Origin of the sequence: Prevotella sp. AGR2160, assembly GCF_000424185.1 — a bacterium.
Taxonomy (GTDB): domain Bacteria; phylum Bacteroidota; class Bacteroidia; order Bacteroidales; family Bacteroidaceae; genus Prevotella.
The window spans coordinates 1-102,349 of record NZ_AUJK01000010.1; the positions used below are offsets into that span (position 1 = coordinate 1).

The window sequence follows — 102,349 nt, forward strand, 5'->3', positions numbered from 1 at the left end:
GGTTGCGAACAGGGAAGTCGTATATCATCCTCTCTTCACCGAAGCCGTTTGACTTGACGCCATCAAAGCCCTCTGGACGATTGTCCTTCTCATCAAGATATATGTGAAGCTCGGTCTTGTAAAGCTTCCCGTGATCTTTGGCTGGCTGCTCGTTGAAGTCCACCACGTCAAAGTAGTTAGTCACGCCCTCGGGGAGGATATATATCGCTAAACCTTTGTAGAAGTCTATCTTTTCTTGTTCCATGACCGCAAAGGTAAGCAAAAAAAATAGTTTTAGCACGCTATCATATCAAGTTCTTTGGTTAGGCAGCGGCATCCGCCTGCCACGGACAATCCCCCTTGGGCCCAAAGCAAAAGCTTTTTCTAAATCGACTTGCGTTAGCACTATGACGTATAAGATTCCCTTATTTACCAATATGGCAAAGATGTCATCTGGATGCGCATATTTAGTAAATCCATATATCCACAAGCGTGGGTCACCTTTTTTTGTAACGGGACGGTAAAGAGCCGTTTGCGTCTTATAGAAATCCGTTTCGGTTAAAATATAGGTTTCCTTAAAAATCTTGTTATCTGGGCCTTGAAGTTGATGCTCATAATCATGTATGCCGTGTTCCTTGAAAAAAGAACGCACTGGGGCAGTGGCATCAAGTGTGCTTTTATTGATGCCAGTTTGAGTTATTTGTATTGTAGTATAATCAATCCTTTTGTTGACAAGGAATTGGACATTCTTCTTCTCAAAAGGATTGTATTCCCTCATGTGAATCATAGCTACCTGATGTTTTTTAAAATTTCGTTTCCTATAGCTCTTGCCATCAGAGGTGGAACTGCATTGCCTACAAGTGTGTATTGTGGTATCTCGGACTTTCTTTTCTCACCTCCGGTTTGCCTCTTGCCTTGAAAGACAAATGAATCATCAAATGATTGAAGTCTTGCCATCTCCCGAACAGTCATAGGTCTTATTGCTGAATAATGAATGAAATCATCGGGCATAGTACAGACCGTTTGACTCTGTGTGTCTGGTTTAGTGACAAAATAATTTCTCTTTGCTGAATCAACTCCTTCTTTTTTGAGAACTTCTTTACAAGCATCGGTATAGCCGCCATATTTTACTATGATCTCCAGCCTTTTACGCACTTTCTCATTTTGGTCACTTGTTTGGTGATTAAATAATCCAAAGTGTTTCCAACTGCGTGGGTTGTTCAATTCTTCATCATTGCGTACATAAAATGCTGGGCATTCTGGCCTGAAACGTTTGAGGAGTCTACCCTCACGAGACCATTCTGCATATGTTTTCCCATGTTCTTCGTCTATTGGACCATCGACATCACGAACCTTGACAAGATAGTCATAATGTGGGTTGTGTGGAATATTTAAGGGATATTCAGTTGCTGTTTGTCCGTTACCAATAAAGTCAAGGTCTCCGATAGCCTCATAGACCGTGACCTTGTCTTCGTCTTTAACGGTAGCCGGTATATTCTTTATTTCCTTTTGGTCTTTTCTTGAACCTATGTAAACTACCCTTTCTCGATTTTGTGGTACGCCGTAATTTGAAGAAAGCAGTACCATTTGGTTGATATTGTAAAGCCTAAGCGCGGAAAGTATCTTGGCACAGCGTTCCTCTGTTTTATCTTTCTTAGCTAACTTCGAGATTTCTTCAAAGCAATCATCGAGAGAGAATGTATAGAGAATAACAGCCTGTTTGAAGTTCTCTACTTCTTTCTCACCCGCTTTTTTCAGAATGTCAAGCATATCAATGGCCTTGATGATTCTATCAATAATAGAGTCATCAGAAAAGGCAGTCATGAATCCATTGATGGACTCTGCGTACATATCATTATCCACATTAGCAACTGTCTTTACATTCGTAATCTTCGCAAGTATTTCTGCCCTTTCGTCATTTCTTTTTAGTAGCTCTAACCCGTGTCGAATAGTATTTACATTCCTATCTGACTTGCTTACACGATATTCTATTTTTCTTGTAAGGGACTTGAATTGACTTGCAAGATTCTCAAAGAAAAGGTTCTTGTATTTAGAAGCTTTTTCGTCATCTTTTTCAAGCTCCATCAATAACTTATAGTATATGGCATCCGCCATGAATTTCGGGGCGGTTTTGTAAATCATACCCTTCGCATACATGAGGAAATTATCCACTTCTTGATCATCAATGATAGAACGCATTTCTTTCATTATCTCAACCTTAAACCGTCCCTTGTCTTTTGTCAGAATACCTTTGACATTTTCCATGACGAAATACTTAGGCTTGAGTGTACGAATGACCTTGAGATAATGGTCAAAAAGATTATCTCGTTTGTCGAAACGCTTTCTTCTTCCTGCAAGACTGAAAGACTGACAGCTTGGACCGCCAGTCACGACATCAACATCTCTGCCACTAAGTGCTTCTAAAAGATGTGGAATAAAGTCTGAAGACATAATGTCCTCAGTGATAAATTTTGTATTGAGTCCCAGTTGCTTGTTATAGCGTGCGCGATGAGTCACTTCGCAATTATCATTAATGTCTGAAGCTAGTAGGAAATCAAAATACTTGTTGCTCGCGTCAGCTTGCAGGAAGCCTTCACTAATGCCTCCTGCGCCAGCAAACAAGTCTACGAATGTAACAGGCTTTCGCCCTTTGAGAAATGATTCCAGTTCTGCCATTTGTGTCCTTCTTCTTTTTAAAATGCAAATATACAACCTTTTTTCCGAATAAGCTAATACTTTCTTCTTATTTTGCTTTAGGAGGCTAGAAGCTTTTGCTGTAAGTGTTGATTTTATCTTTTATAAGCTTATTATGTTTTTGTTGAATTCTTGCCAATATTCTAATATTTTTTCTAAATTTGCAAAATAACGTAGGATTTCCTATTTATGAAAACAAGCATATCACAACAACGACACCACATTATGGCCTCTATTCGCTCTACGAACACGAAGCCAGAGATGCTTGTTCGTAAATATCTGTGGAGTCAAGGATTCCGATACCGACTGAACAATCCACGGTTGCCGGGGCATCCTGATATTGTGTTGCGTAAGTACCGCACATGCGTATTTGTCAACGGATGCTTTTGGCATGGCCATGATGGATGTAAGTACTTCCGGATGCCAAAGACTAATACCGACTTTTGGGAGAAGAAGATAAAACGTAATAAGAATCGAGATATAGAGGAACAGAAGAAGTTGGCAAAGATGGGTTGGCACTGCATCACAGTTTGGGAGTGTGAGTTGAAGCAAGACAAAAGAGCAAAGACGCTGGCCTCTCTTGCCTTTACGTTGAACCATATCTATCTTCAAGACCGCTCTATTACTTATCCCAAAATAGAAGAAGAGTGTGAGTTGGAACAAGCGGCTGAACCAGTACCTACTCCATAGCTTCATCTGACGATGCGGTTTCGTGGGGTCAAACTACCATTTTGAAGAGGTCAAACCGTTGATACTATGAGTCAAACAGGATATTGTCAATGTTGTAATGCTATAGAAAAAGACCTTTTGCAAAGCAGCGAATGATTGTGTCCTACCTAAGAAAGGGTCTTTTGCTTATCAGGAAATTTGCTTACCCAATTGGAATGAATATTCCTACATACTAGTAAGTGGTAATTTAAATATCTTTCTTCCAAATACTTACCTCTGGTCTGTTTGTTAACGAATTTATCATTTCTGACAATTGATTTTGTAAATTCCAGTCGACTTGAAAATACTGACATGCCAACGGATTGTTTTCGTCACAGTATCTTTGAGTGTGACACTTCTTATAAAGTTTGCATATATTTTCTCCAAAATTAGTAAAACAGTGCCATCTACAAATATTACAATGTTTTGCAAAAGGAAAGAGTTTGTTTGCCATTATATAGCAAGCATCGAATAGAGCTGATGGGTATGATATAAAGTTACCTCCTAACTCTACTGGTACATCTTCACATTCTTCACTCATAGGCACAGCTATTTCAAATATTCCCCAATGCTTGTTCAAGTTATGACAATCAGTGGATTCCATATAAGCTTTCCCCGAGTTGTAAAGTATGAATCTTTTAATTCTGTTGCTATAGTTGTCCCATTGTCCTAGCAATTTTTTTGGTTGAAAATTATAGAATTTTGTTTTGTCGCCTTCCTTGATAGGGTTATTGATAATATTGAGAATATCATCTTCTGTCTCAATTTTGAATTCTATGATTTTAATTCCGGATTCTATCTTTTCCTTTTCACATGGATGGGTGACACATATCTCTATGAAGATAGGATTATCTTCATGATATTTGTTATTACCTAAAATATCGGCACGGTATTCATGTCCATTCTTAGAAAAGGTCTTTTCAATTGACCAATTGTCTATCCACTTAACTATATCTATTGGTGGAAGGTAAATGTTTTTAGAGCAATAATTATCGTCCTTCAATTTACATGTATAATAATGCTCGCACCTTTCTATAGTTTTGACTATGACTTGTATAGACGACGATTTAGAAAGCCATCCATAGATAAGAAACTCTGCGGTTGAATGAAGATAATGATTATAATCACATTCATCATCAATATGCTTATGAGCGAAATGCCATTCTCTTATTTTGCCCATCTTTGTTATCATTTCATGTTTGCAATATGGGCAACAGAAATGTTGATTTCTATTCTGTACATCATGGATATTTACAATATGACCGCTTTCGTCAACCGCAAAGTGTTGGTATTTCTTTTCAACTTTATTTCTCATAACTTGAGATAATAAGTAAATTATGTTTATAATTCAACTTCTAATTCGCGATATTGTCAATGGCTATGATGTCATCTTCATAGTGGAAGACTTCTATTTGTTTTCATATTAACGTATCCTATAAGTGGATAATTATGTGTAACTTTGCAAAATTAATGGTTTTATTTGGTAAAAACAACGAATCATAGACTTTTTTAGATGTTATAACAAAAATGTTTAGAATGAAAAAGTTGTCCGTAGTTAATACGAACAACTTTTCCGATAATGTCCTTTATGATTTCTTTACTTTTATCACCTCAGCACCACCATCGCAAACCTGTTGGCTTCCTTGGGTGCAAACTGTTGGATGCCGCCGAGGCTGACTGCCTTCATCTGTGACTTGTCTATGCCATTGTTAATGAACTGCTTGGCGATGTACCGGGCACGGGCAATGCTCAGCGCGCGGTTTCGCTTGGCGGTGCCGGTAGCTTCGTCGGCAGCCCCCGTGATGTGGATGGCCAGATGATGCTCCTTGGCATACTTAGCGATCTCTGTGAGGTTTGCCAACTGCGACTTGGTGACCAGTTGGGCTGTGTTCAGCTTGAAATAGAAATAGATAGGGACACCAACAGCCAACTGGAGTGAGTCTTCATTGGTGCTGTCATCGGAGGTTGTGGCGGATGCCATACGACTGCGGAGCGCATTCAGTCCGGCATAGTCGTTCTTGTTGGCCGACAATGCGCCACAGTCCTCTTGCCAGTTGACTTGCTGCTGGCGCAGAGAATCGTCAGGCAGCTGGCCTACTCCATCGTTGGCGTACATTCCTACCGCAGTCATAGCGAGCAGGAACAATAGGATGCTTTTTTTCTTCATCTTCTGTCTTTTGGGGCGAGGAACAGCGGAATGCCTTCATCGCTTCAAGCCTTTGGCTGCCCGCTGTTCCCCACCGTTGATAGTTTTACTTGTCTCGTTTATCTTCTCATTCTCGATACCTTGAACCCCGCCTCGCGAAATTTCTCCTGCCACTCCTGATAGAGAGGGCTGTTCGAGGCATGTTCGTTGAACGCTTGCGCTGCGTCGTGCAGCTGCTGCTTTTGCTCTGGCGTTAACCAGTCGTGAGAGCCTTGCGGCTTCTCCAAGGGTGAGACACCCGATTTCTGATGCAATTCCATATTTTCTTAGATCTTGGTCGGTGATACCCGACGCGTTGAGTCGCTTTATGTATTTACTGTCAATTCTTATGTCCTGAAGTTTGCCGAAACTGCCATGCCCGAAGGTCGTCATCAGCACCACGTTGCCACCCCGGCTTTGGATATAATCGCGAAGGTCACGGAGCTCTGCCCCGGAGGTGATGAAGTCGTCCAAGATGATGTAGTCCGTGTCTTTTCTGACCTCACCCTCAAACCGCATGCGTTTGCTAATGCGGCTGAGATCGGTGGCGTTGGTGTGGGAGACGTCCGTCACGGCGATGATGTCGTGGTCGACGGTCATGCCGATGGCTGAGAACTTGGCAGCGTATGCCGCCGGTATCATGTTGATGTCCCCACCCTGCATCTTGTGGTTGTAGACAACGTGAGCAAGGGGATAGCGTCGCGCGATGTCGGCTATCTTACTGTCTTTCACAAAGGCATCGACCAACCGCAAGGCAGCCTCGTAGTCACCATGTTTGGCAGCATGAAAGTCAGGATGCCTGCGTGCCATGCCGGAACTGGTGTGGTTGACGACGGCCGGAAAAGCATCTCCCCATCGGTGACCTTCGGGCATCGAGTCTCTCTGGCGAAGGATGTATAGGACCGTGTCCCTGTCTATCAATAGCGGAGACCTGCCTAAATACATCCATGCCTCATGCTCCTGTCCAAAGGTGAACAGCACTTCGGCTTCAAGACTGGGCTCAAAGAGTCTAACGGTGAAATCGGGCTTGCTCGGCACTCTTGGCAGAGACAGCCTCCAACACCTGACTCTCCGCTTTCACCGGCTGTTCCTGTCGACTCTCGGATGCTTCCTGAGAGACCGTTGCCGACTTGGCATCGCTGCGGAACAACGGCGTGAACGTCTTGTTCTGCTCGCGGATGTCCGTAAAGTCAGCGTTCCAGCCGTCACGCCTGAGCCGCTCGCCGACGGCTTCCATGCGCTGGGTGATGAACGATGCCGACCGCTTGACATCATTGAGCGTGGTCTTGATGAACTCCGGGGCCTCGTTGAGGCTGCCGAGCCACGACTTCAGATAAGCGGCACTGTCGCTCTTCACATGCTTGGCCATGCCATAGCGTGAGGACACCAGGGCGGCAGTGAGCTCTGCCACGAGCTCCTCTCGGCTGTAACTCGCCCGGTCCTGGGTAGGCTTGATGCGGTTGAGACGGTCCGGGGAGCCACTGGCATGGCTCATCTCGTGAAGGAGGTTGCTGTAGAAAGACTCGCCGTCGATGAACTGTGCCTTCTCCGGGATGATAATCTCATCGCGCGCCACACTGTAGTAGGCATCATTGCCCGCTGTGGGCTTGATGGGACAGACGTAGAGGTCCTTGGCTATCATCGCGTCAATCTCCGGCAGACTCGCCATGCCCTTGTCGCTCAGTTCCAGTGTTCCCTGGGCTTCCTTGCGGTAGGTCTCGTAGAGTTCAGGACGCGCCTCCTTCAGGTTGGTCTGGTCAACGTTGAACACATTATAGACATGCTGCTTGGGGAAAACTGAGAACTCATTGCGCTCCTTGGCATCGAGCTGTTTATAGTCGTCGTATTTGATGCGCTCGTTGGTCTGCTTGTGCACACAGGTGAAGATAGTGATCATTACGGGTGTGCTCTTCTCTCCCTTGTTGATACGGACAAAAGGCAGCTTGTTGCCATCCTTGTCCGTGAGCAGGTGCTGCCGCTTGCCGTCCTTGTCCTTGGCATAGTTCATGTCCGTGATGCGGTCGAAGGTGGCATAGCGGGATGTCTGCCAGTGGTTCTTCTCCTGCATGAACATCAAGATGATGCTGTTCATGCCGTTGTAGTTGCGGCCATTGAGGTTGCGGGGCAGTTGGGCGGCACCGGGCGAGATCCAAGGCTGCTTCCAGTCCTGCTGGAGATTTTTGATCTTGTCAATCATGATGTCGGCAAAGACATTCAGGGCTCTGTCCTCGGCACTCAGGCCGTCGGGGTTGGGCGTGTAGTTCTTTCTCATAGTAGTGATGGTTGGTTTCAAGAATTGTTGATATGCTCTGTCATCTCACGGACGATGCACGAGAGGCTCGGCGCCTCCTTGTAGAAGGAGATGCGCAGGTCACCGCTGATGTCCACATGGGCACGCGGACGCAGCCAATCGGGCTTGATGCTCTCAACGGTGGCGTTCTTCTCTGGGAACCGCATGAAGGTAACCCACGTACTGACGAAGTTGTCACCGACCTTCTCGGATGAGTAGGCAGAGAACAGAAGATAAGGACGGCCGTTCTTTGAGGTGCGCTCATCAAAGATGTTCTCCTTCTTCAGATAGCCGCGGAAAGAGAGTGTGCCGGAGATGGCATCCAACGCGGGCACGTTCTCTGCTGTCACCAATCGGGCGGTGAGATAGAAACTCAGTCCGTCGTCCTTGCGGCGGATGTCCATGGTTCCGCTCGCCGTGACACGCTGCCCTTCGGTGTAGACGCTCAGGTCACTTTGCCGGGCCTGCGGCACTGACACAAAAACACGGATGTCCCTGGTGCCACTGCCGTCGGCAAGGCTGGCGGACATGACGAAGGACACGTAAGGCTGGTTGTTCCTGTCGGTACGGATGGAGGCACTGCGTCGGACAGTGCCCGTGATGTTTACTTCTGCTTTGATCATAGTTGTATGAAATAGATGATGTTACTTTCTTTGCAGATGCTGCTCCTGCGACTGACGCTCGGAGGCTATCTGCTCATAGTTCTCGGAAGCCTGCTGGCTGAAGGTTACGGCATTGACAAGACTGCCGATTTTCTGCCGCTTGGCAGCATCGTCGCCGTCGCCATTGAGGATGGCGGTCAGGCGTTGCTGTTCCTCGGCTGTCAGCTCATGGCGGTACTCCTTCTTGCCGTCGTGGGTGACGAGGACGGCCTTTCCTCCTTCGGTGACAGTCAGTGATGCCGACTTCAGGTTGGGCGTCATGCTGCTGAGGTCGATGCGGCGCTGGGTGACAGCCTCGTTGATAGCCGCCATCTTCTCGTCACGGCTCTTGCCTTCCATCTTCATCGTCAGCATGAGCATGGTCATGAGCATCTGCATCAGACTGCCCAGGAGTCCACGCCCACCGTCCATGCCGATGGCTGCATCCTCGGAGGTCATCAGCTTGCTCAGCCATCCTTCCGGCGTGGCTTGTTCCTGCTCCTGGGTGCTGTTGCCTTTGGACTGATAGTCGGCAAGGAGGTTGCGGCCGTTGTGCTGCGCCTCTATCTTCAAGTTGCCTTTCTGACTGATGTCCGCGAGGTAGGCGGCAGGGTTGACCCATTGCATCTTGCCGTCCCTGGAGACGTTGATGACCCCGAGGTGGAGATGCTCGCCCGTGACCCTCGTTCCCGTGGCTCCCGATACGCCGATCTTCTGTCCGGCATTGACCGTGTCGCCCTTCTTAACGGCAATCTCACTGAGGTGCATATACTGTACCCTCACCCGCGAGCCGTCTTCACGGGCATACTCCACGGTGACGGTCTTGCCCCCAGCGGTATTCGTGCGGTGGTCAACACCCACGACGGTGCCTTTGCTCTCGGTCGCCAGGACCGCTTCCCTGTTGGTCTTGATGTCCATGCCGTGGTGCACCTGCATGGTACCTTTGTTTAGCGGATCTTCCCGGTTGCCGTAAGGAGAGGTGACGAGCATGAAGCTGTCGCGCTTCACGGGCATGCTGTAACTGCCGGTGGCTACGGCTGACGAGTTCTTGGCTGCGGATGTCTGACTGTGCGGCTGGCTCATCACCATCTTGTCGTACTTCTGCAGTCCGGCACCCTCGATGACGCTCACCAGCGTGGAGACATAACGTTTGTCGGAGGCATAGCCGCCCCGCTGGATGGCAGCCGCCCAGCCACGGTAGTCGTCGGCGGCAAGGCCGGCGGTGTGCTTGCGGTATCGCTGCGCCATGAGGACTTTGGAATGGTCCTCATAACTCTGCCCCACACTGTCGTATTTCTTGAACTTCTCGTTGGCCCGGTCGTCATCCGCCAGGACATAGTTGCCGTTGTAGGTACCTTTCACGCCGAAGTGGTTGTTGGCGGTATTGGCCAAGGTGCTCCTGCCGTCCGCCGACTCAATGATACCCTGTGCCAGCGTCACCGAGGCGGGTATGCCATAGCGCCGCATCTGCTCCATGGCATACTCCGCATACTGCTCGATATACTGTTGTCTGGATGGTGTCATAGCATCGGCTGGTTATCGGTGCATACTTGTGCGCTGGTCCTCCTGACGGGCTACGACTTCCTTGACCTCCTGCTGCGAGGATTCCTTGGCTTCATCCTGATTCTGCTGCCTGGGCACAGTGAGCTGGTCACAGATGGCCACGCGCTCGCCGGCACGGATGAGCTTGGGCAGATAGGTGTCGAGGGCGTGGTGAGGAAAAACGGCAGTCTCCAAAGGACGGCCGTCCTTGTCCTTCACCTTGTTGTTGCTGGTCAGCGTGATACCCAATATCCTTGAAGCCTTCTCGGCATCGCCACGGTAGGTCTCATAGAAGTCTCCGGCACGGAACAGAAGGATAGCATCGGGATGCTTGGCCTTCAGCTTGTCGTACTGCTTCATGATTGGCGGCAACTTGCTCTGCACGTCCTTCTCTTTCAAAGTCTGTTGTCCGTTCTGTTTTTCCTCCGTCTGCTTGCCGCTGAGCACGTCGGCATAAAGTGTGGCGGCCAGGTGCTGCTTGTAGTCGCGTTTGTCGTCGGCGAGCCACAACCGCTGCCATTGCGACTGGCTGATTTCCCGTGGACGCTGCTTTTCACCGTCGATGTTAGCCATGAGCAACACCTTGTTGTCGTTGGTCTTGAAGGCATTCACCCTGTCAATGCGGTCAAGGGTCTCCTGAGAGGCGCCGCTTCTGAAGATGTTCACCTCGCGGTCGGGATGCTCAGCCACCACGGAGTAGTATTTCTGGGCGAACTGCATGCGGAACTTCTCTATGGTAGCCTCGTCGTGGTCGTTCTTCATCATGTCGAAATACATACCAATGTCGGCCTTGTCGGGATGAACGGCAAAGGTGCGGCCTTCCTCCGGACGTGCGGCAAGCGTCCACTTCCCGTCATCGTCTTTCAGCATGGCAATGCGTGAGAAGTTCTCTGGCACCTTGTCGATCGGAAACTGCGAAGCCCACGCCTGCATGGTCTTCTCGGAAGGTTTCTCCACGGGCAGTATCTTTACACCGCTTTCTGCCTTCTTCATCATCCCCACCGTGCGGTTGACATCCGCGAGGATGGCCTTTCCCAATTCTGGGTTTTCCTTCAGTTGTGCGATGACCGACGGCAGATGCTCCATGGTCTCGGGATGGAGTTTGGCAGGGAGTCCCATCTCCAGCATCTTGTGCGATGCCACCAGATCCCTTACCAACAGTTCACGCTGCTGTATAGAAGCCTCGGGCTGGCGTCCGCCTTCCACGGCTACCCCCTTACGCCCGAGACGCTGTGGAACGCCCGTGGCATGGGCAATCTGCCGGACCACTTCCTGGGCATAGTCGGGATAAGAGGCAAAGTCCTTCTGCGGTGGGATGTGCACCGTGTCGGTGCGGCTGTCGTAGTGTGCGAGACCCGTGCCGTCCTTGCGGATCGGCACAAGACAGTCTTTCATCTTCTGCAAGAACTGGTTGAACTCCATCCTCACAGCCTTGTCGTCCACGGGCTTGTCCGTGCGCTCGCTGGCAGCGGCAAACTGCTCCACTTGCTTTTTGTAGTCCTCCTTGTGCACATGCGCCATCGTCGTCTGGTCGATGTTGAAGATGGTATAGACATCCTCCCGCGGGTTGGCCTTGTACTGCTTGCGGGCGTTCTCGTCGAGGGCAAAATAAGCCTTGCGGCTGATCTTGTCGTCGGGATTGGCGTTGTTGACATACTGGTTGGGATTCGTCCACACCACCGCCACGCCTTTCTGACCCTTACGGACAGCCTCGCCGCGTTCGTGGGTCTCACGGAACATCGTATAGACGTTGGTCTTGAACCCGCCCTGGTCGCTGTGCATCGCCATCATCAGGGCATTGCCCGGCGGCAGGCGCAAGGACTTGTTGTAAAAACTCGGAGCCGGTTTGCGTGAGGCATTGAGCAGCTCGCCACCGTTCTCCTTTGCATTCTCAAGGGCTGCGACAAGAATCTCCGTCTGTCGCTCTGCGCCCGTCTTTTTCTGAATTCCTTCTTCTGCCATTGTATCATATCATGAATGGGTGAAAAAATATAGGGAAATAACTCGCTGTCTTCGTTATCGGATGCCACGTGTCTGACTGCGCTCCTGGCTCTGCTCATAGCTGTCGGCAGCACGCCCGATGGTCTGTCTGTTGCCCATCGCCGTCTCATCCACCTTCGCCAATATGCGGTTGGCAAGGGTGTTGAGTGGCAGAGCCCCGGATTGGTAAGCCTCTACGACCTTCACGGGCAGGGTGACGATACGCGGCACTCTGTCGATGTCCACCAAGAGCACGTTGCCCTCAATCTGCGGATTTTCCAGCCGTTTGTCCAACGGCTCATCGTCATAGCGCTTAAAGCGTGTGGCATTGCTCTGGTTCTTGCGCTGCTCCGCCAGTGCCTCCTGACCGGCCGTGTTGAACAGACTGGCTCCGCCATAGAGCATGAGCGGGAACTTCATCAGAGGATTGGAGGCGAAGGTCCCGGCAAGGAGCGAGGCAAGCGGCATCATCGTCTGCTGGTTCAGACCGATGGATTTAGTCTTGCCCGTCAGTACGCCTAAGAGCATGTCAGGGAGCATAGCCAAGGTGAAGCCGAGATGGTTGAAGGTGTCGCCCATACCGTCAAGGCCGATATTACCAAGAAGGGCATTCCAGCCGGTGTAGTCACCAGTTGATAGTTGTTGTGGTGATATCAGTTGTTGTGACGTCTGTTGGCTGTTATCCGTCGGTGGGGATGCATTCTCCTGTAGCGGAACGGTTTCCTCAGCCTCGGCTATGTTCTTGTAGCTCACGGCATCGCGACCCGACCGTCGGCTGCCCTGCTCGTTGCGGATGGCTTTGGCAAAAGCCTCATACTCCATAGCCCGGTAGGTAGCTGCCGCTACGGACATGGTGGACGTGCGCCCGATGGCCTTGATCGTGCGTTCACCGGCATCGAGGGCCTTCGTCACCTTGCTGCGGTATGTCCTTGCATTGTCCGTGGCCCATTTCAGCGCGATAGCCAGCTGTTTGTCAGTGGCATACGACATTTCGTTGAAGCCCATTTGTGAGAACATCCATTGGGGGATGGTGGCTTTTCTTCGGTTAGCAGCTGTCACCTCCTGCCGTCCTAACTTACGCTGTTTCTCCAGATAATCCTTCTGTTGTCCGGAGCCCACACGGTCCACAGCCTCGACGCTAACGTCTATGGCAGCCTGCCCCAGCAGTCCGCCGACACCCATCGTTGTGGCGGCATTGACGATCCACGAGCTGATGCTTGCCGCCGCCTGCTCCACGAACGACGGGTTGTATTTCTTCTCCGCCTCCTTGTTGATATGGTTCTGCATGGCACTCTCGCGACTGCGGTTGGGGATATAGAACAGGGTGCCCTCCATGGCTTTGCGCGTGATATACTCTGCCGTGGATTTTGGGATCCGTTCCTTGATGAGATGGTCTACCATCTTCTTCTCCATGACCGCGTCGACGGTGATATGCTGCCGTTTCAGCTCCGCCTTCACCATGCTGATATAGTCTTCTACGGTCTTCGTGTTCCACTTGCCAGTGTAGTTCACCTGCGAGCGGTAGCAGTCCATTGCCGCCATACCACCGTCGGGACCCGCCGCACCGGCCATGAGCATGCGGTAGGACGCGTTGTGGCGTGCGGACTCCTCCGCCTTCAGGCGGTTGAGCTCGTCACGGACCCTATTCATGATGGGTACTACCCGGGTTGTGAAGATGTCGGGTTGTCGGGATGTTGCCATATTATGTGAATGTTTGTCTTAACTGTTTGATGACCTGTTCCCTGGTCTGCGCAAGGGCAGCATGGAGCACTTCCATCTGACGGGGATAATATTCTTCAAGCCATTCGTCCTTGCCGATGCTGTCGTGGATGAAGCGGATGGCAAGCTCACGGTTGATCTCCACGGCTCGCTCTCCCCGCTTCTTGCCGTTGAACCAGGCTTTTGTCCACCAGTTGATGCCGTCCTTGTCGGGATAGACGCTAACGAGGCGCTGGATGTCGAAGCTCTGAATGTCGATGTCGAAGCCGTCGAAAGGATCGATGAAGCCCTGACTGTCTATGGCGTCGTCAACAGCTTTTTTTTTTCAATCTCGGTCATGGATGAGAGAAACACGCCGTGTATGAGCGCAAGGTAATTGAGGAAGTCGTGAATGAGCAGAGTCTGCACCCTTCCGATGATCCCTAAGCTCCGTTCGCCGAGTCCCAAGGGATTGAGCATACTCGGTGCGTGCTCATAGTAGGCACCGGCAGCAGCCCCTTCCGCCAAGACACTGCGCAGGGCTGTCTCCGTGGAGCCCGGCACGCGGTAGCGGTTAGAGAGAAGGTCTGCCATATAGCGTCCGAAGAACCGGGTGTACATCTGGTCGATCTCCGGCTGTTGGGCATCGTAGGGCGTGGAGACGGGGAAGTCGAGGGTCGCCATCTCCGGGTTGTTGCCCGTCATGGCTTTCTGCTCCTGCATCATGAGGTTGTCCCTTACCATCGTAAGAAACTCCAGCGGATTGACCTCCTCACCGTTGAAGCGAACCTCCACATGGAGCAGACCGTCGCAGACGGCGATGTTGTCACCCGCCTTGACATTTCGTCCGAAGCCGCCCACTACTTCACGGATATGGGAATAGGTTACATCGAACGAACTGTTGTCTCCGGCAGCATAGTTTCGGTAGTTGACGGTGATCTGGAACCCCTTGCGGTTGTTGGTGGAGATGCCGGAGACGATGCCCGTGGCAAGGGCTTTCAGCCAGGTGTGGGGCGAGACCTTGAAGTCGACACCGTGATGGAAGAACTTCTCCCCGGTCACGGGATGCTGCTGGTCGCCGTAGTCAAGGGTGATGACCAATGGGCAGGGCTCCGGCAACTCAAAGGGCATGGCGTAGCCACTCGGTGAATAGAGGTTCATGGACGGATTGTATGCTGTCTTTTCCATAATTTGTGTGTTTAATAGTTATCGTCTGAGACCAGTCTGCTGCTCCCTTGCCAGTTCGTTTTCCGCTGTCTGGGCAACGGATGGTGTCTGCTTTTGAGAGTTGTTGCCGACCATCATCATCGCCATGAGGGCTCCGCCGATCTTGCCAAGGAGTCCTGTGCGGCCGAAGATGAGATACGACGCGGCAATCAGGGCTCCGATGCTCAGGCCCGACACCTTGCCGTGGACGAGGTTGTCGAGAAAATTGCCGAACATGTTCGTGCCGTTGCCGCCGAAGAGGTTGCCGAGGAAGTGGCTGATGCCGCGCAGTGTCTCACCCAGGGTGCCGAGAACTCCCTTGGCCTCCTCCGCGGTTTCCTTCACTCCGGTGAGAACGTTGGAAGCGGTGTCCTTGACATCCTCCACGGTGTTCTTGCCTGTGAAGCCGTTGACGACATCATGGGAGAAGTCGCCCGTGCCGTCGACACCCTTGCGCAGGGTCTTGCCCACGGAGGTGCCATAGGACTCGTCGGAGTTTGTGAGTTTCTGCCACCCGGCAAAGGCGGCGACACCCCCGACAATGGTTGTCTTGGGGTTGCGGGCAGCAGCGGAGGCTACCTTGGCAGTAGCACTGGCGACGTTGACCGTGGCGGCCTTGCCGCCTTGCCAGAGTGTGGAAGTGGCCTTCAAACCGCTGCGCCACAATTTGGGAGCGGCCTTAGTGAGTAATGATAACCATCCCATAGTACTTCATTTTTTGGGTTTCACATGTTTTGCGTTTACGCGCCAGGTGTCAAGGCACTCCTCGATGAGTCCGGCCCTACCCTCCCTATGCGGCAGTGAGTTGTATTCGATATTGTGCCATACTAGTCCCATCGTGGTACTCCGCACCAGTTTGGTGAGCATCGCCAGCTGATGGTTCATCGCCTTGAGCTGCGGACGGATGGAGAACACGAGGGAGATGCGCTGCTGCTCTGTCATCTTCTTGTCAAGGCATACCTCGCGGATGGTGTTGATGATGCCCATGCTCTTGGTGAGGATGCTGATGTAGATGTCGTTGCGCTTCTTGTGAAGAGCCACGGCAATGGCATTGGCAGGAGCCTCGCTGATCTGTTTTGACAGACTGCCCATGTGCTCGCAGAGTCGGTTAACCTCAAAGTAGAAACCATAGGCCTGGGCAGCATAGGAGATGGTCGTCCGGAAAGTGCTCAGGTAGTCGTCAAACTGTTTCTGCAGGTCCTTCGTGGCAGCGACCTCCTCGTTCAGCCAGATATGTCCGGCCGACTCGGCTCCCATCAGCTTGATCTGGGCGTTGTACTGCGACTCCGCCTTCTTCGTGTACTCGATGATCATCCCCGTCAGAATGGGATCAATCTGGGCATGACCGGGCAGTGGAAGGAGAACAGCGAGTAACAGGAGTAATACGATGTGCTTCATCTTACCGGGTGTTACTTGGAATACAGACTTACTTCTTTGGCATAGCGCTTCCAGTGGGACAGCGACTGCAGGGCGACGTCGCGACGGTCGCGCTCTATCATCCCGGCTGTGGCACGGTTCCAGACATCTGCCATTCGGTAATGGCGGATGCTGAGATAGAGCTGACGGAGCTTGTGGGAGAAGGACGATAGTCGGTCTTCGAGTTCCCACAGCGTCTTGGAACGCTCGGCACCCGTGAGCATATTGCTCTCGCCACCCTTGGCTACGGCATCCTTCAGTAGGGTGAAGACGGAAACCATCTCCGTGGTCGTCTCGATATAGAGATTGTTCATGCTCACTGTTGCGGCAATGCCCTGAGGGTTGTTGTTGACGGCACGGCGCAGCTTGTCGAGAGTGATGAGGATGCGGAGCCCGTCGTCATAGATATGTGTGGCGGCTTTCAGAGCGGAGGCATAGCCGTTGGCGGTCTTCAGATAGCTGTTGTACTTCTTCTCCCAACCTTTCATGGTCGTGAACTCCGCCGCCATGGTGCTTTGCAGGATGGCCGTGCCACGCTGCGCATCGGCTTCCTTGCCGACCGTCTCGTTGATAAGACTGTTTCCGGCAGCCAGAATGGTATGCTCACCGGGGTTGGCGGTTACTGCTTGCGCATGACTCCTGACGGTGAAGTTCAGGAGCATCAGCAGGATGAGGATGCTGGTATAGCCTATCCTCTGTCTCCCGGCTTGTTTTTTCTCATCGCTTTCGTTGAGTTCCACCTCACCGTCGCCGTCAAGGTCAATGCCGGAGGCAACTTTCTTCTCGCCATCAGGTCCGAGGATTTCCGTCTTGATACGTTCCATCTCTTTTTGGAAGAGCATGTCGTTCCAGTCCTTGGAACCATCGGGCGGAACCTCACGCACGACGGTCAGCTTGGGCAGTGCCTTACCGTCACGTCGCTGGGGATCGAAGAAACGGACGGCATAGGTCTTGACAGCCTGATAAGGCGACTCCCCCCTATCAGTAAGCGCATGGGGATTGTGTGGGCCGAAAGCGGGACGGGTATTGAACTCATTGATATCGTCCCATTTTACGTCTGAGACAAAGCCCTTTGGAAAATGCTCGTCAAGGAACTGGTTCAGAGCGTCGGTTTCTTCCTCTGTCAATCCCTCATAGTCGCCGTTCTCCAAGGCTGGTATCGCCCAGTCGGGAATGTCGTAGGTGCCTATTTCCTTCAGACGGCCTTGCTCCTGACCGATACAGAGCTTGTCTGTCAGCTTTTTGTAGTATTCCTCATGCAGCCGCATGGCCTTGCGCGTCTGTTCCTCTATCTCAAAGTCAGGACACAGCCCTGATGTCTTCATGGAATAGAGCTCGTCGGCTTCATTCTCATATAGTCCATAGGCATCCTGCAAGTCTTTGGGCAGCCGGTACTCGTCGCCGGAGAGCAGATTATCGGGATTCCGCAGGGAGGCCATATAGTCCTTCATGTCCTCGCCGACCTTGGGCAGACCTTCGCGAACGTGACGCAGCTCGGTATGGAAGTTCTCGGCAAACTGCCGTCCTGCCATGTCGTTGTCGAAACACAGGTGATGACAGGCCTCGGGCGCTTCCCTGATGACCCCGCGGAACTGCATGACCGTGGGATTGCCACCGGTGGAGAGATAGACGGCTCGGCGCAGCTCCTCATTCTTCCAAGCGTGGAGCTGGTAGTAAGCCATGGCATCGTAGGCACTCTCGAACCACAGCACATGGCGGGCATCCTTCAGCTCGGTGCCCTTGGGACTGGCTATCCACAGTCCTTCCGAGGCGTTGCTGCCAAGGGCCTTACCCTTATAGCCGCTGGACCCGTCGAGACGCGGACGGCCACGTTCTTCGAGCCCGACGATGTCCTTTCCACCGGGAACCGTCAGCGGAAAAGCAAGGTTTGTACGGTGGATATTCCTTTCATTATCAACACGTTTCGTTGAAAGCATGAAGTAAGGCGAGAAGGCTCTTTGAACATAAGGCTTGATCATGCGACTGTTGAAGAACTGTCCGAATTTGCGTATGTTCTCGGCTCTGAGTTTTTGGAAGTATGTGAACTGATAGTCCTTGACGCTGAAAGGCTTGGCCTGGCGACGGTGCTCGATGATGTTGTGCATGGATCTGTCGATGGGTTGGTTGAGAAGTCGGTTGCAAACGAGGTTGACGAGATGGTGCGTATTCATCCCGGGACGGTACTCCTGGAAGAGATCGGGGTGATGGATGATAAACGACACCACACTGTAGACCTTCTGCTCAGGCGGATGGAAGCAGCCCTTGCCGTTGGCCGTGACAATGAACTTGTCACCAGAGACACGTCTGCCGTCGCTGCCGACCCTCACATACGACGGCCAGCGCAGTCCGTCACGACGGTTGAGGTGGTAACCGGCGTCACGGAGCACGTCCTGGATGTCGATGCGCTCGCGGAAGTCGTTGTATGTCAGTGGCATATTCATCTGTTGCTAATGGTTTATCGGCTGAATCCTCCCATGTCACGGGCATTGATACCAGCGTGGAGTCCGGCATCAAAGGCACGCTCGGCAATGTCCTGCGGGGAGTCGACTCCGGGCTTGACATAGATGCGGCCCGTGCCGTGAACCTCCTGATGGAACACGGGAGCGGAATGGGGATGCTTGATGTGCTCAACGTTGTGGGCGATGTCGGCACCGAGATAAGTGGCATCGCTGAGGGCGGCGAGACCGGCACCGACGAAGGCTCCGAGGTTGAAGCCCTGACGCATCTCCGGACGGGTCTTCATATCGACCTCGTGGAAGACCTTCGACATCATGCGCTGACGCTGGTAGTCGTCCACGGCCATGTATTTGTCATACTGCTTCTTGCTGATGTCATGGCTGATGACCTCGCCGTTGATGACGGCGCACATCCGATAAGTGAATTTCTGCTCCTTATTACGCTGTTCCTGCTCCTTGTCTTTGTTCTGGGCGTTGTCGGGTGTAGGAGTCTTCTCTACCCAGATGTCGCCGACTTCCACATCTCTGCCGTGCTTGCCCTCACGGTACCAGCCCTTGCGGTCGTTCATCGCCTCCAGGTCACGGCCGTTGGCATAGCCCTGCTCGGGGTCAAGGGTCGGTGCATGGTGCTGCTGCGCCAATGGGTCAGCCGTGAGCTGAATCTTGTCGTCGGCAATCATACGGCCTTTCAGCTGTGCTTCGACCTCCGGCTTCAACCTGAGGGAGACCGTCTCCCGGCTGTTGAGCGTGTCCATCGTGATCTTGTCCTGAAAATCACCACTGATAACTCGGTTCAAGATGCCTAAGCGCTCCTTCATGGGCGTTGACTTGAGGGAGTTGTCGGTCAGCTTCTTCACCTCACTGTCGGTAAGGTCATAGACAAAATCCTGCTGGGTAGCACGCGACTGAATGGTCAGTGTCTTCTTGTCAGCATCGACGAGGATGCCATGGGAGGAGAGTACCTGCTGCCACTTCTCATTGCTGAAATAGACATTGGACGTGATCAGTTCCTTGTAGGGTTTGGCAGGCTCCTGAGGACGGGGACGGCTGACAGTCTGCGGAAGGATGTTCTGCATCTCCTGCAAGGGATCGGTATGGCCTCCTTTGTAGTAGTAGCCGTAGCCGCCACTTTTCAGCTCTCCCGGACGCAGACGGCCGTCGGTATGGTCGGCCACCATCGGCACGACGGCTACACCCGCCATGCGACGGAGGTGCATGCCGGGCTGCCTGGTGGGAGCCCAGCCAAGGAACGACCTGCCGTAGGCTGTTGGAATGAAATCGGAATGAAAGGTGTCAGGACGTTCACGGTAGCCGTGGAGCCCCATGGCCACACGGCTGTTGACACTGCGGGCGGAGACATAGGACGAGGGCACGTCGAAGTCCTTGCCGACAATCTGGTTGAATGTCCCGTAGGCTTTCTTGTTGGCGTAGTTGCTGCCACCGTCGCCGAGGGCACGGAACTGCTGCTCGCTGATGTCGTAGGTTATCATTGGCGAGTCGTGGCCTTGCACGAGCAGCTTATAGCGGTCCTGCTCGACAGCGAGCTGGGCTCTCATGCCGTTCTTTCGAAGCAGCTCTCGGAGCTCGTAGGACAGGTCGCCGCGGTAAGACATGGCTTCTGATCGGATGCTCATAGGGTTGTTGGGTGAAAAGGTTACTAATTGCTGATGCATTCCTCGAACAGAGCCTCGCGGAAATCCAGGAAGCTCTTGGCGGCTTCCTCACTCTGGGGGAAGATGTCATTGTCATGGCAGAACTGCTCATAGTCTTCTGTCATCTCTTTTGACTGGAGGGTGACAAAGTCAACGGCATTGATGTTGCCAGCCTCGTACTGCTCGCGTAATGTGTCGTAATCCGGGTAGTTCATAAAAGTATCAGTTTGAATGGTGAATAATTTAGCAGGAACGCGTGAGCTGCCGTGCCTCTTCGTTGGACGGGAGGTAGCTGCGCTGTAAGGAGTAGCCGTCGCTGTCACGCTGCTCGTCGATGCCTACTCCATAGCGTTGGGCCTGACGGAGCAACGCATCGCAGATGTCCTGGGTGAACTCGTTCTCGGGAACATAGGACAGGACGCCGCCTCTGTTGACCCAGCAGCCGTCGTTGCCAAAGGAATATTCCGGCATCTGGCGGCGCACCATTTTTTCCCATCGGCTGGCATCACCGGCTACGACGACAACGCCGTTCTCGGAGAAAAGGTCGAGGCCGATGGTGATACGCTCGTCGCGGTCGAGGAAGGTCGTCGTGACGAGTCCGCCGTGTTGGAAGCGGAGGATGTCCTCAGGCGTGAGGTCGAACTCATTGTTGATGTTCATGAGGTTACGGCCGATGATCTGTGTCGGGGAATAGACCACGCCGTTGGTGTCGCGGTCGAGCTGCACGAAGGCTTTTATCTTTTGGGTACTTTCCTCCCCGTCTGCCGACAGGAGCGTCTCCTCGATGTCGGAGACGATTACCTTTCCTGCGAGCAGCAGACTGCGCTCCTTGTCTGTGAAGGAGGACAGGTCGGCCTCCTTCAGTTTGGGTGAGAACAGAACGTCGATGCCGTCCTCTGTCTCTGTCAGACAGAACTTGGCGTAGCAATGGGTGAGTCCGAACGGCTGCCGAATGCTGATGGGCAGCAACGGCGATTTCAGCCCTGACTCAAGACGCTCGTGGACATAATCCGGGAGGTCGTAAATCATCTCCTCGGTCAGTCCGAACTCACTGAGAATGTCGAGAGGATATTCCTCTCTATGGAATGGTTTGTATGGCATAAGTATGCTTTTTGGTGAACATTACGATAGCAAAATTAAGCAGTATTACGGCTTGTACCTAAGTTCAAGCAAAAAATCAGCATTATTGCATAAGATGTTGATACATTGGTTCTAAACAAAATACTAAATCGAACCAATCCAGCTAATAACGGTGCAATAGTACGGGTTGTCAGCGTGTAATTCTTTTCAAGCCTCTCTTGTGTGCTATCTTTGTGGCATGATCATAAGAACCACGCTTAAAATTGTTTTTCTGATGACTTGTCTTGTCCCCTGCCGGGCACAGACAGCATCGGGTTATTTCCATACCATTGGCCAAAGCGAACGGTATGGAAAGGTTGTTGCTGCCCATGTAGAAATGCCCACGTTGCGTGATACATTGGCAGCAGAAAGTTCGGAGCCGCCTGACCCTCCAACAGAGAAAGCAGAAACGGAGATGCCGAAGCCAGCAGCAACGGCAAAGAAGGCTCCGAGGACGCGCAGCTACAGAAATTGGAAAGAAAGGGAGCTGACGATGTTCAACCTTTTGGAGGTCATCAGGGAAGTGGGCTTGTCAAATGGTCTGATCGTCCTTGCCCAGGCTCTGTTGGAAACCGGTCATTTCTCCTCTCGCGTCTGCAAGGAATACAACAATCTCTTTGGATTGTACGACAGTAAGAACAAGAAATATTTCCGGTTCAACAGATGGGAGGACAGCGTGGTGGCGTATCAGCGGATGATACAATACAGGTACAAGGGTGGCAACTACTTCCAGTTCCTCAAAAGGATTGGCTATGCCGAAGACCCACGGTATATCGTCAAACTGGCAAGGATGGTCAAGAGCATTTATAAGGATGTAGTTACAAGGTGATAAAATGCGCAAAAGTACTTCAAATATCAGTCGTAAAATTTTGAGAATCAATAGATTTTTCGTATCTTTGCAATATAAGTCAGGGATGTTCACACTCGTTTTGGCTGGTTGGCTGATGGCAGTCGACGGTCATGCGCAGACGGGTAAAACCTCTCCCTTCAATACGATTGGTGAGGGCTTCAAAAAACATCCGGAAAAGACAATAGAACTTGGCGAATCAGAGAATGATGAGCCGGGTGACACCATCGATGATGCCGACGTCATGCTGCCGCCCGCCGACAGTCTGAGGGCTTATCTGCCGATGGTGGCTCTTCCGCTCAAGCGTATCAGCGTCAGCTCGCCCTTCGGGTTACGCATGGATCCGATGAACAGACGAAGGAGGAGGATGCACAGCGGGTTGGACTTGAAGGCGCATTACGAACCGGTATTCTCGATGTTGCCGGGAACCGTCGTCGCAGCGTCCTACTCCATCAAGGGCGGTTATTATGTGACGATAGACCACGGTTTCTTCGTCTGCTCCTACCTCCATCTCTCCAAGATACTGGTCGTTGCAGGGCAGCGTGTCAGCGCAGGGCAGCCGATAGCCGTCAGCGGAAACAGTGGGCGCAACACTACAGGTCCGCATCTTCACGTCTCATGCCGCTGGGGAGGTAACAAAGGGAAATACTTTGACCCGGCGCTCATTCTTGAATACATCACCACACAACTAACAAACAAGTAACATCATGGGAGTCATACTTATCCTCGTCCTCATCCTGCTCATCTGGCGGGGAGGCAAGAACAAGCAGAAGAAACGTCGCCGTCGGACCTACACCGGTAAGTCCGACTGGGAGAAGATGTGCGATGACGGTGGGAAGTTTTATGGGTGGTAGGAGTATTTTTTTCGACTATAACGATGGTCTGCTTTATGCCCATCTATTGAAGCGCCGCTTAATTTTTTCCTTCCTTTATTTGCTATTGTTTCCTTCAAAATATGTACCTTTGCAATATCTACTTTAATTCACACAATCATGAAAAGGTTTTTGGTAACCACGACACCTTTGCTTGACGGCATCAAAATCCGAGAATATCTTGGCGTTGTAAATGCCAATATCGTTATTGGTGCAAATATAATAGCAGACTTTGCTGCATCATTCACAGACTTTTTTGGCGAAAACTCGGGCTCCTATTAAAGAAGAATGAATGAAATGTATGAAAGTGCCATTAAAGAACTGAAACGTAAGACCATGTTACTGGGATGTTGGTTATGTAGTTGCCATCATCATATTGATAATAATCGCTATAAGAGGTTTCATTTATAGAGAATGAGCAGTTTAAGCACATATTTGAAAATCATAGAATCATGTCGGAAACATGAATTGGCAGTATTGCAGAAAACATTGGGGTTCTGTAATACTATTACAACGCATGTAAAAGAGATATTGCGCGAGAAAGGAATTAAGTCACTAAAGATGTTGAATGTGCTTGATTACAATGGTCTTGACGAGCGACAGACCAGTCAGATAATCAAGGAAATTCTATCTTATGAGAACAATGGTGATTATCCCGTATGGCATTCTTTCGTAAATACCTTCATCCCAGAAATAGCCAATAAAGTTACTTCTCCCATCTTCTCCGCAGAAGAGCAGCACATTGATGTTTGGGTACGAGAACGCGGTTTGTACACGATAATTATAGAAAACAAGCTAAAGGGGGCTGCTTTCCAAAGAAACCAGTTAGGCCGATACGTTAAGAAGATGCTTGACAAAGGTTATGCTCCAGAAAATATCTATTTGGTATTGCTTCCTGGTTGGATTGACAATAATTTCTTGTCTCATATCCGATATTCTGCATGGAGAGCGCCAAAGGATTGGATGACCAACAACAGCGACCGCAAGTGTTGTGACCTGGATTCCGAGGATCAATATTCATGCTGGTGTGATAGGGAACAATGGAATATTGCAACAAATGAGTGGTGTCGGGAATGCCAAAATTGCAGAGATCTTTTTGTCAATAACGATAGAATAAGTGTGATTGATAGAATGTTTCCCGAATGGCTTGTTTCAGCTGCCTCAGATGATAAAGTCATCCCATCAACGGAGATATTCCTACGTTCAGCCATGATTCAGTTTGCTGACTATATCAATGGATTATATAATACGAGATTAAACATTCAAGAAGTAATGGTAATAATAGAAGAACTGATGCAGGATTTGTCTTTGAATCCGCAAACTCCTGAAGAGAACTTGGCAAAAGTGTCCAAGACATTAGAGGACATAAATAGTCTTCAACAGTCTCTAAAAACGCTTGAAGCGATTCTGAGGATGCGTGTATGGCAAAATGAAGTAGGGAAAGAATTTCCTGATGCACGAATAGACACTGACGACTTTAGCTTTGGAATCCTTTTAAATGGCTTGTATTGTGGAGTTTGGATCGAAGATGATAATAGACTATACTGGGGATTCTATCGCAATCCTGACAAAATCTATAATGTTGATGATATAGAAAGAATGGTTAAAGCTATATTGGAGCAATGCCCAAATTGCCCAAGCCGCGGACCTAAAAATGATTTTATTGCATGGAATTATACCGATAAAGGAGCCGAAAACATTGCAGAATTGCTTACCGCTGCTGAAAAGTCGGGGTATAAATACCAGAGAAAATAAAGAAAAAAATATCTCCGCAGTCGAGGCTCCAACAACCCTATTCTAACACCCCTTTGCAGTATAATCTCCCTTTTAAATGTTATTCTGCTGCAAAGGCTTGTTATGATTATAGGTATTATCAAAAGTTTAACCATCCCTTTTCAAGAATTAGTCTGTGTGTAGCGTTAGTACCGCTTGTTTTGTCCACCCATAGGTATAGACCATGCCTTTAAGCTGTTGGTCGTAGAAGTAGGATAAATTTTATTACCTTTATGAACTCTGTTTCTGTTTTGCTCTTTGAGATCCACTTCTTTTCTAATTTGTCTTGTGCCCATGGGGCTACTTTTTTCAAGTGCATGTTTAATCTTTGCTGTTTCTTTAGCTAATATATATGCTTGTTCTTTTTCTCTCAATCTTTGTCGAAGTTCCGCTTTTTTTCTTTTTTTTGCTTGCCACTCAATTCGGCGATCAACCTTTCTATTTGCCTTGCCTTTTTCTTGTGATTGTTCGTCATCGTTGTCCTCCGCTGCGAAATCCATCTTTTCAAGGGATTCCTTAGAATAGGATTTGCAAACTTCATTTAATGCTTGCTTTGACTTATCAGAGAGGAAATCAGCTAATTTCATAGTATTATTTTTGTAAAGAAAGTCTTGGATTAAAGTTTCTATCTGGACAAATTAATTTTACTGTATCTTGTTTTTTACAGCAATATACCTTTGTCTTTATAGTTCTTTACGCCACTCCTATCAGTTCTATATCGAATATGAGCGTGGAACCGCCGGGAATGCTGGGCTGCGAGTATTTGCCGTACCCCATCTCGGCTGGGATGTATAGCTCCCACTGGTCGCCGACGTGCATTTGTTGGAGGGCAATGATCCAACCATCAATCAAGTCGCTGAGTCGCATGGCAATCGGTGTACCGCCAATGCTTGTGTCGAATTTCTTGCCGTCGATGGTCCAGCCGGTATAATGAACGGTGACGATGCTCCGTTTCTGTGGCTGCGCGCCATCCGGATCGCCTGACTTCAATACTTTATAATAGATGCCATTGGGGAGGGCTTTCACGCCCTCCTCCTTGGCTTTGTCTTCCAACCATTTGCGGTTGGCAATGATGTATTCACGCTTAGACATATTTACTTAGAAGACTCGTTAAAATCTACTTTCCGACTATTCCAAGGCTTATTGGGGAACGTGCCCTTTTCCCAGCCTCTCACATATTGCTTGTTGACGTAGAAGCAATAGGGCTCTTTGTAAAACTTTGCAGTATGCTTTTCGTCTATACCGCTGCGTAAAGCCTGTCCTATATAGTCATTTGGAAGTCCGTCCTCCAGATTTGGCATTATCTCATCGATATTTTTCTTTTCTATGATAGGAAGCATAAACTTCACGGCATCTGCATTTCCATCACATGGCAGATAGTCGAACAGGGCATCGCTGCAATTCCATGGCCCGACGATGAAGGAATCCATATCATCAGAATCATTATTGGGAGTGAGCTTTCTAAGGGTACGAATTAGAATGCCACCATAAGAAGATTTCTTAGAGTAATCTTCTTTCTGTTCCTTCTTTGCATCTTCCCATCTTAGGCGCAACTTGCTTATGTCTTCATCATCTTTAACGATGTTGCTCTTTAGCGTGATGTCTACACCACTGGGGTGTAGAAACCAGTTCCCTGCTTCTGACTTGCGAGGATATACACTAAGATCACGATGATTGGGTGAATACCAATAGAACTCAATCTCTACCATCTGATAGTAGTCATCTCCCTTCTTGATGGCAAATTCACTCATAAGCTTCGTAGCAACGTCTTTAAATACGTTGTCAAGCTCTTCTTCTTTTGTTTCTGGTTTTATTTTCGCCAGCAGATTTACTAATTCTTCCATAGTTCCTTTAGTTTATGGTTCGCTTGCAAATTTACGAATAATTATTGAAATATGTTCCATGTAGCGCAATGAATTGCTCCACCACGTCGAACAAGTGGCAGTGCATTGATGGTTTCTATTGGCTTGGGAGTGATTTTCGACAGTTGTTCGACAGCCTCGCAGTCTTCTGCAACCCCCAACCTGGGAACCAAGACAACGTTTTGAGTCTCTACAAAGTTGACGTAGCACCAAGAGCGAAGATGAAAACCTTTCTTGAACGAATACTCCAATTCTTTGACTTCAAAGCCGGCCTTGTCAAGTCGCTCGTGGATTTGTCGGGCGATATTCTTATCAAAGTCACTGTAGTTGGTCATTACTACAGTACCATTCAGATAGTTGATGATTCCATCAGAATGACCGTACATTTCGGCTTTATCCCATGGTAACCACAGAACTTCACGGTGGAAACGATCTCTGATGATTGCTTCAATGTCTGCTTGGTTGTATTGAGGATTTTCAACCATAACCTTCTCCGTCATGGCCACATACTTATCGGCCAACTTGACAACGTTACCGCCGTCAATCACAAGCCCTAACTGCTTTGTAGTCTTTCCTAATGTATCTTCTACAAAATGCTCAGATGTTACAAGGTACTTGCCGTATCGCTTTGATGACAGAAGATAGTCGGGAGTATATTGGTACTCCAAGAAGCAGTCGTCACTCAACTGGATGGGCATGTAATCCCTTACCCAGATGTTGTCTTTCGAACCACAGAATGCGACCCGAATACCATGCTTGCCACATTTCTCCTTTATCTCCTCCACTATCTCAGGAAAGAGACCAGGCGACAGTAGTATCACATTGCTGTCTGATTCTACAATGTTCCTCATATTCAACAAATTAAATAATAAATATCTACCACCAAGGTATAATAAGGATTTGGATTCTCCAAATTTTGAGGCGACTTTTTTTACTTCTTGTAGAACTCCTGTATCTCGGCAATCATGTCCTTGACCTCTTGATTGACCTTCAGGAAGTTGGCATAGAGGATGCGCTCATGCGCCTCGATAGAAGGGAATTTATAGAACATACTAATCAGACTTGGAGAGAATGTGTGATGATGACGGAAAGTTCTATGGGCGGTAGGCATTTGAAAAAACGGCTATATAGACTTAGTTGTATAAGTTTATAACCCCTATTTTACTCTGAACATTGATTTTTCCTCCAATTACGAAAATAGATTTCGCTGTTATTTTGTAACTTTGCAACCGAGATAAAAAAAAGATTAGAATTAGAGTCCTATACGGATATGATACAGAATTTGCACATAACAACATCACGTTTCTTTGCCCGGAGTTATCGACGCTTCGAGCATAGTAGCTATGTGCATACATTTAGTACATCGCTTACCTCCGGCATGGGATTCCGTAGTTATCGCACGCATAGTTATTTCTATCGGGTATCATAGATTGATTCAACGATAGAGTTCCTATTAGATATAGATAGTTGGGATTTCCTTACCGGGAAGTTTCAACTTTTTTATTTTACTTAACGAACATATAACTATGCCTGCAAATAAGAATGCTTTAATCAGATACAAAACGATAGACAATTGTCTGAGGAACAGATATAGAAGATGGACACTCGATGACCTCGTGGAAGCGTGTAGCGAAGCACTATACGACATGGAGGGTATCACTAAAGGCGTATGTGCCAGAACGGTACAGATGGACATACAAATTATGAGGTCTGACAAACTGGGGTACAATGCGCCGATTGAGGTTTACGACAGAATATACTACAGATACGCAGACCCTGACTACTCCATTACGGAGATGCCATTGTCTTTAGAGGACTGCAAGCTCATCAAGCAGGCTATCCTGCTCCTTGATAAGGAAAACAAAACTGACAAGGAGACTGTGAGAGTGCTTGACGAGGTGAAGAACAGACTCATTGCCATCTTAAACTTCGTGTAAGACAGCAACGTGCTGTGCTTAATTCCTTCACTTCATTAATAAAATAAAAGCTTCCTTACCTGCATTACAGCAAGTAAGGGAGCCTTTTATCGTATGGAGCTTCAAGCCGGATTCGAACCGACGACCTGTTCATTACAAGTGAACTGCACTACCACTATGCTATTGAAGCGAATTGGGAGCCCAACAGGATTCGAACCTGCGACCACCAGTGCCACAAACTGGCGCTCTTCCAACTGAGCTACGGACTCCATATTGCAGTCCCGAAAAGGGAATGTCTCGTTGAGGTGGAGGGACTCGAACCCCCGAAGCCGAATAGCGGCAGATTTACAGTCTGCTCTCGTTGCCGCTGGAGAACACCTCAATAATTGTGGAGCCTTGAGGAGTCGGACCTCATTCTCAGGATTTTCAGTCCTGCGCATACACCACGTCTGCCAAGTCTCCATAAAGGTGATGAGGGTGGGACTCGAACCCACAACCGGATGTTCCGTGGACACCTACTCTGATCCAATTGAGCTACCTCACCATAAGAGCGGAAGCAGAAGGATTCGAACCTTCGGAGCCTTTTGAGCTCGGCACGTTAGCAGTGTGCTGGTTTCGACCACTCACCCATACTTCCTTGTTTGATGATGCAAAGTTACTATTGTCGGATGCAGCCTTTTTTCGTAGCAAGAAAAATCTTCAAAAAAAGTTTGTTTTCTACCTAAAAAGGGTTCTGTATTGTGGGAGACAACAATATTGGGTAAATAATTATGGCTTATTCAATTTATTTTGTGAAAACAGAGAACTTTCATCCATTTCACTTCTTATAGAACTCCTGTATCTCTGCTATCATGTCCTTGACCTCCTGATTAACCTTCAGAAAGTTAGCATAAAGGATGCGCTCACGCGCCTCGACGGAAGGGAAGTTGTAGAACTTCGGCAAGGGGTACTGGACATAGGCTTTCTCCTCCTTGGCAATCTCGGCCATGTCGAAGTCGGTCTTGCAGAAGAACTTGCTGGTCTTGAACTCCTCGGCCTCCTGGATGTCCATGCTGCCGCCACGGCCGGTCTTGGTCTTGATGAAGTCGCGGGCCGTCTGACCGCAGATCCAGCCGGTGGGCATGTCCGCAATCTTTGAGCCCGGCACCAGCGAGTCCATGTTCTCATTGAGGTTGATGGAAGTCTTGTCACGGTCAATGGTCACACCTTTCTTCAGTTGTACCACCTTGCCGAAGATGTCGTTGGAGAGCCATTCCAAGGTTTCCTTCGCACGGGCGGAACCGCTGACTACATTACCAACGGTGGTGATGACCTTCTGCATACCGACCTTGCCATAGTCCGACTCCAACTGAGGAAGCTCCTGAAAGCCCAACGTCACGCTCACCTTGTTGCTTCGCGCCGTACCGATGAGACGGTCAATCTTATGGAAGTAAAGTGTGGGCAGCTCATCGACGATGATGCTCACCGGCACATTCTTTCCCTGCCCGGTGTTGACACGTGTCACAAGGCGGTTGAGGATAAGGGCGTTGAGGGCACCAATGATGCTTTCCATCTCCGGGTCGTTCGCAATGAGCAGGTAGCTGGGATGCTTCGGATCGCTGACTTTCAGGTCGAAGTCATCGCCTTCCTTGCTGAATATCCAGTAAGACTCCTTCGTGGCCAGTCGGGACGTGAACACACGCAGAGTACCAATCATACCCTCCAACTGCTCCATGGCCTTGTTCTCAAAAGCCGTACGGAACGGACCGAGCAGTGGTGCTACCTCGGTATCGGTCATCAGCACCTCAAAGATGGTATCATAGCTCTCGTTGAGGAAAGACAGGATATGCGGCATGTCGCTGTACTTGCCCAACCAATAGGCGGGCTCACAGACATTGCCCTCGGCATCGCGGACGACACCCGTCGGCTTGACCATCCCCGTCTCCGGGTCAATAGTCTTGTCATAGGCCAGCTCCCTGCCCTGCTCGTCGTAGGGCCGCTTCTGATAATTGCAGAAGAAGTAGATGCACGCGGCGAGGAAGTTGACAGCGGAAGTCTGGAAGAACTGGTCGCTGCCGCCTCCACCCTCTTTCTTGCCTTTCTGCAATGACTCCAAGAGCGTCTCTGCCGTCTCACTGGCAGCAGCGAGATTGCTGATGTACTTCAACTGGATGGGATTGACCCTCCGGCTGTATTCCACGTTGACGAAGTTGATGATATTGAAGTCGCAGCCCTCAGGCGTGCGTCCGGCTTTCTTGTTGATGCGGTAATGGTAGTAGAGCTTCTGAGCCAGCGTCGGGAACTTATAGTCGTAAGCGACGACGGCAAAGCCCTTGGCACTGTGCTGTCGGATGAAAGGCTCGATGATGGAGAAAGTCTTACCAGAGCCAGGTGTGCCGACAACCCACGTGCCACGGAAGGGATTGACGATATTCACCCAGCCCTTGCGGAACTTCCCTTTGTAGTAATAACGCATGGGAATGTTCACACTGTACTTGTTCTCTATCTTCTTGTCGTTCTGCAGGAAACTCTCGTTCTCCAGGTTGAAGCGGTCTTTGAGCAGTCCGTCCTTCAGATACTTCGAGATGTTGTCCAACGCCACATGACAGAGCACCGTGCCCACGACCGACATGAGGAAGTAGAGCCACGTGCTGCAAGGGAGCGAGAAGAAACAAGGCTGCCAGCCACGGTAGAACATCCACACCGAGAGGAACATCAGCATCAGGCCAAAGGACAGCGGATAGATGACCATACGCTTGGCGTTGAACTCGAGATGTTTCTTGTTCCTCGTGCCGATGCAGGTCACGCAGATTATGAGCAAGGTCATAATTTTACTGTGAAGCAGATGACCGTCCTGGTAGATGTCCATCAGCTTCATTCTGCCGTGAATGTCCGCGACGATGCCACCCCAGAACGTCAGCATTCCGGGGGTGATGGCATACTCGAAAAACTCGATGACCAGTGACAGATAGATGAATGTCCTGAAAATCTTGTAGATGGACTGCAGGTCCTTGCTTTCTTCCATGCTTCTTCTTTGATTGGGGTTACAATGATACGTTGACGCGGAATGACTAAGGCATGGTCATACCGTGACCATAGCGTGGTCATGCTATGACCATGAGCCGGTCACCCTATGACCACAGCGTGGTCACATCATCATTTTAAGCTTCGGCTGAAGGCATCCGCACTGAGCACGTCGCTGTATTTGACTTTCAGGCTGATGGTACGCCCGCTGATCTGCTTCTCGCTCAGTTCGATGGTGAGGATCTTGTCATCGGGGAAGGTCAGCTTTCTGATGACAACGACATTCCGGTAGCCATGGAGGAACGACGGAGAGCGGTCGAGCGTGAACGCCGGTTCCAGGTCTATCGTCTGCACCGTCGTGGCCTTGGCTTTTTTCTTATCCTGAAGCTTTATCTTCAGCTGGTCGATGTCAAAGCGGATGTTCGTCCTATTATAAACAGAGAAGTCGAGGAAGAAATACTCGCTCACACTGTAGATGTTGTTCAACGCTATCTGCATCTTGTGCTTCTTCGACGAGCGGATGCCCTTGGACGGCGAGAGCCATATCCGTCGGGCATAGCGCGCCATGTCCTCCGTGGAGAGGCTGACGGCAGGATTGTCGTAACGGGTGCGCTCATCCAGCAGAATAGTCTTGTCGGTCACCGCTTCCTCCGGACGCGAGGTATAGACCAGACCGTACTGACTGCGGTAGCGCTCCGTGACGATGGTCACCACACCGAGGATGTCGCCATCGCGGTTTACCTCCACACCTTCCTTGGGCTTCAGACGGATGGTGTTGCTGATTGGCTGGTCGCCCACAACCTTGTCCGTGCTGATGTCCACGAACCTCACCGGCTCACTGGCGGTGATGACCGTCGTGATGTTCTCGTTGACGGTCAGGAGCTGCATGCAGTCCATCGTCTTTTGGGCATTCACTGCAGTGAACAGAAAGACGGACATGATGAAAAAGAGAAATCTATGCGTATTCATTGCTTTGCTGTTTTTATTGTTATCGTTTCTGCTTGTCCTTGCTGTTGATGAGATAGACCATCGTGCCGTATTTCACCCGGACCTTGTTCTTCCGTATGTTTTTCGACAGGGCATTTGAGGCCTTGCGATAGGCGTTCTGCAGTGCCTGCTGCCCCCACCGTGCCGTAGCACCAGAGACGGAGCCGTCGGTGAAGCTCATGTTCTGACCCACCGTACTGCCAGCCACATCCCTGACGGTCTCGCCGAAACTGCTCTTGGGTACATACAGACCCTCCAGCCCGTCGGTGTCGTAGATGCTCAGATGGACTTTTATCAGCTCATCCTCATAGAGCACACTCTTGATGGTGCCCTTGACACGCTGCTGGCCGAAGCCGCTGAGTGTGCCGTAGAGACAGGTGCCACGGGCTATCGTGCGCTCACCGATGTCGATATCGTCGAGAAGGCGGAAGCGGACACGGCTGCCATCGACAGCCGTTATCTCCTCATCCACAATGGCACGAATGAGCTTGTGCTGCGTCTCGTTGACGGCGATGGTGTTGAAGTATTCGGAAGTCTCCTTCTGCCGCTTCACCACCTCCTCAGCCTCTGCTTCCTCTGCAATTTCGTTCACAGCTTTATCATTGACGGTCTTCCTCTGCTCTGTCTGCTGCTCCTTCTGTTTGGCATAGTGGCTGCCCGATGTCGGTCTGTCATTGCTCCCGGCATCAGCTGCTACACCACTGCCGCGCAAGCCTTCGTCACGGGCATTGGTCAGTTTCTTCTGAAGATCCTCCAGGGTGCGCTGTTCGTCATACGTGTTGCCGTAGTGGCTGCCACTGACGTTATTGTCTTTCTGCTGCTGCTCCTTGATCTGCTCCTGCAACCGGCGTAACCGCTCCATCGACTGCCGGGCTTCGTCACTCTGCCGGTCCAAAGCAGCCACCTCGGCATCGGTGTATTGCGACTGGTACGCCTCCTTCTGTTCGTCGCCGCCACGCTCGATGTTCTCCACGGCTGACTCATCCTTGATCTTTCCGAAGTTGTTGACCATATTGCTGTACTTGTCACCGATGCCGTCGCCTTTGAGGTTGGCATCGGGCAACTTGTCGTTGTAGTACGCCGTAGTCTGCTTCTTGTCGTCCACCTCCACCTTCTCGATGTTGAAGAAGCGGAAAAAGAAATAGCCGAAGAACAGCAAGGGCAGATAGAGGATGGCTGGCAGCATGTACTTCGGCTGCCGGAAATTAATCTTGTCTGTTATTCTCATAGTTCCTGATGCTTGTAGGGTTCGACACTTGGGTTGTCCGCTCCACATGTTGCCTGCTGCCACCGTTATGGCGGCGGAAGCGCAGCTCCTTCTCCTGACGCTCCACGGCACTCGACGGCTGCCGCTTATGGCTCACCGCCGTGGACATGCGGTAGAGGTTGAGTGCCACACTGAAAAGGACAAAGCCGAAAATGATGCAAAGAAAAATCTTCGGATAGCGGGAGGCAAAGCCCTGCACCTTAGCTGCCGCCTTGTCCAGCCGCACTGTCTCCGCAAAGGTCTTTCCTGCCTTCACACTGCTGTCGTGAAGGTCCTTGTATTTCGGATCGTTTTTGTCGGGCATCTTCTCCCCGATGATGATTTTCTTGAGATTCATAGCTACTAATAATTGGATTTCGTTCTTTGGTCAAGATCCTTGTTGAGGATGGTCCTCCAGTTCACGATGAGCAGTCCGTGAGGATTGTTCTCCGTCCGCGGCACCCGCTTCAGCGCCCCCTCGGTGACGAGTTCCCGCATGAGGATAGACGTGCGTCGCTCGATACGCTGTCGGCCGTAGTAGGTGAACGTCAGACTGTCCCTGTTGAAACGGATGCTGTCGCAGAAAATGCTGAACACGGCACTCGAGCCCATGATGTTGCCGTAGAAGCCTTTCTCCTTCAAGGCGTTGTATTGGGCAAGGCCGCTCTCGTCGATGAGATACATCGCCTTCTCCATCGTGTACTTGATGTACTTGTCGTCGGGAGCCAGCGTGAAGAAATAGTGGTGGAACATCTCCACATGGCTCTTCGCCTCCACGTCGAGCGTCTCCTCCATCGTACTTCTGTTGACCAAAATCGGCACCGTGCCGTCGAGGACATAAATCTTCTTGTGGGCATCGTCAACCATGGTCCGTGCTGTCCAGATGCTGCCCAGGGAGACGACCACACAGCCTACGAGAAACAGTGAGCAGATGATAAGCACCAGTTTAATCTTGTTTTCTAAATTCTTGATAACCATAATATTGTGGATTTTATAGTTTATACTCCTAATACCTTTCCGGCAGACTGGCGCATGGACGTAGCCACACCCTCACCGAAACTTCTCGTAGAGAATGCCGTGTCGCCCTCGGGAATCATCCAGGCGGCAAGATCGGGGACGAGGTTCAGACATTTCAGTGCCACCACACTCGCTGCCATGAGATAACCGGCTGTGAAGAATGCGTTCTGCAGGTAGTTGACGACAGTCTCGTCAGAGGCAGTGACCGCCATCAGGTCGTTGTACTGGATGTTGATGACAATATCGAAGAGCAGGAGCACATAGAACCCGACGAAGTATAGCATCGCCCCGTAGAAATGGACGGTGAGGTAACGGATGATCCATTTCGCCCACGCTCCTTCCCACTTCGGCAAGAGCGAGAACGCCCATTGGATGGGTCCGAAGATGGTCAGCATGCCCAGGAGTATCTGCTGGCAGTAGATGGTGCCCCACCAGCCGATGCGGAACGTTATCAGGGCAATAAGCATGATGATCTTGTCTATCAGCATCACCAGTCCGGCAGAGGTGCTCGTCATCTCCGCCTTGACGATGTTCTTCTCGTCCTCCGCCGCGGCGTCGGCATCGGTGACGTCCTGTACGCTGCCCTGGGTAAGCAGGGCGCTCACGGCATTGCTTGCTGCCTTGATGGTGGACATCGGATCGGAAGCCTCGTCGCCGAGCTGGTACATCAGCTGCTGAACGTCGTCCATCCGGTCCTTCACCTGCGCCGCCTCCGCCTCATAGAGGTCATGGGTGTAGCTGCCGATGGCATTGGGGATGTAACTGAGGAAGTCGAGGGCGCACCACGTGCTGTTGCCTCCGCCGATGCCAGTGTCTGCCGGTGGATACCACCAGCAGAGGATGATGCTGATGGCCAAGGGCTTGAAGAGCTTCATTACGTCCAAGGGCTCGCGCCTGACCATCATCTTGTAAGCCATGTTGGCACACATGATGATGGCAAAGAGTCCGGCAAGCGCCATGGACATCTGGAGAATCCACCAGAACGGTCCCTGGCCGCCGGTGAACGTGGCGTCGGTCAGGAACTCATTCGTGCGGAATATCACGTCGTCAATCTCCTCTTCGAGAAGGTTGATGCCGAAATCTACTGCTGTGCTGTCGTTGGGCATGGTCGTAATCGTTTATGGGGTGATGATGTTATTGTCTTTATCTTTCTTGCCGGTCCTTGTCTTCATGCCATTGTCCCGCCAGCGGTTGTAGGCGGCTGTTGCGTTCTCGCCGACACGGTGCTGGAAACGGGCCAAGGAGGTAACGATCCGGTCTGCCCGCTGCTTGGTGGCAAGGAAGCGGACACGTAGGATAAGCTTGTCGTTCGTGGCGGTAATCTCGTCGTAGATGGCAAGGTACTGCTTCTGCCGCTCACTGTTGGGCATGTAGCCCTTGCGGATGGTCTTGATGGCAAAATCGTACATCCTGGACAGCTCCGTCCACGCATCAATCTCCTCGGGACTCGCCTTGCCGCTGAGAGCGCTCAGGTTATTCTTGAAGGCGAGCAGCCTGCTGTTGATCTTCTCTCCCTCCGTGAGCCAAGCGACATCCAACAGTCTGTCGGCGGTGTTCATGGCCTCAATCTTTGCCCGGCTCTCCAAGTCTTTCTGGATGCTGTCCGCCATCTCCACCTGAGGCAGCGAGGCTATCTGTGCGGCGGTACGAAGGGTATTCTTGACCGAGGTCTGCGCCTTGGCACCTTTTCTGTAACTGTTGTGCGTCAGTTTGTAATAGACTTCCGGGGTCAGACTGCCTGCCCCCAACTCCATCACCATGATCTGCCCGTACTTGGAAGCGTCATGGTTGTAGGTGACGTGCTGTGCCCACGACTGAATGCTGACCAGCATGGCTGTCAGCATGAGTAGGTGTCGTCTGCTTGTTTTCATATCGTTTCATGTTAATATCCTAATTTTCCGGCTCCTTTCCATCTGCCAAGGGCCTCTCCAGCCATCTCCCTGAGGGTCTTGGAGCGGTAGAGCTCTCCTTTCCAATAGCTTGTCCGCGCCTGGATGAACTTCCATGTCTGGAAATACGCGGCGTTGACAATGTCCTTGATGCGGTCAAGCGACCTGTTGATGTTCTCCACCATCAGCATCATCGAGGCGGGCGTGCAGCTGACCTGACCGCTGGCATAGGCGGCAAGGACAGAAACGGACGAATAGAGGTTGCGGCACTCCGTACTGAGGTTTCTGACAGCTCTGGCGTTGACGGCCAGGAGCAGCGTGTCGGCGGACTCTATACGCCGTCGCTTGATGATCTTGTCGTTGTACTCCGACAACAGTGCCTTGTATTTGCCGAGCTTGTCAGAAACATCATCATAGGTGCGATAGACGTTGAGACCGGTGCTCACCGTGCTGTAAACCAGGTCGATGATGTCGAAGGCACGCGTGTACTTGTCGAGTTCGATGTTGATGTCCCTGTACTGGCGGTGCGTCGCCTCACTGGTCTTGTGGAGCAGTTGGTTGCTCTCTTCCAGGACAGACCTTGCCAACAGCAGACTGCGCTGCTTCTTGTGGTCATTGATGTACGCCTCTATCGTCGGGATATCCCTTGGCACCTGCGCCGTGAGCCTAAGCGGAAGCCCCATCAGCATCACCGTCAGTACAGCCATCAGCCGATACCCGAAAGAACGGAGCTTATTGCCCGTATTGCTTGTATTATTGGTATTACTCATACTCCTTATATTATTAGTTGAATCAAGGGAAACGGTCATCGTCCTCCTCATCTTCTCTTTGATAATTGGCACTGCCGCCGTTTCGCATCCATCGCCGGTGGCACTGCTCGGCGATGCTGATTTTCCGGTTGCTGTCGGCATTCAGTTTGGGAGCCAGCTCCTTAGCCCAGTCCAAAAGGCTGTGGCGGTAGTGAAGGAATTTCTCTATCATGACCAAATCGGTATAGATGCGTGCCAGCCTTGCCTCGATGCCACGGGCTATCTCCAGCCGGTCGCTCGCCCACAGCAGGTGGTGGACATCCTCCGTGGTGTCCTCCTCCACTTCCTTCGATCTGGCATATTCCACCGTGACATCACAGTCGGGATGGGCTTTCTTCAGCTCGCTGATCTTCTGATTGACAATCCGGGCGTTCTCCTCATCCGACTTATTGGTATCAAGGCTCATGGTCTCTGCCACCGATGTGTCGCTCCAACTGCTCGTCAGGCTCCAGTCTATCTGTACGATGGCACGGTGAACCTTGATGCCCATGAAATACTTGGGCTTGCGGGCGATGGAGACCGTGGCCTTGAAGGTTACTGTTCCCTTGACATTTCCCACTGTGCCCTGTCTGACAAAGGTGTTGCCCGACCAGCTGCCGTTGTCTGTCCAACTGACTTGATAGGCATCCTTCATCGCCTTCATCAGTTGCGGGATGCGGTTATAGTCGTCGGTCTGCGTCTTCTCGCCGTCCTGGGCCTCCGTGATGGCCTGCCGGGTCTGTACAATCTCGTCGTTGAGGTTGTCAAGCTGCGACTGCAAGTCGGCGATTTTCTTCTTGTTGTTCTCGTAGGTTGTTCTGTACCGCTCGTAGTCCTCGCCACTGGCTCCGGACATCTTACGAAGCAGCTCACTATTCTCTTTGTTGAGCTGGTCCACCTGAGCCTGGAGGGCAGCCGCCTGCTGCTGGAGACGAACAAGACGGGCTTGCAGCTCGGCGGTCTCCACTCCACTGTCATCACTGCCCAACGATGTTCTCATGGAGCATTGACGGGTATGGGCACTGACGGTCTTGCCACAGTCGCCGCATTTATAGGTGGTGCTGCCCTTGCCCAATGTCCCCCCGTCATGACAGGTGATGCTGAATGTGGCGGATGAGGAACCGGCCAGCTTCCCGGCATCGGTAGTAGCGTAATACCGGCGGGTATCGTAACCGATATAATAGGTGTAGTCCGGCTCCTCGTTGTGTGTGCTGATATAGTCGTCCAACTCCTTGGTGTTGCTGATGTCCTGATGGTCGCCGTTGGCGTTATACTGCGTCAGGCGTGCCTGCATCTGCGCCATGAACGTGTTCCAGTCCATGCTGTAGCTGTCAAAGACTTCCTCGTAGACTTCCTCCTTGATATCCCATGACTTGCTTACCCGGATGGAATAGGCATAGGCCTTGGCATACTGGCCGCTTTTCTTCTTGCTCAGGATATAAGCTGAGGGAGAATAGTACATGTTGTAATGATAGCGTTGGTTAGCACTGTTGAGCTCCCTGACGCGCTGTCGGCTCCATCCGGCATGATTCTCAGAGTTGCAGAGGATAGCCTCATATTGTGCGCTGCTTGGCGTGAAACCGGCATCGCGGGTATTGATGCGGTACCAGTGGTCGCCATAGATAATGGCATTGTCGTCAGTCGGCGGACGATAGTCGCACAGCGTCTCGGAGCCCCGGTCACGACGGTAGATATACACGCGTTGGGTGTAGTGCCGTCCGACGGCCGCCTGACTGTAGTCGTCCAGCCAACCGGTGATGTTGTAGTCGCTGAGTTTGAACAGCTCGCTGACACTGTTCATGCCCGTCAGCTTTTCAACAAACTGCCTGGTGGATAGGTCCTTGAAGTCGCCGTACAGGTTGCTCGCATTGTCAGCAAGAGTGATCACACTCGTGGCTTTCTCAAGGAACGTCCCTCCGAAACTCGTGCCCTGGAGCAACTGGGCAAGACTGTTGCGGTAACCGGCATTGGCAAGGCCGACCCCTTTGTTGATGAGGTTGTCCAAGTCTGCCTTCAGATGGTCCTTGGTGAAACGGCCGCTGATGTCGCTGCCGATATTCTCAAAGAGATTTTTCCAGTCGACACCACCCAACTGGGTTATGTCGACGATGGCTTTCAGTTCATCGCTTAGCTCCAGAAAAGCTATATCCTTAAATCTCAGGCTGCTGTTGGTGACGACACTCTCGAACTGCTGGCACAATGACTTCACGTCCTCCGTCGTCTTCAACAGGTAGCTGCCCCAATAGATGGCGGTAGACGGATCCTCCACCATCAGACGGGCACAGGTGACCGTCTTGGGGATGATGCGCTTCGAAACGATATTGTAGATGCGCGTATAGTAATAGTTCTCCTTCTCATCGTTCCACAGGTTGAGGTCGGTCAGTGCCTTGCGTTCGAGATACTTCGAAGAGAAAATGCCGGAGCTGGCGACACCTGCCGCCTGGTAGCTGTCGTAGATCTTCTGTAGGCTCTCGTTGTGCAACGCCTCGATGACGGCTTCCGTCGCATACGCCTCAGTCATGCCCTCCATCGTCTTGTAGTCGATATTGATGCTGGCATACTGGGCCCTGACAGGGAGCACTGCCAAGGTGAGAAGGAGAATCTGTATGACGAACGTTGGTTTCATCGTAATGGGCTTATTTTCATCGTAATGGGGTTTGGGGAATTTTACGTTTTCTTCTGAAGACGGAGCACCCTGCCGGCCTTGTTTACCTTTTGGGCAAACTCCAGAGACTTGCTGATACCGGAAAGGGTCCAGTCGCGGCAATAAGCCTCTATAGCCTGCTGATGACTGCATCCGAGCTCCGACTTGTAGAGTTTCAGGGCTTCTTTCTCGGCCCGCTCCGTGGTGTAGGTCATATAACACTCCCGGGGCTCCTCCACGCCATAGACCTCACTGACGAGACCGCGGCGGATGAAGACCTCGCGGAAGAAACTGCGGCCTTCGGTATTCTCCAACCGGTTGATGGTGAATATCTTGCGGCACTCCACATCGGTGAGTCCCAGGATGGCCTTAATGTCGTCGAAACGCTCCTTGAACTTGCCTTGGTCGAGAAGGAACGTGACATCGGAGTTGTTGATGATGGCTTCCTTGACGATCGGACTGCCGATGATGTCCTGAAGCTCCTGGGTGACAACGCCCACCATGGCCCAGAACTTTCGGGCTGTCTTATAGAGATACTGAATATACTCCGCCATCATGGGAGAGGCGACGGCCTTCCATGCCTCCTCGATGACAAGGACCTTGCGGTTTTTCTTGATGCGCATCTTCTGGATGAAGACGTCCATGATGATCAGCGTGACCAGTGGGAACAGCGTCTTGTTGTCCTTGATGGTGTCAATCTCAAAAACGATGAAGGTCTCGTCGAACAGTGAGGAGTCGATGTTTTCGTTCAGCGTCCGCTCGTAGGTGCCGCCACGGTAGAACTCTGAGAGAGAGTAGTTATAGGAGGAGATGTCGATGCCGGTGATGCGGTTCTCGTTGCATATATACGGGAGGCGCGCCGTGCTGTACTCGAAGAAACTGTTGAAGGACAGTTCGCTGACAACCAGCGCGCGACGGCGGTCCTCCATCTCCGCTATTCTCTTGTTGATGCGGTTCTCCACATCCTCGTTGGTGTCTGTAGGCTTGCCCTCCGTGGCTGTCTCTATGAGCAGCTTCTTGTGGAGCGCGTCCCGCTGCGACTTGCTGTAACCCTTGAAGCCGTTGAAATAGACCTCGTAGTATTCCTTGATCACCTGCTCGATAAGCAGTTCCTCTATCTTGCTGGGGACAGCGGAATAGCCTTTCCATATGAGCATGACAAGGTTTTTAAGAAAGTCCATTTTCTCCACGTTCAGCTCCTCACGCTGGATGCGGAAGGGATTCATGGTGATGGGATGCTCCTCTGTATAGCTGATGTACTTGCCGCCTGCATACTCGCACAGCCCCTCGTAGGAGTTGCCGGTATCGACCATGACAACATCCGTCCCCTGCTCCCACAGCTGCCGGATGACGCTGTTCATATGAAAGGACTTGCCGCTGCCGCTGGGTCCGAGACAAAAGAAATTACTGTTGTCCGTGAGCTTCCTGGCACCTTCCTTGCCGGAGATGTCGATGGCCACGGGAACACCCTGCCGGTCCGTGTAATAGACCTTCAGCGGCGTGTCCTCACTCTTGGGAAGACGTTCCTTATACATCAGACAACTGGCGGCATCGCTGAGGGTTAGGAAGCGGTCGTAGTCCTTGTTGAGCGAATAACAGTTGCCGGGGAACGAGCCTACGAAGAGCTCCAGCTGGTTGTAGGCGCGCTGACTGATCTGTACGCCGATACGCCCGAAGGCGTTCTCCAGATGATTCGTGCAGCGTTGCAGGTCGGCATCGGCGGCCACGGTAACAACAAGGTTGAAATGGCAATAGACGAGCTGCTTGTTCTCGCGGGCTATCAGCTCCTCCACTTTCTTGATGTCCTCGACGGCTATCTGATTGCTGGGATTGGGAAGTGAGGCATGGCGGTTCTTTTTCTTGGCCAGCCGGCTCATCTCCTGCTTCTGACTTGGCAGGAAGACAACCTGGTTATAGACGACACTCAGCACGCCCGGGATGCTGTCAACCATCGTCATCAGGTCAACGGGCATGGTGATGTTGTTGACCTCTATATTGGTGTAAGGACGGATAAGCGTCGGCAGAACGATGTTGTCAACGTCCACGAGACTGTACATCTTGAATTTGCGCGCTCCAAGTCCGATGTGGTCGTCAGTGACCTGGAAGTTGCTCATCGACACATGCCCGTCAGTAAAATGCTGGGCAAGGTACTGGTCAGCATAATGGCGCACCTCGTCAGCGGAGAGGAAACGGGAGGAGATGCCACGGTCGCGGAGCTGGTCACGGACCTTGCCGACCTTGACAAGGAAATCCTTCCACTTGCGGCCATCGTAGCTGAAAAGCCGCTCTTTCCGGTTCTCCTGCGTGATGGTCAGAAAAGTGGTGCAGTCGGTGTACTCACGTCCCTTGAAATAGCGGAAGTAGCTATCAGAGAGATACTCACGCTTACCGTTGTCCTCTCCCCGGTATCTTTTACGGGTGAAGACATCCTGCTTATGGATGGCATAACCCTCTCCAAGGGTGGCCATCAGAGAGGTCAGAACATTGGCGTAGGCATTGTACTCGGCGGTGTCGGCACAGTGCTTCTGTACGGGGTTGCGCATGGAAAGGACAGCGGACAGCTCACCGGTCTTGGTATAGAGCACGCCCATTCCCTCTATGTCCTCAATGGAGAAGTAAATCTCCTTGAAGATCTTGGCGCGCTTGCTGCCCGTACCGAAGCAATAAACAGACACTGCCATGCCCAGACAGACGGCCACGAAGAAGATTATAACGTATAATGTCATCACTTTTTCTTTAAGTTCTCAATGATGTTTGCAGACAGGGGCAGACATCGGATATGACCGTCCGTGCCCGCCCCTTTCATTCAACAGTGTTGCAGTTCCAGCATCATGCAATCGTCATGATTACAGGCGCTCACGGCAGGCGAAGACATACAGCCCCCTGCCGATTTTCTTTGAGTAAAGGCCCTTGCGCTGCTTGACCAGTATCAGGGCAATGCCGACAGTGATGGTCACAGCGGCAAAGACCAGGGCCAGCAGAAAGCCCAAAAGAGCATAGACGAGCATGAAGCCTAAGATGGCGACAGCGGCAGTAATACCGGCCCAGGTGATGTACCGACCCTGCAGTCCCATGAACTCCAGCGGCCGCTGGAGCCCCTTGAACATCTGGCATTCCATCTGTGAGTCACTCATCTGTGTCATAGCCCGTGGGGATCAGCCTCCGATACCGAAGAAGAGAGGAAGGGCATTGGCTGCCGCAATGAGGAAGATGCAGGCTCCGACAATCATCATGATCTTCTTCTTGACATCCTGCTCCTCATTGTTCATCGCGATATAGACGGAGATGGCTCCGACAATGGCGACGACACCGGCAAGGGCGTAACAGAGATTGACGACGTAGGGCACGTACTTCACGAGCTCCGTGGCAACCTCTTCAAGGGCGTTGGTACCCGCATCATAGCCAGTACCGGCAAGCGTCTGTGCCAGAGCCTGCATGGAAGTACCGAACAGGGCAGCGACGGCAATGATGAATGCCTTTGCCTTGTCGCAGACGAAAGAGGCAGCTGCCTTCACTTTGGAAACGGCTTTGCTAATAATTTTTTTCATTGGCAATTAAAATTTAGTTGTACATTTGTGAATGGTTTTCCTATTTTGTCGCGCGTAAATAGTCTAAAAGATAAAGTTCATGTCCTGGTAGCCATAAAGGGCGGGCATGACGATGGAGGCTCCGATGATGAAGAGGATGCCGCCAAAGAGCATCATCAGACTCTTGGTGATGTCCCCCTCATGGTAGTTCATCTTGATGCAGATCTGCAAGGCGGAGATGATGACCATGATGCTTGCCACCGCATAGAGTATCTCGACGGTATAAATCATCATGGTACCGACGAAGGCCGTGGCCTCGGCAAGGCCGTCGGCTCCCCAGGAGTAGTCTACCGATCCGCAACGGGCATGGGAGGCTCTGAAGATGCCGAGCATGACGGCCAGAATCATATACCGCCGGCTATTGGGGTCAACACTGCGTGTATTCATCTCTTTTGTCAATATTCAAGGATTCTGCATTGTTTCGTATAATGTTGCTGAGATCCTTTGATTTGAAAAGGTTGCCCAGGATGGTGTTCTTCTTCATGTTCTTGTTGATACCTTCTAATCTTTGTGCGATTTCGTCATTGGCGGAAGTGCCGACACAGCTCTTGACTTCGTATTGCGGCTCAACCAGCTCCTGATTAAACACTTCCGCCTCGACGAAAGGGCGTGCTTCCTGCTCCGGCTTCTGACCATCGATGAATCCGACAGACGGGATGAGTACTTCGCTATTGTCCGGTGCCGAGGACTTCTCTTGGGGTGCTGACTCCGAATGAGCTTCCTGAGACTCATTGCTTCCTGCGGGGCGGTTGTCTGCCTCGGTGATTTCTGGCGCATCAGATGCCGGTAGCAGTTCATCCTCGGCTTTAGCCGTGATATCCGTCTCGTCGGCCTCAGTGATTTGCTCTTGCTCCGGTGAGGATGATGTGCCGGTGATGTCGAAACCTCCGGTCTCCACATTCTCGGTGACTGTCCTCGGCCGGACAACGGTACTGTCGTCCTCGTCCCCAAGGGGTATGTTCTCCGTAGAGCCACTGTCTTTCCTGGACTTGGCGTGCAATTCCATGTAGATGGCGGCTGAGAAATACAGAATCTCAGCGATGGTGAGAACGATGGCAAAAATTATAAATGGACTCATAGTCGCGTCTTTTTGTAATGAATATGATTATATTTCCACCACAAAAATAGCACGTTTCTATAGTATAGACTGGAAAAGCTATTGTCAAACAGCACAATAGAGGCTTAAATTGAAGAATTGGTTCGATGAAAAAATAGTGATAGAACCAACATTACGGAATAAGACAGCAAGAGCGGCAAGCTGCCGAATGACGCTTGCCGCTCCTGCTCAATTAAGGACAACGAGTTCAGAACAAATCGATGGCTTTCCGCTTCGAATTCTCTTCGATGACCCCGTGTTTCCGCTCATAGCCGTCAATGGCCTTGATGAAGGCTGCTTCAACGACATCCTTGATTTGAAGTCCCTCGCGTGTGGCGATGGTGCGGATCTTCTTCAGGACACCGGAATCGACAATTGTGCAGAACCTCTCCTGGTTGCGGGCAAGCTCCAACGTTTTTTGCCGGAGTCTGTCTTTACCCGCCGTGTGCTTATTTCCCTTCCCGGGAACCTGTTTATCGGGAGTGTTCTCCTGTATGCTGTCAGTGTTTCCCGTCAGCCCCGTAAACAGGGCATCCAGATCGTTATTTTTCATACTGCCACCTCCTTTTCCTCATTCATGCGTTCCAGGAATTCCTCAGCCAAAGATGTATAGTCCTTGGCTCCATTGCTGCCGGAAGCATAGTCAAGGATGTTGCGGTTCTGCAACGGTGCTTCTGCAAGTCGCACGTTCTTGCGAATCTTGCTTCGGTAGACAACATCTCCTTCCCACACTCTGAGCCGTTCCTCTATGCCGCGGGAAAGCTTGCTGTTCTCCCAACGCGTGATGACAATGCCTGAGATATGGGCTTGGGGATTGAGCTTCTGGCGTACCATGCTGATGAAGTCGCTCATCATCGTCAGTCCTTTGAAAGGAAGGACTTCGGAGATCAGAGGGATGAGAACATCCGTTGACGCAGTGATGGCATTCAATGTGACAAGTCCCAAAGACGGCGGACAGTCCAGGAGCACAAAGTCATAGTTGTCTTCAACTTTGGCTTTGGATAGAAGACCAGCCAGAATGTGCTCGCGCGCTATGGCGGTTGAAAGCTCCACATCCGCCATGGCCAGCGTCAGGGAGGCGGGTACGAGATGAAGGCGGTTGTTCACAGATACTATAGGCAAACAGTCTGTCTTGCCTGTCAATGCCTCATAGATAGAGGGACCGTCTATAGAGGCGACCAGGGAAGCCGTAAGATTGGCCTGTGCATCCAGGTCTACAAGCAGGACACGATGCCCCTTCACCGACAGGATGCTGCCAAGATTGGCAACAGTGGTCGTTTTGCCGACACCACCCTTATGGTTGGCTACGGCTATGATTTTTGTTTTCATCTATTCAGTCTTTTATTTGTTCGAGGTTTGTTTGTTCTTCTTTTCCATCTGCACAAGATGACTTCTGTACCAGTCGGTAATCTTTTGAGACGTGACCTCTACAAGTGTAGGCTTGTCAAAAAGATTGCTTACAGAGACCTTACCTTCCCTGGTATCTGGAAACTGGAGAAGCGGAATGCCACCCGGCCTGAGCAATGGCAAGCCGTTAGCCTTGGCGACGCGCTCAGCCTCAGTGCCATAGACCTCTATCATCTTTGTGTCAGTGAAGTGCAGTAACAGTACGGAATCGTCCGGAATGCAACGGCTGCTGAAATGGAAGTAGGCAAGCTTGGCCTCCGTCAAACCGTCGGCAGGATCCTCCGGGTCGAGCTGGTAAGTGCCTTCACCGACAGCCTCGACATGGAAGACGACAGGTATCTCCTTGCTGAGGGCATCCAAATGAAGAAGCTGGCCGATGCGCGCGTTGATCTTGTCTTCTGAAACAACTTCTTTGCGGTATCCGGCTTCTGTCATGCCGCCTGTCTCCTGCCTGGCAGTGAGAATATAGCCGTTGTTGACGTGCTCCAAGGTAAAGAAGAGCGGAAAGATATTATGCTGTGAGTTCATCGTTGGCATCGTCTGAAGAAGTTACTGAGTTTTGTGACTGGCTGATACGCTCTGTAATTGTCTGGAGGTTGATGTCATTGCACTCGCATACGGCATCATAGTCAAATGCAAGCACACGCTCCTGGTCAAAGACCAGAACATTCTCTCCCTTGTCGTTGGTGATTCTCTTCGGCGTGCCAAGCTCATCAAGCACACGGAACTTCAACGGCGAGTAGGTCTTGCCAAAATACTCCGGTGTAGCCATAAGGTACGACATGAGCGACTCGTCCGGTATCATCACCTTGCCCTCTTTTCTGGCCTGGATATTGGCCTTGGCAACACAGATGCTGCTGCGAATGAACAGAATAAGACGTGGCTTGTCAAACGTAATGACCTTGCGGGGCTCGCCCTTTACGGTGACGGTCAGCTTGTCCACGGCCTTGATCTTGTAGTCCTGACCCTCACGGATGTCTCCCAACTGCCGCGACTTGGAGAACATAGCCCAGAATATGGCTATCTCGTCAGTGCTGTGGCAGAGTGAGTGCTGGTATTTGAGACGGTCGATGCAGATGTCATGTACCATCTTTCTGTTGAACGGAAGGGAGTCGGTGCAGTTGCTAAGACAGTAATAGGTCGCAAGCATCATCGCCCAGTTGTTGATGAAGCGCTCTCCAATAATGTTGTAGTCTACCTCACTCTTAATCTCCTTCAACGCACGCTTCCAGGCGTTGCACCATCCTGCATTGAAATTTTCACGATAGCGGATGTATTCGACGGTGATGTTCGTGGGGTGCATCTTGCGGAGTTTCATAAAGCTGTGGTACATGTCGGTCTCCTCCTTGGTATGCTCGCTCTTGTGCGACTCAAGGAAGAGAACGCGGGAAAACAGCGCGATGTCGGCTGTCGGGATCTCCTGACCGGAGAGGACTACTCCGCAATCAACATTCGTGGACTCCCGCCGTTCTCCATCAGCGGAACGCTTGATGCGCCCGGCACTGTCATAGATACCTTTGAGGAAATCGATGTGCTTCTTGCTCAGGGAGTTCTTGTACTCGTCGAAATGGACGAGCATGTTGCTTACCTCCGCACACTTGTCGCCCATCGCATAATAGGTGGTGCTCTCAAGGTTGCTGACCTCTGGATTACGCTGGAAAAGATTGATTAAAGAGAGGGCAAGCTCGGTCTTGCCGGTGCCTTTCTTTCCGTAGAGATTGAGGATGGGGAAAGAACGCGTGCTGTCCGTGATGATGTCACGGTTAATAGTAGCGAGATAGTAGCAATAACAGACTACGGCATTGTCACCGTACAGCTCATGCAGAAGCGTGAAGTATTGCCGGGGCGTGACCTCCTGCTTGGGGGCGTGAATGTAGCGGCGCTCATTCACATAGGCCATCTTGTTCTTCTTGTGGATTTTGGACATGGCAGGAAGATAGAAGTTCTCCTTGTCGAGGCGTATCATGCCGTACTCATCGACAGGATGCCATTTGCCATTATAGACGATGCCGTTGCAGAAAGCATAGAAGCCGCTCTCGCCAATGTTGTTCCATCCCATCTGAGGGACTCTCTGGGCTTCCTCCGTCTTGCCGTAGATATAGGCTTTCAGCATCTCGTATTTCTCCTGACGCTCGAAGAAACGGAAGTCGCCCTTGCCTTCTATCTTCTCCTTGAAACGATCGAGTTTTGTGACATCCTGCTGCTGCAGCTCGATGGTACGGCGCATATGGCTCTCATTCAGCAACTCAAAGATGCGGCTGGGCTTGACATCATCCGTGATGAGAAAGAGCGGCTTGATGACGAAGTTGGTCCATTCACGCTCGCGCCCCTGGGGGTCAAGATCGTAATAATGATTGCCACGCCGGTAGAAGTTGTATCCCCGAAGTTCCTCTGACTTTCTGTTGGCCTGACGGCGTTTCTCCTCCTGCCTCCGGCGGGCAGCGTCAGTGAGTGCGCCCTTCCATACGGAACCCTTGCGGTATTTGCCCTTCAAGTCAGAGAGCAGTGAAGCCTGGAGAACGTCTGACTGGACGTTGACAAGCATATCACAGACGTCGCTGATGACCTTCAGCTGTTCGTCATTAGTGCCATCGGAAGCGTACTGCTTCTCGGCGTACCAGAGGATGAAGTCCTTTTCTGTGAGCTCATTCCATTTGCCCAACGAAGTGATGTAGGAGTCCGCATCCTGTTTGACATCCCCACGGGGGATCTCTCTGACAGAGACCTGGAAACCCATCTCCGTGGCAAGTCGTCCGTTCTCGAAGACAAATTTCTCACCGGCGCCGAACTGCTCACCCGGCTTTGGGATGTCGCTGTCGGGGATAAAGCAAAGACTGCAGGCGAAAGATGAGAAATTGGACAGTTGTTCCTTCGTCCAGTGGCCGCTGAGCGTTGCGACGACGTTGGCTATGCCCAACGACTGGAGACGCATGACATCAGGAGCACCTTCTACAAGATATACTTTGCCTGACTGACGGGCAGCCTTCATGGCCACGTCTATGCCGAAAACGGATGTGCTCTTCTTGTAAATAAGGCTCTCCCTGCCGTTGATGTATTTGATGGTGGCATGAGGGTTGATGGCTCGTGCCGTGAACGTCAGAATGCGGCCGTAGCGGTCGCGTTGGGGAATCATCAGACGGTCACGATAGAAATCGTAGTAGCTGCCCGGATGATGCTCGTCCTCGCCCAGGAGACCCATTCTTGCAAGAATGGAGAGGTCGAGGTTCTTCTCTTTGGCGAATTGGAGAAACTTATTGCCAAATTGCGGACTGTATCCTAAGCCGAATGTACGGCAGAACTCCTTGTTCCATCGGCCTTTTGTATCATCGTCAGGTGGTCCTTCCGCATACATACGGCAGCGTATCGCATCCTCATTCTCACTTGCATACTGATTCTCGTAGAAGCGATGGGCCATACCGTTGTAGATGAACATGGTCTCGGCGAGACGGTCGTTCTCTTCCTGTTCTGGGGTCCGTGGTACCATGAGGTCGCTGGCATTGACGTCAGGACAGTAAACATCCAACAGATATTTAACCGCTCCGACGAAATCGAGGCCCTGGCTCTCCTTTACGAACTCAATGACATCGCCTGCCTTGCCGCAACCAAAGCATTTGAACCGGTTCAGGGTGGTATTCAACATGAGGGATGGGGTGCGCTCGTTATGAAATACGCAGCAGCATTTTTTTCGATGAGGACCCGCAGACTTCAAGGTGACTCCGGGATGCATGTCAAGCACGAGTTTACAAATGTCAACACGTGTTTTGACCATATCAATGTATTTGTCCTTGATAAAGCTCATAACATACTATTTTTTAAGTTTGTTATTTTATTAGTTCTTAAGATTATGTTTATTAGTTGCTTAGTAGTCCCGTGGCTTCACGGGGATGGTAGGTCGCCCCGAGATATTATGCTGCCATCTTAAAATCTTAAGATGGCACAGAGTGAAAAAGTCTCTTGGTATAAGACTTTGATGTGGTGCCGAAGATGCATTCTTTCTTTTCGCTAGCGAATTGTAGTAGGTGGCAATTTTTGCTGTTGTCATCTTGCTATAATTTATAGTGAAAAATCATAAATTCTATTGGTTATCTCGATTATTTTTTTTATTTTTGTGCGCAAATTTAAAACAAAATCTATTATGTACAAAAATAAGATTATATCTTATTGAGCATTTTAGGTTTTATTAACATCATATCGCCCATTTATTACAATTTAAAAGTAAACGACTATGCTAAATTTGGAAATGATAGACAACCTGTATGCTTCATTATCAAAAGAACAGCAACAGGCTTTAATCGCCCAGCTCTTTAAGAAGAGCAAGCAGACGATGAGCTACTTCCACCGCACGAAGGACATCAGTCTGTCAAAGCTTGAAACACTGGCTGATTTTTTCGGCATGCCCTTGGATTATTTTCGAAAGGACAGCAAATTCAAGACGAACAACGTTACCGGAAACAACAACTTTGTCGGCAACGTGTCTATCAGTACCAATCTGATGATAGAGAATCAGGCACTCCGCAAAGATTTGGATAACAAGGAGTCTGTCATCAAGGCAAAAGACGAAACGATTGATGCCCTGAAACGTATGAATAATATGTTGCAGGCACAGATAGACAACAATATCAAGCGAGAGGAATAAGAATAATTGCTTGAATAGGAAAAGAAGGCAAAGAACGGGAACGCATATCCTATTCTTTGCCTTCTTCACGTTTTTCTGGTATAGTAAAAATTCGATTCTTCTGTCAGTGATTCCGACAAGACTCGAACTTGCAACCTTCTGCTCCGGAGGCAGACGCTCTATCCATTGAGCTACGGAATCATCAGCAAAGCAACTACCCTTTATTTTTCTTCTCGTCTTCCTCGAAGTAGCTGCCCATTGGCATCGGTGTACTGAAAGCCATGCACTCGTTGTAGCGGGCGCGGGCGCGACACTCACGGGCGAACATTCTTTTCGTTCCAGCCTCGTCTTCCTTGAACTCCAAGTGATTGTCGATAGCCATCGCACCAGCCATGCCCTCCACGTCGAGGTTGTCGGTGCCGATGAGCGTGAACATCCAGTTCTGCTTCTTCAGCTTCCCGATAAGCGTCTTGATCATCGTGAGGTTATACTCCTCTGAGCAGTTCTCCTCGCCGTCGGTGATGATGGTGACCAGCACATGGTCGTCGGCAGTGGTCTGGGCGTTGAGCTTGCTGATACCCATGCCGATAGCGTCGTAGAGCGGTGTGGCACCACCGGGGCGGTAGTCCTTGTTTGTGAGTTTGTGCGTGGCCCTTGCGGGCACATCGTCGAAGACGTAACGCTTGTGCGAGCTGTCGAAGGTGATGAGCGTCACGCGCTGCTCCATGTCCTTATGGAGTCCTTGCATCTTCTTCACCGTCTCCAACGTCTCGTTGAGCCCCATGAGGGCTTGCTTCTCGATGACACACATGCTGCCGCTCTCGTCGACAATAATCAGATTGAATACTCGTTTCATAGCTTTTCTCCTTATTATTTTTGTTATTAAACTTAATTTTCCGAGCTCGTTTATCTTTTAAAAGAATAAAGGCATGGAAAAATTAAGTGCCGAGCAATTTTTTTATTAATTTTGTAGCAAGATGGCGAAAGAGCAAAATAAGAAAACCACCGTCGGACTGTCCGACGAAGAGATTATCGAAGGATTGCGGAACCGTGACCCGCAGATCACCCGTGACTATTTCTACGGCGTCTGCCGCATCGCTTACCACATATATAATAAGCGCTATGAACTGGATTGGAAAGTGGGACTCGACTTCTACAGCATTGCCCATGAGTATTACCTCTCCCTTGACAAACACGATTTCCGCCAATTGGAGGACCGCAAGCCCGGCATGACGCTGAAGACATGGATGATCAATGGCTTCCGCTTCGTGCTGCTCGACCGCCTGAAGGACTACAACAAGGAGCACCGCTCGCAGAGCTTCGAGGAGCGGATGGAGAAGGCCAGTCTTCGCTTCGACGTCCCCGACAACAACTTCTCTGAGGACTTCCGCAACACAGTCTATGAGATTTGCTCTGACGTGTTAGGCCGCGACCACCGATCGTCCATCATCCTTCAGATGATGCTCATTGAGGGTTTCAAGGGCAAGGAGGTGGCCGCACAGTTGGGCATCACCCCTTCTGCCGTGACACAGAAATACCACCGGCTGATGGAGGATGTCGTCATCCCTTATTTCAAACGTTATTATGTGGCACCGACCTGTGAAGTCAACTCAGAAATTATGTACGATAAAGAGTTCGACACAAAGATGCCTGTCTCTGCAAGTCCGCTGCCGTTTTCAATCCAAATACCACCAACTATGGAGAAAGATTATTCCAACCGCATCACACCCGAATACATCACCTCACTCAAGCCCAACGAGATTTTCGTTTTCGGCAGCAACCTCGCCGGTATGCACGGAGGCGGTGCCGCACGGACGGCGCGTCTCTATTTCGGCGCTGTCCTTGGCAACGGCGACGGCCCGCAGGGTCAGAGCTATGCCATTCCCACCATGCAGGGCGGGGTAGAGACGATCCAACCCTATGTGGATAAATTTGTCAGCTATGCCAAGGCACATCCCGAACAGACGTTCCTCGTCACGCCCATCGGCTGTGGCATCGCCGGATTTACGCCCGACGACATCGCTCCGCTGTTTGAGAAGGCTGTTGATGTGGAGAATATCCATCTGCCGCAGAGCCTTTGGGAAGAATTAGTTTAACCGACTGAACCATTGACCGACAAGAACAGGACCTACGTGGCCATCGACCTGAAGAGCTTCTACAGTTCGGTGGAGTGTGTCGCCAGGGGACTCGACCCGCTGACGACCAACCTTGTCGTGGCTGACGTGAGCCGCACGGAGAAGACCATCTGCCTGGCCGTGTCGCCCTCGATGAAGGCCTACGGACTGGGCGGACGCGCCCGGCTCTTCGAGGTGGTGGAGAAGATGAGGGAGGTGAACTATGAGCGGCGCAAGGCCATCGGCTTCAAGCCGTTCACGGGAAAGTCGTTTCTCGCCAAGGAACTGCTGGAGCACCCCGACTGGGAGGCTGACTACATCGCCGCCACGCCGCGGATGGCGGAGTACATCAGGGTGAGCAGTGAGATCTACGGCATCTACCTCAAATATATTGCGCCGGAGGACATCCACGTCTACTCCATCGACGAGATCTTTGCCGACGTGACCGACTATCTACAATCCTACAAGATGACGGCGCATGAGCTGGCGATGACGATGATCCGCGATGTGCTGCGCACGACGGGCATCACCGCCACGGCGGGTATCGGCACGAACCTCTATCTCTGCAAGGTGGCGATGGACGTGGTGGCGAAGCATATCCCGGCAGACAAGGACGGAGTGCGCATTGCCGAGCTCGACGAGATGAGCTACCGCAGAAAGTTGTGGGACCATCAGCCGATGACCGACTTCTGGCGCTTCGGACGCGGCATCGTGGCAAGGCTCAACAGCATCGGCATCGAGACGATGGGACAGTTGGCGAGGATGTCGGTCAACAACGAGGAGCTGCTCTACCGGATGTTCGGTGTCAACGCAGAGCTCATCATCGACCACGCCTGGGGCTGGGAACCGGTGACGATGGACTATATCAAGGCGTACAGGCCGGAGACCAACTCCCTGGGCAGCGGTCAGGTGCTGCAAAGTGCGTATACGGCGGAGAAAGGCCGAGTGGTGGCGCGTGAGATGGCGGACGCGCTGTCGCTCGACCTGGTTGACAAGCATCTCGTGGGCGACCAGATCGTGCTCACGGTGGGCTACGACCGCGAGAGTCTCACCAATCCTGCTATCCGAGCGCAATATCACGGGGAAGTTACTACCGACTGGTATGGCCGCAGTGTACCGAAGCACGCCCATGGCACGCAGGCGTTGGGCCACCCCACGTCTTCCTCGCAGCAGATCATCCATGCCGTCACCGAGCTCTACGACCGCATCGTCAACCCGGTCTTGCTCGTCCGGCGGCTGAACATCACCGTCAACCACGTCATCAGTGAGGACGAGGCACAGCGGCAACTGCAAAGCTCGCCCGTACAGCTCGACCTCTTCACCGACTATGAGGCGGAGGCACGGGAACAGAAGGAGGAGCGGAACGCGGCTGCCAAGGAACGGCGGTTGCAGGAGGCGGCACTGAAGATCAAGAAGGAGTTTGGCAAGAACGCCCTGCTGCGCGGACTGAACTACGCTGAGGGCGCGACACAGAAAGAACGGAACAATCAGATAGGAGGACACAAGGCATGACAGACAACTACGACGACATCATCAATCTTCCGCACCACGTCTCACAGCGGCACCCCCGGATGAGCATGTACAACCGCGCCGCCCAGTTCTCCCCCTTCGCTGCCCTCACCGGCTACGAGAAAGCCATTGAGGAAGCACAGAAGAAGCAGGAAGCGGAGGTGAGGAGGAGGAATACGCCGGTGGAAGACGAGTCTTTGTCAGACATTAAAAAAATATATTGATATGCCCATCACATTACTCCCTTCTCTTCTGTTGGCAATCGTCCTTGTGGGTTTCACGCCAGGACCCGCCAATCTCTTCTCGCTCCATTGTTCAATGAAGAATGGAACGAAGAAGGCGATGACAATGTGGTTCGGACTACTCACTGGCTTTACTGTTGCCGCAACATTAGGTGCAGTGGTTACCCACCTCGTCGGAGCGATGATGGACAAGTACGTTGTATGGCTCAAATATGTTGGTTGCGCCTACATACTTTATTTGGCATGGCAAATCTACCGCAGCAAAGGCGAAGCACAAACAAGTGACCATACTTGTACATTTCTTTCAGGAATGGTCGTACAACTTACCAACGCAAAGATCGTCATCTTTGACCTCATGGCATACACAACATTCGTACTGCCCTATTCAAACAATTTATCCGACCTGCTGATTATGACGGCATTGCTTGAGATAGCCGGTCCAGGTGCCAATCTCGTCTATCTCTTAGCCGGTGCCGGACTGCATGATTTCTACAACCGATACCCCAAGCAGACAAACACTGTCATGGCAATTCTTTTGTCTGCCTGCGCAATATACATACTGCTGAATTGACGAAAAAGTATCATTATGAGGATTAAGAACATCGACCATTTTGTCGTAACGACACGAGACTTAAAGGCCTGTCTCGATTTCTATGTCGGGGCATTGGGCATGGAGCACCGCGAGAGTAACGGCCATCATAGCCTCTACTTCCCCAGTGGGAAGATCTCCATCCACACGAAGAAAGGTGAGTTCCAGCCTGCTGCCCTCCATCCGACCTACGGCTCACAAGACTTCTGCCTGATAGTAGAGGATGACCTGCAAACCGTCAAACGAGAATTAGAGGCCAAAGGTATCACACCTCTGACGGATATTGTTGAGCGTCATGGTGCCCACGGAGTCATGCGCAGCCTGTATGTCAGAGATCCCGATGGTAATCTCGTGGAACTAAGCAGCTATAGCTAAAAGTACATGTCCGAATTGCAGTCTTACTAATCTAAGACTGAGGCTTACTTCTGTGCAGGCTCCCATTTGCAGCGGACGGGAGAGACGATAGCTCCCTCTGCTTTAAGCTCCTTCATAGCCTTATCCACTTCCTTGCGGTCAAGGCCAGAGAGTTCTACAATCTTACCTGCGTTGAGCGGCGTCCCAGCCTGCTTCATAGTCTCCAATACTGTGTCTTTTGTTGCCATAATAATGTCTCCTATATTTTATGTTGTTGATAAATGAATCTGAGTTGGACTAATCTTCGTCCGTATCATTCTCGGCTTCCTCGATAGCCTTCCAATCAAGCAGATTGTAATCGAGCACGTCATTAATCAAAGATTCCGGCCAGATTACTGTATAGTCATCCAGTGAGATGTTGTCCATTAACATCATCTCCTCTTCTAAATATACAGTGTTAAGTCTTGAACATATAATATCCAAAAGGATTTCTGCATTGTCAAGGTATAAGTCTTCATTAAACTCATACAATTCATCAAAAGACGCATCACTTCCATATTCCTTAAAGAACTGTCTCAACAAGTACATTTCCTCGATAGTAAACCGAAGTGGCTCATTGGTTCCTTGCGGAAGCTTATGGGCTACCTTACCAGTTTCATAATTCTTCCTCGGCTCGAACTCGAAGTAATAGTCCTTTTCGAAAGTGTCTCCTAAGTTCATTGTTATATGATGTTTTGGTTTGTCCACAAAGGTACGAATAAAGTTTGATAATAGATAGTCTGTGCCATTTTTTTGTATGCGAACTTTTCAGGTACTCATAGAGCCATCAATCAGTTAGTTGTGGATACTTTTCGAGGAGTTTATCCATCAGCACATTGAGATTATCGCCTAAATCGTGCGAGTAATCTATAGGCACAAACACCTCGTGTGCTGGCATCTTCACGGCTAACATGTTCAATGCTTCGTGATAGATAACAGGTTATGTTGTGCACAACATAACCTGTTTTATGTTGTGTAGCCATTTATTTCTTGCTTGAAAGTATTCTTGTCCATTGTCTTTTTCAAATATTGCGAGTACAAAGATACAACTGTTTGGTGGAATCTCGATATGAATTATTGCTTTTCTTTATTACAAAGAAATGAATGCCATGTAAAAAATGACTTGTTTCTAAAAGAGAAATATTGTCAGCAAAGTGTAAATATTTTAAGCTTTTCTGACAATGATGGCACGATTTGTCACCATTTGTTTATAGGTACGGATATTGCATAAATGTCAGTGAAGTTCGGAAGTCGGACGAGGGTAACGAAAGGAACCTAAGGACGATGGAAGAGCTGAGGACAAATAAAGAATTAATTGATAATTAGGAGGTTTTGACTATGTTGTATCCAGTTTTAAGAGACATGAACAATTGGCTTGACAATGATTTCGACGATATGTTGAACACAAGTTGGATGCCGCGCATGAACGTCACAGCACCTGCTATCAATGTCAAGGAAAATGATAAAGAGTACGAAGTAGAGCTTGCTGCTCCAGGCACCACGAAGGATGACTTCAAGGTGAACGTCGACAAGGATGGCAATCTGACCATCAAGATGGAGCACAAGGACGAAAAGAAGGACGAGAACAAGAAGGAGCATTATCTGCGCCGTGAATTCTCATACAGCAATTACGAGCAGGCTCTGACGCTGCCTGAGGATGTTGAGAAGGACAAGATTGAGGCAAAGGTTAATAACGGTGTGCTTCATATCACACTTCCTCGCACTCAGAAGGCTGAGAAGGAGACAAAACGCATTGAGGTCGCATAACCCCGGCATTGCTGCTCAGTGGTATTTAAGGGACTGTTCTCTTCTTGGGGATCAGTCCCCTTTTTATTGTGATTGTATAGCAACCCATTTGGAGTGACATAAGCAAAATCCTATTTATGTTTGGCCGGTATCGTCAGCATATAGTCTGATGGTACCGGCTTTTTTCGTCCCTATCGCTATATTCTCGCTAAAACTTCGTACTTTTGTAACACCATTATGAAGCTGCGGGCAGTCATAGAACGGATTACGTATCAGAATGGCGAGAACGGCTATTCAATACTGAAGGCACGGGTGAAGGGGTACGATGACCTCGTCACCCTTGTCGGCAACATGCTCGACGTCACCGTAGGCACCGTGCTCGTTGCTGACGGCCAGTGGAAAGTCAACCGCCAGTACGGCAGTCAGTTTGTTGTGGAGAGCTACGAAGAAGCCATGCCCGCCACGCTCTTCGGTCTGGAAAAGTACCTCGGCAGCGGACTTGTCAAGGGTATCGGACCAAAGTTCTCAAAACTCATCGTCGCCAAGTTCGGCATGGACACCTTCGACATCCTTGTGCAGTACGACCGCAGCCATCCCATCGGCCTGATGAAAATTGCCGGCATGAAGGTGGATCTCGAGGATTTGTTGAACTGCGAGGTTGACCTCGTGGAGGAAGGCACGCTCCGTCCGTGGGCTGTGGAAAGCGTTAACCGTGACAAAAAATTGATTTATGAGAGAGCATAGCAGAGACCGTGGGCGGCTGGAGGACATTCTGTAATACGCCCAAAACGTGGAGCAGATAGTCAGAGGCATCACCTATGAGCAGTTCGTTGCCGACATCCGCATCTACTACTCCGTGATGAAGAACGTTGAAGTCATCGGTGAGGTTGCCAACATGTTGACCCGCCATTTCCGCGAGATTCATGCGGAACTGCCGTGGCGCCTCATCGTTAGTATGCGCAATGTGTTAGTTCACGGCTACGCACAGGTCTCCGATGTTGACCTCTGGCAGACGGCCACCAGCGACATCCTGCCTCTCCGTGAGCAAGTGCAGTGTTACCTTGCCGACATCGACTGGGAAAAGTGGGCGCAGGGCGAAGACCCTTACACCGAAATTGATAACGCCGCCTACAAGCAGGCTGTCGAGTCCGCTCGCCGCATGAAAGCCAAAGGTTTTGCCGTCACGGACATTGCAGAGATTACCGGCCTCACCACCGAGGAAATCGAGGGACTGTAAGATATAACGAAAACGAACAGCGACATAAGCGGATAGGCCGACCGACTGGCGGGACTATCCGCTTTTTCAATAACGAAGAGAACGAGTGGACGGAAAAGATATTCGGGAGGCTGACACTGGCGATTCAGTGGCAGACTCCCGAATGCAAATTATCAATCAATATTCCAATATGCAAGTGGGTCACCATCAAAGATTGTGTCAATGTCATCGTCGCTATACCCCATTTCGTCTTGGGCATAGGAGCCGCTATAACGTTCGTATGTAGGCTCTTCTACATTTTCACGCCAGCCATCTTCTTCTTCATAATCTTCCAAATCCTCTGGTTCTCCAATATGATTTGCAAAACTCGAGGTGACGATAAACATTGGAAACAACTCACGAATCTGCTTCAACGTTTCCTTACTTATAGTAAATTCTGGAATATTGTTTATACACCAGTAGATATATGAATCGTCTTCGGATAATACATTCCACAAAGACTCCCCTCTATGCTTGCCAAAACGAAACACAGAGGCAATGTCGATAAAGTAGTATGAGTCATTCTTCCTCATTTTCGGGTAGCACTCTTATGGTGTCATCGGATGTCAAAACTGCATAACTAGGAGTTCCTGTTACCTTGTTCATATAGGAGCAAAGGCAAAGGAAGTTGTTGGAAATCGAAATCATGTTACCCAAACCATGAGATAGTTCCCATTCCCCTTCACGTCCGGTGTAATTGTATGATCCATCTTCATTCTTGCTAAACAGATCTTTTTTATCCCATTTCTTATATATCATCTTTAATAGCTGGTTGCCATTAAATGGTTGTTTGAAATGGGCATACTGAAGAATACAGGACGGAATCTCATCTAAGATTGGGTCAATGTAGAGTTTCCCATCTATTCTGTATTGCTTTCCCGTAGCTTTCGTTATAGTCCTAAAATACGGATATGCAGGAGTGTCCTTAGAAAACTTTACAAGATTTGGTGCCACATATAAGTGACCGTTTAGATCAACTGAATTTAAAGCCAACTGAATCGTATAGTAATCGGTGTAGGGAATAAAACCTATCAGAGACATTTCCTCTAATAGTGACTTTGAACGCACACGTCCTTCTGCCTGTTGCATTCCTGTTTCGTTCAACAAGTTAAACAAACTGGATTTATGTATATGCGAGTGTACCATATATTTTTGTTCTATAAAGATTGTTGTTGATAGCTGTCTAGGCGGATTGCCCCTTTTTTTATATTTGAAAGCAAATCACTATATATTATGATTAACATATTGTTTATCGCTTGTCCACCTGGAAACATGGCAAAAATATTCTGAGATTTACAGGCTTGTAATAGTCCCTCTATCCTTTCAGCAGCACCAACTTGAAACATTCGGTATTGCAACATGTCCTCTCCTTCTTCCGCTATGCTGTAAATCCATCCGTTTTCGTATTTATATTTCTCCCATGTAAAATAGATTCCGTAAATTAATGTCTTTACAACTTCGTAATATTGTATTGCATAATCAAGCCTTCCATCATTTTGAGCCTGATCCCACATCAACGAACGGAAGTTCCGTAACGCCTTTACTGTCTTTTGCAAATCCAGTGCCGTAAATGGAGCTGCGTCTTTAACTTGTTCCATATTTGTTGCTAAGTAGTTGTTATAAGTTATTTGAATAAAGTTCAATATCCTTTCGGAGTTTTTCACAAATCTTATTAAAAACGATCTTACCCAATTCTGCTTTTCTGTCTAGCGATGTATTGCGTAATTGACTACAATTGTCAATGACATGGTTCCTTACGTTTTCAAAAGCGCGCTTTTCGTCTGTATTGACAAACTCATTGCTGACATTCGCTTTGTCAATAATGCCATTATAAAGATAATATGCCGTGAAAAGCATCTTAGTATTTGTAGCCATAGGCATGTCATTGGGTAATCCATCATTAAGCATCCCAAATATACTATATGGATTGGCATGCTCATTCTGACACGATTGTTCCACCTTATTCAATAAGTGATTTTGGTCTCGTATCAAAAGCATCATTAATCTCGCTGATGCCTCATCATGAACATTGGTTCTGTCTGTTTTTAAGGCTTGCGAAAAGCACATGAAAGCATTTTCAGCTCTGACCTCCTGAATATCTTCGTCGGGTTCTTGGAAGCCAAGACATACTTGGAAAATTTTTCCAATTAATAGAGGGTTGTCCAAGTTCAAGATTTCACTTGGATTGTGAACAAAATAATTGTAAATAGCTCCACCGTATTGTTCTAAGCCAGAATAGTCCTGAGTTCCAAAAGCTGTCCATGCCATTAGGGCATTAAAACTTAACTGATTATTCATCTTTTTAATAACATCTGCCCTCCAGCCACCAAAAGGGTCTTTAATTGTTATGAAGCGTGGAGCTGATTTACCACGTCTTCTAATGGAGGCTGTGAGAAGTGCCCTTGTAATGTAGATGCAGTAACCAGTCCACGCTATACGCGCGAACCGTTATCACTGTCCTTGCATTACAATAGAAGTTTCTCACATTTCCATTAGCAAGTCGAGCATAACGCTTCGTTATTTCAATATGTCCGTGTCTCTTATGAAACACTGTGCAAAGATAGTGAAAATTTGGCAGAATTGAAGCGACTTAGTGAAAAAACTTATGAAAATCTTGCGTAATTCAAATAATGCTCGGTGCCCCAGAAACAGCCTCCGGCAAGATATATCTCCTTCAAATTCTCTTTTTCCATATTTATCCGTTTTATGTTTTCTTTATATTAGAAATCGTTGTTGACTATTTCCTTTCCGAAAGGTGCCAATGTCAACCACATCAGTCTGAAGTGCATCTTGCCCCAAGGAATGCCGACAATGGTGATGCATAGGAGCAAACCAAAGCCAAGATGAGTCAAGGCAATCCAAAAACCACCAACGAAGAACCAAAGAATGTTCATGAACAAACTGAGACATCCTGTATCCTGCGGCTGGTCAACAACATGTGAGCCAAATGGCCACAGTGCAAGAATACCCAGCCGCATGGTGGCAATGCCGAATGGTATGCCGATGATGGTGATCATCAGCAGGAGTGATAATGCTTTTGCTTGCAAAGATAATGAAAATCACTGAAAGCAAAGAATTGACACCATCAATTTAGGCAGTCAAACAAATTAGTAGGATTAAAAGGTTCGAGTCCTTGGTGACACCGGGGGTTCGAATCCTTGTTGGTACCGGGGGTTCGAATCCTTATTGGGTATCGGGGGAGATCTTTGTTGGTAACGGGGGGTCGAATCCTTTCGGTAGTAGAACCCCCTCAAAGATGGTCGAAAGTAGATGGCGATTTACCACCACTTGTTTTGGATAGAACTATCTTCGAAAAAGAACCCTCTCACCTATACTGGTAATGCTTAGGATAACAGGAAGATAGAGATGAAGCGAAAATATTTATGGACGAAATTAAGACGAAATAAGGACGAAAAATCAGATTAATTTCTTGTCTATATCAAAAGAATAACTTAAATTTGCAGCCAAAAGAAGTGTTCTGCTACGTTACGCTACAATAAGATACATTAAAGATACAATATATATTGTATATAATATGTTGATTATCAGCGGAGATACAATAGCTACACAATTCGAGGACAATTTAGTTCGTGCGGATTCCTGAAAGCGATGTTATCTTTATGTATGCAGTTCATGATATTGATGTTTAAACGGGCTCGTGAATATGCGATGAGCATGGTAGGGACTCCGGAATAATGCCATTTGTAAGGTATAGTGAGATGGATGTCTTCGTTTTCGGGCTCGATGGAGGGACAAACTGGGGGCCAGATAGTCCGAGAGGAGGTCTCCAAAACGTTAATAAAATAAAACATAATTCTATAACCCCGCTGAGTATCAGCTATTTGAGGTGCTTCGTCCACGGACGCTTATTGGACAGAAACAGGCAAAAATCAGCTTTATTGCTGATAAAACAACATTGATTATCAACGAGTTATGAGGGATGGTAGTTCACCTTTGTATCCCTCTCTCTCCGCTGAAAAGACTTTACAAAATAAGTAAGTCAACTCACAAAATTAGCTAAGTGCCGTAAAATCAACGATTTGCGGCACTTTTTTCGTGTCTTGCTTTTCGTAGTGACCACTTAAAAAACCTCTGAATGGTCTCGAAATGGTCATATTTCGGCTACACATACGGTACACGAAAACGCAAAAAACAAAAAGTGTAGCCAAAGACCCGATACTGACCCTCTACAGACCCGACACAGACCCCATAGAAACCATTGTCTATCAGTCGATTATGTTTAACTTTGCAGCCGATGAATTTCTCGGTGAGCGAAATTATAACTTCGGTTTTGTGTAGCCAGACGGCTTCAAACCGGGTTGTATTCGACCGGGAGCATTGTTGCACTAAATTTATGTAAAGCGTATGAGACGTATCTTTAAGGTTAGTTTCTACATTCGTGGAAATCATGTGAACAAGGATGGCACATGTGCCGTCATGATCCGGCTCTCTCTGGACGGTGAGCGCATCTCAGCAGGAACGACAGGGATCAGTATCAAACCAGAGCTGTGGGATGGTCAGCGTCAACAACTCAAAGGTCGTAACACAGAGGTGGTACAGACCAATAAGAAGCTTGGCGGAATCCGTGATGAGCTTTTGGCTATCGCCGAGAAACTGGAATTCGAGGGAACACTTGCACTTGACCGTGTAAAGGCAGTCTTCCTGGGAGTGGACGAAGAGTACGACACCATCGGAAAGCTCTTGGATAAATACATCAAGAATGTAAAGGAGCAGGTGGGCGTGTGTCTGAGCAAAACTTCCCTAAGCAAATACGAGCTGTGCAAGAAGCGCTTCACGCAGATGCTTGAGAAGAAGTATCACTGCAAGGACATGTCCCTCAAGGAACTTAACCCCGTCGTGGTCCAGGACTACAAGAACTTTCTGATGACGGATGTCAACATGTGTAACAACACAGCCGTGAAGACCATGAAGACCTTCCGTACCGTAATCTTGTATGGCATCAAATTAGGTGTTATCCACAAGGACCCCTTCGTGGGCGTTCACTTCCACATGGAAAAGGTGGACCGTGGCTTCCTCACGGACGAAGAGATTTCCGCCATTATGACCAAGCACTTCGACCTTCCGCGTCTTGAGCTTGTACGCGACCTGTTCATCTTCTCCTGCTTCACAGGTCTCGCCTACATCGATGTCAAGGCTCTCACATACGATAAAATCATGAGACTTGCTGATGTGGACTGGATCATATCCAAGCGTGTCAAGACCGTGACCCCCATCAACGTCGTGCTTTCTGATGGTGCAAAGCGCATCATTGAGAAGTACAAGGACTACCCCAAGAAGAAAAAGGGACATGTGTTCCCTGTATTCTCTAATCAGAAGACCAATCAGTATCTGAAGGAGATTGCTACAGCCTGTGGCATCGACAAGGAGCTGACCTTCCACATGGCCCGCCATACCTTTGCTACACTGACGCTGAGCAAGGGAGTGCCCATTGAGAGCGTTTCCCGTATGCTCGGTCACACGAACATTCGGACCACTCAAATCTACGCGAAAATTACCAATAAAAAGATAGAGCATGATATGGCTCTGTTCTTTAAGGACAATACTATACGCGACTTTGACAAGGAGTCAATAAATATGACATCAAAGGATGTCGAGGAGCCCAAGGCCAATGGTAAGAATAAAGATGCTGAGCGGTCTGCGGCCAGAGCTTGACATCTTTTCGTCTGACGTTCGTCCTTTAGGATAAATAAAAGACTCTTGAAGTGGTTGCTGCTTCAAGGGTCTTTTTTTTATAGATGTAGTAATCAACGACTTGAAATGCGTAACAAAAAAGAGTTGACATTTCATGTAGCCAAAGTGTAGCCAGCGTGTGGCCGTAGTGTAGCCAAGACAGCAACATATAATATATAGATTATGGTAGGCCGTTTAGCCATTTGTCAATTTCATTTTCTAATCAGGTTGCCAGAATAAGCACAAAGATTAGTGTAGCCAAAATGTAGCCGAGGTATTTTTAGTATGTAGCCGACGTATTTCTTTTTCTATTCCTAACCAGGTTGCTGGTATAAGCAAAGGATTAGTGTAGCTAAAATGTAGCCGAGGCATTTTTAATGTGTAGCCGAAGTAAAGTTTGCAAACGTTGCTTATCTAATATAAGTCTGATTTTATCAATCACTTACACACTTTTAAAGATTAATGAACCTTGGTACACGGACGTTTTATTCTCATATGAGATGGTTCCTGTCAGCCGGTTGTCTAACGATAATGTTCTATGGATTGTGTGCCGTCAATGCAGACGAAGCACGGCAAACCGGGCGCAGCCGCTTGCCGCCAGCGAAGGTGAAATTGACAGGCACTTAATCCTAAGAACAGATAATCCAACCTCCCTCCCCTGCCGCCGTATGTCCCATCCCGGCGGTTAAAGCGGTGCCTTAGAAGGCATGGCTTTAAGGGTTCGTTGTTTGTCCCGCATGAAATGATTTTTCCACCAAAAGCTACCAACAAAAAGCCCTTTTACTTTAATTATTTCCTTTCTGAAACGAAAATATAGAATAAAATGGCTAAATTTGTGGCCATAACTTACAATCACGCCATTATGAGTTATGACGAAATAGAGAAAAAGCCATACCACTTCACGTTGGAGCGTATAGACCCCGACAACGAGAACGTACCCGAAGCCGTTATCCCCGAGGACAAATGTCTCTACTTTCAGCCGGAGGAGATGCTTGAGCTTCGCAATTTCTACAAGCGGGAAGGCCGCGACGCACCTTTCGAGTCTTTGCAGGACTATGCCCCTGACTCCTATGATGAAGACTGGTGGGCTCTCCTTGATTATCTCTACAGCTGTACAGCCATTGACATGATAGTGGCGGAAACGGCAGCCGCCCCCGACCCTGTAATAAATAGAGACGTATTGGTTGCCCGTCTGCTGCATGAACTTCCCTACAGTCTTGATGACTATGACATCATTGCCCCGCAAGAACTCATCGACGATGTCCTTGACGACAATTTTACGGACTGGGTTGGTATAAGGAATCGGATAGACTTAGATAACGCCCTCGCCGATGCTGACTTTTATGATTTTGAAAACAAATAGTCGTGCAGCACTGGTGTGAGGCTATTAAGATTGGCTGCCCTCTTTGTAAAGTATATCCGCGAACTGCTGATGCCTCTGATACCATGCACCGGCAAAGGAGCAGACGGGCAGTATGCGGAGTCCTTTGTTGATGGCATAGTCGTTGGCAGCACTGACAAGTGTACCGCCAATGCCCATCCCCTTCTTGTAGGCATACGTGTGGTCTATCCTCATGACATTTCCCTTGTAGGAGAACTCCAGACGGCCGACAAGCTCGTCGCCGTTATAGGCCAGCACCTTGCCGCCCGTGTTCGTAGTTTCTATTTTCGTTTCCATAATTGTTGCAAAGTTACAATATTTATCTGATAAAACGACTCTTGTATGTTGTTCTGTTTGATGGGTTATCATAGTGATACTCCTATCGGTTGCGAAGTCCCTCTACAGCTCTGCTTCGTGTCTGACGACCAAAGAAGGAAGACGCGAAGTGGAGCAAGTAGGGATAGTGTGCAAGGTGGGTGGCGGAAGAAGTGTCGAAGTGCAACAGAGAAGCTTCTTCCGCTACTTGCCTTGCGCACTGATTACCTTCTCACTGGGCTATGCCTCACCAAGCTCAGCTCCTAATTGCACCGCAAATGGCTTCGCATAGCCATTCAGATTCCAGTTCTTTCCATCGGCCAACGTGACCTTCTTTCCATTGTCAAATTTGGCAACGACAAAATCCTTGTTGAACTCGATATAAGCCTGCGTCAGTTCGTCGTAGCCTGGATGCGGATAGATGACAGGCCGTATCTTCTTCAGAAACCTTACTTGCTCACCAGCAAGCTGGTCCATCATCCTCAGGTAGTCTATGAACTGCTGCAGAGACGTTACACTGTCCTCCTCAAAGGCCATCGAGAGAATGTCAAACTCTCCGAAGTCTCTGACTTGTATGCTGTATCCACTCTGCCGCAGCACCTCCAGTCCGTATGCGTTGATGAACATCCAGCTCACCGGGCCGGTGGTAGCATCGACATGTCCCGTCTGCCAGCCGAAGACCTCAAAGAGCCGGTCCGCGTCCTGCCCGATGGCCGCCCAGCGCTTCACTCTCCCCTTCCCACACGGGAAGACAACGATATGCACGTCCTCCTCACGCTTCGTAGCCTTGAGCAGTATATCCACGAGCTCACTGTTCCATTTCTCCACCTCCGTCCATTTTGCGGGATTGAAGCTCAGCTTCCATCTGATGAAGACATCGAGGACCTTGTCGTTGGCACCCTCCGCATAGTCGTCGAGGACAGCCAGCATGTTGTCATCGTGTGAGTAGCGTGCCATGTCCGTGAACGACAGACCGTAGTCCTTCAGCAGCTTCCGCCACTGCTTGAACTCCTCCACGCTCTTCACCGAGAGCAAGGCATCGTAAGCCTTCTTCAGCTCCTTGTAGTCGAACCGCTGCGGATTCTCGTCGTAGTAGTCCAAAATCTCGATGAACTGCTTTCTGAGCAGGTTCACCCACGTCATGTTAAGTGTTTCCATAGTAGTGTTAGATGTTTGATGGTTTGTTACATTCATAATCACAGACAGTTAACAGTTACGGTATCGGCAGCTCAAATGATTTGTACACCTGCTTGCCCTCCTTGTCGATGAAGCACCACCGCTCCGAACGGAACGGCAGCCCGTTGGCATCCACGCACTGGTAGTCGATTCTGACCTTCCATCCGCTGAACTCACCCTTCTTGTCGCCCTTCATGATGAGCGAGCGGATGTCCGCCATGCTGCGCATCTGACGCTCCGCAAGGCTGACGACATAGTGGTCCTCCGGGTTGAAACGGCTCATGTTGCCCGTGCGCTTCATGATCGTGTCCGTCACCACCTTCATCGTCCTCAGCATCCCCTTCACCTCGTCTTTGGTGAAGTAGCCCGTGCCGAAGGCCGAGTCTGGCTCCGACACCGCCAGTACCTTCAGCTGCTTGGGATAGTCCACACTCAGCTCCAGGTTCTCCTTTGCCAGTCGCTTCATCTTCTCACTTGAGTTGCCGCACGACACCATCAGCGCGACACCCATCATCAAAAACAGAATTTTCTTCATGGCAGCAGCGTTTATCGTCCATACTTAAAGTTGTAGTTGGTCACGTTGCCGAAGGCCTTGAACTTCACCTTCTTCGATGGCGGAGCGATGAACTCCTCCCCCGTCTGCGGATTACGGCATACGCGCTCCCCTCGACGCTGAATGTAGAACTTCCCGAAGTCCGGGATAAGGACCACCCCGTCCTCACGCAGAATGTCCGACACAGCACAGAGGAAGGCATCCACCGCCTTCTCCACGTCCTTGACAGAAAGACCCGACTCAAAAGCCGCCTTTCTCAGCAGTTTCTTTTTATTCATAGTACTCATGGTTAATGGTTTGAATGGTTGATAATCAGTTGTTGAATAGACAGTTGACATAGCTTAGTTAAACTTATTGTAATCCGCCACGATACGCTTGCGGTCATCAGAGAGACGCAGGTAAGCCTTCGACAGCGAGCCGCGCTCATCCGTCAGCGTCACCTCATTTTTGGTCACGCCATACTCCAGCAGCTCCCTCAGTTCATCGAGCGTCACCTCATGCCCACGGATATGCCGCCACAGCGTGAAATGGTAAGGCTCCCCGAGCTTCTCATGACTGGAACAGTTGAACGCCACCGGGCTCACCAGCACGTCCTCGCCGCATACCGGGCACTTACCGACGACAGAGCTCAGCGACATGCCATAGACCTCACTCTCCACCAGTACCGCCGAGAAGATACGCCCCTGCGAGTTGAAGCAGCCGTCAAGCACTGTCGGATGGCCGTCGAGAAACGCCTCAATCTCATGCGGCATGATGAAGCGGTGGCTGAGAATACCGTTGCAGTGCCACTTGCACGTGCCGCCCTTGTCAAGACAATGCTCGCAGAAGTACCCCTTGGAGGTGATTCTGATGCGACCGCCACAGTGTGGACAACGGTGCTCCAGGTACTTACCCTCCGGCACGACCACCATCTTGCCGTCCTGCAGCTCGATGTGTGCCATGTATTGTTTTCCCTTCTTGTCCTTGAACGTCAGCACACGGCTTCTTCCCGTGTCCTCCAACTCCTTTCTAACAGCGTCCGTAATCTGAACTCCACGGATTGATTTCTTGTTTTCCATAGTTGATTGTAAATAGTTGATAGTTAATGGTAAAATGTTGATTAAACAGTTGATAATAATACGTTGATAAATAGATGCTTATAGGCAATATCCTAAAGGACTTTATAACCCAAAGCGATATGCCTAAAGATACTTCCAGTCCATGATAAGCCCGTCCACGACGGCCTTTCCCGACATCACCGTCGCCCATCCGTCCGGGTCGAGTCCGAACCAGAGGTCGTTCCACGATAGCGTCCTGATCTGCCATGCCAGCAGCCACAAGTCCGTGTTGATGCTCTCCAGCCGCGTGACAATCTCATTGGCCACATAGTACCGCTCCGCCGAGTTCAGCAGGTTGACCTTGTGCTTCTCCGTCTTTCCGTCGCTGTTGGTAACATTGTACGAGCCGCTTGTCACCAGCTGCTTCATGAACGGATAGAGCGAGAGCATCTGCGCCGAGGCATCGACAAGCTCCTCCGAGACCATCACCGCAATGGCAGTACCCTTCAGATTACCCGGCACCGACTTGCGGAGCAACGCCATATTTTGAGGTATCTCCATACTCACGAGCTCCGCAGCACGCTTGATCTGATAGATATTCTGCATGGCACCCTGCGCATTCTGCAGATAGCCCAACATCTTATCCTCCAAATGGTGCATCCGCTCCATGGCCAGCGTGACCCCGGCTTCCGTTGCGATGATTGCCTCCTGCGTCTTCTCACGCTTCTTGAAGAGTTTTTTCAGCATTTCCGTCTGTGTGGTCACCGCCCCAGTCAGGAGCGGGTCTGTCTGCTGTGCGAAGCCGCAGACGGAACAGGACATGGCCAGCAACAGACAAAAGAATTTTCTTTTCATGGTTCTCCGGTTATTATGGCCACAGACATCACTGACGGTACGGACTTGAAAAGTCGGTGCCGGAAGTGATGCGCCGTGACCTCGTTCATACTTTCCCATATACAGAGATACTGGAATTTACATCTTAAATCCGCTCTTGCACTCGTTACGCTCCCTGAGCTCCGTCCTGATCCTCGCAAGATTCTCGTCCCGTTGGAACTTCGTCTTGAGCTGCAGGGCTTCCAAAGGCATGCCGCGTACAACATCGTTCCAGTCCTTGTAGTTCACCGGCGGCTTCATCACCTCAATGCGGTCAGAGAGCCTGACGTGCTTACCGAGTTCCTCCACCGAAGCCTTACCCACCGGCATGTCGAAGGACTTCCCCTCCATTTCCAGTCTGAGGTTGTCACCCATCTGAATGACGCTGAGCCTCTTGCCGTCAAGAAGAGCCGCCATCCGCATGCCGTAGATACGCCCCGGCAAGTCGTTGTCGAAACAGTCCACCGCCTTGGCCATGCAATAGTGGCTCATCAGTCCCGACACCTGCCCGTTGGACAGCGCGCCGCCCACAGAAACGAAAGCCGAGTGCGGAAGGTCAATCTTCGCCCGGTTCGCCTGATAGAACGACATGGCATCGTAAGCCGACTCACAGAAATAGACATGCCTGACCATCTGCGGATTGTTCAGTGCCGAGTGTATGCCCGCCGTCCACATCGCCGTCGTCGAGTTCGTCCCTGCCGCCTTGCCCTTGAACCCGCGGTCGCCCCGCAGCTCATAGCCTGCCAAGTCCGCATTGAAGTCCGGCTCACGGTACGGGAAGCCTATCATCGGCAGACCGTTCCTGTTCTTCTGGTCCGTGACGATGGCAATATGCCGTTCAAAGAGCGATACCGTCTCACGGCTGATTCCCCTGTCCTCAAAGATCCCCATGGCATAATCCATGTTCCTTGCCAGCGGCTGAGCCGTGTAACGTTTGGGATTGAACACTGGGTTCAGACTCCCCAGCCCACCACTATATCCACGGTCGTGATTGTCCACTACCGGCATGTTGGCGAAGTCCGCCAGCACCTTGCCGATGACCTCCCACTGGTTGCGTCCGAACTTGTTGAAGCGACCGAGGTTCTCACCGATGAAGTCCACCACGTCGCCCCGCTTGCCCGAATTGCGGTGGAAGTACCGCTGCCGGTCCTTCTCCTGCGGATGCGAGATGATGATGGTGTCAAGCTTCTCACCCCTGCCGTCGGGCAGAATCAGCTCGATGTACCGTCCCACGCCCGCCTGCCTGTTGAGCTTGTAGCCGAGCGAGAACGCCACGTCGTCGATGCCCACCCTCGGCTTCATTTCCTGAAAAGATACGTAAGACATAGCATAAGTAGTTAGAAGTTAGAAACAATGATTGACTTATAGTAAATGTTACCGAATTCTGCAAAATACCCACATTTTCAGTGACTTATTCACAGACACTGCAACCTATTCACAACTTAAGCCCTTTACTTTCCTTGTTCAGCTGCTTCTGCTCACGTATCTCACGCACCTCTCCGACGAACTTCCTTGCCACCGTGTCATGCAGCATCTGGTCCTTCAGCGCACCCGTCGGCATCATCTCATATCTGATACCCGTAATCTTGCTGATAGGTTTCACACCAAGGTCCTGCCCCTCGAAGGTCGCACGCACCGCATAGCCCCCGTCCATGCGCTTGAAGATGGACGCACTGTCGAACTTCGCCGAGAGCGCGATGTCATGTGGCTGCTGCCACACCTTCTTGGCAGCTTCAATCCCCTTGTCAAGTCCCACTTTGCGCTGGTTCTCTGTAAGGATAGGCGTCTCACCAAGGGCAATCTTCTGCTCGTCAATCTTCTCAAGGATCATCTTCGAGGCCTTGTTCACGTCCGCCATGACCGAGACGATGAACTTCGGCTCTTCTCTTAGCGCGTTGATCCATCCGTCCATGTAGGCCGCGTTGTTGTTGAGGATGCGCTTGTCAAACCCCAGGGCATTGCCCACCATGGCAGCCGTGAGCTCCGCCACCAGCTCCTCCTTGGCATACTTCTCGTCCCCGAACTTCGCCCCCTTGTCACGGTTCAGCCGGTTGGGGGTACCCGTGGAGTGCGTCATCTCATGGAGTGCCGAAGAATAGTACTCCATACCGTCCTTGAAAATCTCCTCCGCGTTCTTGCCGATGTTGAACTGCTCCTTCTTAGGAACGATGACGATGTCGCGTGCCGGAGAGTAGAACGCCCCGTCCACGATTCTGTCGGTCTGCACACGGCATATCCACTCCTGCCGCTCGAACATACGGTCGAGAGCCCGGTTCTCGTACATGCCTTGCGTGTCACGCAGCTGCGGACCTTTGAAGCGGTCCACGATGGCATCGTACTTTTCCTTGTTCACCTCCTCAAGGTTGGTCTGATCCACGTTGAACACGGAGAAAGCACGGAGGAACGGCCTGACCTCGCACTTCGCCTGCTCGCCACGGCTCATCTGCCTGTAGTCCGACTCGGCAACCCGCTTGCCCCGCTCGTCCTTGATATTGAGGTCCCAGTAGATGACCGGCATCGACTGCGCACCCTTCTTGATGCGGAGGTTCTCCTTCTGCGCCTGCATGAAAGTCATGTATACCGGCGTGCGGTAAGCGTTCATCGCCGTGTCCATCTGTAGGAAGAATGAGTTTGTGCCCGAGTAGTTGCGTCCGCTGAGGTTCTGCGGCATGCCGAGCATCGTACCCTTCCCGTTCGTCCATCCCTGCCGCCAGTCCGATGCCTTCATCGCCTTCATGCGGTCGATCATGAGCGAGCAGAACCTGTCTATGGCCTTGTCACCGCTGCTCTTGTAGTCCTGTCCTTTCCTTGACTTGGAATCCTTGTTTTCCATAGTGTCAGTATTGGTTAAGTTAGGTTAGTAGCCCCACAGCCCGATGATATAGCCTTCGGACTGTGGAAACCATAAGTTTTTGTTTATTAAGATAATACTACGGATTCTCTACACGATAGCTTCAGCGAAAGCGTCCGCGAACTCGTTGCCGTCGTCATAGATACGGCTCTCTGTCTCTTCGAGGTAGAGCTCAGCGTTGTTGTCGTCAGGCTCGATGCCGTGGTCGTCGCACCACTGGAGATAGGCTTTGCCGTGGTCACTGCGCAGTGCGAGCTCGCACCATCCTATCTTGCCGTCCTGTTTGAGCTGAATGAGTTCTTCGATTGTATTGTTCTGCATAGTTGTGATGTGTTAATGGTTGATGATTGGAGTAGTTGTTTGCTAAGATGTAAGCGTTGATGTGTGTCAGACAACTCATAACGCTATCGCTTAAACGCCTGTTTCGCACTGACCTTCTCGCTCATCTCCTTGATTTCAGTGTTGAGATAGCGTGCGGCCAGCTGCTCCTTCGTTGCCGTCTTTGACGTGAAAAGCGCCTGCTTGTCGTGCCATGAGAGTACCGCCTTGCTTGTCATTCTGTCGTCTGCAAGCTTTGCCGACACCGTCCAGTCGCCCTGTTGACTCTTGGCGATGCGTACCTCCTTGACACTCTCCTCCAGCTTGAACTGGTTGTAGAACGAAGCAAGGTGCAGCTGTTCCCCGAAGTTCTTCTCCACGAGCTTAGAAGGCGTTGTCACGCGGTCGAAGTAAGCGTTCAGGTCCTCCTTTGACATCGTGCGAGACATCTTCAGCTCGCCCACCTGCGTGTAGAGCTTGTACTTGCCCACGTCCTGACGGTGCTCGTCGTGTTCCTTATAGACCACCATCTTGTCGATGACGCGTCCGTCGGAAAGCTTGTTGTCAGCCTTGTACTCCTCTGGCGTGACCTTCTTGGCCAACTTCGAGGGATAGTAAGTCTGCATCAATGACTCTACTGTGGTTGAACGCTCCTGGTACGCCTTGACATCCTCCGGCTTCATGAGCTGCGGGCGGAGTTGCTGTCCGTCGAGACGTGCGGTAAAGTACCACTTGTTAGGATCCTGGTTGCTTTGGAAGGCGTGTCCGTGGGAAACTTTCTCACCGTTGACCGTCACCATCTGCGGCTCTCGCGGCTTGTGAACCTTTTGGTCAGCGGACTGTTCCACGGACTTTTCGTTCTTTTTGGTCTCAGCCTTGTCAACCTTGGCAGTCTCAGTTTTTTTTGCCTCGTTCTCAGTCTTCTCAACCTTGGCTTCTTTAGCCTTGGTTTTCTTTTTCTCTGTTTTCTTTTCCATAGCATCTGTTTGGTTTTGGTTCTTGTCTTGTTTCTGGTTTATTGCAGGCATATCGGCTATGGCGACCCGATAGCCCGCGCGAATGAGTTTTGGCAGGTAGACGTCGAGAGCGTGATGCGGAAACTCCGCTATCAGCTCCCCGTCCTTCTTGAACTTCGGCTTCTGTGCTGGGATGCGCAGCGTGTCCGACAATTTCTGTGCATCTTCATTCAGTGATCGGTAGAAATCACCGTTGCGCATAAGGATTAGCGCGTCGGGATGCTTGCTCTTAAGCCGCTGGTACACCACTAACGGTGTGTCCGTCTTGTTCTTTACCTGCTTCTTCGTAGAGTCAGCAGATTGCTTCTTGTCAGAAGACCGTTCTTGCATCTTCTTTTCCATGTTAGTAGGAATTTGGTTAAACTGAAAGTTCTTGTTTGTCAGATGTTTTTTTGTATGTCCGAGGACAGCGAGCATCGTGTTCGGATGTCCTACAGCCTTGATGGCGGCCCCTGCAGTATAGCCGGTGTCCAGCACATTGTCTATGACGATTGGCGTGAACTGCTCCGGCACTTGTCTGTACAGATTGAGTTTCAGGTATATGCCCTCCGGCTTAAGGTCATTCTTCTTTGCGTAGTGCAGTGGCATGTGCGGGCGGCAGGAAAGGATGTCCCAAGTCGGGATGCCCGTCCTTCGGGAAATCTCATTGGCGAGCGTCTTTGTATATACCGCCCTCCCGTGGTGGTTCGGGATAGGCACCAGCACACAGTTGCGTCCTGCCGCCATCCCCCTTATCCCGTCCGCCATCATATCCGCAGCCCTGCAGATACTCGCGTAGTCACCGTTCTTGAGTCCGTGCGCCAGTTGACGCACCTTTGGGTATGGAGCTACGGAGGTGAACGCGCATTCTTGTTTGTTTGACATAGTGAATTAAGTCTCATAAGGTATTAGTAGAATAGATTCCCAGGACAACGGGTTCAGAGTGAAAGACCTCTCTTCTTGTCCTCTTTCCTGTCTGTCTTTTCCCTCTCGGTCAGCCGGACGCTCTCCTCGTGGCGAAGTCTGTCAACAACCTGCTTATACTCCCAGCGGTTCTCATCGGTCTGCACATAGCCCATGTAGCCCTCGTTGGCATCATCATATCGGATAGCCTGCTGACGCTTCCATTCCTCCATGTCTCCATTCATAACCTTGAAGCCCACGGGCTCACGGAGGTCAACGCCCACGACGACCTTCTGGTCACCCACCTCAAGCTCCACAGGCTTGCCCGAGGCGAGAGCTTCCTTTTGGCCAATTCCGAGTCCGATGTCCTTGATTTTGTCAACTTCCCGAAGTTTTTCCTCAAATTTAACAGTTGCCACATCACGGTACATCAGGGAATTGGTCTCCTTGTCCAACTGTACGTAACGCATCTTGCGCTTGCCGTCCTCCTGAAACTCCTTCTGTATGACACTGCCCTTGCGTACGCGTTCCAGTTCGGTGTCGTTCAGCTTTAGGTTGTTGTCAAGATCACGATGTATCTGATACGTAAGCAGTTGCAGCTTTCCGTGCTTGTCATAAGCAAGCTGAATTTTCATTGGAATGGACACCGCAGAGTTATCGCCTACGGGTACGTTGACACGCATGAGCGGCGAGAGCTCACCGCTCAAGATAGAGTCACGCAAGTCTTTTGGCATGCGCATAAGATCCTTAGGATAGATGCCGATTTTGGCAAATTTGTCGAATGGTACTGGTTCTGTTTTCATAGTTGATGGTTTGGTTATTCTACTGGTTTATACTAACTTTGTGGTGAAAATCCATGTCAAACTAAACATACTACTACCATGAAACACACTTTGAAGTGCGCTGTGGTCCTTATGTTCTCGATGAATGTATTGGAATCACCGGCACAGTTTTACACTGCTGAGAAAGTCGGTCCGGCTGCCGACACGTTATCCATTTCCACGGACCCTTACGTCCGTGACGTACTCCACGAAACAAAGTCAAAGTCCAAGGTTGAGACTAAGAAAGAGTCCGTCTTCCCTCTGCCTTTGCCTTCGTTTCTGACCGCAAAGTTAGGAAACAAACCGCCAACTTCCAACACCGGCCAAGGAAAAGTGCAAGAAAAAGGTGAAAAAAGTTTGGAGAAATCTTCCAAGAAGGTTGCAAAACAGCCCGTTTTACCCTTTCTCAGTGCCTCTGACAGCATGCTTTTAAGCATCCTTGAAAAACGGCTAAATATCTGTATGCCACTTGATTACTTAACCGTTACCTCGCCTTACGGCTACCGCCTTGACCCCTTCACCAAGTGCCGGAAGTTCCATGACGGCATAGATGTCATTGGTGTAAACGGATTTACCTATAGCATGCTCCCGGGCAGGGTGACCACTGTCCGCCACGGCAACACCGGCTACGGCAACTATGTCATCATCGATTATGGCAATCTCCGCTGTCTCTATGGCCACCTCAGCGAGATCTACGCAAAGGAGGGAACGATGTTACAAGCGGGCACGGTTATTGGAATCGTGGGCTCCACCGGACGTTCCACCGGCCCGCACCTACATTTGCAGCTGCAACGATTGTCAACCAACAATGTGTGGACGAGCGTTGACCCACTGCCATTCGTCCATGCGCTGAACCAGCAAGTGGAGTCCTTCAATGAGCGTCTTGCGGAAATTACCGGTAAGGACTCTCCTATATATAATAATGTGGAACCGAACAGCAAGGAACTGACCATTGAGAACCTTTACGCCGCCTTAAAGAGACACGGCATCAAATATCCTAAGATTGTCCTTGCCCAGGCCATCCTTGAAACAGGACGCTTCCGTTCCCGTGTCTGCAACGAGCATAACAATCTCTTCGGACTCAGGCACTCAAAGGGCTACTATAGCTTCAGTAACTGGGAGGAAAGTGTTATAGCCTATAGGGACAAAGTGCAGTACAAACATCGTGACGGAGAAGGCTACTACTCTTTCCTTAAACGTATTGGTTATGCCAGTGCCCCTGACTATATAAATAAGGTAAGGGAGATTGCCAGCCAGTTATAGAATGACATGATAGTAAAATCTAATCCCGGCAAAGGAACCTATCTTTTCTTCTTCCTGTATTTCTCTTTGACTATCGAGTAAGAATTTGAGATAAGTTCCTTTGCTGTATCATCCGGTACACCACTTAAACGCATTCCAAGCCAATACTTGTTGTTCATGTGTGAAGCTTTGCCGGCCCATTCACAATGCTCCCGTAAATCAACTATTCGCTCCGGCTGGCACTTTATGTTAACAATGTCGCTGTCATCCAAGTCGACCATAGCAAACATATGATTGCAGACATAAAACACCAGCACACTCTCGCCTCCTTTAATCTTGGCGAAAGGAAACTTTTCCTCGACGGTCTCCAACGACAGACAATAAGTTCGTAATTCTTCTATATTCATTTGAAATCAGTTTAAAGGGAAAATGAAAACATCGGTTTGCTTTTACAAAAGTACTGAAATTGCGAATAATATCAGTATGTTTCAGCCCATTTAACCATAATGTATAATGCCATACGTGTTTTATCCATGCAATAGCAAGAACTCCGAATGCAAAATGTCCATTTAGTCCGTCCTATTGTCTTTGGGACATTGTTAAAGGTAACATCGTTTGTACGAAAATGCCTTTTATTGAAGAAAATCGACTTTTTTCATCAAATTTGGCGGTAAATCAGCAGTTTACATATGGCTACTGTTGCGGTAATGCAGAATAGTTCTTATCTTTGCAGCAGAAAATCATACCGCAAGCACCTGAAAGCTTGCAGGGCCAAGCTCCCTTGGAATACAGGCCTACCAAAAAGGAGCGCGTCTTTTACCGTCACACGGAAATATCTTATGCCGCCATGAGGCGGACATAACAGAGGTGACCAATACTCCATGACACGAGTTACCAACAACCAACCTTATGAACATACCATTCTTTAACATCGGAAAGTCTCCGGAGAAGAGACGCAACAAGATTTTCGTCGTCGCCAATCAGAAGGGCGGCTGCGGCAAGACTACCCTCGGCGTGCTTCTTGCCAACCAACTCGTTCTTAAACATCACTGCCGTCTCGTCGTACTCGATGCTGACCCGCAGCGCAGCATCGTCAAGAAGCACGAGCAGGACAGAGAGCGCTGGCCGCAGCTTCAGCCCCTTTATCAGGTTGTACCCTGTACCCAGCTTGGCAGTGAGAAGGATACCCTCAACCTTATCCGAGCCATGCGCAACGAGGACTTCGACTTCATCATCGACACTCCGGGTAGTCTCACCCTTCAAGGTTTGCTCCCATTGGTGTTCGAGGCCGATGCCATCATCACCCCCATCCAGTTGGAGAAGACCAGCATCAACGGCACGACAGGCTTCATTGATATGACCGCTATGGTTGCCAAGGAGAACGGCCTTGACAAGTTGCCTCCGTTCTTCTTCCTGCCCAACCAGTTCAACAAGAACTGGGGCCGCAAGGACGAGCTTGTCGAGCAGCAGAAGTTCCTCGACTACTTCGCTAAGCTGGGCACCGTCCTGCCGAAGATACCCAACAGCGCCGAGATCCAGCGTTACAGCACGCTCTACCTCACCGATAAGCAACATGAGATTGTTGACAAGTGCTATGACACGCTCTATGACTGCATCTATAACGAAAAATCCAAATCCGCATGACTGACGGCACTTCTCGACCAATGGTTTTCGGGGATATTCACGAACTTCTCCGTAAAGTCAACGGTGAGAGCGAGCCAGCATATATGTGGCAGAGTGACAAGCCCAAGGAAGAGATAACGGGGGACGAGGCACAGAGAGTCGATGAAGAGCAGCCCCGCGAGGCACGCGTAAAGCCTGCAAAGGAGCCTTCTCCCAAGGAGTCTTCTCTCAGTTCCACAGAGGAAACCGCTGATAACAAGCCATCCGAGAGCACTGGGCAAAAACTTTCACAAAAGGTACAGCGCAAGCCACGTCCGTCCATGCCTGTCAGGAAGAAAGAATCCAAGGAGGCTGAACGAAACGGTAAAAAAGAGTCTTTGTCCAATGGAAGCCGTACACCATTCTCAAAAGACGATATCCTCTCGCAGATAGAAGACTTCTCCTGTGATTCCGACACCGGACGACGGCACTGGGTGTTCCTGCCCGACGATATAGTGGCCACCCTTGAGGCAGTCTATGGCAGCCATCGCATCTCCGCCATCATCACAGCCCTTGCCAGGTCTTTCATAGATGCCAACAAGGATGATCTTCGACGGCTCGTCACCCACCGCAGCGGCCTGTTTTGAGCAGGGCAGGCAAAAGAGATAATAAAACCGATTAAGAACCAAAAGAATGAACTGAACACTATGAATACAACCTTCCAACCTAAGACAAAACGAATATTCTGGACACCGGAGCATGACGACATACTTAAGGAACGCTTTCAAACAGACTATCTCCACAATATAGCCACCCATCTTGGCTTCTCGCTTAGTTCTGTTGCCAAGCATGCCCGCGAACTCGGTCTCCGCAAGGATAATCCGACTGGCCGCAATCGTGATGCACGTGCCTTTGTGGAGATGGAATACACCAATTTGTCCTATCAGGAAATGGCGGAGCGCACAGGACTGCATAGGTTCACGATAGTGAAGATAGCCCGTGAGCTCGGACTGTCACGAACCCCGGAGCAGCTCCGCACTATCCGGAGCCGCCGACGCAAGGAACTCATCCAGAAGGAGCGCCGCCGGATCATCTTCGGTCTCGACCAGCGTACAAATATAAAGGTAGTGAGTAACAACCAGAAGATCCGTCTTCGCGGTTCACTCAAGCGCATCGGTTACATTCTTGGAACCGACGGGCATACCTTCTTCTACTATCCCGGCCTTACTCGCCACCTCGTCAAGGAGGCCAACGGCAAGGAACTCGGATTTACCTTTTTGCCATTGCCGACAGCGTGCACGGAGGAAACGGAGGATTATTCAGCATCTCCGGCCGCGTCGGCAAATGGACAGACCATCAACTAAACCATCCATATAACCAAACTATCGACTATGAAAACCACAGGAACTATCAAGAAAGTCCTGCCTGTAAGGACAGGCACGTCAAAGAAGGGCAGCACATGGGCCGCCCAGCAGTTTGTCCTCGATACCGACGGCGACGGAGAACTCCTCCTTGAAGTCTTCGGGCAGAAAGAAATCGACCAGTATGCCATCACCGAGGGTGAGAAGCTGACTGTGACCTATGTCCCCAAAGTCCACGAGACAGGAGACAAGGTGTTCGGCAAGAACAGTGTCACCGGCATCGAGCGTGACGAGTCACAACCCTTTGCAGAATAGCTTATGGCATTCACGAGTATAGTAATTGTTATTGTTGTTCTTTATGTCCTTGGTTACGCGGGCATGATAGTCTTCGACCTCTTTATCAAGAAGGACCCGGTGGAGTTCATGCCCAAGCCCAAGGACGTAGACATCGACATCTCCGACGAGGCCGGGCAGTTCAAGCCCATAGCAGTGGGAAAGACAGAGCCACAGCAGTCTGCCGCTCAGAACTCCGCCGCCCATAAATCGGATGACGAGGTGGCCACAGCGCACCCCATCCATGATGAGGAGTCGGGAGAAACAAGTGAGGAAGAGAAGAAAGCCATTGCATCCGCTGAGCAGTCAGCAGCACAGGTCCCTCCTCCACTCTCAGCTACATCATTCGATGTGGATAGTGATAAGCCCAAAGTAAATCCCTCCGATGACATAGGCCCAAGACCAACTGATGAGGAAACTCAGAAACGTATTAATGAGCTTGTTAAGCTCAGACGTGGAGAGATACTTTCCGAGGAAATGTCAGCCATGTCAAAGGAGAGGGAAAATATGGAATCGAATGAAGAGAACGCAGAGGACTCCATTTCAAAAGAGGAAGACAAAGACGCATCGGAGGTGAAGGATACCTCCACAGAAGACGTAGAGTCATTCGCCCCGGAAGTCCGCATCGTCGGTCCTGAGCATACTGTTTCCCCTAAGGTGTCAGATGCTGTAAGTGAGGAAGCCTTCAAGGAAAAGATTCCGTCAGAGTCAAATTCCGAAGAAGGAACTTCTCCAAAACCGACTCATGCAAAAAAGCCCAGACCTCCGAAGCCCCCAAAGCAACCGGAGTTCCATAGTGATGCTTACTTCGACTTCTTGAAGGTTCAAATAGACGAATCCAAGCAGCACACGAAACTGCAAGGAACCCAGACTGCCGAGCAAGTCAGTAAGGAGGCCAAGCAAGTCTCTCTTGATGAAGCTCAAATGACACTCAGACAAATCGACAATTTATGGGAAAAGAAAGAATCAGAGCGCGTTCCCGACGAGGACGAACTTCAAGCGATAGAAAAATCTGAACGGTCGAACCGTGAGTCTCCGCCAGAATTCAACATATAGAGATTTTGCTCTTTGTATATACGGTTTTTAGTTTTAGTTATTATTGTTCATGTTTTTAACATTAGGTTGATAAGACAGCTTCCGGAAGAGGGCTGCGCCGTGAGGCAAGGGGATCAGACGGCCACGTGAGTGGCACTCACCCATCTTCCATTTTCATGTGGTCATTAAATTGTAACGTATTGAAAATCAAAAATCACTTATGTTACAATCCATTTCAACCAAAACCATCATGAACTCCTGCGTTAGCGTATGCAAGAGTATCCCTGTGAAGCGTGTAGCCGCCTTCCTCGGAATGTTCCTTTTCTGTGCCGTCATGACCTTTGCCCAGAGCAAGGGAGCCGGCGGATTCCAGAAAGCCATCACCGAGGTGTCGAGCTACCAGACCCCTGTGAGCAACCTGATGAAGGCCATTGCTGCCGTCATCGCACTGGTCGGCGCGTTCTCCATTTATTTCAAGATGCAGAACGGAGATCAGGACGTGAAGAAGGCCATCATGCTCACGATTGGCGGTTGTGTAGCATTTCTTGCAATGAGCGAGGCTTTGCCTCTGTTCTTCAAGTAGTTGCACACCGCTGATTACAAGGTGTCCGACCGATGAAAAGTGTCGGCCCGGACACCTTCTAACTCTGAAAATTCACCTTAAGAAACATATATAACATAAAGATAATTCTAAACAAAACATCAGCCAAATGGACATCAATTTCAACGGCATACCGGTTTTCAAGGGACTCCAGAAACCATTGGAGTTCATGGGCATTCGGGGCAGGTTCCTGACCTACGCCGCCGGAGCCATCGGCCTGAGCTTCCTCGGCTTCCTGCTGTCCTCCATCCTCTTCGGCAAGCTTGTTGGCTTCATCGTCATGGTCTGCCTCGCCGCCGTGGGAATCATCTCCATCTACGTCAAGCAGCGCAGTGGACTGCACAGCAAGAAACGGCACCACGACATCTACTTCTTTTACAAAATGTACGAGCGGTAGCCGCGAACAAAATAGAAAACAAAAGGAAGAATACAGTTACTACAAACATAACCTACCATGTCAAACAAGAAAAAGCCGCTTGACGGCCTCTTCGCCCAGCTCCAGGATATCAAGGATGGCTCCGGCAAGCTGATGAACACGGTCCTCTTCTCGAAGAACGGCAATCCGTCCGTCATTATCGAGATCGAGAACCCCGTGCAGCAGTATGCCACGGATGCCGTTCAGTATGTCGCCTTCACCGACGTGCTGAACAACATCGTCCAGACGCTCGGCGAGGGCTATGCCCTGCAGAAGCAGGATGTGCTATGCCGCCAGAGCTACCACCACGACATCACCGACGAAATGGAGTTCCTCACCAGGAGCTACTTCCGTTACTTCAACGGCCGGCCCTATACTGAGATACGCACCTACCTCATTATCACGCAGGAAGCGGTAAAATCCGCCTTCGTGAAGTACGACCCCAAGACATGGCTCGACTTTCATACCAAGGTCAGCAAGGTCATGGACATCCTCAAGGAGCGTGGCATCTGGCACCGCAAGCTCACCAAGGACGAGGTCAACGAGTACCTCCACCGCTTCATGGCCTTCCACTTCAAGGATGGCCCCTTCTCGATGCAGAGCTTCAAGGCCGGTGACGACTGCCTGAAGATGGGCGACAAAGTAGTAAAATCCTTCGACATCGTCGACGTGGACGAAATCAACCTGCCATCGCTGATAAAACCCTACCAGCCCGTGGCCGTCAACGGCTACGTCATCGCCACCGACCTGCTGGCCTTCCTCAGTGAGATTCCTGATACCGACTGCGTCATCTACAACCAAGTCATCCAAATCCCGCAGCAAAGGAAACTGTTGAGAAAGCTCCAAAGTAAAGCCAAGCGCCACGGCTCCATGCCCGACCCCAGCAACAAGATTGCCAAGGCCGACATCGAGGCCGTCCTCGACGTACTCGCCCAGGACAGCAAGCTGCTCGTCTATACCAACTTCAATCTGCTGGTGAGCTGCAAGGCCGAGAAGCTGACACCCGTGACGAGTTTCATCGAGACCAAGCTCTACGAGTGCGGCATCTTCGCCAGCAAGAGTGCCTACAACCAGTTGGAGCTCTTCATGGACTCCTTTCCCGGCAACGCCTACTCGTTCAACCCCGACTACGACCTTTTCCTGACGCTCAACGACGCAGCCCTCTGCCTCTTCTTCAAGGAACATCTGAAGCACAGCGAGGACACGCCGCTGAAGACCTACTACACCGACCGCCAGGGCCTGCCCGTCTGCATCGACATCACCGGCAAGGAAGGGAGGGTGAAGATGACCGACAATGCCAACTTCTTCTGCATCGGCCCAAGCGGCAGCGGCAAGTCCTTCCACATGAACACGGTCGTCCGCCAGCTTTTGGAGCAGAATACTGATGTCGTCATGGTCGATACCGGCGACAGCTATGAGGGTATATGCCGTTATTTCAAAGGCACTTACATCAGCTATTCAAAGGAAAAGCCCATCTCGATGAACCCGTTTAAGATTACGGACACCGAGTATTCACAGAACTTCGGCGAGAAGAAGAACTTCCTCAAGTCGCTCATCTTCCTCATCTTCAAGGGCACCGAGGCACCTACGAAGATAGAGGACAAGATCATCAACCAGACCATCGTCGAGTACTACGAGTCGTACTTCACACCCTTCAAGGAGTTTACCGATGCCGAGCGCGACCAGCTCCGCAAGCGTCTGCTTTTGGAGGACAAGAAGAACGGCACCTACGAGAAGCACAGCAAGGAACTTGAAGAAAAATATAAACATTCTGAATATGAATATGGAACAGCCACCTCTACCGAAACATCCGAAGATCCATCTGCCTTTGGCGGACCGGATAGTGAATACGATTCTTTCAATCCTGCTGCTGACCGTGGTATGGCCGGTGATGGTAATCTACGTGCTGCTGAGGAGAAGGAAACTTACGCAAGAATAAAGCGGAAAGTGAACAAGCTCCACGACCTTATCAACGACAAGGCCGCCACCGACGGCGAGAAGGTCGCCGCCAACCGCCAGCTCATGCGCCTCATGCCACAGCTTATTGAGGGCAACTACCTCATCACCATCGAGCAGCGCATCGACCGTATGGAGAAACAAAGGAGAAAGATGCACGTCGACAACCTCAGCTTCAACAGCTACTACGAGTTTGCCATCGAGCGCATTCCGCAGATTATGAGGGAGAAGAGCATCAACTTCGACATTGACAACTTCGCCGCCATTCTGGAGCAGTTCTACAAGGGTGGCGAACTGGAGCACACGCTGAACAACGACGTGGATGCCAGCCTCTTTGATGAGAAGTTCATCGTCTTCGAGATTGATAAGATCAAGGACGACCCCGTGCTGTTCCCCATCGTGGTGCTCATCATCATGGACGTGTTCCTACAGAAGATGCGCATCAAGAAAGGCCGCAAGGCACTCATCATCGAGGAAGCGTGGAAGGCAATCAGCTCACCGACCATGGCGGAGTACATCAAATACCTCTATAAGACGGTCAGAAAGTTCCACGGCATCGCCGGAGTGGTAACACAGGAGCTCAATGATGTCATCGACAGCCCCATCGTGAAGGAAGCCATCATCAACAACAGTGATGTGAAAATCCTCCTCGACCAGAGCAAGTTCAAGGACCGATATGACGACATCAGTGCAATTCTCGGCCTTACGCAGGTACAGAAGCAGCAGATCTTCACCGTCAACGCCCTCAACAACCACGACGGGCGTAGCTACTTTAAGGAAGTGTGGATATGCCGTGGCCAGTACTCCGATGTCTATGGCGTGGAGGAACCGCCCGAGTGCTATTGGGCCTATACCACCGAGCGCGCCGAGAAAGAGGCTTTGAAAGTCTATGAGCGGCACTATGGCGACATCCAGACCGCCATCACGAAAATTGAGGAAGACCGCAAAAAACTCGGTATCAAGAAGTACCTTGACTTCGCGGTGAAAGTAAACCAAAAACAGAACATTATGCCACTATGGGACAAATCAGACTGAATACCAACAAGATAAGCAGCAGGCAGAATAAATGCTGTGTCCTGACCGCAGCCATGCTTCTCCTTGCCACCACGCATGCCTTTGCAGGATGGCACCTTGTCATAGACCCCAAGACCATCGGGCAGGTAACTGCCAACACCGCCGCCCAGAAGGCCATCGAGGACAAACACAACGAGCGGCTCGACACCATCTCCGCCAAGCAGAAGAAGATATTGCAGTACACCGCCGCCATGGAGGGCATTAAGGAACTCTACCATCTGACGATGACCAATGTCCGTGGCTTCGGGGAGGAAACAGGCTACTACAAGGAAATTTTTCTCCTTAGTGCCGACATCCTCACCTCCGTGCCTACGGTGACAAAGTACATATTATCGCACCCCGTGAAGAACTACGTCCTCTGCCTGAACGAACTCTCGGATGTCGTCATCGAGACCGAGGGGCTTATCCATGACTTCATCGACGTGGTGAACAACGGCAAAATACGTCTGCCCGACAATCCCATTATCCGCCAGAAGATACCCAACGGTGGCGGACGCTATAACATGGGTCAGGGCGACGGCTACAACTTCATGGACCGCTACACCCGTCTTACGATGGCCAACAGGATCTACTCCCGCCTCTATGAGATGAAGTGCAAGATGGACGTGATGGTGATGATGTGCCAGTTTGGCACCTGGGGCGAGGTGTTCTTTGCCATCGACCCGGAGAGCTGGGCTGCCGTCTATCAGGCCAGCGGCATGGTGGACGGAATAATCAGAGACTGGAACGGAATTGGCATCTAAGAGCCACCAGCCACTCTCCAAAATAGAGGTGAGTAATTACCATCAAGAACCAAAAAGAACACCGAATGAACTATGAAGTACCATACCATTATAATATGTCTTTTGGCAGTTGCCATCCTCTATCCTTCGAAAGCCCATGCCTTCGACTACCCGAATGACCAGCCGACTATCGAGGCACTGATCTCGCTGCACAAGCTCATCAAGAAGGAAGAGGAGAAGGCACTGGAGAAAGTATCGGTAAGCTATGGCGAGCAGAGTCTTGTCACCACGGGAGCAACGAAGTTCAACGACGTGCGCATGACGCTGAACTCCAAGCTCAACAACGCCTACAGCTACGTCATCCTCGGTGCGGCACTCGCCTCTACGGGCACAGACCTCTACCGTCTCATCGACCAGTACACCCAGTTCACGAAGAACACGGTCAAGTACACCTTCAAGAAACCGGCGGTGGCATGGTACTATACCGAGGCCAACTTTGCCTGCGCGAGGGAGATCAAGAACATCAAGACCATGTACGCCACCCTTACCGCCAGTGGTCTGAACCTCATGCGTGCCAGCATGGACGAGAAACTGGAGCTTGTCAACACCCTCCACAGCTACATCTCCAACATGCTCGGCATCATCGACTCGGCCAATCTATGGTGCAGTATCGTCGTCATGGGCGGCTTCCACTACGACTACATCTGGGACATCCTCAACAGCGAGGTCAAGGATGAGATAGCGAAGAAAGTCATTGACAAGTGGTACGGAGCATAAGCCAACCTGTAAATTGTCATGTGATATACAAACACCCAAGTCAAACGAACAAAAAACGAAAATACCATGAGACACACACTCACTTTTACTATGGTTTCTATAGCTCTCGCTTTTCCTATTGGGGAAGGCGGGAGCGCTTATGCCCAAAAGATAGTGCACGACAAGCAGAAGGAGAAGCAGTGGCGGAGCATGGAGACCGGCCCCTGGGACTTCGAGCCAGGCTGGTACTACTACTTTCTCCACAAGAAATACTCCGGTGCCGAGACCTATTGGAAGTGGTCCGGCTTCAAGTCAAGATACCGTGTCCGCTTCAAGGAGCATAAGTCAAATGTCAAGACCATCATGCCCCGTCGTATTGCCCAGGAAGAACTGCAAAAAGAGAAGATCAAAAAGGTCGAGGAAGAGCGTGCCAAGGTTAAGGAGATGCACGACGAGGAAGTCATCCGTGCCGCCGACCGCAACGTTGACCTCGTCTACTCCACCTTCAAGGATGACTTCAACCGTATGCAGGGAGCCATCACCGAGGGTCTTACCTTCTGCCTTACCAAGAGCAAGGGCAAGCTGGCTCCGCAGGTCAACGAGCTCCAGCGTCAGAACGACCTTATCTGCCAGTCCATCGCCTACACGCACAAACAAGGGCTTGGTAATGAACTGGAAAACTCCAAAAGGCAGGAAGCCTATGTAGAGTACAAGAAGCAGATGGAAGAAGTCGTCTCGCGTGTGGCTCATCTTGTGGGAATGGCACAGCAATACTATCAGTAGACAAAATCAATCATGAAAACAAAAGAAAATAAGATACTATGACAGACTTACTATTATCAAGTTCAATGTTCATCGACCAGCTGCTGACGATGGGACTCCCTGCCATAGACGAAAGTCTGATGCGACTGCTGACGGCAATGGAGACCTTTCCCAAGTCCGCCATCCTCGGCAATGCCATCAGCTTTGCCAAGATGCTCGGTCTCCTGCTCGCCCTCTGCATGGGTTCCTATGAGTGCTGGATGATGATGCTCGGCCGCCGTGGCATGGACGTAATGAAACTCGCCCGTATCATCGGCCTTTCCCTGTGTATCACCTACAGTAGCTATATCTGCGAGTCGCTCAAGATGCCCGGCAAGGGACTGGAGGAGGTGACCCGACAGATGGCACAGAGCAAGAACAAGGAAGTAGCGGCGTTGGAGCTGAAGGTTGCCCAAAAGCAGGACGACTACCTAAAACGTCTCAGACAAGTGCAGGACAGCATCGAAACCGCCAAGCAGGTGCAGGAGATTGGTGAGGACGCCCACTGGTGGGATAAATTGATTTACAACATGGAGAACCTCGGCTCCACCATCAACAACTACGCCCAGCGTGCCGCCGTGGCAGCCGAGACCAAGGTCAGCGAGTGGATCAACGACGTGATACGGTTCGTCGGCGAACTCATCTTCCAGATGTCCTACTACGGCATGCTCGTTGCCCAGCGTATCTTCATGACCATCCTCGCCACCTTTGCGCCCATCATGTTCGCCCTCAGCATCGTACCGCCCTGGAGCAATGCCTGGGCCCAGTGGATGGGCAAGTACCTGTCGCTTTCCCTATGGGGATTTGTCGTTTACTTCTGTTTATACTACATCGACTTCATCCTGATGTACAACCTCATGGAAGACATCAAGGCCTACGACACCCTATTGAGAGGAACTGTCAACTCTTGGCAGCAGATAGGCGCGTTGGGCTTGCAGGGCATCGGCTCGAACTGTATGTATGCCATGGGCATGCTCGTGGGTGCCTACGTTTTCCGCTTCGTGCCCGAAGTAGCCTCGTGGCTCATTCCCGGCGGTATCAGCTCCAGCGCAGGAACGGCTTCTGGCAGTATGGCACAGACCCTCGTCTTCGGCGGTGCAAGCTATGCGATGGGTGCGGCGACCACGACAGCAGCGGCAGGAGCGACAGTCGCCACCGGCACAGCCTCCATTATCGGTGCGGCACAGCAGTCGCACAGCGATGGCGGCAGCGGCTTCAGCCAGACCGCCCGCACCATCATGGCGCAGACCGGACTAGGAACATCCTACAGCCGTGGAGCAGACTCTGCCCGCAGTATAAATAATGTGGGCAAGTCCGACTCCAACTATAGACCGGGAGGAGCCGAAGGAAGTTAGGAGTGAAAAGTGAGTAGTTAGGAGTTGTCAAGCGTATGCAAGACAACTCCATCAACTCTTAGACTTAAACTTCAAACTCCATCAACTCCTATCTCCTAATTTCTAACTCCTAACTAAAAAGATTATGTTGATACAATCCTTAGAACAGAAAACCAAACTGGCCCTGACAACCGTCATCCTCACATTGGCGGCTTGCACGGCCATCTGCATCTTCACTATCTATCAGAGCTCAAAGCTTGTCAGTGAGGAGCGTAGCCAGATATACATCCTCGATGGAGACATTCCCTTCCTTGCCGAGCGCAGCCTGCAGGAAGCCAACTTCGTGATGGAGGCCAAGGCACACATCCAGCTCTTCCATCAATACTTCTTCAACCTGCCTCCCGATGACGACTACATCAAGTGGACACTCGGCAAGGCCCTCTATATGGCCGATGGTACGGCGATGAAGCAGAAACAGGCTATGGAAGAGAACGGCTTCTACTCCGATATTATATCGAGCAGTGCCGTCTGCACCATCAAGTGCGACTCCATACAGTTTAATGAACATGAGAAAAAGTTCAAGTACTTTGGCACGCAGCTCATCAAGCGTCGCAGTCGTGACCTCAAACGCTCCATCATCACCGTGGGCGAGATTGAGAACGTGCCAAGGACACAGAACAATCCCCACGGACTGCTCATAACGAACTGGAGAACACTCGAAAACAAAGATTTGGATTACTAATAAATTGAATACTATGAAGATATTTAAGCGAAGCAAAGAAAAGAAAGATGCTAAGATAGCGGAAGGCATCAAGTCACTGACTGACAAGCTTAAACTCAAGGACAAGATAGCCAAGGCCAACCAATGGGCAGACAAGCACAAGAAAAAAGTGTCCCTTATCACCATCGGCACGCTCATGCTCTCACTGATTATTGGCAGCTGGCTCACCCTTACCTCCACCTACAACGAAGCCGATATGATGTCCGGACTGTCCGACGTTAAGCCTGCCTTTGACGGCATCCGCCGCATCCAGCGACTGAAATCCATGCAGGTGGACCAGACCGTGGTGCTCACTAACAAGGGCCAGCAGCTCAAACACGAACTCGATTCCCTCGTCCGTCTGCCCGTCAAGAGCCATCAGGACTCCCTGGACATCATGGTGAAGTACCGCCAATTGGAACTCGTGGTAAAGTATCTCGACAACAAACAATAAACATAAAAATAGATGATATGGACTTACAGAAACTCAAGCGTCTGAACCTCAGACAACCCAAGTACATTTTCCCTTTGGTCATCTTCCTGCCCCTGTTGGGCTTGATCTACTTCGGCATGGAGACCTTCAAGGGTAACGGCAAGACCGCCAAGAACGTAGTTACCGACTCCATCAACATGAGCCTCCCCGATGCTCGCGGTGAGGGCATGGACAGCAAGATGACAGCGATGAACAAGCACTTCGCCGAGGGCAGAGCCTTCACCGCTGTTGACGGCATCGGCGACGAGTACGAGCAGAAAGACACCACCGGCAGCGGCTACAATGACCAGGAACGTCAACGAATCGAGGCCGTCAATGCCGAGCGTCTCCGTCAGATGAAAGCCGAGCAGGACCTCCGTGAGCGTCAGCAGGCCAACATGAACCGCATCAACGGCTATGGCAGTAGTGGCAGAAGCCAGCAGGAAGACCTCAACTCCTATGCCCGTGAGCTCGACCGCATCCAGAACCGCAGTATGGAACGCCAGCGTCAGTACCAGGCCGAGCAGGAGCGACGCGATAAAGAAGAGGAAGCCGAGGAAAGAAGGCAGCAACAGGAAATGATTGACGCCCTCACCGGCAACTCCCGAAAGAAATCAAACAAGAAGGAAGAGAAAACCGAGGTCGTCGAGAAGGTCAAGGAGGACAACAGCGAGAAGTTCAACACCGTGGCCAGTACCGAGAATGTCGATGAGCCCCTTATCAAGGCGATGATTGACAAAACCACCAAGGCACGTGAGGGCACCCGTCTGCGCTTCAAGCTCCTCGATGACGTAACCGTAAAGGGCATCCGCCTTAAGAAAGGGTCCTACCTCTACGGCATCGTTACCGGCTTTGGACAGCAGCGTGTCATGGCCAACATCACGAGCATCCTCGTCGGCAACAAGTTCATCAAGGTTAACCTCAGCGTCTTTGACAATGACGGCATGGAGGGCTTCTATGTCCCTGAGTCCACGTTCCGTGAGATGATGAAGGATGCAGGTTCCAATGTCGCCGCGCAGAACATCCAGTTCGACGTGAACGGCACCGGCGGCGTGTCCCCGGAGATCATCGCCTTGCAAGCCCTGCAGAACATGTACCAGTCTGCCAGTTCCGCCGTGTCGAAAAATATCCGAAAAAACAAGGCCAAAATCAAGTACAATACCATTGTCTATCTTATAAACACACAGAACGAATGAAAAAGATTATTATCATGGCACTGATGGCCATAGCCATCCTGCCAACCCAAGCAGAGAACACCGCAACAGGTGACAAAATCACCAAGAGTGAGAAGAATGATACCGTCCGCATCCGCTACATCCACCGTCTCACGGAGGATGATGCCCGTATCTTTGAGAGAAACTTGGAAAAGACCGTTATCTATGTCAACGACCAGGTGACCACCCATCTCATCATGCCGGAGAACATCAAACTCGTGGACATCTCCACAGACAAACTCGTGGGCAATCAGTGCGCCGACAACATCGTCCGTCTGAAACCAAAGTCCACGCTGATGGACAATGAGCTTGCGGGAACGGTGACGGTTATTGGTGAGCGTCATATTGCACAGTTTACCGTCTATTACACAAAAGCCCCGAAGCGTGCCCACTCCGTCTATACTGTCGGGCAGGAAGATATCCGAGACTATACTAATCCCGAGGTGAGTATGACCCAGGGCGACATGTCCCGTCTTTGCTGGTCTATCTTCACCAGCCGCAGGAAGTGCTTCCGTGTGCATAACAAGCAGTATGGCATCCGTGCGCAGGTGAACAACATCTATACCGTTGGCGATTACTTCTTCATCGACTTCTCCTTGCAGAACAAGAGCAACATCAAGTACGACATTGCCGAAATCCGCCTGAAGCTGATGGACAAGAAAGAACTGAAGGCCACGAACTCACAGACCATCGAGCTCACGCCCGTCTACATGGTCAACCATGCCGACCACTTCGTGAAGAACTACCGCAATGTCATCGTACTGAAGAAGCTCACGTTCCCGGAGGAGAAGAAGCTAAGATTGGAAATCACCGAGGACCAAATCAGCGGCCGTGTCAGCTATCTCGACATCAACTACCGTGACATCCTCAATGCCGACAGCTTTGCTCCGGAGTTGCTGATAAACCTGCACTAAAGGAAGCAGCCTCTCCAAGCCTCCCCGAGGGGGGGAGGATGTTTGAATACCTATATATAAAGGTGTAACAAGATAGTAAAGATAATTCAGACATTGGCATTAGGAGAAATAGTCTTGCAAGTAATTGTTAGTCAGCGAGTTTACAAAACTTACCAAACAGCGTTGCGAAACGGCCCCTTTCAGCCGACAAAAGAGGCCGTTTTACGAGCCAAATGGTACCGTTTTGCAAGCTCATTCGATACCTTTAATTTTTGTGTAAATATAATTCGCAGCGCATAGCTGAGTATAAACTATAATTCATTTCAACATCCCCTCCATTCGGAGGGGCTTGGGGAGGCTTATTTATGGAAGAAACCCGTGAACAACAGCAGATGTACAGTATGTTCCGCTCGTGCATCTATCTGATACTGATTATAGAGATTGTGATGAACTTGCCCATCACATCAGACAACCGCATGGTCGCCTTTGTCCTTGAGCTCTTCCACCGCTTCAAGGTCTTCGACTCCGTGGCTGCCTGCAAGGTGATGGAACTCATCTGTATCACCGTTACCTGCATCGGAACAAGAGCACGCAAGAGCCTGAAGTGGAACCTCAAGACCATGGTGCTCTATCCCGTCCTCGCCGGAGCGACCATGATGGTCCTGTGCTTCGTCTTTTACGGAATGCCGCTTAATGGCTCCTTTGCCGGTTATCCCCTTAACCGCTGCCTCTATGTCCTCTGCTCCGTTGTCGGCACGATGCTCATCCATCAGGGCTTCGATGCCATCGCGCAGTATTTGGGTATGAAAATAGGTGACGATAAATGGAATTTCGACAACGAGAGCTTCGAGCAGAGCCGTAACAAGGAAGAGAACGAGTACAGCGTCAACATCCCCATGGTCTATTACTACAAGAAGAAACTGAACCACGGCTGGATCAACATCATCAATCCCTTCCGCGCCACCATTGTCTTAGGTACGCCAGGCTCTGGTAAGTCCTTCGGTATCATCGACCCGTTCATCCGCCAGCATAGTGCCAAGGGCTTTGCCATGATGGTCTATGACTATAAGTTCCCGGCACTGGCAAGGAATCTCTTCTATCAGTACTGCAAGAACCGGAAGCTGGGCACGCTGCCCCAGAACTGCGGCTTCCGCATCGTCAACTTCACCGACGTGGAGTACAGCAATCGTGTGAATCCTATCCAACGGAAGTATATTCCCGACCTTGCGGCAGCATCCGAGACAGCTGCCACCCTCCTGTCCTCCCTCAACAAAGGCGGCGGAGAGAAGAAAGGCGGCAGCGAGGCTTTCTTCCAGAACTCAGCTGAGAACTTTCTTGCCGCCATCATCTACTTCTTTGTCAACTTCCATCCGACAGGCTATAAGAACGGCAGGAAGCTCACCCGTTATGTCGAGTACGACGGCAGAAAACTGAAACTCGTCACAAGAAAATGGCGCGACTATAAGGCCCTGGACGAACGAGGCAACGTGGTCCTTGACTTCACCGACCGAGAGAGCAACAACGTCTCCACCGATGCCGACGGCATGTTTGTCGACCTCAACGGCTTTAGCTACCTTGACCGTAACCAAAAGGAAATCGTCATCACCCGCAGTTGGTATGAGGACGAGAGCGGCAACGAGGTGGAGCCCGACACCATCACGGGAGAATATAGCGACATGCCACATGTGCTGAGCTTCTTAGGCCGAAGCTACAGCGAAGTCTTTGACATACTCATGCAAGACCCCAAAATCATGTCACTGATGGCACCGTTCCAAAGTGCCTACAAGAACAAGGCCAACGACCAGCTTGAGGGTATGGTGGGAACGCTCCGTGTCAATGCCGCCCGTCTTGTTTCCCCAGAGGCTTACTGGGTGTTCACCGGCGACGACTTCGACTTGAAGATTTCCGACAGAAACAGTCCCAGCTACCTTGTCATCGCCAACGACCCGGAAAAGGAACAGGTCATCGGCTCGCTCAATGCCCTCATCCTCAACCGACTTGTCACACGTATCAACAGCAAGGGCAACCTGCCCGTGAGCATCATCGTCGATGAGCTGCCCACACTCTACTTCCACAAGATAGACCGCCTTATCGGTACTGCGCGAAGCAACAAGGTGGCTGTCACCCTCGGCTTCCAGGAACTTCCCCAGTTGGAGGCCGACTACGGCAAGAACGGCATGCAGAAGATCATCACCACTTGCGGCAACATCTTCATGGGTGCTGCCCGCAACAAAGAAACTTTGGAATGGGCTCAGAATGATGTCTTCGGCAAGGCCAAACAGACAAGCAAGTCCATCACCATCAACGACTCAAAGGTCAGCACGTCCATCAGTGAGAAGATGGACAACCTTGTCCCAGCCGCCAAAATCGCCGATATGGCCACAGGTTGGCTCGCCGGACAGGCTGCCCGTGACTTCACACCAACAGAGCGCAGCTCCTTCAGCAGCATCAACCTTGAGGAAAGCCCTGAATTCAAGACGACCAAGTACTTTTGTAAAACCAACTTCAATATGGCAGAGATCAAGAAGGAAGAAGCCCAATACGTTGACCTCCCCAAAATCTACGCCTTCAGCGATGCCCGTCAGAAGGAAGTCATGCTCAACCGCAACTTTGCCAGAGTGAACCGTGAGATTGACGAGATGATAAAGAGTCTGCTCAACTCTCAGTAAGTTATCACAAGTAATTAGACATCAATAGGGATATTCTCTCAACGTTTAGGGAATATCCCTATAGTTTTTTGGAAATTATCATTACCTTTCCTCTAAAAAAGCTTATGGCATCCACGAGTTTTAACTGATTATAGAGACATCTTTGCAGAACGGACGCATAAACAATCGGGCACGTGTGGTATTCCAATCGTGCCATGAAAGAGTAAAAATGTAACTTTTTCCTCTTCGAGCTTTAGAACTCAAACTGGTGTCCTACGCCGTCTGAAGCATTAGACTGTTTGTAGACAGAGTCTGCGCTACTACAAAGATAATGACCTTACAACAGACGGTATATTATAAACACCTGCGAAGGTGGTCATAATCATTTATGAGGGCTTTTCTTCCTCGTTTTCGAGTTGGTAGTCCTTGTATGTCTCGTTCTTTGTGAACATATTCCATATTGCGACAAGCATCTTGCGTGCTATTGCGACCCGTACTTTGAGTCCGCTCTTCTTTCTTACTACACAGAGTCTGTAAGAGAACTTGTTGTAGAAGCAGCCTTGAGTTCTGCTTGCTGCCCACGCACATTCAATAAGAACCTTCCTGAGATATTTGTTTCCATGAGTTATTTTCCTTGACTTGAACTTGCCGTTGCTCTCATCATTCCTTGGCTTAAGGCCAGCCCAGCCTATCAGCATGGCTGCCGTAATGAAGGTCTTCATGTCGACACCTGCCTCGGCTATTATCTGCATTGCAGACTGATCTTTCACACCTGGTATGGTCTGCAGTAATTCAAGCTGTCTCTGGTAGTGCTCCTTGCAGATTTCCCTCATTTTCAAAAGGCATTCAGCCTTGTGTCTTCTCAACATGTCGAGTTCTTCCTTGTACTGCTTGAGCAAGTCAATATCTGCCTGCCTTACCACTCCATCCAGGGATGCGACAATGGTGTCGCGCCCGCAACGCTTTATAGTTCTTCCATGGATAACCTTGACGAGTTCCTCCGCACGTGCCTCTCCCTCTGTGATCTTAGTAACAACTTCCCTGTAGGATTTGGTATCCACGTTTGACACATAGTTGCTGATACGTATATTGCAACGCTGCAGGGCCGCGTCCATCTTGTTCTGTATATAAACCATGTGTTTGTTAATGTCGAATATACGGCGGTTGTACTGGCGCAACTGCTGGATTGTAGCGTCAGGCACATAGCTGCCCCGGATGAGGTCCTTGCGGAGACAGGTCGCTATCCACTCTGCATCCTTAACATCACTTTTCCTGCCCGGAAGTTGTTTAATGGCATACGGGTTTACAAGATAAAGTTTGAAGTCGCTCTCCAGAACACGCCATATAGGCATCCAGTAAACGCTGGTGCTCTCCATGGCTATCTCGCCGACATCGTTCTCCACCAGCTTGTCGCGCAAGACGTCAAGGTCTCTGGTTAAAATTCCACATTTAAACTGAATTTTCTCATCGTTCCTTTTGTCAATACACACAAAAACATTATCTTTGTGCACATCGAGGCCACATACGTTTCTCATAGCTCTGAAATTTTTAGTTGAACATTGGGACACTAAGCCCGTTAATTACACACTAATTGGAGTAAGACTCCGCTATAAAGTTACTAAGAAATTGCGGCTTTCAGCCGCATCTCAGCAGTTATTTGCGTTGTGGCCTCAACTTTTTTATCCTACTGGTGTAAAATCTCAAAAATTTTATATAAGTTTGTACCATACATCAACAACGTATCTTATGAACAAAATCATTACGCTTATCATGTGGGTGGCTTTCTCCGCCACAGTGTCAGGACAAACAATAAAGGTAGAAGACCGTGTCAAGACACTTGAAGGAGAAGTAAAGACCCTGAAGGGTCAAGTTGAAATGCAGAATGGTCAGATGGCTTCAATGCAATCCCGACTTAACGAGCTCGCAGATCGGAATGCTGAGTACAAAAAGCAGTTGGACATTCGCCAGATTCTTTCCGTGACAGTGGATAGTGTCAAGTATGGAATTGGTTCAGCTGAAGGAAATGCCATAACTGGCAATATTGTTGTTACGCTGATGGCGCTTAATACTGGAGAGGATGCTTACCCAAAGATTCTTCATGGAGCGTCCCTTAATGATTATGACGGCAACATCTATCAATGCCCGGAAGATTCTGTTTCTGTGGGTGGACTTAGCAACTATGAAGTCCTCCGTAAAAATATCAATACGAAGATAATCCTAAAGTTCACGAATGTATCGGCAAACGCGCGTATTTCAAATCTCTCATTCTATGGAGGTGGCGGAACAACGCTCTTTAGCCTTCGTGACATTAAAATCGATTGGAAGTAAAAAACACAGCCGGTACCGTCAGCATGGAGGCTGATGGTAGCGGTCTTTGTTTGACTGGCATGTATATCGGCTAACGGGTGTAAGTCCCTAACAGGCCCCAGTAGTGGGAACTGTCCAGCCAGAGAGACAAGGGTGTCCATCGCGAGATGGAATCTGAAAGAAGTCAGCGGCAAACATCTGCCCCGACGTACAGAAACCTGATACCAAGGCTTACTTGCGAGGGTGAGGCGGCAAAGAGCGTCAAAGCCCTATAACTACTCGGAATCGCAAGGAGTAAATTAGGCGGGGATAAGGTGGAAAGTCGGTATACTTAACCAGTGAGGTCTCACGGACGCATGGGTGAAGATGAGTTATTCGATGCACCATGACGGAGTAAAGCTTGCCGTGAGAAGTCAGCAGAGGTCATAGTACCCAAGGCACGTGTGCCTATAGGGAAGGACTGAATCGCGCAGTGCAATAGTAAATGACTGCTACCTTGAGAGTCTTTTGTAGTCAGATGTCCGAAAAGGAACTCTCTATTCACAAGATAGGACGGAATCCGACAATAGAATAGAAGTGACGTATCTCGAAGGGATGGCTGAAAACAACTTGCCACACACCATAAGGTGTATAAGCGCGAAACCGCCGTATGCGGAACCGCACGTACGGTGGTTATTCCAACATAAATTTTATTCCAACCTTTTGACTTGAACTCCGATTATAGCCGTGATTCTTTGACATTAAAGTTGGAATAAAATTCATGATGACTATTAGCCAAATAGTTCACTTAGTTTTGTGGCCTTGCCTTTCCACTTTTTAGGCATCTGTCTGATATCTTTACTTTGAACTTCCATAATAGCCTTCTCTTTCATACCAGGCTTGACATTCAGATATATCATAGTAGTCTGGATATTTTTATGCCCAAGTTCTGTTGAGAGTTGTGCAATGTTCATTCCATCCTCAAGACGTTGAAGTGCCATTGCATGACGGAAGTGGTGCATATGTAAATCCAGTGGTACCTCTTCGCATTTTTCATGCGCTTTCACAGCATACGTCTTAAGCCTTTTTCTAATTGATTCTTGATTCAACTTCACGTATGGCCCTTTAACTCTTGAGTAGAACAAATACCGATTTCCATCTGTGTCGCATTTGTGAAACTTCTGTATGTATTTCATGAGATTGCCGGCCATTTTGCTATTTACATAGAGTGTACGATGCTTGTTCCCTTTGCCTTGAACCATAATGTACGGCTCGGTAGAGTTCAGACTTACATCTGAGAGTGTAAGAGACAGTGCCTCATTAATCCTACACCCTGTGCAATAGGCAAGAGACATTAGAATTACATCTCGGTAACAGGCATCTTTACTCACATCTGGTACGGATAGAATTGTTCTGATAGCGTTCTTGCTCAGACACACAACTTTTTCCGCATCATTTTTAATGCCATGCACTTCTTCTGCCTCCATAAAGAGCTTGCGATAAGCTACATCGCTAGACGCAACATATTTAAGAAATGACCTCACTGCAGACAACCTAACATTACAGGTTCTGGGCTTTAATCCTTCTCCTGCCATATTTGCTACCCATTCTGTCAGCAGGGTCTTGGAGAAGCCTGTGACGGAGCAGAATGTACCGGTGTTGAGACCTTTATTGTCTTCTAGATATCTCATTAGACATCTGAATGCCTCCTTATAGGAAGATATGGTGTGAGAGCTCAAAACCAAAGCGCTCTCACTTAGCCAGTCACGGTAAAGTCTGGCAAGCTGTAGAGCCTCTAAATCCTTTTTCCTCATAATCTTATGGCATTAATGGTATAACCTCTTCAAAAGTATTCCCGCTTTTTGATTCTATTATGCCACCATACTGCGGGACAAGTGCATAATAACCAAGAGTTCTTGACACTTTAGAGTGCCCCATACTGTTTTTCAGCGATACGAGGTTTTCGTTGGTCTCATACTCATGGTTCGGCCATGAGTTGATGTTCTCTATCGCATATTGGTGGCGAAGTTCCCTCGGGTATGCAGTGACTTTATTATATTTGTACCAACACTCTCTGAACTGAGCATCTAGCCACTTATCCTTCCTGTAATCATCATGGATATCAGGGAAGAACACATGACGATCTGGTATTAGCGAGTTCATGGCCTCGTCGTACATAGACATAATTTCACGCATTGTCTCATGCAGGACTATAATTCGCTCTCTGTAACCCTTAGTCTTTGTAATCCTTACGACTCCAGTCGTCAAGATTACTTCGTCTCTGTCAAGAAGTCTTCCCTCTACACAACGCATACCACTACTATACAGGAGCCTAAAAATTACTGGCACTTCCATCTTTCTCAGTTTCTGCTCCAAAGTCTTATAGTTTTTTATCTCATCACATGCTTTGAAAAAGTTTCTCAGCTCCGACTTAGTAAAATAGTGCGGTATAGAATTGCTCTCTACATAAGGTGGCATTCTTGGTATGATGAGATCTGTAAGGTCCATCCGTAATTTGATGTATTGCAGAAACGGACGTACCTTATTCAGACGTGATCTGTATGTCACAGCAATTTCGTTTACTCTTTTTTCCCACCACCAGTCTACCATCTCCTGAGTCAAATATTTACTTCTATCAAACTTTCTGACGCAAGCATTGAAGAAGTAGCGTACATCTTGCATGGGGCGTTCTTTCATGCCACAAGCACTGCGATAAGATGCGTAACTCTCGACTAATTCAGCAAATGTCATAATCGGCATACCTCGAACACCTCCTTTCCAATCGGGTAATCGCCTACGCTCAAGGCGCATTTCTTCAGTGATTTTTCGTCCGACTCCAGATATGCATCAACAGAATTAGGACTGTAATGTCCTAAAATCTCTGAGATCAAGGGCGTTGATGTTCCGCTTCTCAGAAGAGACATGGATAGATTGTGGCGTAGCAAATGGGGTCCCTTCCTTCCTCCTTCAACTCTTACCCCTGCACAACTGAGCACCTTCTCCACAATATCATATATGGTTCCACCTGAGAGTTTATTTGGAATTCGATTAGTTGACAAGAACAGATATGGCGATTCTGTATCTGGTCTTTCATGTTCAACATATTCAAGGATATAGTTACCGACTATTGGGAGCAACGGCAGCATATTCACTTTCCTTGTCTTTCCCTGTTTAATCAAGATAAGATCTTTATCCCAGTCAATATCATGCACCTCTAACTTTACAAGGTCACCCCTTCTTATACCTGTATAATAAATCAGTGTGAATATAGCCAAATCACGTTTGCTCAAGTTGAACGATCCAGGCGCTTCAAGCAAGGAGTCTATTCTTTGCTTTTCTTCATCTCTCAGATACGGGTATATCTTATGCCGTTTTCTGATTTGCGGAAGGAAAGAGAAAATAAACTTACAGGATGTGTTGTGACTTACTGACAAATAATCGAGAATGGAAAGCCGAATGATTTTTACGACATCATATCCTCGTATTACTGAGGTTCCATCAAAAAAATAAGATCGTATATCTTGCTCGCAGATATTCTTAAAAGTAGCAATACCTGCTCTTGTTAGATAAGCAAAGAACTTGATGAGCACACCTATTCTGCTATCAATGGTTGAAGCAGCCAAGCTCCGTCCTTTCCATTCCGTCCGGCATGTGTCGATGAAGCAGTTGAACTCAGGTGAAAATTGGCATGAACAACCCTTGTTGAGGAGAAATGACGGATGCCCCTTTGATGGCATTACTCCATACAGATCCAATGACTTAATTCTTCCAAGCATACCCCTTTTGGAACTCAGCGTAGCAGAGTTCTTGTATATAGGTACGACATGTGTCTCATAATACGATTCATAGGAATCTGCTTCTACAAAATGTGAATCTGAAATGAGCCTGTCAATCTCATGTAGAAGAACCTTAGTATAGGCTTGACTATATCCGTTTTCTTGTAAATATGATTTCAGACTGCTCTTTGTGCGTTTTAAATTCTCAATGTCCATAGGCAATTAATTTTTGGTGAATGCACAAAGATAATATTATTCCAACTAAAGGATAAGAATTTAAGCTGAAAATAAAACGATTACAATAAAAGGTTGGAATAAAAATTATGTTGGAATAACCACCGATATTCCAACGTTGGAATATCGGTGGTGTGGGAGGTCGGTAAATGTGAAAGTAGGAGGTAAATGCCTTTTATGAATAACATTTACCTCCTACCCGATTTATGTCTTTACAAGAGGGAGACGGCTTTACTCAAACAGCTGACTGATTATCTTTGCAATCTTCTCCAGTCCTGCTTTGTCAATGTCATCGAATGCACTATATCCCTTGCTGTCAACGTCAATGACGGCAACAACATCATCACCCTTGAACACCGGCACTACTATCTCTGACCGAGACTTCGATGAACAGGCGATGTACCCTGGAAACTGGAGAACATTAGGAACTACAATAGTCTGCATCTCTTCCCAAGCCTTGCCGCACACGCCATGTCCTTTCTTGATGGTATAGCAAGCCACATCGCCTTGAAAAGGACCAAGTTCAAGTATATCTCCTTTAACGATATAGAAGCCGCACCAAAAATAATGGAGGAATGACGAGTGGAGTAATGCTGATACATTAGCCAATACCCCAACATGATTGTCAACGCCCTCAATCAGAGATTCAACTTGGGGGATAAGCCGCTCATAGGTTTTAGCTTTCTCTATCTTGTTCACCTGCCTCTTGGTATGCTGCTCCTCGTTTATTTTCTTTTTGAAAGTATTCTTGTCCATATTATGATTCCAATATTGCAACCACAAAAGTACAATTGTTTTCTTGAATGTCCAATAATTTATGTACTTTTGTAACATCATTATGAAGCTGCGGGCAGTCATAGAACGGATTACGTATCAGAATGGCGAGAACGGCTATTCAATACTGAAGGCACGGGTGAAGGGGTACGACGACCTCGTCACCCTTGTCGGCAATATGCT

At 49.8% G+C, this 102,349-nt stretch carries 100 protein-coding genes, 7 tRNA genes and 4 pseudogenes; 37 read left to right on the plus strand and 74 right to left on the minus strand.

Going from position 1 to position 102,349, the window contains the following annotated elements:
- From G604_RS0107805 to G604_RS13885, 3 genes and pseudogenes are all read right to left on the minus strand, one after another.
- Positions 1 to 244, minus strand: a pseudogene (locus G604_RS0107805) (DDE transposase); the annotation flags it as partial.
- A 45-nt stretch (positions 245 to 289) separates the two neighbouring features.
- A complete protein-coding gene (locus tag G604_RS0107810) occupies positions 290 to 766 on the minus strand; it encodes a hypothetical protein (RefSeq protein ID WP_028910083.1) in 477 nt (158 codons plus the stop codon).
- Between the two features lie 2 nt (positions 767 to 768).
- Positions 769 to 2,655 carry a DNA cytosine methyltransferase gene (locus tag G604_RS13885; protein ID WP_051220296.1) on the minus strand — a complete coding sequence of 629 codons (1,887 nt, stop codon included), beginning with the start codon at positions 2,653 to 2,655 and terminating at the stop codon, positions 769 to 771.
- 207 nt (positions 2,656 to 2,862) lie between these two features.
- On the opposite strand from G604_RS13885, the gene G604_RS0107820 reads away from it, so the two are divergent.
- Entirely contained in the window at positions 2,863 to 3,363 is a 501-nt protein-coding gene (locus G604_RS0107820) for a very short patch repair endonuclease (protein ID WP_028910084.1), read from the plus strand.
- Between the two features lie 226 nt (positions 3,364 to 3,589).
- On the opposite strand, the gene G604_RS0107825 is transcribed toward G604_RS0107820, so the two are convergent.
- From G604_RS0107825 to G604_RS0107905, 17 genes and pseudogenes are all read right to left on the minus strand, one after another.
- The gene (locus tag G604_RS0107825; RefSeq protein ID WP_155941887.1) at positions 3,590 to 4,696 is read right to left on the minus strand and encodes a competence protein CoiA family protein; all 1,107 of its coding nucleotides are present in this window, start codon (positions 4,694 to 4,696) and stop codon (positions 3,590 to 3,592) included.
- Between the two features lie 291 nt (positions 4,697 to 4,987).
- Positions 4,988 to 5,548: an OmpA family protein gene (locus tag G604_RS13895; protein WP_081657706.1), complete on the minus strand. Its 561-nt coding sequence runs from the start codon at positions 5,546 to 5,548 to the stop codon at positions 4,988 to 4,990.
- A 36-nt stretch (positions 5,549 to 5,584) separates the two neighbouring features.
- Entirely contained in the window at positions 5,585 to 6,439 is an 855-nt protein-coding gene (locus tag G604_RS0107840; RefSeq protein ID WP_155941888.1) for a hypothetical protein, read from the minus strand.
- A 136-nt stretch (positions 6,440 to 6,575) separates the two neighbouring features.
- Positions 6,576 to 7,838: a zincin-like metallopeptidase domain-containing protein gene (locus G604_RS13900; protein ID WP_051220298.1), complete on the minus strand. Its 1,263-nt coding sequence runs from the start codon at positions 7,836 to 7,838 to the stop codon at positions 6,576 to 6,578.
- Positions 7,839 to 7,855: 17 nt separating this feature from the next.
- Positions 7,856 to 8,479, minus strand: coding sequence for a hypothetical protein (locus tag G604_RS0107850; protein WP_028910088.1), 624 nt, complete (start codon positions 8,477 to 8,479; stop codon positions 7,856 to 7,858).
- A 21-nt stretch (positions 8,480 to 8,500) separates the two neighbouring features.
- Entirely contained in the window at positions 8,501 to 10,021 is a 1,521-nt protein-coding gene (locus tag G604_RS15670; protein WP_028910089.1) for a glucosaminidase domain-containing protein, read from the minus strand.
- 12 nt (positions 10,022 to 10,033) lie between these two features.
- Complete coding sequence (locus tag G604_RS0107860; protein ID WP_028910090.1) at positions 10,034 to 12,001, minus strand: zincin-like metallopeptidase domain-containing protein; 1,968 nt, start codon at positions 11,999 to 12,001, stop codon at positions 10,034 to 10,036.
- Between the two features lie 54 nt (positions 12,002 to 12,055).
- Complete coding sequence (locus G604_RS0107865) at positions 12,056 to 13,720, minus strand: hypothetical protein (RefSeq protein WP_036904985.1); 1,665 nt, start codon at positions 13,718 to 13,720, stop codon at positions 12,056 to 12,058.
- 1 nt (position 13,721) lies between these two features.
- The gene (locus tag G604_RS13905) at positions 13,722 to 14,021 is read right to left on the minus strand and encodes a hypothetical protein (protein WP_081657707.1); all 300 of its coding nucleotides are present in this window, start codon (positions 14,019 to 14,021) and stop codon (positions 13,722 to 13,724) included.
- A gap of 14 nt (positions 14,022 to 14,035) precedes the next feature.
- Positions 14,036 to 14,905: a M23 family metallopeptidase gene (locus G604_RS0107875; RefSeq protein ID WP_051220300.1), complete on the minus strand. Its 870-nt coding sequence runs from the start codon at positions 14,903 to 14,905 to the stop codon at positions 14,036 to 14,038.
- A gap of 18 nt (positions 14,906 to 14,923) precedes the next feature.
- Positions 14,924 to 15,628 (minus strand): hypothetical protein, encoded by a 705-nt coding sequence (locus G604_RS13910; protein ID WP_051220301.1) that lies wholly within the window; start codon positions 15,626 to 15,628, stop codon positions 14,924 to 14,926.
- Positions 15,629 to 15,634: 6 nt separating this feature from the next.
- Entirely contained in the window at positions 15,635 to 16,321 is a 687-nt protein-coding gene (locus tag G604_RS0107885; RefSeq protein WP_028910094.1) for a hypothetical protein, read from the minus strand.
- A gap of 11 nt (positions 16,322 to 16,332) precedes the next feature.
- Positions 16,333 to 17,001, minus strand: a complete 669-nt coding sequence (locus G604_RS15540; protein WP_231376103.1) for a hypothetical protein — start codon at positions 16,999 to 17,001, stop codon at positions 16,333 to 16,335.
- Positions 17,002 to 17,358: 357 nt separating this feature from the next.
- Positions 17,359 to 18,780 (minus strand): annotated as a pseudogene (locus G604_RS15675) (DUF6926 domain-containing protein); the annotation flags it as partial.
- 14 nt (positions 18,781 to 18,794) lie between these two features.
- Complete coding sequence (locus tag G604_RS0107895; RefSeq protein WP_028910095.1) at positions 18,795 to 20,429, minus strand: hypothetical protein; 1,635 nt, start codon at positions 20,427 to 20,429, stop codon at positions 18,795 to 18,797.
- Positions 20,430 to 20,452: 23 nt separating this feature from the next.
- On the minus strand, positions 20,453 to 20,662 hold the full coding sequence (locus G604_RS0107900) for a hypothetical protein (protein WP_028910096.1): 210 nt from the start codon (positions 20,660 to 20,662) through the stop codon (positions 20,453 to 20,455).
- Positions 20,663 to 20,690: 28 nt separating this feature from the next.
- Positions 20,691 to 21,548, minus strand: coding sequence for a DUF4099 domain-containing protein (locus tag G604_RS0107905; protein WP_028910097.1), 858 nt, complete (start codon positions 21,546 to 21,548; stop codon positions 20,691 to 20,693).
- Positions 21,549 to 21,801: 253 nt separating this feature from the next.
- Here G604_RS0107905 and G604_RS14790 point away from each other — a divergent pair, with 253 nt between their 5' ends.
- The 5 genes from G604_RS14790 to G604_RS0107930 all read left to right on the plus strand — a co-directional run bounded on the left by G604_RS14790 (position 21,802) and on the right by G604_RS0107930 (position 25,040).
- A complete protein-coding gene (locus G604_RS14790) occupies positions 21,802 to 22,395 on the plus strand; it encodes a glucosaminidase domain-containing protein (RefSeq protein WP_051220303.1) in 594 nt (197 codons plus the stop codon).
- 85 nt (positions 22,396 to 22,480) lie between these two features.
- Entirely contained in the window at positions 22,481 to 23,116 is a 636-nt protein-coding gene (locus tag G604_RS14795; RefSeq protein ID WP_196801106.1) for a M23 family metallopeptidase, read from the plus strand.
- 4 nt (positions 23,117 to 23,120) lie between these two features.
- Positions 23,121 to 23,267 carry a hypothetical protein gene (locus tag G604_RS15225; protein ID WP_155941889.1) on the plus strand — a complete coding sequence of 49 codons (147 nt, stop codon included), beginning with the start codon at positions 23,121 to 23,123 and terminating at the stop codon, positions 23,265 to 23,267.
- Positions 23,268 to 23,405: 138 nt separating this feature from the next.
- The gene (locus G604_RS15715) at positions 23,406 to 23,567 is read left to right on the plus strand and encodes a heavy metal-binding domain-containing protein (RefSeq protein WP_081657709.1); all 162 of its coding nucleotides are present in this window, start codon (positions 23,406 to 23,408) and stop codon (positions 23,565 to 23,567) included.
- 132 nt (positions 23,568 to 23,699) lie between these two features.
- Complete coding sequence (locus tag G604_RS0107930; RefSeq protein ID WP_155941890.1) at positions 23,700 to 25,040, plus strand: PD-(D/E)XK nuclease family protein; 1,341 nt, start codon at positions 23,700 to 23,702, stop codon at positions 25,038 to 25,040.
- Between the two features lie 164 nt (positions 25,041 to 25,204).
- Here G604_RS0107930 and G604_RS0107935 read toward each other — a convergent pair whose 3' ends face one another.
- From G604_RS0107935 to G604_RS13935, 4 genes are all read right to left on the minus strand, one after another.
- Positions 25,205 to 25,645 (minus strand): hypothetical protein, encoded by a 441-nt coding sequence (locus tag G604_RS0107935; RefSeq protein ID WP_028910100.1) that lies wholly within the window; start codon positions 25,643 to 25,645, stop codon positions 25,205 to 25,207.
- A 106-nt stretch (positions 25,646 to 25,751) separates the two neighbouring features.
- Entirely contained in the window at positions 25,752 to 26,150 is a 399-nt protein-coding gene (locus G604_RS0107940; RefSeq protein WP_028910101.1) for an FKBP-type peptidyl-prolyl cis-trans isomerase, read from the minus strand.
- Positions 26,151 to 26,152: 2 nt separating this feature from the next.
- Positions 26,153 to 26,902, minus strand: a complete 750-nt coding sequence (locus tag G604_RS0107945; RefSeq protein ID WP_028910102.1) for a hypothetical protein — start codon at positions 26,900 to 26,902, stop codon at positions 26,153 to 26,155.
- Positions 26,903 to 26,943: 41 nt separating this feature from the next.
- On the minus strand, positions 26,944 to 27,771 hold the full coding sequence (locus G604_RS13935; protein WP_036904991.1) for an agmatine deiminase family protein: 828 nt from the start codon (positions 27,769 to 27,771) through the stop codon (positions 26,944 to 26,946).
- Between the two features lie 675 nt (positions 27,772 to 28,446).
- Between G604_RS13935 and G604_RS0107960 the strand changes: the two are divergent.
- Positions 28,447 to 28,770 (plus strand): annotated as a pseudogene (locus tag G604_RS0107960) (hypothetical protein); the annotation flags it as partial.
- A 181-nt stretch (positions 28,771 to 28,951) separates the two neighbouring features.
- Here the strand turns inward: G604_RS0107960 and G604_RS0107965 are convergent.
- The 24 genes from G604_RS0107965 to G604_RS0108075 all read right to left on the minus strand — a co-directional run bounded on the left by G604_RS0107965 (position 28,952) and on the right by G604_RS0108075 (position 50,299).
- Positions 28,952 to 29,026, minus strand: a tRNA-Thr gene (locus tag G604_RS0107965).
- A 6-nt stretch (positions 29,027 to 29,032) separates the two neighbouring features.
- Positions 29,033 to 29,105, minus strand: a tRNA-His gene (locus G604_RS0107970).
- A gap of 31 nt (positions 29,106 to 29,136) precedes the next feature.
- Positions 29,137 to 29,218 (minus strand) — tRNA-Tyr (locus G604_RS0107975).
- A gap of 7 nt (positions 29,219 to 29,225) precedes the next feature.
- A tRNA-Phe gene (locus G604_RS15230) sits at positions 29,226 to 29,298 on the minus strand.
- A 7-nt stretch (positions 29,299 to 29,305) separates the two neighbouring features.
- Positions 29,306 to 29,380, minus strand: a tRNA-Arg gene (locus G604_RS0107980).
- Positions 29,381 to 29,387: 7 nt separating this feature from the next.
- Positions 29,388 to 29,473: transfer RNA gene (locus G604_RS0107985), tRNA-Ser, on the minus strand.
- Between the two features lie 180 nt (positions 29,474 to 29,653).
- A complete protein-coding gene (locus tag G604_RS0107990) occupies positions 29,654 to 31,840 on the minus strand; it encodes a type IV secretory system conjugative DNA transfer family protein (RefSeq protein WP_028910104.1) in 2,187 nt (728 codons plus the stop codon).
- A 131-nt stretch (positions 31,841 to 31,971) separates the two neighbouring features.
- On the minus strand, positions 31,972 to 32,808 hold the full coding sequence (traN, locus tag G604_RS0107995) for a conjugative transposon protein TraN (RefSeq protein WP_028910105.1): 837 nt from the start codon (positions 32,806 to 32,808) through the stop codon (positions 31,972 to 31,974).
- A gap of 19 nt (positions 32,809 to 32,827) precedes the next feature.
- A complete protein-coding gene (gene traM / locus G604_RS0108000) occupies positions 32,828 to 34,054 on the minus strand; it encodes a conjugative transposon protein TraM (RefSeq protein ID WP_028910106.1) in 1,227 nt (408 codons plus the stop codon).
- Complete coding sequence (locus G604_RS13940; protein WP_051220305.1) at positions 34,032 to 34,430, minus strand: hypothetical protein; 399 nt, start codon at positions 34,428 to 34,430, stop codon at positions 34,032 to 34,034. Before G604_RS13940 ends, traM (G604_RS0108000) begins: the two co-directional genes overlap by 23 nt.
- A gap of 5 nt (positions 34,431 to 34,435) precedes the next feature.
- On the minus strand, positions 34,436 to 35,050 hold the full coding sequence (traK, locus tag G604_RS0108010; protein WP_028910107.1) for a conjugative transposon protein TraK: 615 nt from the start codon (positions 35,048 to 35,050) through the stop codon (positions 34,436 to 34,438).
- 20 nt (positions 35,051 to 35,070) lie between these two features.
- Positions 35,071 to 36,195 carry a hypothetical protein gene (locus tag G604_RS0108015; protein ID WP_028910108.1) on the minus strand — a complete coding sequence of 375 codons (1,125 nt, stop codon included), beginning with the start codon at positions 36,193 to 36,195 and terminating at the stop codon, positions 35,071 to 35,073.
- A gap of 12 nt (positions 36,196 to 36,207) precedes the next feature.
- Positions 36,208 to 36,960, minus strand: a complete 753-nt coding sequence (locus tag G604_RS0108020; RefSeq protein WP_081657710.1) for a DUF5045 domain-containing protein — start codon at positions 36,958 to 36,960, stop codon at positions 36,208 to 36,210.
- A gap of 11 nt (positions 36,961 to 36,971) precedes the next feature.
- Positions 36,972 to 37,748, minus strand: a complete 777-nt coding sequence (locus tag G604_RS0108025; RefSeq protein ID WP_231376096.1) for a hypothetical protein — start codon at positions 37,746 to 37,748, stop codon at positions 36,972 to 36,974.
- Between the two features lie 22 nt (positions 37,749 to 37,770).
- Positions 37,771 to 40,392 carry a hypothetical protein gene (locus G604_RS0108030; protein ID WP_028910111.1) on the minus strand — a complete coding sequence of 874 codons (2,622 nt, stop codon included), beginning with the start codon at positions 40,390 to 40,392 and terminating at the stop codon, positions 37,771 to 37,773.
- Between the two features lie 41 nt (positions 40,393 to 40,433).
- On the minus strand, positions 40,434 to 43,136 hold the full coding sequence (locus tag G604_RS0108035) for a helicase HerA domain-containing protein (RefSeq protein ID WP_028910112.1): 2,703 nt from the start codon (positions 43,134 to 43,136) through the stop codon (positions 40,434 to 40,436).
- A 120-nt stretch (positions 43,137 to 43,256) separates the two neighbouring features.
- Positions 43,257 to 43,553 carry a hypothetical protein gene (locus G604_RS0108040; RefSeq protein ID WP_051220306.1) on the minus strand — a complete coding sequence of 99 codons (297 nt, stop codon included), beginning with the start codon at positions 43,551 to 43,553 and terminating at the stop codon, positions 43,257 to 43,259.
- A 12-nt stretch (positions 43,554 to 43,565) separates the two neighbouring features.
- Positions 43,566 to 43,958, minus strand: a complete 393-nt coding sequence (locus tag G604_RS0108045) for a DUF4134 domain-containing protein (RefSeq protein ID WP_081657711.1) — start codon at positions 43,956 to 43,958, stop codon at positions 43,566 to 43,568.
- A gap of 63 nt (positions 43,959 to 44,021) precedes the next feature.
- Positions 44,022 to 44,345 carry a DUF4134 family protein gene (locus G604_RS0108050; protein ID WP_028910115.1) on the minus strand — a complete coding sequence of 108 codons (324 nt, stop codon included), beginning with the start codon at positions 44,343 to 44,345 and terminating at the stop codon, positions 44,022 to 44,024.
- 19 nt (positions 44,346 to 44,364) lie between these two features.
- Positions 44,365 to 45,075 (minus strand): hypothetical protein, encoded by a 711-nt coding sequence (locus G604_RS0108055; protein WP_028910116.1) that lies wholly within the window; start codon positions 45,073 to 45,075, stop codon positions 44,365 to 44,367.
- Positions 45,076 to 45,301: 226 nt separating this feature from the next.
- Complete coding sequence (locus tag G604_RS0108060) at positions 45,302 to 45,646, minus strand: hypothetical protein (RefSeq protein WP_028910117.1); 345 nt, start codon at positions 45,644 to 45,646, stop codon at positions 45,302 to 45,304.
- The gene (locus tag G604_RS0108065) at positions 45,643 to 46,422 is read right to left on the minus strand and encodes a ParA family protein (protein WP_028910118.1); all 780 of its coding nucleotides are present in this window, start codon (positions 46,420 to 46,422) and stop codon (positions 45,643 to 45,645) included. The genes G604_RS0108060 and G604_RS0108065 overlap by 4 nt, the downstream gene beginning before the upstream one ends.
- A gap of 12 nt (positions 46,423 to 46,434) precedes the next feature.
- Positions 46,435 to 47,028 carry a hypothetical protein gene (locus G604_RS0108070; RefSeq protein WP_028910119.1) on the minus strand — a complete coding sequence of 198 codons (594 nt, stop codon included), beginning with the start codon at positions 47,026 to 47,028 and terminating at the stop codon, positions 46,435 to 46,437.
- Complete coding sequence (locus G604_RS0108075) at positions 47,012 to 50,299, minus strand: CHC2 zinc finger domain-containing protein (protein WP_036904996.1); 3,288 nt, start codon at positions 50,297 to 50,299, stop codon at positions 47,012 to 47,014. Before G604_RS0108075 ends, G604_RS0108070 begins: the two co-directional genes overlap by 17 nt.
- A 426-nt stretch (positions 50,300 to 50,725) precedes the next feature.
- Here G604_RS0108075 and G604_RS0108085 point away from each other — a divergent pair, with 426 nt between their 5' ends.
- On the plus strand, positions 50,726 to 51,136 hold the full coding sequence (locus tag G604_RS0108085; protein ID WP_155941891.1) for a hypothetical protein: 411 nt from the start codon (positions 50,726 to 50,728) through the stop codon (positions 51,134 to 51,136).
- Between the two features lie 107 nt (positions 51,137 to 51,243).
- Here the strand turns inward: G604_RS0108085 and G604_RS0108090 are convergent.
- Positions 51,244 to 51,316 (minus strand) — tRNA-Arg (locus G604_RS0108090).
- A 13-nt stretch (positions 51,317 to 51,329) separates the two neighbouring features.
- Complete coding sequence (locus G604_RS0108095; protein WP_028910123.1) at positions 51,330 to 51,971, minus strand: vWA domain-containing protein; 642 nt, start codon at positions 51,969 to 51,971, stop codon at positions 51,330 to 51,332.
- 841 nt (positions 51,972 to 52,812) lie between these two features.
- Here G604_RS0108095 and G604_RS0108100 point away from each other — a divergent pair.
- From G604_RS0108100 to G604_RS0108120, 5 genes are read left to right on the plus strand one after another with little or no spacing between them, the layout of a single operon-like run.
- Positions 52,813 to 53,211 (plus strand): hypothetical protein, encoded by a 399-nt coding sequence (locus tag G604_RS0108100; RefSeq protein ID WP_036905047.1) that lies wholly within the window; start codon positions 52,813 to 52,815, stop codon positions 53,209 to 53,211.
- Between the two features lie 12 nt (positions 53,212 to 53,223).
- Complete coding sequence (locus G604_RS0108105) at positions 53,224 to 54,741, plus strand: DNA methylase (protein WP_028910125.1); 1,518 nt, start codon at positions 53,224 to 53,226, stop codon at positions 54,739 to 54,741.
- Positions 54,738 to 54,962, plus strand: a complete 225-nt coding sequence (locus G604_RS13945) for a hypothetical protein (protein ID WP_036904998.1) — start codon at positions 54,738 to 54,740, stop codon at positions 54,960 to 54,962. Before G604_RS0108105 ends, G604_RS13945 begins: the two co-directional genes overlap by 4 nt.
- A gap of 1 nt (position 54,963) precedes the next feature.
- On the plus strand, positions 54,964 to 55,551 hold the full coding sequence (locus G604_RS0108115) for a LysE family translocator (protein WP_028910126.1): 588 nt from the start codon (positions 54,964 to 54,966) through the stop codon (positions 55,549 to 55,551).
- A gap of 15 nt (positions 55,552 to 55,566) precedes the next feature.
- Positions 55,567 to 55,944 carry a VOC family protein gene (locus G604_RS0108120; RefSeq protein ID WP_028910127.1) on the plus strand — a complete coding sequence of 126 codons (378 nt, stop codon included), beginning with the start codon at positions 55,567 to 55,569 and terminating at the stop codon, positions 55,942 to 55,944.
- A gap of 44 nt (positions 55,945 to 55,988) precedes the next feature.
- On the opposite strand, the gene G604_RS0108125 is transcribed toward G604_RS0108120, so the two are convergent.
- Together G604_RS0108125 and G604_RS0108130 are read right to left on the minus strand one after the other, a co-directional pair.
- Positions 55,989 to 56,171, minus strand: coding sequence for a hypothetical protein (locus G604_RS0108125; protein ID WP_028910128.1), 183 nt, complete (start codon positions 56,169 to 56,171; stop codon positions 55,989 to 55,991).
- A 49-nt stretch (positions 56,172 to 56,220) separates the two neighbouring features.
- Entirely contained in the window at positions 56,221 to 56,643 is a 423-nt protein-coding gene (locus tag G604_RS0108130; protein WP_028910129.1) for a hypothetical protein, read from the minus strand.
- Positions 56,644 to 57,300: 657 nt separating this feature from the next.
- Here G604_RS0108130 and G604_RS0108140 point away from each other — a divergent pair.
- The 3 genes and pseudogenes from G604_RS0108140 to G604_RS0108150 all read left to right on the plus strand — a co-directional run bounded on the left by G604_RS0108140 (position 57,301) and on the right by G604_RS0108150 (position 58,945).
- Positions 57,301 to 57,729, plus strand: coding sequence for an Hsp20/alpha crystallin family protein (locus G604_RS0108140; protein ID WP_081657713.1), 429 nt, complete (start codon positions 57,301 to 57,303; stop codon positions 57,727 to 57,729).
- Positions 57,730 to 57,942: 213 nt separating this feature from the next.
- A pseudogene (locus G604_RS0108145) lies at positions 57,943 to 58,281 on the plus strand (ATP-dependent RecD-like DNA helicase); the annotation flags it as partial.
- Positions 58,282 to 58,498: 217 nt separating this feature from the next.
- Entirely contained in the window at positions 58,499 to 58,945 is a 447-nt protein-coding gene (locus G604_RS0108150) for a DUF86 domain-containing protein (RefSeq protein WP_028910132.1), read from the plus strand.
- Between the two features lie 152 nt (positions 58,946 to 59,097).
- Here G604_RS0108150 and G604_RS15550 read toward each other — a convergent pair whose 3' ends face one another.
- The 5 genes from G604_RS15550 to G604_RS13950 form a co-directional block, all read right to left on the minus strand.
- Positions 59,098 to 59,496 (minus strand): hypothetical protein, encoded by a 399-nt coding sequence (locus G604_RS15550; protein ID WP_028910133.1) that lies wholly within the window; start codon positions 59,494 to 59,496, stop codon positions 59,098 to 59,100.
- Positions 59,483 to 60,052 carry a hypothetical protein gene (locus tag G604_RS0108160; protein WP_028910134.1) on the minus strand — a complete coding sequence of 190 codons (570 nt, stop codon included), beginning with the start codon at positions 60,050 to 60,052 and terminating at the stop codon, positions 59,483 to 59,485. Before G604_RS0108160 ends, G604_RS15550 begins: the two co-directional genes overlap by 14 nt.
- Positions 60,053 to 60,120: 68 nt before the next feature.
- Positions 60,121 to 60,561: a hypothetical protein gene (locus G604_RS0108165; protein WP_028910135.1), complete on the minus strand. Its 441-nt coding sequence runs from the start codon at positions 60,559 to 60,561 to the stop codon at positions 60,121 to 60,123.
- Between the two features lie 19 nt (positions 60,562 to 60,580).
- Positions 60,581 to 61,261, minus strand: coding sequence for a hypothetical protein (locus G604_RS0108170; RefSeq protein WP_028910136.1), 681 nt, complete (start codon positions 61,259 to 61,261; stop codon positions 60,581 to 60,583).
- A 422-nt stretch (positions 61,262 to 61,683) separates the two neighbouring features.
- Complete coding sequence (locus tag G604_RS13950) at positions 61,684 to 62,010, minus strand: YccF domain-containing protein (protein ID WP_051220307.1); 327 nt, start codon at positions 62,008 to 62,010, stop codon at positions 61,684 to 61,686.
- A 1,318-nt stretch (positions 62,011 to 63,328) separates the two neighbouring features.
- Between G604_RS13950 and G604_RS0108185 the strand changes: the two genes are divergently transcribed.
- Positions 63,329 to 64,636, plus strand: coding sequence for a site-specific integrase (locus tag G604_RS0108185; protein WP_028910138.1), 1,308 nt, complete (start codon positions 63,329 to 63,331; stop codon positions 64,634 to 64,636).
- An 880-nt stretch (positions 64,637 to 65,516) separates the two neighbouring features.
- Positions 65,517 to 66,017, plus strand: coding sequence for a hypothetical protein (locus G604_RS0108190; protein WP_155941892.1), 501 nt, complete (start codon positions 65,517 to 65,519; stop codon positions 66,015 to 66,017).
- A gap of 24 nt (positions 66,018 to 66,041) precedes the next feature.
- Here the strand turns inward: G604_RS0108190 and G604_RS13955 are convergent, their stop codons facing one another.
- The 11 genes from G604_RS13955 to G604_RS0108245 form a co-directional block, all read right to left on the minus strand.
- Positions 66,042 to 66,332, minus strand: coding sequence for a GNAT family N-acetyltransferase (locus tag G604_RS13955; protein WP_036905007.1), 291 nt, complete (start codon positions 66,330 to 66,332; stop codon positions 66,042 to 66,044).
- 258 nt (positions 66,333 to 66,590) lie between these two features.
- The gene (locus G604_RS0108200) at positions 66,591 to 67,508 is read right to left on the minus strand and encodes a hypothetical protein (RefSeq protein ID WP_028910140.1); all 918 of its coding nucleotides are present in this window, start codon (positions 67,506 to 67,508) and stop codon (positions 66,591 to 66,593) included.
- 55 nt (positions 67,509 to 67,563) lie between these two features.
- Positions 67,564 to 68,061 carry a hypothetical protein gene (locus G604_RS0108205; RefSeq protein ID WP_028910141.1) on the minus strand — a complete coding sequence of 166 codons (498 nt, stop codon included), beginning with the start codon at positions 68,059 to 68,061 and terminating at the stop codon, positions 67,564 to 67,566.
- Positions 68,062 to 68,072: 11 nt separating this feature from the next.
- Positions 68,073 to 68,357 carry an HU family DNA-binding protein gene (locus tag G604_RS0108210; protein ID WP_028910142.1) on the minus strand — a complete coding sequence of 95 codons (285 nt, stop codon included), beginning with the start codon at positions 68,355 to 68,357 and terminating at the stop codon, positions 68,073 to 68,075.
- 63 nt (positions 68,358 to 68,420) lie between these two features.
- A complete protein-coding gene (locus G604_RS0108215) occupies positions 68,421 to 69,137 on the minus strand; it encodes a hypothetical protein (protein ID WP_028910143.1) in 717 nt (238 codons plus the stop codon).
- A gap of 123 nt (positions 69,138 to 69,260) precedes the next feature.
- Positions 69,261 to 69,971 carry a hypothetical protein gene (locus G604_RS0108220; protein ID WP_028910144.1) on the minus strand — a complete coding sequence of 237 codons (711 nt, stop codon included), beginning with the start codon at positions 69,969 to 69,971 and terminating at the stop codon, positions 69,261 to 69,263.
- 117 nt (positions 69,972 to 70,088) lie between these two features.
- Positions 70,089 to 71,315 (minus strand): toprim domain-containing protein, encoded by a 1,227-nt coding sequence (locus tag G604_RS0108225; protein ID WP_028910145.1) that lies wholly within the window; start codon positions 71,313 to 71,315, stop codon positions 70,089 to 70,091.
- Between the two features lie 109 nt (positions 71,316 to 71,424).
- On the minus strand, positions 71,425 to 72,822 hold the full coding sequence (locus tag G604_RS0108230) for an ArdC family protein (RefSeq protein WP_028910146.1): 1,398 nt from the start codon (positions 72,820 to 72,822) through the stop codon (positions 71,425 to 71,427).
- 108 nt (positions 72,823 to 72,930) lie between these two features.
- Entirely contained in the window at positions 72,931 to 73,161 is a 231-nt protein-coding gene (locus tag G604_RS0108235; protein ID WP_028910147.1) for a hypothetical protein, read from the minus strand.
- An 83-nt stretch (positions 73,162 to 73,244) separates the two neighbouring features.
- Positions 73,245 to 75,038 (minus strand): hypothetical protein, encoded by a 1,794-nt coding sequence (locus G604_RS0108240; RefSeq protein WP_028910148.1) that lies wholly within the window; start codon positions 75,036 to 75,038, stop codon positions 73,245 to 73,247.
- Between the two features lie 53 nt (positions 75,039 to 75,091).
- On the minus strand, positions 75,092 to 75,859 hold the full coding sequence (locus G604_RS0108245; RefSeq protein ID WP_028910149.1) for a DUF4099 domain-containing protein: 768 nt from the start codon (positions 75,857 to 75,859) through the stop codon (positions 75,092 to 75,094).
- Positions 75,860 to 76,339: 480 nt separating this feature from the next.
- Here G604_RS0108245 and G604_RS13960 point away from each other — a divergent pair, with 480 nt between their 5' ends.
- The gene (locus G604_RS13960) at positions 76,340 to 77,140 is read left to right on the plus strand and encodes a peptidoglycan DD-metalloendopeptidase family protein (RefSeq protein ID WP_231376098.1); all 801 of its coding nucleotides are present in this window, start codon (positions 76,340 to 76,342) and stop codon (positions 77,138 to 77,140) included.
- A 38-nt stretch (positions 77,141 to 77,178) separates the two neighbouring features.
- On the opposite strand, the gene G604_RS0108255 is transcribed toward G604_RS13960, so the two are convergent.
- Positions 77,179 to 77,526, minus strand: coding sequence for an MmcQ/YjbR family DNA-binding protein (locus tag G604_RS0108255; protein ID WP_028910150.1), 348 nt, complete (start codon positions 77,524 to 77,526; stop codon positions 77,179 to 77,181).
- 502 nt (positions 77,527 to 78,028) lie between these two features.
- Here G604_RS0108255 and G604_RS0108260 point away from each other — a divergent pair.
- The 17 genes from G604_RS0108260 (at position 78,029) to G604_RS0108340 (ending at position 95,117) form a co-directional block, all read left to right on the plus strand.
- Complete coding sequence (locus G604_RS0108260) at positions 78,029 to 78,763, plus strand: ParA family protein (RefSeq protein ID WP_028910151.1); 735 nt, start codon at positions 78,029 to 78,031, stop codon at positions 78,761 to 78,763.
- Positions 78,760 to 79,368 (plus strand): hypothetical protein, encoded by a 609-nt coding sequence (locus tag G604_RS15555; RefSeq protein WP_028910152.1) that lies wholly within the window; start codon positions 78,760 to 78,762, stop codon positions 79,366 to 79,368. Before G604_RS0108260 ends, G604_RS15555 begins: the two co-directional genes overlap by 4 nt.
- Before the next feature lie 60 nt (positions 79,369 to 79,428).
- Positions 79,429 to 80,085, plus strand: coding sequence for a hypothetical protein (locus G604_RS13965; protein ID WP_051220311.1), 657 nt, complete (start codon positions 79,429 to 79,431; stop codon positions 80,083 to 80,085).
- A gap of 27 nt (positions 80,086 to 80,112) precedes the next feature.
- Entirely contained in the window at positions 80,113 to 80,397 is a 285-nt protein-coding gene (locus G604_RS13970; protein ID WP_051220312.1) for a DUF3127 domain-containing protein, read from the plus strand.
- A gap of 3 nt (positions 80,398 to 80,400) precedes the next feature.
- Positions 80,401 to 81,471 (plus strand): hypothetical protein, encoded by a 1,071-nt coding sequence (locus tag G604_RS0108280; protein WP_028910153.1) that lies wholly within the window; start codon positions 80,401 to 80,403, stop codon positions 81,469 to 81,471.
- Positions 81,472 to 81,700: 229 nt separating this feature from the next.
- Positions 81,701 to 82,033, plus strand: a complete 333-nt coding sequence (locus G604_RS0108285) for a DUF4134 domain-containing protein (protein WP_028910154.1) — start codon at positions 81,701 to 81,703, stop codon at positions 82,031 to 82,033.
- 127 nt (positions 82,034 to 82,160) lie between these two features.
- A complete protein-coding gene (locus G604_RS0108290) occupies positions 82,161 to 82,448 on the plus strand; it encodes a DUF4133 domain-containing protein (RefSeq protein WP_028910155.1) in 288 nt (95 codons plus the stop codon).
- Between the two features lie 57 nt (positions 82,449 to 82,505).
- Positions 82,506 to 85,457: a TraG family conjugative transposon ATPase gene (locus G604_RS0108295; protein WP_028910156.1), complete on the plus strand. Its 2,952-nt coding sequence runs from the start codon at positions 82,506 to 82,508 to the stop codon at positions 85,455 to 85,457.
- A complete protein-coding gene (locus tag G604_RS0108300) occupies positions 85,439 to 86,239 on the plus strand; it encodes a hypothetical protein (protein WP_231376100.1) in 801 nt (266 codons plus the stop codon). Before G604_RS0108295 ends, G604_RS0108300 begins: the two co-directional genes overlap by 19 nt.
- Before the next feature lie 72 nt (positions 86,240 to 86,311).
- Positions 86,312 to 86,995 (plus strand): hypothetical protein, encoded by a 684-nt coding sequence (locus G604_RS0108305; protein ID WP_028910158.1) that lies wholly within the window; start codon positions 86,312 to 86,314, stop codon positions 86,993 to 86,995.
- 90 nt (positions 86,996 to 87,085) lie between these two features.
- Positions 87,086 to 87,757 carry a DUF5045 domain-containing protein gene (locus G604_RS0108310; RefSeq protein WP_155941895.1) on the plus strand — a complete coding sequence of 224 codons (672 nt, stop codon included), beginning with the start codon at positions 87,086 to 87,088 and terminating at the stop codon, positions 87,755 to 87,757.
- A 38-nt stretch (positions 87,758 to 87,795) separates the two neighbouring features.
- Positions 87,796 to 89,130, plus strand: coding sequence for a membrane protein (locus G604_RS0108315; RefSeq protein WP_028910160.1), 1,335 nt, complete (start codon positions 87,796 to 87,798; stop codon positions 89,128 to 89,130).
- Positions 89,131 to 89,254: 124 nt separating this feature from the next.
- Positions 89,255 to 89,851 (plus strand): conjugative transposon protein TraK, encoded by a 597-nt coding sequence (gene traK, locus G604_RS0108320; protein WP_028910161.1) that lies wholly within the window; start codon positions 89,255 to 89,257, stop codon positions 89,849 to 89,851.
- 13 nt (positions 89,852 to 89,864) lie between these two features.
- Positions 89,865 to 90,323: a hypothetical protein gene (locus tag G604_RS0108325; protein ID WP_051220313.1), complete on the plus strand. Its 459-nt coding sequence runs from the start codon at positions 89,865 to 89,867 to the stop codon at positions 90,321 to 90,323.
- A 17-nt stretch (positions 90,324 to 90,340) separates the two neighbouring features.
- A complete protein-coding gene (traM, locus tag G604_RS0108330; protein ID WP_028910163.1) occupies positions 90,341 to 91,537 on the plus strand; it encodes a conjugative transposon protein TraM in 1,197 nt (398 codons plus the stop codon).
- A complete protein-coding gene (gene traN, locus G604_RS0108335; protein ID WP_028910164.1) occupies positions 91,534 to 92,469 on the plus strand; it encodes a conjugative transposon protein TraN in 936 nt (311 codons plus the stop codon). Before traM (G604_RS0108330) ends, traN (G604_RS0108335) begins: the two co-directional genes overlap by 4 nt.
- 344 nt (positions 92,470 to 92,813) lie before the next feature.
- Positions 92,814 to 95,117 carry a type IV secretory system conjugative DNA transfer family protein gene (locus G604_RS0108340; RefSeq protein WP_028910165.1) on the plus strand — a complete coding sequence of 768 codons (2,304 nt, stop codon included), beginning with the start codon at positions 92,814 to 92,816 and terminating at the stop codon, positions 95,115 to 95,117.
- A 365-nt stretch (positions 95,118 to 95,482) separates the two neighbouring features.
- On the opposite strand, the gene G604_RS0108345 is transcribed toward G604_RS0108340, so the two are convergent.
- A complete protein-coding gene (locus tag G604_RS0108345) occupies positions 95,483 to 96,631 on the minus strand; it encodes an IS110 family transposase (protein ID WP_028910166.1) in 1,149 nt (382 codons plus the stop codon).
- 211 nt (positions 96,632 to 96,842) lie between these two features.
- Between G604_RS0108345 and G604_RS0108350 the strand changes: the two genes are divergently transcribed.
- Positions 96,843 to 97,424: a hypothetical protein gene (locus G604_RS0108350; RefSeq protein ID WP_028910167.1), complete on the plus strand. Its 582-nt coding sequence runs from the start codon at positions 96,843 to 96,845 to the stop codon at positions 97,422 to 97,424.
- Between the two features lie 749 nt (positions 97,425 to 98,173).
- Here the strand turns inward: G604_RS0108350 and G604_RS0108355 are convergent.
- From G604_RS0108355 to G604_RS0108370, 4 genes are all read right to left on the minus strand, one after another.
- Positions 98,174 to 99,196, minus strand: a complete 1,023-nt coding sequence (locus tag G604_RS0108355) for a tyrosine-type recombinase/integrase (protein WP_028910168.1) — start codon at positions 99,194 to 99,196, stop codon at positions 98,174 to 98,176.
- Positions 99,197 to 99,200: 4 nt separating this feature from the next.
- Entirely contained in the window at positions 99,201 to 100,133 is a 933-nt protein-coding gene (locus G604_RS0108360) for a tyrosine-type recombinase/integrase (protein ID WP_231376102.1), read from the minus strand.
- Positions 100,130 to 101,374 (minus strand): tyrosine-type recombinase/integrase, encoded by a 1,245-nt coding sequence (locus G604_RS0108365; RefSeq protein ID WP_028910170.1) that lies wholly within the window; start codon positions 101,372 to 101,374, stop codon positions 100,130 to 100,132. Before G604_RS0108365 ends, G604_RS0108360 begins: the two co-directional genes overlap by 4 nt.
- Positions 101,375 to 101,623: 249 nt before the next feature.
- Positions 101,624 to 102,148: a GAF domain-containing protein gene (locus G604_RS0108370; RefSeq protein ID WP_196801108.1), complete on the minus strand. Its 525-nt coding sequence runs from the start codon at positions 102,146 to 102,148 to the stop codon at positions 101,624 to 101,626.
- Positions 102,149 to 102,349: the final 201 nt, after the last annotated feature.

Excerpts from the sequence above, each read along its gene's own strand:
- G604_RS15550 (WP_028910133.1), bottom strand. The coding sequence starts at position 59,496 with ATGAGGAAGAATGACTCATACTACTTTATCGACATTGCCTCTGTGTTT.
- traK (WP_028910107.1), bottom strand. The coding sequence starts at position 35,050 with ATGGTTATCAAGAATTTAGAAAACAAGATTAAACTGGTGCTTATCATC.
- G604_RS0108120 (WP_028910127.1), top strand. The coding sequence starts at position 55,567 with ATGAGGATTAAGAACATCGACCATTTTGTCGTAACGACACGAGACTTA.
- G604_RS13970 (WP_051220312.1), top strand. The coding sequence starts at position 80,113 with ATGAAAACCACAGGAACTATCAAGAAAGTCCTGCCTGTAAGGACAGGC.
- traM (WP_028910106.1), bottom strand. The coding sequence starts at position 34,054 with ATGAGAATAACAGACAAGATTAATTTCCGGCAGCCGAAGTACATGCTG.
- G604_RS0108295 (WP_028910156.1), top strand. The coding sequence starts at position 82,506 with ATGTCAAACAAGAAAAAGCCGCTTGACGGCCTCTTCGCCCAGCTCCAG.
- G604_RS0108310 (WP_155941895.1), top strand. The coding sequence starts at position 87,086 with ATGGTTTCTATAGCTCTCGCTTTTCCTATTGGGGAAGGCGGGAGCGCT.
- G604_RS0108215 (WP_028910143.1), bottom strand. The coding sequence starts at position 69,137 with ATGGAAAACAAGAAATCAATCCGTGGAGTTCAGATTACGGACGCTGTT.
- G604_RS0108115 (WP_028910126.1), top strand. The coding sequence starts at position 54,964 with ATGCCCATCACATTACTCCCTTCTCTTCTGTTGGCAATCGTCCTTGTG.
- G604_RS0108205 (WP_028910141.1), bottom strand. The coding sequence starts at position 68,061 with ATGAAGAAAATTCTGTTTTTGATGATGGGTGTCGCGCTGATGGTGTCG.
- G604_RS0108015 (WP_028910108.1), bottom strand. The coding sequence starts at position 36,195 with ATGCCCAACGACAGCACAGCAGTAGATTTCGGCATCAACCTTCTCGAA.
- G604_RS0108200 (WP_028910140.1), bottom strand. The coding sequence starts at position 67,508 with ATGGAAACACTTAACATGACGTGGGTGAACCTGCTCAGAAAGCAGTTC.
- G604_RS0108210 (WP_028910142.1), bottom strand. The coding sequence starts at position 68,357 with ATGAATAAAAAGAAACTGCTGAGAAAGGCGGCTTTTGAGTCGGGTCTT.
- G604_RS0108040 (WP_051220306.1), bottom strand. The coding sequence starts at position 43,553 with ATGACACAGATGAGTGACTCACAGATGGAATGCCAGATGTTCAAGGGG.
- G604_RS0108340 (WP_028910165.1), top strand. The coding sequence starts at position 92,814 with ATGGAAGAAACCCGTGAACAACAGCAGATGTACAGTATGTTCCGCTCG.
- G604_RS0108290 (WP_028910155.1), top strand. The coding sequence starts at position 82,161 with ATGGACATCAATTTCAACGGCATACCGGTTTTCAAGGGACTCCAGAAA.
- G604_RS0108025 (WP_231376096.1), bottom strand. The coding sequence starts at position 37,748 with ATGAGTAATACCAATAATACAAGCAATACGGGCAATAAGCTCCGTTCT.
- G604_RS0108315 (WP_028910160.1), top strand. The coding sequence starts at position 87,796 with ATGACAGACTTACTATTATCAAGTTCAATGTTCATCGACCAGCTGCTG.
- G604_RS0108100 (WP_036905047.1), top strand. The coding sequence starts at position 52,813 with ATGGAGAAAGATTATTCCAACCGCATCACACCCGAATACATCACCTCA.
- G604_RS0107990 (WP_028910104.1), bottom strand. The coding sequence starts at position 31,840 with ATGGAAGAAAGCAAGGACCTGCAGTCCATCTACAAGATTTTCAGGACA.
- G604_RS13940 (WP_051220305.1), bottom strand. The coding sequence starts at position 34,430 with ATGAATCTCAAGAAAATCATCATCGGGGAGAAGATGCCCGACAAAAAC.
- traM (WP_028910163.1), top strand. The coding sequence starts at position 90,341 with ATGGACTTACAGAAACTCAAGCGTCTGAACCTCAGACAACCCAAGTAC.
- G604_RS0108065 (WP_028910118.1), bottom strand. The coding sequence starts at position 46,422 with ATGAAAACAAAAATCATAGCCGTAGCCAACCATAAGGGTGGTGTCGGC.
- G604_RS0107935 (WP_028910100.1), bottom strand. The coding sequence starts at position 25,645 with ATGAAATTAGCTGATTTCCTCTCTGATAAGTCAAAGCAAGCATTAAAT.
- G604_RS0108020 (WP_081657710.1), bottom strand. The coding sequence starts at position 36,960 with ATGAAAACAAGCAGACGACACCTACTCATGCTGACAGCCATGCTGGTC.
- G604_RS0107895 (WP_028910095.1), bottom strand. The coding sequence starts at position 20,429 with ATGAGCATCCGATCAGAAGCCATGTCTTACCGCGGCGACCTGTCCTAC.
- G604_RS15225 (WP_155941889.1), top strand. The coding sequence starts at position 23,121 with ATGGGAGTCATACTTATCCTCGTCCTCATCCTGCTCATCTGGCGGGGA.
- G604_RS0108230 (WP_028910146.1), bottom strand. The coding sequence starts at position 72,822 with ATGGAAAACAAGGATTCCAAGTCAAGGAAAGGACAGGACTACAAGAGC.
- G604_RS13960 (WP_231376098.1), top strand. The coding sequence starts at position 76,340 with ATGCCACTTGATTACTTAACCGTTACCTCGCCTTACGGCTACCGCCTT.
- G604_RS13900 (WP_051220298.1), bottom strand. The coding sequence starts at position 7,838 with ATGAGAAAGAACTACACGCCCAACCCCGACGGCCTGAGTGCCGAGGAC.
- G604_RS0107810 (WP_028910083.1), bottom strand. The coding sequence starts at position 766 with ATGATTCACATGAGGGAATACAATCCTTTTGAGAAGAAGAATGTCCAA.
- traK (WP_028910161.1), top strand. The coding sequence starts at position 89,255 with ATGTTGATACAATCCTTAGAACAGAAAACCAAACTGGCCCTGACAACC.
- G604_RS13965 (WP_051220311.1), top strand. The coding sequence starts at position 79,429 with ATGAATACAACCTTCCAACCTAAGACAAAACGAATATTCTGGACACCG.
- G604_RS0108245 (WP_028910149.1), bottom strand. The coding sequence starts at position 75,859 with ATGAAAACAGAACCAGTACCATTCGACAAATTTGCCAAAATCGGCATC.
- G604_RS15715 (WP_081657709.1), top strand. The coding sequence starts at position 23,406 with ATGAAAAGGTTTTTGGTAACCACGACACCTTTGCTTGACGGCATCAAA.
- traN (WP_028910105.1), bottom strand. The coding sequence starts at position 32,808 with ATGAATACGCATAGATTTCTCTTTTTCATCATGTCCGTCTTTCTGTTC.
- G604_RS0108325 (WP_051220313.1), top strand. The coding sequence starts at position 89,865 with ATGAAGATATTTAAGCGAAGCAAAGAAAAGAAAGATGCTAAGATAGCG.
- G604_RS0108225 (WP_028910145.1), bottom strand. The coding sequence starts at position 71,315 with ATGTCTTACGTATCTTTTCAGGAAATGAAGCCGAGGGTGGGCATCGAC.
- G604_RS0108055 (WP_028910116.1), bottom strand. The coding sequence starts at position 45,075 with ATGAGTCCATTTATAATTTTTGCCATCGTTCTCACCATCGCTGAGATT.
- G604_RS0108045 (WP_081657711.1), bottom strand. The coding sequence starts at position 43,958 with ATGAAAAAAATTATTAGCAAAGCCGTTTCCAAAGTGAAGGCAGCTGCC.
- G604_RS0108280 (WP_028910153.1), top strand. The coding sequence starts at position 80,401 with ATGGCATTCACGAGTATAGTAATTGTTATTGTTGTTCTTTATGTCCTT.
- G604_RS15555 (WP_028910152.1), top strand. The coding sequence starts at position 78,760 with ATGACTGACGGCACTTCTCGACCAATGGTTTTCGGGGATATTCACGAA.
- G604_RS0107930 (WP_155941890.1), top strand. The coding sequence starts at position 23,700 with ATGAGCAGTTTAAGCACATATTTGAAAATCATAGAATCATGTCGGAAA.
- G604_RS14795 (WP_196801106.1), top strand. The coding sequence starts at position 22,481 with ATGTTCACACTCGTTTTGGCTGGTTGGCTGATGGCAGTCGACGGTCAT.
- G604_RS0108095 (WP_028910123.1), bottom strand. The coding sequence starts at position 51,971 with ATGAAACGAGTATTCAATCTGATTATTGTCGACGAGAGCGGCAGCATG.
- G604_RS0107825 (WP_155941887.1), bottom strand. The coding sequence starts at position 4,696 with ATGAGAAATAAAGTTGAAAAGAAATACCAACACTTTGCGGTTGACGAA.
- G604_RS13945 (WP_036904998.1), top strand. The coding sequence starts at position 54,738 with ATGACAGACAACTACGACGACATCATCAATCTTCCGCACCACGTCTCA.
- G604_RS0108370 (WP_196801108.1), bottom strand. The coding sequence starts at position 102,148 with ATGGACAAGAATACTTTCAAAAAGAAAATAAACGAGGAGCAGCATACC.
- G604_RS0108365 (WP_028910170.1), bottom strand. The coding sequence starts at position 101,374 with ATGGACATTGAGAATTTAAAACGCACAAAGAGCAGTCTGAAATCATAT.
- G604_RS0108260 (WP_028910151.1), top strand. The coding sequence starts at position 78,029 with ATGAACATACCATTCTTTAACATCGGAAAGTCTCCGGAGAAGAGACGC.
- G604_RS0107865 (WP_036904985.1), bottom strand. The coding sequence starts at position 13,720 with ATGGCAACATCCCGACAACCCGACATCTTCACAACCCGGGTAGTACCC.
- G604_RS0107850 (WP_028910088.1), bottom strand. The coding sequence starts at position 8,479 with ATGATCAAAGCAGAAGTAAACATCACGGGCACTGTCCGACGCAGTGCC.
- G604_RS0108165 (WP_028910135.1), bottom strand. The coding sequence starts at position 60,561 with ATGGAACAAGTTAAAGACGCAGCTCCATTTACGGCACTGGATTTGCAA.
- G604_RS0108355 (WP_028910168.1), bottom strand. The coding sequence starts at position 99,196 with ATGAGGAAAAAGGATTTAGAGGCTCTACAGCTTGCCAGACTTTACCGT.
- G604_RS0107900 (WP_028910096.1), bottom strand. The coding sequence starts at position 20,662 with ATGAACTACCCGGATTACGACACATTACGCGAGCAGTACGAGGCTGGC.
- G604_RS0108140 (WP_081657713.1), top strand. The coding sequence starts at position 57,301 with ATGTTGTATCCAGTTTTAAGAGACATGAACAATTGGCTTGACAATGAT.
- G604_RS0108130 (WP_028910129.1), bottom strand. The coding sequence starts at position 56,643 with ATGAACTTAGGAGACACTTTCGAAAAGGACTATTACTTCGAGTTCGAG.
- G604_RS0108160 (WP_028910134.1), bottom strand. The coding sequence starts at position 60,052 with ATGCAACAGGCAGAAGGACGTGTGCGTTCAAAGTCACTATTAGAGGAA.
- G604_RS0107840 (WP_155941888.1), bottom strand. The coding sequence starts at position 6,439 with ATGCCCGAAGGTCACCGATGGGGAGATGCTTTTCCGGCCGTCGTCAAC.
- G604_RS0108050 (WP_028910115.1), bottom strand. The coding sequence starts at position 44,345 with ATGATTCTGGCCGTCATGCTCGGCATCTTCAGAGCCTCCCATGCCCGT.
- G604_RS0108190 (WP_155941892.1), top strand. The coding sequence starts at position 65,517 with ATGAGTTATGACGAAATAGAGAAAAAGCCATACCACTTCACGTTGGAG.
- G604_RS13885 (WP_051220296.1), bottom strand. The coding sequence starts at position 2,655 with ATGGCAGAACTGGAATCATTTCTCAAAGGGCGAAAGCCTGTTACATTC.
- G604_RS14790 (WP_051220303.1), top strand. The coding sequence starts at position 21,802 with ATGACTTGTCTTGTCCCCTGCCGGGCACAGACAGCATCGGGTTATTTC.
- G604_RS0108345 (WP_028910166.1), bottom strand. The coding sequence starts at position 96,631 with ATGAGAAACGTATGTGGCCTCGATGTGCACAAAGATAATGTTTTTGTG.
- G604_RS0107940 (WP_028910101.1), bottom strand. The coding sequence starts at position 26,150 with ATGTCTAAGCGTGAATACATCATTGCCAACCGCAAATGGTTGGAAGAC.
- G604_RS0108085 (WP_155941891.1), top strand. The coding sequence starts at position 50,726 with ATGCTAAATTTGGAAATGATAGACAACCTGTATGCTTCATTATCAAAA.
- G604_RS0108035 (WP_028910112.1), bottom strand. The coding sequence starts at position 43,136 with ATGACATTATACGTTATAATCTTCTTCGTGGCCGTCTGTCTGGGCATG.
- G604_RS0107905 (WP_028910097.1), bottom strand. The coding sequence starts at position 21,548 with ATGCCATACAAACCATTCCATAGAGAGGAATATCCTCTCGACATTCTC.
- G604_RS15670 (WP_028910089.1), bottom strand. The coding sequence starts at position 10,021 with ATGACACCATCCAGACAACAGTATATCGAGCAGTATGCGGAGTATGCC.
- G604_RS0108170 (WP_028910136.1), bottom strand. The coding sequence starts at position 61,261 with ATGAATAATCAGTTAAGTTTTAATGCCCTAATGGCATGGACAGCTTTT.
- G604_RS0107820 (WP_028910084.1), top strand. The coding sequence starts at position 2,863 with ATGAAAACAAGCATATCACAACAACGACACCACATTATGGCCTCTATT.
- G604_RS13910 (WP_051220301.1), bottom strand. The coding sequence starts at position 15,628 with ATGGGATGGTTATCATTACTCACTAAGGCCGCTCCCAAATTGTGGCGC.
- G604_RS0108305 (WP_028910158.1), top strand. The coding sequence starts at position 86,312 with ATGAAGTACCATACCATTATAATATGTCTTTTGGCAGTTGCCATCCTC.
- G604_RS0108220 (WP_028910144.1), bottom strand. The coding sequence starts at position 69,971 with ATGAAAAGAAAATTCTTTTGTCTGTTGCTGGCCATGTCCTGTTCCGTC.
- traN (WP_028910164.1), top strand. The coding sequence starts at position 91,534 with ATGAAAAAGATTATTATCATGGCACTGATGGCCATAGCCATCCTGCCA.
- G604_RS13895 (WP_081657706.1), bottom strand. The coding sequence starts at position 5,548 with ATGAAGAAAAAAAGCATCCTATTGTTCCTGCTCGCTATGACTGCGGTA.
- G604_RS13955 (WP_036905007.1), bottom strand. The coding sequence starts at position 66,332 with ATGGAAACGAAAATAGAAACTACGAACACGGGCGGCAAGGTGCTGGCC.
- G604_RS0108185 (WP_028910138.1), top strand. The coding sequence starts at position 63,329 with ATGAGACGTATCTTTAAGGTTAGTTTCTACATTCGTGGAAATCATGTG.
- G604_RS0108060 (WP_028910117.1), bottom strand. The coding sequence starts at position 45,646 with ATGAAAAATAACGATCTGGATGCCCTGTTTACGGGGCTGACGGGAAAC.
- G604_RS0107875 (WP_051220300.1), bottom strand. The coding sequence starts at position 14,905 with ATGGAAAAGACAGCATACAATCCGTCCATGAACCTCTATTCACCGAGT.
- G604_RS0108030 (WP_028910111.1), bottom strand. The coding sequence starts at position 40,392 with ATGAAACCAACGTTCGTCATACAGATTCTCCTTCTCACCTTGGCAGTG.
- G604_RS0108255 (WP_028910150.1), bottom strand. The coding sequence starts at position 77,526 with ATGAATATAGAAGAATTACGAACTTATTGTCTGTCGTTGGAGACCGTC.
- G604_RS0108300 (WP_231376100.1), top strand. The coding sequence starts at position 85,439 with ATGGGACAAATCAGACTGAATACCAACAAGATAAGCAGCAGGCAGAAT.
- G604_RS0108070 (WP_028910119.1), bottom strand. The coding sequence starts at position 47,028 with ATGAACTCACAGCATAATATCTTTCCGCTCTTCTTTACCTTGGAGCAC.
- G604_RS0107945 (WP_028910102.1), bottom strand. The coding sequence starts at position 26,902 with ATGGAAGAATTAGTAAATCTGCTGGCGAAAATAAAACCAGAAACAAAA.
- G604_RS15540 (WP_231376103.1), bottom strand. The coding sequence starts at position 17,001 with ATGCTCCTGAACTTCACCGTCAGGAGTCATGCGCAAGCAGTAACCGCC.
- G604_RS0108235 (WP_028910147.1), bottom strand. The coding sequence starts at position 73,161 with ATGCAGAACAATACAATCGAAGAACTCATTCAGCTCAAACAGGACGGC.
- G604_RS0107860 (WP_028910090.1), bottom strand. The coding sequence starts at position 12,001 with ATGGCAGAAGAAGGAATTCAGAAAAAGACGGGCGCAGAGCGACAGACG.
- G604_RS0108240 (WP_028910148.1), bottom strand. The coding sequence starts at position 75,038 with ATGTCAAACAAACAAGAATGCGCGTTCACCTCCGTAGCTCCATACCCA.
- G604_RS0108075 (WP_036904996.1), bottom strand. The coding sequence starts at position 50,299 with ATGAGCTTTATCAAGGACAAATACATTGATATGGTCAAAACACGTGTT.
- G604_RS0108125 (WP_028910128.1), bottom strand. The coding sequence starts at position 56,171 with ATGGCAACAAAAGACACAGTATTGGAGACTATGAAGCAGGCTGGGACG.
- G604_RS0107885 (WP_028910094.1), bottom strand. The coding sequence starts at position 16,321 with ATGAAGCACATCGTATTACTCCTGTTACTCGCTGTTCTCCTTCCACTG.
- G604_RS0108360 (WP_231376102.1), bottom strand. The coding sequence starts at position 100,133 with ATGACATTTGCTGAATTAGTCGAGAGTTACGCATCTTATCGCAGTGCT.
- G604_RS0108285 (WP_028910154.1), top strand. The coding sequence starts at position 81,701 with ATGAACTCCTGCGTTAGCGTATGCAAGAGTATCCCTGTGAAGCGTGTA.
- G604_RS0108350 (WP_028910167.1), top strand. The coding sequence starts at position 96,843 with ATGAACAAAATCATTACGCTTATCATGTGGGTGGCTTTCTCCGCCACA.
- G604_RS13935 (WP_036904991.1), bottom strand. The coding sequence starts at position 27,771 with ATGAGGAACATTGTAGAATCAGACAGCAATGTGATACTACTGTCGCCT.